115 protein-coding genes, 2 tRNA genes, 1 rRNA gene, 2 pseudogenes, 1 riboswitch and 1 other annotated feature (1 of these 122 running past the window's edge) are annotated in these 115343 nt (G+C 41.9%); of the genes and pseudogenes, 101 read left to right on the top strand and 19 right to left on the bottom strand.

All coding sequences use genetic code 11. From position 1 onward, the window contains the following. From AB5213_RS00600 to AB5213_RS00570, 7 genes are all read left to right on the top strand, one after another. Positions 1-97: the end of an RND family transporter gene (locus AB5213_RS00600; protein WP_368276201.1), read on the top strand. Its footprint begins 1982 nt before the window's first position; only the last 97 of its 2079 coding nucleotides appear in the window; its start codon lies beyond the left edge, outside the window; the stop codon is at positions 95-97. A gap of 122 nt (positions 98-219) precedes the next feature. After that, the gene (locus AB5213_RS00595) at positions 220-1800 is read left to right on the top strand and encodes a glucose-6-phosphate isomerase (protein WP_008373449.1); all 1581 of its coding nucleotides are present in this window, start codon (positions 220-222) and stop codon (positions 1798-1800) included. A 91-nt stretch (positions 1801-1891) separates the two neighbouring features. After that, positions 1892-3004: an iron-containing alcohol dehydrogenase family protein gene (locus AB5213_RS00590; RefSeq protein WP_368276200.1), complete on the top strand. Its 1113-nt coding sequence runs from the start codon at positions 1892-1894 to the stop codon at positions 3002-3004. Beyond that, the gene (locus AB5213_RS00585; RefSeq protein WP_349096500.1) at positions 2994-4136 is read left to right on the top strand and encodes a hypothetical protein; all 1143 of its coding nucleotides are present in this window, start codon (positions 2994-2996) and stop codon (positions 4134-4136) included. Before AB5213_RS00590 ends, AB5213_RS00585 begins: the two co-directional genes overlap by 11 nt. A 121-nt stretch (positions 4137-4257) precedes the next feature. Beyond that, positions 4258-4815: a DUF3841 domain-containing protein gene (locus AB5213_RS00580; protein WP_008373458.1), complete on the top strand. Its 558-nt coding sequence runs from the start codon at positions 4258-4260 to the stop codon at positions 4813-4815. Beyond that, positions 4791-5363 (top strand): DUF3841 domain-containing protein, encoded by a 573-nt coding sequence (locus AB5213_RS00575; protein ID WP_055260928.1) that lies wholly within the window; start codon positions 4791-4793, stop codon positions 5361-5363. Before AB5213_RS00580 ends, AB5213_RS00575 begins: the two co-directional genes overlap by 25 nt. Further along, positions 5364-5717: an arsenate reductase family protein gene (locus AB5213_RS00570; RefSeq protein WP_055155430.1), complete on the top strand. Its 354-nt coding sequence runs from the start codon at positions 5364-5366 to the stop codon at positions 5715-5717. It abuts the gene before it with no gap. A 211-nt stretch (positions 5718-5928) separates the two neighbouring features. Here the strand turns inward: AB5213_RS00570 and AB5213_RS00565 are convergent, their stop codons facing one another. Next, complete coding sequence (locus AB5213_RS00565; RefSeq protein ID WP_368276199.1) at positions 5929-7110, bottom strand: sugar MFS transporter; 1182 nt, start codon at positions 7108-7110, stop codon at positions 5929-5931. Between the two features lie 264 nt (positions 7111-7374). Between AB5213_RS00565 and AB5213_RS00560 the strand changes: the two genes are divergently transcribed. The 23 genes from AB5213_RS00560 (at position 7375) to tuf (ending at position 36213) form a co-directional block, all read left to right on the top strand. Beyond that, a complete protein-coding gene (locus AB5213_RS00560) occupies positions 7375-8625 on the top strand; it encodes a threonine/serine exporter ThrE family protein (protein WP_055155428.1) in 1251 nt (416 codons plus the stop codon). Positions 8626-8925: 300 nt separating this feature from the next. Continuing rightward, entirely contained in the window at positions 8926-9075 is a 150-nt protein-coding gene (gene rpmG, locus AB5213_RS00555) for a 50S ribosomal protein L33 (RefSeq protein ID WP_081445272.1), read from the top strand. Positions 9076-9097: 22 nt separating this feature from the next. After that, the gene (gene secE, locus AB5213_RS00550) at positions 9098-9310 is read left to right on the top strand and encodes a preprotein translocase subunit SecE (RefSeq protein WP_008373480.1); all 213 of its coding nucleotides are present in this window, start codon (positions 9098-9100) and stop codon (positions 9308-9310) included. A gap of 36 nt (positions 9311-9346) precedes the next feature. Then, the gene (gene nusG / locus AB5213_RS00545; RefSeq protein ID WP_008373482.1) at positions 9347-9862 is read left to right on the top strand and encodes a transcription termination/antitermination protein NusG; all 516 of its coding nucleotides are present in this window, start codon (positions 9347-9349) and stop codon (positions 9860-9862) included. 70 nt (positions 9863-9932) lie between these two features. Beyond that, complete coding sequence (gene rplK, locus AB5213_RS00540) at positions 9933-10361, top strand: 50S ribosomal protein L11 (protein ID WP_008373484.1); 429 nt, start codon at positions 9933-9935, stop codon at positions 10359-10361. Between the two features lie 84 nt (positions 10362-10445). Beyond that, positions 10446-11138, top strand: coding sequence for a 50S ribosomal protein L1 (rplA, locus tag AB5213_RS00535; RefSeq protein ID WP_008373486.1), 693 nt, complete (start codon positions 10446-10448; stop codon positions 11136-11138). Positions 11139-11351: 213 nt separating this feature from the next. After that, complete coding sequence (locus AB5213_RS00530) at positions 11352-12296, top strand: L-lactate dehydrogenase (protein WP_008373488.1); 945 nt, start codon at positions 11352-11354, stop codon at positions 12294-12296. 65 nt (positions 12297-12361) lie between these two features. Continuing rightward, positions 12362-12498, top strand: a sequence feature (ribosomal protein L10 leader region). A 75-nt stretch (positions 12499-12573) separates the two neighbouring features. Continuing rightward, a complete protein-coding gene (gene rplJ / locus AB5213_RS00525; RefSeq protein WP_055247518.1) occupies positions 12574-13098 on the top strand; it encodes a 50S ribosomal protein L10 in 525 nt (174 codons plus the stop codon). A gap of 81 nt (positions 13099-13179) precedes the next feature. Further along, positions 13180-13554: a 50S ribosomal protein L7/L12 gene (gene rplL, locus AB5213_RS00520; protein ID WP_022220337.1), complete on the top strand. Its 375-nt coding sequence runs from the start codon at positions 13180-13182 to the stop codon at positions 13552-13554. A 347-nt stretch (positions 13555-13901) separates the two neighbouring features. After that, the gene (locus AB5213_RS00515) at positions 13902-17771 is read left to right on the top strand and encodes a DNA-directed RNA polymerase subunit beta (protein ID WP_117824610.1); all 3870 of its coding nucleotides are present in this window, start codon (positions 13902-13904) and stop codon (positions 17769-17771) included. 13 nt (positions 17772-17784) lie between these two features. Continuing rightward, positions 17785-21477 carry a DNA-directed RNA polymerase subunit beta' gene (gene rpoC / locus AB5213_RS00510; RefSeq protein ID WP_044999120.1) on the top strand — a complete coding sequence of 1231 codons (3693 nt, stop codon included), beginning with the start codon at positions 17785-17787 and terminating at the stop codon, positions 21475-21477. 187 nt (positions 21478-21664) lie between these two features. Further along, entirely contained in the window at positions 21665-22249 is a 585-nt protein-coding gene (locus tag AB5213_RS00505) for a helix-turn-helix domain-containing protein (RefSeq protein WP_368276198.1), read from the top strand. 396 nt (positions 22250-22645) lie between these two features. After that, positions 22646-23719: a Xaa-Pro peptidase family protein gene (locus AB5213_RS00500; RefSeq protein WP_195412773.1), complete on the top strand. Its 1074-nt coding sequence runs from the start codon at positions 22646-22648 to the stop codon at positions 23717-23719. A 22-nt stretch (positions 23720-23741) separates the two neighbouring features. Beyond that, positions 23742-25388, top strand: a complete 1647-nt coding sequence (locus AB5213_RS00495; protein WP_368276197.1) for a peptide ABC transporter substrate-binding protein — start codon at positions 23742-23744, stop codon at positions 25386-25388. A 173-nt stretch (positions 25389-25561) separates the two neighbouring features. Then, on the top strand, positions 25562-26488 hold the full coding sequence (locus AB5213_RS00490) for an ABC transporter permease (protein ID WP_022219960.1): 927 nt from the start codon (positions 25562-25564) through the stop codon (positions 26486-26488). Between the two features lie 10 nt (positions 26489-26498). Next, a complete protein-coding gene (locus AB5213_RS00485; protein ID WP_008373509.1) occupies positions 26499-27422 on the top strand; it encodes an ABC transporter permease in 924 nt (307 codons plus the stop codon). Between the two features lie 15 nt (positions 27423-27437). Beyond that, positions 27438-28460 (top strand): ABC transporter ATP-binding protein, encoded by a 1023-nt coding sequence (locus tag AB5213_RS00480; protein WP_055155422.1) that lies wholly within the window; start codon positions 27438-27440, stop codon positions 28458-28460. Position 28461: 1 nt separating this feature from the next. Then, positions 28462-29436: an ABC transporter ATP-binding protein gene (locus tag AB5213_RS00475; protein WP_008373513.1), complete on the top strand. Its 975-nt coding sequence runs from the start codon at positions 28462-28464 to the stop codon at positions 29434-29436. A gap of 273 nt (positions 29437-29709) precedes the next feature. Then, positions 29710-31482, top strand: coding sequence for an LCP family protein (locus AB5213_RS00470; RefSeq protein ID WP_147574828.1), 1773 nt, complete (start codon positions 29710-29712; stop codon positions 31480-31482). 178 nt (positions 31483-31660) lie between these two features. Continuing rightward, a complete protein-coding gene (rpsL, locus tag AB5213_RS00465) occupies positions 31661-32083 on the top strand; it encodes a 30S ribosomal protein S12 (protein ID WP_008373516.1) in 423 nt (140 codons plus the stop codon). A 211-nt stretch (positions 32084-32294) separates the two neighbouring features. Continuing rightward, positions 32295-32765 (top strand): 30S ribosomal protein S7, encoded by a 471-nt coding sequence (gene rpsG / locus AB5213_RS00460; RefSeq protein ID WP_207642082.1) that lies wholly within the window; start codon positions 32295-32297, stop codon positions 32763-32765. Between the two features lie 18 nt (positions 32766-32783). Then, the gene (fusA, locus tag AB5213_RS00455) at positions 32784-34901 is read left to right on the top strand and encodes an elongation factor G (protein ID WP_044999122.1); all 2118 of its coding nucleotides are present in this window, start codon (positions 32784-32786) and stop codon (positions 34899-34901) included. Positions 34902-35019: 118 nt separating this feature from the next. Next, positions 35020-36213 (top strand): elongation factor Tu, encoded by a 1194-nt coding sequence (gene tuf, locus AB5213_RS00450; protein WP_044999124.1) that lies wholly within the window; start codon positions 35020-35022, stop codon positions 36211-36213. Between the two features lie 201 nt (positions 36214-36414). On the opposite strand, the gene AB5213_RS00445 is transcribed toward tuf, so the two are convergent. Further along, the gene (locus tag AB5213_RS00445) at positions 36415-37029 is read right to left on the bottom strand and encodes a helix-turn-helix domain-containing protein (protein WP_070100139.1); all 615 of its coding nucleotides are present in this window, start codon (positions 37027-37029) and stop codon (positions 36415-36417) included. 159 nt (positions 37030-37188) lie between these two features. Here AB5213_RS00445 and AB5213_RS00440 point away from each other — a divergent pair, with 159 nt between their 5' ends. The 18 genes and pseudogenes from AB5213_RS00440 (at position 37189) to AB5213_RS00355 (ending at position 51975) form a co-directional block, all read left to right on the top strand. Further along, the gene (locus tag AB5213_RS00440) at positions 37189-37383 is read left to right on the top strand and encodes a hypothetical protein (protein ID WP_055053915.1); all 195 of its coding nucleotides are present in this window, start codon (positions 37189-37191) and stop codon (positions 37381-37383) included. A 14-nt stretch (positions 37384-37397) separates the two neighbouring features. After that, complete coding sequence (locus AB5213_RS00435; RefSeq protein WP_195999183.1) at positions 37398-38615, top strand: site-specific integrase; 1218 nt, start codon at positions 37398-37400, stop codon at positions 38613-38615. Next, complete coding sequence (locus tag AB5213_RS00430) at positions 38587-39588, top strand: AAA family ATPase (RefSeq protein ID WP_195999184.1); 1002 nt, start codon at positions 38587-38589, stop codon at positions 39586-39588. The genes AB5213_RS00435 and AB5213_RS00430 overlap by 29 nt, the downstream gene beginning before the upstream one ends. 115 nt (positions 39589-39703) lie before the next feature. Continuing rightward, positions 39704-39937 (top strand): complexin-2, encoded by a 234-nt coding sequence (locus tag AB5213_RS00425; RefSeq protein WP_330675914.1) that lies wholly within the window; start codon positions 39704-39706, stop codon positions 39935-39937. A gap of 150 nt (positions 39938-40087) precedes the next feature. Next, on the top strand, positions 40088-40315 hold the full coding sequence (locus AB5213_RS00420; protein WP_055053912.1) for a DUF5348 domain-containing protein: 228 nt from the start codon (positions 40088-40090) through the stop codon (positions 40313-40315). A gap of 292 nt (positions 40316-40607) precedes the next feature. Next, on the top strand, positions 40608-42026 hold the full coding sequence (locus tag AB5213_RS00415; RefSeq protein WP_279325872.1) for a plasmid recombination protein: 1419 nt from the start codon (positions 40608-40610) through the stop codon (positions 42024-42026). A 3-nt stretch (positions 42027-42029) separates the two neighbouring features. Then, positions 42030-42404: a TnpV protein gene (locus tag AB5213_RS00410; protein WP_161285592.1), complete on the top strand. Its 375-nt coding sequence runs from the start codon at positions 42030-42032 to the stop codon at positions 42402-42404. Positions 42405-42687: 283 nt separating this feature from the next. Beyond that, positions 42688-43104 (top strand): YjdF family protein, encoded by a 417-nt coding sequence (locus AB5213_RS00405; RefSeq protein ID WP_161285591.1) that lies wholly within the window; start codon positions 42688-42690, stop codon positions 43102-43104. A 47-nt stretch (positions 43105-43151) separates the two neighbouring features. Then, entirely contained in the window at positions 43152-43349 is a 198-nt protein-coding gene (locus AB5213_RS00400; protein ID WP_008373560.1) for a zinc ribbon domain-containing protein, read from the top strand. A 58-nt stretch (positions 43350-43407) separates the two neighbouring features. Continuing rightward, positions 43408-43740: a DUF3784 domain-containing protein gene (locus tag AB5213_RS00395; protein WP_161285590.1), complete on the top strand. Its 333-nt coding sequence runs from the start codon at positions 43408-43410 to the stop codon at positions 43738-43740. Between the two features lie 41 nt (positions 43741-43781). After that, positions 43782-44102, top strand: coding sequence for a DUF3784 domain-containing protein (locus AB5213_RS00390; protein WP_008373564.1), 321 nt, complete (start codon positions 43782-43784; stop codon positions 44100-44102). Between the two features lie 150 nt (positions 44103-44252). Then, positions 44253-44381 (top strand): annotated as a pseudogene (locus tag AB5213_RS00385) (helix-turn-helix domain-containing protein); the annotation flags it as partial. A 220-nt stretch (positions 44382-44601) separates the two neighbouring features. After that, positions 44602-45294: a response regulator transcription factor gene (locus tag AB5213_RS00380; protein WP_015533258.1), complete on the top strand. Its 693-nt coding sequence runs from the start codon at positions 44602-44604 to the stop codon at positions 45292-45294. After that, on the top strand, positions 45291-46322 hold the full coding sequence (locus tag AB5213_RS00375) for a sensor histidine kinase KdpD (protein WP_005936000.1): 1032 nt from the start codon (positions 45291-45293) through the stop codon (positions 46320-46322). Before AB5213_RS00380 ends, AB5213_RS00375 begins: the two co-directional genes overlap by 4 nt. Before the next feature lie 165 nt (positions 46323-46487). Further along, a complete protein-coding gene (locus AB5213_RS00370) occupies positions 46488-48521 on the top strand; it encodes an ABC transporter permease (protein ID WP_368276196.1) in 2034 nt (677 codons plus the stop codon). Positions 48522-48650: 129 nt separating this feature from the next. Beyond that, complete coding sequence (locus AB5213_RS00365; RefSeq protein WP_005927561.1) at positions 48651-48911, top strand: hypothetical protein; 261 nt, start codon at positions 48651-48653, stop codon at positions 48909-48911. A 5-nt stretch (positions 48912-48916) separates the two neighbouring features. Then, positions 48917-49582, top strand: coding sequence for an ABC transporter ATP-binding protein (locus AB5213_RS00360; RefSeq protein ID WP_009296631.1), 666 nt, complete (start codon positions 48917-48919; stop codon positions 49580-49582). A gap of 14 nt (positions 49583-49596) precedes the next feature. Beyond that, the gene (locus AB5213_RS00355) at positions 49597-51975 is read left to right on the top strand and encodes an FtsX-like permease family protein (protein WP_055201186.1); all 2379 of its coding nucleotides are present in this window, start codon (positions 49597-49599) and stop codon (positions 51973-51975) included. Positions 51976-52199: 224 nt separating this feature from the next. On the opposite strand, the gene AB5213_RS00350 is transcribed toward AB5213_RS00355, so the two are convergent. Beyond that, entirely contained in the window at positions 52200-53240 is a 1041-nt protein-coding gene (locus AB5213_RS00350) for a DUF6076 domain-containing protein (RefSeq protein ID WP_008816376.1), read from the bottom strand. A gap of 302 nt (positions 53241-53542) precedes the next feature. On the opposite strand from AB5213_RS00350, the gene AB5213_RS00345 reads away from it, so the two are divergent. The 16 genes from AB5213_RS00345 (at position 53543) to AB5213_RS00270 (ending at position 67490) form a co-directional block, all read left to right on the top strand. Then, complete coding sequence (locus AB5213_RS00345) at positions 53543-53767, top strand: helix-turn-helix domain-containing protein (protein ID WP_005362423.1); 225 nt, start codon at positions 53543-53545, stop codon at positions 53765-53767. Between the two features lie 147 nt (positions 53768-53914). Next, positions 53915-54118, top strand: coding sequence for a hypothetical protein (locus tag AB5213_RS00340; protein WP_004614949.1), 204 nt, complete (start codon positions 53915-53917; stop codon positions 54116-54118). A gap of 286 nt (positions 54119-54404) precedes the next feature. Further along, entirely contained in the window at positions 54405-54722 is a 318-nt protein-coding gene (locus AB5213_RS00335; RefSeq protein ID WP_368276195.1) for a DUF3847 domain-containing protein, read from the top strand. Between the two features lie 2 nt (positions 54723-54724). Continuing rightward, positions 54725-56197 (top strand): MobQ family relaxase, encoded by a 1473-nt coding sequence (gene mobQ, locus AB5213_RS00330; protein ID WP_368276254.1) that lies wholly within the window; start codon positions 54725-54727, stop codon positions 56195-56197. Between the two features lie 47 nt (positions 56198-56244). Beyond that, complete coding sequence (locus tag AB5213_RS00325) at positions 56245-56985, top strand: CHC2 zinc finger domain-containing protein (RefSeq protein WP_014079457.1); 741 nt, start codon at positions 56245-56247, stop codon at positions 56983-56985. Then, the gene (locus tag AB5213_RS00320) at positions 56870-58210 is read left to right on the top strand and encodes a virulence-associated E family protein (RefSeq protein WP_009321442.1); all 1341 of its coding nucleotides are present in this window, start codon (positions 56870-56872) and stop codon (positions 58208-58210) included. Before AB5213_RS00325 ends, AB5213_RS00320 begins: the two co-directional genes overlap by 116 nt. Positions 58211-58468: 258 nt before the next feature. Continuing rightward, entirely contained in the window at positions 58469-58654 is a 186-nt protein-coding gene (locus AB5213_RS00315) for a hypothetical protein (protein WP_004849804.1), read from the top strand. A gap of 107 nt (positions 58655-58761) precedes the next feature. Next, complete coding sequence (locus AB5213_RS00310; protein ID WP_071431012.1) at positions 58762-60384, top strand: recombinase family protein; 1623 nt, start codon at positions 58762-58764, stop codon at positions 60382-60384. Positions 60385-60523: 139 nt separating this feature from the next. Further along, a complete protein-coding gene (locus AB5213_RS00305; RefSeq protein ID WP_243864547.1) occupies positions 60524-61264 on the top strand; it encodes a DUF2007 domain-containing protein in 741 nt (246 codons plus the stop codon). 386 nt (positions 61265-61650) lie between these two features. Next, positions 61651-62262 carry a MerR family transcriptional regulator gene (locus AB5213_RS00300; protein ID WP_161285587.1) on the top strand — a complete coding sequence of 204 codons (612 nt, stop codon included), beginning with the start codon at positions 61651-61653 and terminating at the stop codon, positions 62260-62262. Between the two features lie 113 nt (positions 62263-62375). Then, positions 62376-63131, top strand: a complete 756-nt coding sequence (locus AB5213_RS00295) for an ABC transporter ATP-binding protein (protein WP_161285586.1) — start codon at positions 62376-62378, stop codon at positions 63129-63131. After that, a complete protein-coding gene (locus AB5213_RS00290; protein WP_195274724.1) occupies positions 63124-64365 on the top strand; it encodes a hypothetical protein in 1242 nt (413 codons plus the stop codon). The genes AB5213_RS00295 and AB5213_RS00290 overlap by 8 nt, the downstream gene beginning before the upstream one ends. An 814-nt stretch (positions 64366-65179) precedes the next feature. After that, positions 65180-66118 (top strand): hypothetical protein, encoded by a 939-nt coding sequence (locus AB5213_RS00285; RefSeq protein WP_349096495.1) that lies wholly within the window; start codon positions 65180-65182, stop codon positions 66116-66118. 4 nt (positions 66119-66122) lie between these two features. Next, positions 66123-66497 (top strand): TnpV protein, encoded by a 375-nt coding sequence (locus AB5213_RS00280; protein ID WP_118288154.1) that lies wholly within the window; start codon positions 66123-66125, stop codon positions 66495-66497. A gap of 109 nt (positions 66498-66606) precedes the next feature. Beyond that, positions 66607-66933, top strand: a complete 327-nt coding sequence (locus AB5213_RS00275) for a MazG nucleotide pyrophosphohydrolase domain-containing protein (protein WP_215633771.1) — start codon at positions 66607-66609, stop codon at positions 66931-66933. A gap of 320 nt (positions 66934-67253) precedes the next feature. Beyond that, on the top strand, positions 67254-67490 hold the full coding sequence (locus AB5213_RS00270; protein WP_008373065.1) for a DUF6061 family protein: 237 nt from the start codon (positions 67254-67256) through the stop codon (positions 67488-67490). A gap of 180 nt (positions 67491-67670) precedes the next feature. Here the strand turns inward: AB5213_RS00270 and AB5213_RS00265 are convergent, their stop codons facing one another. The 8 genes from AB5213_RS00265 to AB5213_RS00230 form a co-directional block, all read right to left on the bottom strand. Further along, a complete protein-coding gene (locus AB5213_RS00265) occupies positions 67671-68819 on the bottom strand; it encodes an FtsX-like permease family protein (protein WP_118371374.1) in 1149 nt (382 codons plus the stop codon). 4 nt (positions 68820-68823) lie between these two features. Further along, positions 68824-69516, bottom strand: coding sequence for an ABC transporter ATP-binding protein (locus tag AB5213_RS00260; RefSeq protein WP_015517697.1), 693 nt, complete (start codon positions 69514-69516; stop codon positions 68824-68826). After that, positions 69509-70090 (bottom strand): TetR/AcrR family transcriptional regulator, encoded by a 582-nt coding sequence (locus AB5213_RS00255; RefSeq protein ID WP_008373078.1) that lies wholly within the window; start codon positions 70088-70090, stop codon positions 69509-69511. Before AB5213_RS00255 ends, AB5213_RS00260 begins: the two co-directional genes overlap by 8 nt. Positions 70091-70465: 375 nt before the next feature. Then, positions 70466-71176: a DUF6040 family protein gene (locus tag AB5213_RS00250; protein WP_118371373.1), complete on the bottom strand. Its 711-nt coding sequence runs from the start codon at positions 71174-71176 to the stop codon at positions 70466-70468. Then, complete coding sequence (locus AB5213_RS00245) at positions 71154-72875, bottom strand: MobA/MobL family protein (RefSeq protein ID WP_368276193.1); 1722 nt, start codon at positions 72873-72875, stop codon at positions 71154-71156. Before AB5213_RS00245 ends, AB5213_RS00250 begins: the two co-directional genes overlap by 23 nt. Beyond that, positions 72851-73156: a hypothetical protein gene (locus tag AB5213_RS00240; RefSeq protein ID WP_015530040.1), complete on the bottom strand. Its 306-nt coding sequence runs from the start codon at positions 73154-73156 to the stop codon at positions 72851-72853. The genes AB5213_RS00245 and AB5213_RS00240 overlap by 25 nt, the downstream gene beginning before the upstream one ends. Then, entirely contained in the window at positions 73156-73470 is a 315-nt protein-coding gene (locus AB5213_RS00235) for a hypothetical protein (protein WP_041254741.1), read from the bottom strand. The genes AB5213_RS00240 and AB5213_RS00235 overlap by 1 nt, the downstream gene beginning before the upstream one ends. A gap of 144 nt (positions 73471-73614) precedes the next feature. Beyond that, entirely contained in the window at positions 73615-73845 is a 231-nt protein-coding gene (locus AB5213_RS00230) for a helix-turn-helix domain-containing protein (protein ID WP_003505382.1), read from the bottom strand. A gap of 174 nt (positions 73846-74019) precedes the next feature. On the opposite strand from AB5213_RS00230, the gene AB5213_RS00225 reads away from it, so the two are divergent. The 6 genes and pseudogenes from AB5213_RS00225 to AB5213_RS00200 form a co-directional block, all read left to right on the top strand. Beyond that, on the top strand, positions 74020-74649 hold the full coding sequence (locus tag AB5213_RS00225; RefSeq protein ID WP_015518384.1) for a helix-turn-helix domain-containing protein: 630 nt from the start codon (positions 74020-74022) through the stop codon (positions 74647-74649). 86 nt (positions 74650-74735) lie between these two features. Beyond that, on the top strand, positions 74736-76031 hold the full coding sequence (locus tag AB5213_RS00220) for a tyrosine-type recombinase/integrase (RefSeq protein ID WP_195251524.1): 1296 nt from the start codon (positions 74736-74738) through the stop codon (positions 76029-76031). A 155-nt stretch (positions 76032-76186) separates the two neighbouring features. Next, positions 76187-76654 carry an SMI1/KNR4 family protein gene (locus AB5213_RS00215; protein WP_368276192.1) on the top strand — a complete coding sequence of 156 codons (468 nt, stop codon included), beginning with the start codon at positions 76187-76189 and terminating at the stop codon, positions 76652-76654. Positions 76655-76700: 46 nt separating this feature from the next. Further along, positions 76701-77144, top strand: coding sequence for a GNAT family N-acetyltransferase (locus AB5213_RS00210; RefSeq protein ID WP_034880612.1), 444 nt, complete (start codon positions 76701-76703; stop codon positions 77142-77144). A 31-nt stretch (positions 77145-77175) separates the two neighbouring features. Continuing rightward, a complete protein-coding gene (locus AB5213_RS00205) occupies positions 77176-77601 on the top strand; it encodes an N-acetyltransferase (protein ID WP_055247538.1) in 426 nt (141 codons plus the stop codon). 182 nt (positions 77602-77783) lie between these two features. After that, positions 77784-78347 (top strand): annotated as a pseudogene (locus AB5213_RS00200) (helix-turn-helix domain-containing protein); the annotation flags it as partial. A gap of 830 nt (positions 78348-79177) precedes the next feature. On the opposite strand, the gene AB5213_RS00195 reads toward AB5213_RS00200, so the two are convergent. Further along, positions 79178-80800, bottom strand: coding sequence for a PucR family transcriptional regulator (locus tag AB5213_RS00195; RefSeq protein WP_195255530.1), 1623 nt, complete (start codon positions 80798-80800; stop codon positions 79178-79180). 216 nt (positions 80801-81016) lie between these two features. Between AB5213_RS00195 and AB5213_RS00190 the strand changes: the two genes are divergently transcribed. The 10 genes from AB5213_RS00190 to mutY all read left to right on the top strand — a co-directional run bounded on the left by AB5213_RS00190 (position 81017) and on the right by mutY (position 90515). Continuing rightward, positions 81017-81727 carry a DUF5058 family protein gene (locus AB5213_RS00190; RefSeq protein WP_195255529.1) on the top strand — a complete coding sequence of 237 codons (711 nt, stop codon included), beginning with the start codon at positions 81017-81019 and terminating at the stop codon, positions 81725-81727. Positions 81728-81739: 12 nt separating this feature from the next. Next, complete coding sequence (locus tag AB5213_RS00185) at positions 81740-82408, top strand: hypothetical protein (RefSeq protein ID WP_022219995.1); 669 nt, start codon at positions 81740-81742, stop codon at positions 82406-82408. Positions 82409-82464: 56 nt separating this feature from the next. Then, positions 82465-83640 (top strand): M20 family metallopeptidase, encoded by a 1176-nt coding sequence (locus AB5213_RS00180; protein ID WP_044999150.1) that lies wholly within the window; start codon positions 82465-82467, stop codon positions 83638-83640. A 31-nt stretch (positions 83641-83671) separates the two neighbouring features. Beyond that, a complete protein-coding gene (gene yajC, locus AB5213_RS00175; RefSeq protein ID WP_008373617.1) occupies positions 83672-83938 on the top strand; it encodes a preprotein translocase subunit YajC in 267 nt (88 codons plus the stop codon). Positions 83939-84190: 252 nt separating this feature from the next. Continuing rightward, positions 84191-86302 carry an MMPL family transporter gene (locus tag AB5213_RS00170; RefSeq protein WP_195479265.1) on the top strand — a complete coding sequence of 704 codons (2112 nt, stop codon included), beginning with the start codon at positions 84191-84193 and terminating at the stop codon, positions 86300-86302. A gap of 238 nt (positions 86303-86540) precedes the next feature. Continuing rightward, a complete protein-coding gene (locus tag AB5213_RS00165; RefSeq protein ID WP_368276191.1) occupies positions 86541-87662 on the top strand; it encodes a coiled-coil domain-containing protein in 1122 nt (373 codons plus the stop codon). 92 nt (positions 87663-87754) lie between these two features. Then, the gene (locus AB5213_RS00160) at positions 87755-87949 is read left to right on the top strand and encodes a hypothetical protein (protein WP_081445273.1); all 195 of its coding nucleotides are present in this window, start codon (positions 87755-87757) and stop codon (positions 87947-87949) included. A gap of 141 nt (positions 87950-88090) precedes the next feature. Next, complete coding sequence (locus tag AB5213_RS00155) at positions 88091-88570, top strand: YcxB family protein (RefSeq protein WP_207719237.1); 480 nt, start codon at positions 88091-88093, stop codon at positions 88568-88570. 96 nt (positions 88571-88666) lie between these two features. Then, on the top strand, positions 88667-88789 hold the full coding sequence (locus tag AB5213_RS00150; protein ID WP_264471586.1) for a hypothetical protein: 123 nt from the start codon (positions 88667-88669) through the stop codon (positions 88787-88789). Between the two features lies 1 nt (position 88790). Beyond that, entirely contained in the window at positions 88791-90515 is a 1725-nt protein-coding gene (mutY, locus tag AB5213_RS00145) for an A/G-specific adenine glycosylase (RefSeq protein WP_055247547.1), read from the top strand. 74 nt (positions 90516-90589) lie between these two features. On the opposite strand, the gene AB5213_RS00140 is transcribed toward mutY, so the two are convergent. The 3 genes from AB5213_RS00140 to AB5213_RS00130 all read right to left on the bottom strand — a co-directional run bounded on the left by AB5213_RS00140 (position 90590) and on the right by AB5213_RS00130 (position 93132). Next, the gene (locus AB5213_RS00140) at positions 90590-91261 is read right to left on the bottom strand and encodes a phosphatase PAP2 family protein (protein ID WP_055247549.1); all 672 of its coding nucleotides are present in this window, start codon (positions 91259-91261) and stop codon (positions 90590-90592) included. 117 nt (positions 91262-91378) lie between these two features. Continuing rightward, entirely contained in the window at positions 91379-92200 is an 822-nt protein-coding gene (locus AB5213_RS00135; RefSeq protein ID WP_368276190.1) for a glycerophosphodiester phosphodiesterase family protein, read from the bottom strand. Positions 92201-92217: 17 nt separating this feature from the next. After that, complete coding sequence (locus AB5213_RS00130) at positions 92218-93132, bottom strand: diacylglycerol kinase family protein (protein WP_055156234.1); 915 nt, start codon at positions 93130-93132, stop codon at positions 92218-92220. 167 nt (positions 93133-93299) lie between these two features. Here AB5213_RS00130 and AB5213_RS00125 point away from each other — a divergent pair, with 167 nt between their 5' ends. From AB5213_RS00125 to AB5213_RS00115, 3 genes are read left to right on the top strand one after another with little or no spacing between them, the layout of a single operon-like run. After that, positions 93300-93659: a CidA/LrgA family protein gene (locus tag AB5213_RS00125; RefSeq protein ID WP_117834617.1), complete on the top strand. Its 360-nt coding sequence runs from the start codon at positions 93300-93302 to the stop codon at positions 93657-93659. Further along, the gene (locus AB5213_RS00120) at positions 93652-94344 is read left to right on the top strand and encodes an LrgB family protein (protein WP_175305266.1); all 693 of its coding nucleotides are present in this window, start codon (positions 93652-93654) and stop codon (positions 94342-94344) included. The genes AB5213_RS00125 and AB5213_RS00120 overlap by 8 nt, the downstream gene beginning before the upstream one ends. 17 nt (positions 94345-94361) lie before the next feature. Continuing rightward, complete coding sequence (locus AB5213_RS00115; protein WP_055156238.1) at positions 94362-94955, top strand: AAA family ATPase; 594 nt, start codon at positions 94362-94364, stop codon at positions 94953-94955. A 185-nt stretch (positions 94956-95140) separates the two neighbouring features. On the opposite strand, the gene AB5213_RS00110 is transcribed toward AB5213_RS00115, so the two are convergent. Together AB5213_RS00110 and AB5213_RS00105 are read right to left on the bottom strand one after the other, a co-directional pair. Then, a complete protein-coding gene (locus AB5213_RS00110) occupies positions 95141-96877 on the bottom strand; it encodes a [FeFe] hydrogenase, group A (RefSeq protein WP_055156240.1) in 1737 nt (578 codons plus the stop codon). Further along, a complete protein-coding gene (locus tag AB5213_RS00105) occupies positions 96871-98703 on the bottom strand; it encodes an NAD(P)-binding protein (RefSeq protein WP_055247558.1) in 1833 nt (610 codons plus the stop codon). The genes AB5213_RS00110 and AB5213_RS00105 overlap by 7 nt, the downstream gene beginning before the upstream one ends. Positions 98704-99028: 325 nt before the next feature. On the opposite strand from AB5213_RS00105, the gene AB5213_RS00100 reads away from it, so the two are divergent. Continuing rightward, the gene (locus AB5213_RS00100) at positions 99029-100060 is read left to right on the top strand and encodes an aldose epimerase family protein (RefSeq protein ID WP_368276189.1); all 1032 of its coding nucleotides are present in this window, start codon (positions 99029-99031) and stop codon (positions 100058-100060) included. A gap of 126 nt (positions 100061-100186) precedes the next feature. Here the strand turns inward: AB5213_RS00100 and AB5213_RS00095 are convergent, their stop codons facing one another. Beyond that, entirely contained in the window at positions 100187-100795 is a 609-nt protein-coding gene (locus AB5213_RS00095) for a TetR/AcrR family transcriptional regulator (RefSeq protein WP_022220003.1), read from the bottom strand. Positions 100796-100967: 172 nt separating this feature from the next. Between AB5213_RS00095 and AB5213_RS00090 the strand changes: the two genes are divergently transcribed. From AB5213_RS00090 to glgD, 6 genes are all read left to right on the top strand, one after another. After that, positions 100968-103121: a Tex family protein gene (locus tag AB5213_RS00090; protein WP_368276188.1), complete on the top strand. Its 2154-nt coding sequence runs from the start codon at positions 100968-100970 to the stop codon at positions 103119-103121. Between the two features lie 3 nt (positions 103122-103124). Next, on the top strand, positions 103125-103976 hold the full coding sequence (locus AB5213_RS00085; protein WP_055247562.1) for a DUF5685 family protein: 852 nt from the start codon (positions 103125-103127) through the stop codon (positions 103974-103976). Continuing rightward, positions 103957-104640, top strand: coding sequence for a DnaJ domain-containing protein (locus AB5213_RS00080; protein ID WP_008373654.1), 684 nt, complete (start codon positions 103957-103959; stop codon positions 104638-104640). Before AB5213_RS00085 ends, AB5213_RS00080 begins: the two co-directional genes overlap by 20 nt. Continuing rightward, the gene (locus tag AB5213_RS00075; RefSeq protein WP_055156248.1) at positions 104631-105164 is read left to right on the top strand and encodes a hypothetical protein; all 534 of its coding nucleotides are present in this window, start codon (positions 104631-104633) and stop codon (positions 105162-105164) included. The genes AB5213_RS00080 and AB5213_RS00075 overlap by 10 nt, the downstream gene beginning before the upstream one ends. A gap of 222 nt (positions 105165-105386) precedes the next feature. Beyond that, positions 105387-106526, top strand: a complete 1140-nt coding sequence (locus tag AB5213_RS00070; RefSeq protein WP_008373659.1) for a glucose-1-phosphate adenylyltransferase — start codon at positions 105387-105389, stop codon at positions 106524-106526. A gap of 1 nt (position 106527) precedes the next feature. After that, entirely contained in the window at positions 106528-107646 is a 1119-nt protein-coding gene (gene glgD / locus AB5213_RS00065; protein ID WP_022220005.1) for a glucose-1-phosphate adenylyltransferase subunit GlgD, read from the top strand. 118 nt (positions 107647-107764) lie between these two features. On the opposite strand, the gene AB5213_RS00060 is transcribed toward glgD, so the two are convergent. Continuing rightward, the gene (locus tag AB5213_RS00060; protein ID WP_117824532.1) at positions 107765-108409 is read right to left on the bottom strand and encodes an ECF transporter S component; all 645 of its coding nucleotides are present in this window, start codon (positions 108407-108409) and stop codon (positions 107765-107767) included. A 113-nt stretch (positions 108410-108522) separates the two neighbouring features. Then, positions 108523-108672, bottom strand: a riboswitch (FMN riboswitch). A 162-nt stretch (positions 108673-108834) separates the two neighbouring features. Between AB5213_RS00060 and AB5213_RS00055 the strand changes: the two genes are divergently transcribed. The 11 genes from AB5213_RS00055 to AB5213_RS00005 all read left to right on the top strand — a co-directional run. Continuing rightward, on the top strand, positions 108835-109347 hold the full coding sequence (locus AB5213_RS00055; protein WP_055247568.1) for a YcxB family protein: 513 nt from the start codon (positions 108835-108837) through the stop codon (positions 109345-109347). A 15-nt stretch (positions 109348-109362) separates the two neighbouring features. Further along, positions 109363-109794, top strand: coding sequence for a tRNA (adenosine(37)-N6)-threonylcarbamoyltransferase complex ATPase subunit type 1 TsaE (tsaE, locus tag AB5213_RS00050; protein ID WP_055158645.1), 432 nt, complete (start codon positions 109363-109365; stop codon positions 109792-109794). Position 109795: 1 nt separating this feature from the next. Continuing rightward, positions 109796-110533, top strand: coding sequence for a tRNA (adenosine(37)-N6)-threonylcarbamoyltransferase complex dimerization subunit type 1 TsaB (gene tsaB, locus AB5213_RS00045; RefSeq protein ID WP_008373668.1), 738 nt, complete (start codon positions 109796-109798; stop codon positions 110531-110533). Next, on the top strand, positions 110526-110990 hold the full coding sequence (gene rimI / locus AB5213_RS00040; RefSeq protein WP_055247571.1) for a ribosomal protein S18-alanine N-acetyltransferase: 465 nt from the start codon (positions 110526-110528) through the stop codon (positions 110988-110990). Before tsaB ends, rimI begins: the two co-directional genes overlap by 8 nt. Positions 110991-111131: 141 nt before the next feature. Next, a complete protein-coding gene (locus AB5213_RS00035) occupies positions 111132-111383 on the top strand; it encodes a hypothetical protein (RefSeq protein WP_055158650.1) in 252 nt (83 codons plus the stop codon). Further along, on the top strand, positions 111377-112285 hold the full coding sequence (locus tag AB5213_RS00030; RefSeq protein WP_008373675.1) for a ribonuclease Z: 909 nt from the start codon (positions 111377-111379) through the stop codon (positions 112283-112285). Before AB5213_RS00035 ends, AB5213_RS00030 begins: the two co-directional genes overlap by 7 nt. A gap of 26 nt (positions 112286-112311) precedes the next feature. After that, a complete protein-coding gene (gene tsaD / locus AB5213_RS00025) occupies positions 112312-113343 on the top strand; it encodes a tRNA (adenosine(37)-N6)-threonylcarbamoyltransferase complex transferase subunit TsaD (RefSeq protein ID WP_368276186.1) in 1032 nt (343 codons plus the stop codon). Positions 113344-113385: 42 nt separating this feature from the next. Next, positions 113386-114093 (top strand): 2-C-methyl-D-erythritol 4-phosphate cytidylyltransferase, encoded by a 708-nt coding sequence (ispD, locus tag AB5213_RS00020; protein WP_008373678.1) that lies wholly within the window; start codon positions 113386-113388, stop codon positions 114091-114093. 87 nt (positions 114094-114180) lie between these two features. Then, positions 114181-114266, top strand: a tRNA-Ser gene (locus AB5213_RS00015). Between the two features lie 228 nt (positions 114267-114494). Next, a tRNA-Ser gene (locus tag AB5213_RS00010) sits at positions 114495-114584 on the top strand. A 390-nt stretch (positions 114585-114974) separates the two neighbouring features. Then, a 16S ribosomal RNA gene (locus AB5213_RS00005) occupies positions 114975-115343 on the top strand; the annotation flags it as partial.

Here is a 115343-nt window from a genome sequence, read left to right as displayed (position 1 = left end):
GGTTGTTGTGCTGATCCTTCCGTCCTTATTCATGGTATTTGACAAGATTATTGTAAAAACGAGCAAAGGTTTCCGACCGTCAGGCTTGAAATCATAACCACATCATAGTATAATTTTCTTGGATTATTATATGATACAAGGAACGGAGAAAAAGATTCGTGCGTATCAAAAGGGCTGATACAATCTTGCTATCATAAAAGGAATAAGGAGGAATCCACTATGATTAATTGGAACAATTTGGATACACTTACATCATTTAAAGAACTTTCGGAAGTAGAACGTGTCAATCTTGCAGAAGTGATGTCCGGTGAGAACGGAGCAGAACGTGTTAAGGATTACAGCGTTCCGATGACAGAGGATCTTACTTACAATTACGCTGCAAAAGCAGTAGATGATAAAGTACTTGCAGCACTTGCAAAGCTTGCAAAAGAAGCGCAGCTGACAGAAAAGTACGCAGCACTCTACAATGGAGAAGTGATCAACACAGGAGAAAAGAGACTGGTTCTTCATCAGCTCACCCGTGGACAGCTTGGAGATAAAGTAGAAGCTGACGGAGTAGACAAGCGAGAATTCTATGTTAAGCAGCAGCAGAGGATCGCAGATTTTGCCAATAAAGTACATGCCGGCGAGATCACAAATGCAGCAGGTGAGAAATTCACAACAGTCGTACAGATCGGTATCGGTGGAAGTGACCTTGGTCCTCGCGCAATGTATCTTGCACTTGAGAACTGGGCTAAGAAGAACGGCACATTCAAGATGGAAGCCAAATTCATCAGCAATGTTGACCCGGATGATGCAGCAGCAGTACTGAATTCAATTGATGTAGCACATTCTATTTTTGTTCTGGTATCAAAGTCAGGAACAACTCTTGAGACTCTTACCAATGAGTCATTTGTAAAAGATGCCCTGAAGAATGCAGGTCTGGATGCTTCCAAGCATATGATCGCTGTTACAAGCGAGACATCACCACTTGCAAAGAGCGATGATTATCTTGCAGCATTCTTCATGGATGATTATATCGGAGGACGTTACTCATCTACTTCAGCAGTCGGCGGTGCCGTACTTTCGCTGGCATTTGGACCGGAAGTATTTGCACAGTTCCTTGCAGGAGCAGCAAAGGTAGATGAAGTTTCCAAGAATGAAGATTTATTGAAGAACCCGGCAATGCTGGATGCGATGATCGGTGTATACGAGCGTAATGTACTCGGATATCCGGCAACAGCCGTTCTCCCATATTCACAGGCACTGAGCCGTTTCCCGGCACATTTGCAGCAGCTGGATATGGAATCCAATGGTAAATCAGTTAACCGCTTTGGCGAGCCGGTAGATTACCCGACAGGTCCGGTGATCTTCGGAGAACCAGGAACAAACGGACAGCATTCCTTCTATCAGCTTCTCCACCAGGGAACCAACATCATACCGCTCCAGTTCATCGGCTTCAAGAACAGCCAGATCGGAACAGATGTTGTGATTCAGGACAGCACAAGCCAGCAGAAGCTCTGCGCAAACGTAGCTGCACAGATCGTAGCATTTGCATGCGGTAAATCAGACGAGAACCGCAACAAGAATTTTGAAGGTGGACGTCCGTCAAGTATTATCATCGGTAAAGAACTGACACCAGAGACACTCGGTGCACTTCTTGCACATTTTGAGAATAAGGTTATGTTCCAGGGATTTGTATGGAATGTGAACAGCTTCGACCAGGAAGGTGTTCAGCTTGGGAAAGTACTTGCCAAACGTGTACTTGCCCATGAGACAGACGGAGCACTGAAAGTATACAGTGATCTTTTAGATATCTAATCAGAATTAATGAAAGAGACCAGAGTCGGTGCGGATTTTAAGTATCCGTACCGGCTTTTTGAGTTATCTTTATAAGGGAAAGAGTGTGAATATGAAATTAGAAAATTACGAGGTGCATCTCCCGAATTATTCCATCGGAGATGCAATTTACGATAAAATCGGACCGGTCTGCGAATCTTATGGAAAAACGGTACTTGTGATCGGTGGAAAAAGGGCACTTGATGCGGCTTTTGATAAGATCAAAGCGGCGGTCGACCAGACGAATCTGGAGATTATTGGAAAAGAACTTTATGGGAAAGACTGTACCTATCAGACGGTAGAAAAGCTTCGCCGGATGTCGGTTTATCAGAAAGCAGATATGGTATTTGGAGTAGGAGGGGGCAAAGCACTGGATACGGTAAAATGTCTGTGTATCACAGATGATAAGCCGGTGTTCAGCTTCCCGACAATCGCATCCAACTGTTCGGCATGTACATCGGTGTCGATCATGTATAACGAGGATGGTACATTTCTGAAACCGAATTTCTTCGTGCGTCCGGTCATGCATGCATTTATCGATACAGAAATCATAGCAAAAGCACCGAGTCAGTATATGTGGGCAGGAATTGGTGATACCTATGCAAAATACTATGAAGCAACAATCTCATCAAGGGATGAAAGACTGGAACATTTTGCCTCACTTGGTGTAGCAGTCAGTCTGATGTGCAGGAATCCGCTTCTGGAATATGGGCCGAAGGCATTTGCAGACCATAAAAAGGGACTGTGTACATACGATGTAGAGCAGGTGGTTCTGGCGATCGTTGTGACAACCGGAATTGCATCCATTTTCCTTACAAAAGATTTTACACCGGATTATAACAGTGGACTTGCACATGCAATTTTTTATGCTCTGACGAAGTATCCGGTGATCGAGCAGCGGCATCTGCACGGGGAAGTAGTTGGATTTGGTGTGCTTCTGGCACTTCTTGTAGATGGACAGGAAGAAGAATTTGAGAAAATATATAAGCTGAATCGCGAGATAGGTCTTCCGGTGTCCTTGAAAGAAATTGAGATTACAGAGGATGAATGGAAAGAAAGTATGGGACATATTCCGAAAATGTCGGATGTAGCACATTACCCATATAAGGTAACCCAGGAAATGCTGGAAGATGCAATGCAGAAACTGAAAGAAAGAGTCAGAAAGGATCAGAGCCATGAAGAATAAGAAATCCGCAGCTTCCTCTATGATTCTTGGGGTAGCGTTTGTCTGGTTTACAACACATTTCGGAGGTGGATTTGCCTCGGGTGCGCAGATCTACAGTTATTATGTGCGTTATGGAATCTGGTGTCTTCTGATGCCGGTTTTGGCCATGGGATATAATGCTGTATTTTTCGCGTACTGCCTCCGGTTTGCGAGAAAGCATGAGGTATATGATTACCGGTCTTATAACAATGCGTTTTACGGGAAGTTTGCGCCGGTATTTTCCAATTTGTTTGAAGTACTGTATATTTGTGTGATGTGCGTGGCTCCCGCAGTTGCATTTGCGACAGGCGGAGCGACCTTAAGTACCCTGACCGGACTTCCGTATCTGCTGTGTACGTTGATTATCGGCATATTTATCTTCGTTGTGGCAGTATTTGGAACAGACCTGGTGCGTAAGGTGGCTTCTGTCCTGTCTGTCTGCATTATCGCAGGTCTTCTGATCGTGTATATTCCGAATATCATCGCAGGTGCAGGGCAGATTGCAGATACAGCTTCACGGATGACTGCAAATGGCGGATCCTTTGGGAAAGCACTCTATTCAGCATTTATTTACGGAACATTCCAGCTGGCAAATGTGGCTGTTTTTGTGCAGCATGCCAAGAGCTTTGAAAAGCCGGATGATGCGGTGCAAAGTATGGGAATCGGATGGATCATCAATGCACTTATGATGATCATGGTTGTGCTTGGGATTATGACTGTTTGTACCAAGCCGGAGATGAGCGAGGCGAGCGTCCCGACACTTTTTATGGTGCAGTGCGGTGTTGGAAAAGGATTTATGATGCCGCTGATTTCTGTTTTGATCATTCTTGGAGCGGTATCTACGGCAGTTAATATGGTGGCTGCAATGGTGAAAAGAATCTGCAGTGGTCTTAATAAAGTGAAGAAAGAGACGGAAACGGGTAAAAAAAGTAAAATTGGTACAAAGGAAATTGTGGCAGCATTTATCTGCTGTGTTGTAGATTTTGGAATCGCACAGTTCGGGCTTCTGACACTGATCCAGAAGGCGTATAGTGTGCTGGCGTATCTGGCGATTCCGGTAATCCTTATTCCATATCTGATCCACATGGCAGTGACCAGATTTGATACGAAGTAATGAGAGAATAAAGGGAAAAGAGGACAAAAGATGCCAATCGGTGTTATAGTAAATGTAAGTATGGTGATGCCGGTTAGTTATCTTTGGAGTACTTATATTTTACCATTAGTGAGGTGATGGAATGGCAAAGATTACAGTGTGGTCAAAGCAGCATGAAAATGTCTGGAAAGTTCTTCAGGAGACCGGACGATATACGGTAAAGCGAGAGTATATCATAAAGGATCTCAAAGAACATTCGGAGCTGGTTCTGGATACTTATGAATGGCTGGTCAAGAACGGACCGGACTACGGGAATAAACCGGCGGATGTGGAATTTCCGGTATGGGTATCCTTCAGGCAGGATGCAACGATGCTTCCGGAAAAAGGAAGAGTGATCTTGGAACTGGAGATCGAAGAATCCCTGATTACCAGAGTGAATTTCACAAAATGGGGAATGATCCTCAACTATTCCTATATTCCGGCAGACAAGGCGGATGAAAAGCGGCACAAAGAGCTTCTGGAAGCCTATGGAGTCAGCGACACGCAGGCGTATATGTCGCAGTTCTATCCGGAGATCAAACGGGAGATCCGGGAGAGCTGGAAGAGGCTTTTTGATGATGACATCCAGATCGGAAGTGATGGATGTTATGGAAACATCTGGGAGGTGCGAAGAGAATGGGTGAAAAATGTAATACAATAACCTTATATGCATCACAGGCAGACCCGGTAATCGAAGCAATTGAGCGGAATGGCGTGTGCTATTCCAAAGAGGCGTATGTGCGGAAAAAATATCAGGAGAGTGCAAAGATTTTCACAACAGCCTATTCCTGGTTTGTGCGTGAGATGGAGAAATATGTGAAGAAACCGGATGGTGCGGAGTATCCGTACTGGGCATTCCGTGAAGCCTATAATGTGGATCAGTCGATGGGCGGCAACTTCCTGACACTGGAAGTACCATTGGATGAAGTTCTGCTTTTTGATATGTATGACTGGAATAAGATTCTCTGTCTCAAATATATTGGGGAAGATGAAAAAGATGAGAAGCAGTTCCAGGAGCAGCTGGAGATGTATGGGATCAAAGAGATGGATGCGGTGTTGAGTAATTTTTATCCGTTACAGAAGCAGCAGATCCTGAAAAGCTGGCAACGTCTGACACGGTATCATGAAGAATTGGTACATGGAAATACAGAGCTTGTAAGGGATGTACAAGCAGGACTTTGGAGAATAAAAAAGGAGTGGATCAGATAGATGAAAGTATTGGTATACAGAAAATGCAGCACCTGTCAGAAGGCGCTGAAATGGCTGGAGGCGCATGAGATTGCATTTGAGGAACGGGCAATCGTAGAGGAAAATCCAACCTATGAAGAGCTGAAGGAATGGCATGCGATGAGTGGGTTCCCGCTGAAAAAGTTTTTTAATACAAGTGGAATGCTTTATAAGCAGATGCAGCTGAAAGACAAGCTTCCGACGATGACGGAAGATGAGCAGATAAAGCTGCTTGCGACAGATGGTATGTTGGTGAAAAGACCGTTTGTAGTTGGGGACGGATTTGTACTGACCGGGTTTAAAGAAAAAGAATGGGAAGAAAAATTGTTGAAGTAGTGGGGAAGATGAGTGCTGTAAAAGGTGCTCATCTTTTTATTATGCCTGTAAAGAATGTGTAAAAAGAATTGAAAGAAGACGGAACACTTACGAAACTGAGTAAGAAATGGTTTGGACAGGATACGGCTCCGAAAGAGGACCGATTTGAAAAAACGATAAACTAAAAAGAAAAATAACGGGTAACTCAATGAAAAAGGGAACCCGTTATTTTTTATTCAGATTTTTTTGATTTTATCAGACCAAGGAGCAGGACGGCCGGAAAAATAATGGCTGCGAAAATTCCGGTTTTCAGACTGCCGCCGGCGTAGGAAGATACCAGACCTGCAAGCGTCGGACCACCGGAACATCCCAGATCTCCGGCAAGTGCAAGGAGGGCAAACATTGTTGTGCCGCCACGTGGAATAGAGACGGATGCGGTGCTGAAAAGTCCCGGCCACATAATTCCAACGGAGAATCCGCAAAGCGCACATCCCAAAAGGTTCAGCGCAGGAAATGAAAGGATGGAAATACATAAATAGGAAAGGATGCAAAGAATGCAGCTTCCTCTCATGAACAGATCCAGCCGGATCCTGTCTCCGTATTTTCCGTAAAGCAGCCGGGAAGCCCCCATACAGGCTGCAAAGGTAAGAGGACCGGCAAGATCGCCGAGTGTTTTGGAAATGTGCAGGCTTGTCTCGGCAAAAGTGGATGCCCATTGGCTGACTGCCTGTTCGCTGGCACCAGCACAGGTCATCATAAGCATTAACATCCAGAAGATTTTAGATGTGCACAATTCTCTGAGAGAAAGTCCTTGTTCACCTTCTTTGTGAAGGGAGTAGATTGGTGCACTTCTGAAGAGGAAAGTGTTAAATATTGGGATGACAGCCCACATAAGTGCGAGGATTTTCCAGTGCGATATTCCGAAAAACCAGAAAAATGCGGTTGATAACAGAACAACGCCCACATGCCCCCAACAGTAAAAGGAATGCAGGAGACTCATTGCTTTTTCTTTGTTATCAGTAGGGCAGGCTTCGATGATCGGGCTTACCAGTACTTCGAGAAGTCCACCGCCGATCGCATAAATGATAACTGCGATTACAAGTCCGGTATAAGGGGAGGAAAAAACTTCCGGAAGAACGGTGAGTAATATCAGTCCTGCCGCAGAAAGGATATGCGCAATTAAAATCGAAATGCGGTATCCGATCCTGTCGATGAAGAATGCGGATAGAAGATCGACAAACAGCTGAATGATAAAGTTGAGTGTGATCAAAAAGGTAATTCGTTCTAGTGAAATATGGTAATTATTTTGGAAAGTGACAAAAAGAAGGGGAACAAAATTATTTACGATAGCCTGAACGATGTAACCAATAAAACAAGCGTAGATGGTCTGCATACAATTTGTGTTTTTTTTCATTTCTTAAAAGCTCCTTTCAAAATAGCACTATATCATATTGGAGGGGTGGATGTCTTGACGAATATCGCAGAAACATAGTACAATATCTCCAAAACACAAAAGGTATAATGAGATTGAATGGGCATGGTTAGAAGAAATTCTCCGAATTTAGTTGACTTTTTGATACATCATGATATCATTACTTCGTATGGCTGAAGTGTTCGGGAGGGTGGAACAACTGGCTTTGTAAGAAGAACAAAAGAGAGAGGTTTTGGGAAAAGGAAAATGAATGTGAAATACGATTACGAGAGAATTGTGCAGGGGATCCTGGACATTGGGGAAGCTATGATTAGATGTGGAGCGGAGAACTTCCGTCTGCAGGACAGTCTGTACCGTATTTGCAGAAGTTATGGATTTGTAAAGTATGATATTTTTGTTATACCAAGCAATATCCAGATTACGGCAGAGACACCGGAAGGGCAGATTATTACACAGATCCGACTGGTAGAAATAGGGGAATGTGACTTTGACAAGCTGGATTATCTGAATAATCTGTGCCGTAAAATCTGTAAAGAAAAGCCGGATGCAAAAGAAATGAGAAGACAGTTTGAAGAGGTGATGGGAAGACCGGAACAGAAGTGGTACACCCATTATGCGGCCGGTATTTTAGGTGGTACCGGATTTGCGGTATTCTTTGGATGTGATATAAGGGATGCGATCATTGCGGTGATCGTATCAATTGTGATCGTTGCAGCAGGGAACTGGCTGGCCGAACGTGAGAAGAACCTGCTGGCATATAACCTGATCTTATCGTTTATTGCAGAGATGATCATTCTGTTATCTGTTAAATTTGGATTTGCGGATCATGAGGAGCGGATCATGATCGGAATTGTCATGCTCCTGATCAGTGGACTGAGTACGACGAACGGAATCCGTGATCTGCTTCAGAAAGACTTTATTTCCGGATCGATCAATATCATGAATTCCATGCTTGGTGCTTCCGGAATCGCATTTGGTACGGCGATACCGATGATTCTTTTTGGCGGTGTAGAGGCGGAAGGATATATCCTTACCCCGAATCTGATCGTACAGCTGATTTCCTGTACCGCAGCCTGCGTGGGATTTGCACTGTGGTTTAAGATCCGGGGCATGCAGGTGGTTTACTGTGGAATCGGAGCATTTTTTACATGGCTGATTTATGCACTTGTTTATGAGGCGCGTCCAAGTAACTTCCTTGCAACTACAATTGCGGCGACATTCGTTGCATTCTATGCATTTATTATGTCGCGGATAAATAAAGCACCATCAACAATTTTCCTGACAGCGTCTGTATTCCCTCTGATTCCTGGACCGAATCTGTACTATGTAATGTACGCATGCGTAAGCGGGAATATGCATATGCTCCTGGAACAGACGATCACACTTTTTGCAACCTGCGTTGCAATTGCATTTGGATTTAACTTTGTAGATATTGCATCAAGAACTATCATGCGTGGTATGAAGGTAGAATATCACATTGGAAAAAGTGACAGATAAATAAAAAGTTTCAGCCGCGGATTTCATTCTGCGGCTGAAATTTTAGCCTGTGTGCCGGGAATATGCCTGGATGAGAGCAGATTCCGGATGCACCTGGACAGTCCGAAGGCTTTCGTAAAAAATTATTTAATTTCTTGACTTTATACTTTCGGTATGGTACACTAACCTAGCGAATGGAAGTATAGGTCTTTTTTTTATGCCTATTTTTAACAAAGAAAGTTTCAGGCGTGAAGCTTTCACGACAGCCTCGCAAGCTGTCATGCAACTAAAAATTAGAACATAAAAAGCGAGGTGGAAGTTGTGCGTACAAGAATTACACTGGAATGTACAGAATGCAAGCATCGTAACTACAACATGACAAAGGATAAGAAGTCTCATCCGGAACGCATGGAAACAAAGAAATACTGTAGATTCTGCAAATCACACACATTACACAAAGAGACGAAATAGTCGTTGAAGGGAAGTGAATGTTATGGGCGAATCTAAAGACAAAGCGAAGACAAAAGAGAAGAAAACTCCTTTCTTCAAAGGTCTGAAAGCTGAGTTTAATAAGATTATCTGGCCAGACAAAACCACACTTACCAAACAGACAGCTGCGGTCGTAGTTGTTTCCGTTATCTTAGGAGCGATTATCACGATCTGTGATATCCTGGTAAAATTCGGGGTAGATTTATTAGTTAGATAAGATACTGATAAATGGTAATGCAGGAAAGGTGAGTTTATGGCAGAAGCAAAATGGTATGTTGTGCATACCTATTCAGGGTATGAAAACAAGGTAAAAGCCAACATTGACAAAACGATCGAGAACCGTCATCTGGAAGATGAGATCCTTGAGGTCCGTGTTCCGATGCAGGAAGTTGTCGAATTGAAGAACGGCGTACAGAAAGCGTCTCAGAAAAAGATGTTTCCGGGATATGTTCTGATCCACATGATCATGAACGATGATACCTGGTATGTGGTACGAAACACAAGAGGTGTTACAGGATTTGTAGGTCCTGGATCCAAACCGGTTCCGCTTACAGATGAAGAGATGGCACCACTTGGTATCCAGAAAGAAGACATCGTGGTAGATTTTGAAGAAGGAGATACTGTGACAGTAACAGGCGGAGCCTGGGAAGGAACAGTCGGCATGATTCAGACTATCAATATGGCTAAGCAGAGCCTGACGATCAATGTTGATTTATTCGGCCGCGAAACGCCGGTAGAAATCAGTTTCGCAGAAGTCAAAAAAATGTAACTTTATGCGCAGTGCATAATGAACACGTGGGAGGGAAATCCCCGCAAATACCACAAGGAGGTACTTTAAAATGGCAAAAAAAGTTTCAGGTTATATCAAATTACAGATTCCAGCTGGAAAGGCTACTCCGGCTCCACCGGTTGGTCCTGCTCTTGGACAGCACGGTGTAAATATCGTTGAATTTACAAAACAGTTCAACGCAAAGACAGCTGATCAGGGAGATCTGATCATTCCTGTAGTAATTACAGTTTACAGTGACAGAAGTTTCAGCTTCGTTACAAAGACTCCTCCGGCAGCAGTTCTTATTAAGAAAGCCTGCAACCTTAAATCTGGTTCAGGTGTTCCGAACAAGACAAAAGTTGCTAAGATTACAAAAGCTCAGGTAAAGGAAATCGCAGAACTTAAGATGCCAGACCTGAACGCTGCATCCGTAGAAACAGCTATGAGCATGATCGAAGGAACATGCCGCAGCATGGGTGTAACTGTAGTAGAGGACTAATTCAGACTGCATAAGCAGAATGTAAGGAAACTGAAAAAATACGTGGGAGGGAATTCCCGTAATCACCACTAGGAGGTATTTAGAATGAAAAGAGGAAAGAAATACGTAGAAGCTGCAAAGTTAATCGACAGAGCAACTCTCTATGATAGAGATGAAGCGATCGCACTTGTTAAGAAGAGCGCGACAGCTAAATTTGATGAAACAATCGAAGCTCATATCAGAACAGGATGTGACGGACGTCATGCAGATCAGCAGATTCGTGGCGCTGTAGTTCTTCCGCACGGAACTGGTAAAAAGGTTCGTATCCTTGTATTTGCTAAGGACGCTAAAGCTGAAGAAGCTAAAGCTGCCGGAGCAGATTACGTAGGTGGAGATGAACTCATTCCGAAGATCCAGAATGAAAACTGGTTCGAATTCGATGTAGTTGTAGCTACACCGGATATGATGGGTGTTGTTGGACGTCTCGGACGTGTACTTGGACCAAAAGGTTTAATGCCAAACCCGAAGGCTGGTACAGTAACAATGGACGTTACAAAAGCTATCAACGAAATCAAAGCTGGTAAGATTGAGTACAGATTGGACAAGACAAATATCATCCATGTACCGGTAGGAAAAGCTTCTTTCACTGAAGAACAGCTTGCTGACAACTTCCAGACGCTTATCGATGCGATTAACAAAGCTAAACCGGCAGCAGTAAAGGGTCAGTATCTTAAGAGTGTGACACTTACTTCTACAATGGGACCTGGTGTAAAAATCAACCCAATGAAGCTTGCTTAATCAGTATTGAATAAATGTAAATAATAGAGACACCGTATGCGGAGTGATCCGTTACGGTGTCTTTTTGTGCAACATGAAATCTAACAAACAGTATTCTGTATACATTGTGCATTTTTTGACGAACAATGCATGAAAACATTGAAAATCGGGGAAAATAATGATAACCTATGCCTGTGAAAAAAATATCAAGCAATTAAAAGGAGGCACTTTGTCATGGTTAATATTCAAAAGGCAGCAATTATCGGATGTGGGTTTGTAGGAGCGTCCTCTGCGTTCAGCTTACTTCAGAAAGGGATCTTTTCCGAACTGGTACTGATCGATGCGAATAAAGAAAAAGCAGAAGGGGAGGCAATGGACATAAGCCACGGTAGACCATATGCGCACCCGATGAAAATATATGCGGGATCTTATGATGATATCAGTGATTGTTCACTAATCATCATTACAGCTGGAGCAAATCAAAAACCGGGAGAGACAAGACTGGATCTGGTACACAAAAATGTAGCAATTTTCAAATCGATTATTCCGGAAATCACAAAACGCGGATTTGAAGGAATCCTGCTTGTTGTAGCAAATCCGGTGGATATTCTGACTTATGCGGCACTTAAGATTTCCGGATACCCGAAGGAAAGAGTATTCGGAAGCGGAACCGTTTTGGATACTGCAAGATTCCGCTATCTGTTAAGTGAACATCTTCAGGTTGCGAGCCGGAGCGTACATGCCAATATCATCGGAGAGCATGGAGACAGTGAGCTTGCTGTATGGAGCGGGGCAAATGTAGCGGGAATTCCAATCAATGATTTCTGTGAACTTCGCGGACATTATCAGCATCAGGAATCCATGGAAAGAATTTATAAGACTGTGCGGGACAGTGCTTATGATATTATCCAGAAAAAGGGTGCAACCTATTATGGTGTGGCAATGGCGGTTGCGAGAATTGCAGAAAGCATTGTTATGAATGAAAATGCGGTTCTTCCTGTCACGAGTCTGATGGAGGGAGAATACGGACTGGAAGGACTCTGTATCAGTGTTCCGACCATAGTTTCGCAGAAAGGTGCAGAAAAAGTTCTTGAGATTCCACTGAGCGATGAAGAAAAAGAAAAATTGCTTTCATCTGCAAAAGAATTGAAGGAAGTTCTGGATGGTTTGGACTTATAATAGAAGAAACTGGATGAAATTGAAAAAATGAAAAAATACACTTGACTTTCTGGTAAACGTATGCTATATTTACGAAGTAACTGCCGAAGACAGTAGGTGCCGTAAGGCATAAGGGTCAAAACGCCTACCGAGGAAGACAAGATTCATTAGATTTGAATTTGTAAACCTCTGTGCTTTGGCGCGGAGGTTTTTTAGCGCATGATTGCGTGATATGAAAGTCCCCGCTGGGACCGAGACTTTCTGGCAGTTGAAAATACTACAAGGAGGTGCACCATTCGTGGCAAAAGTTGAATTAAAACAACCTATCGTACAGGCAATCGTTGAAGATCTCACAGATGCTCAGTCAGCAGTTATCGTTAACTACTGTGGACTTACAGTAGCTCAGGATACTGAACTTCGTAAACAGCTGAGAGAAGCAGGTGTTATCTACAAAGTTTGCAAGAACACAATGATGAAGAGAGCTTTTGAAGGAACAGATTTCGCACAGCTTGACGAATATCTGGAAGGACCGAACGCTATTGCAATTTCTAAAGAAGATGCAACAGCACCGGCAAGAATCATCTGCGATTTCGCTAAGAAAGCAGAAGCTCTTGAAGTAAAAGCAGGTGTAGTTGAAGGCTCAGTATATGATGCAGCTGGTATTCAGGAACTTTCTAAGATTCCGTCAAGAGAAGTACTGCTGTCCAAATTACTTGGAAGCTTACAGTCACCTATTACAAACCTTGCTCGTGTTCTTAATCAGATCGCAGAACAGGGTGATGCTCCGGCAGAAGCTGAAGCAGAAGCACCGGCAGCAGAGTAAGCTGTACCGGAATCCCATCCGAGTGTGGGGACAGTAAGAGGCGAAAGAGCCAATCATTAAAATCAAATGGAGGAAAATAAAATGGCAAAATTAACAACAGCAGAATTTATTGAAGCTATCAAAGAATTATCTGTACTTGAATTAAATGACTTAGTTAAAGCATGTGAAGAAGAATTTGGTGTATCCGCAGCAGCAGGTGTTGTAGTAGCAGCAGCTGCAGAAGGTGGAGCAGCAGCAGAAGAAAAAGATGAGTTCGACGTAGAACTTGTTTCTGCTGGAGCATCTAAAGTTAAAGTTATCAAAGTTGTTCGTGAAATCACAGGACTTGGACTTAAAGAAGCTAAAGAATTAGTTGACGGAGCACCGAAGGTAGTTAAAGAAGGCGTTTCTAAAGCTGAAGCTGAAGAAATCAAAACAAAACTTGAAGCTGAAGGAGCAGAAGTTAACCTTAAGTAATTTTGGTTATCACACTGTGAATGACAAGAGCGTATCGCGCAGGATTTCCTGCAGTGATACGCTCTTTTGGTTTTTTGTACTTTTTTGCGGTATGCATACAATGATGAGGAGGATTGCGAGAGTGCAAAGCACGTAGCAATCTGGTATCAAAGGGACCGAAAGTAAATTTTGCCACTTACATTATAAAATACAATAAAAATACAATTCTTTGAAAAGTTAGACTTGACAATCGGGAAAAACCTGTGGTAAAGTAAAAAATGCGCTATTGTGGAAACGTATGCCATAAGTGCGCCCTGAATAAGGCGGAAATAACCCGAAAATTTATCATATAAGGAGTGAAACGTCAAATGGAGAAAAACAGAATTCGTCCCATCACAAACGGAAAAAGTATGCGCATGAGCTATTCCCGGCAAAAAGAAGTACTCCAAATGCCTAATTTGATCGAAGTTCAGACCGACTCTTACAAATGGTTCCTGGATGAAGGATTAAAAGAAGTATTTGATGATATTTCTCCGATTACCGATTACAGCGGACATCTGAGCCTGGAATTTGTCGACTTTACATTGTGCACAGATGAAACCAAGTACACAATCGAGGAATGTAAAGAACGCGATGCTACTTATGCTGCACCGCTTAAAGTGAAGGTAAGACTTCACAACAAAGAGACAGATGAGATCAATGAACATGAGATCTTTATGGGTGATTTACCGATTATGACAAGAACCGGTACCTTTGTAATCAATGGTGCGGAACGTGTTATTGTCAGCCAGCTGGTGCGTTCACCTGGTATTTATTATGGAATTGCGCATGATAAACTTGGTAAAGAATTATACTCTTGCACCGTTATCCCGAACAGGGGTGCATGGCTTGAATATGAGACGGACTCCAATGACGTTTTCTATGTCCGTGTGGACAGAACCCGTAAGGTGCCGATCACAGTCCTGATCCGTGCACTTGGTATTGGAACGAATGCTGAGATTATCGATCTTTTTGGTGAAGAGCCAAAGATTCTCGCAAGTTTCACAAAGGATACTTCAGAGAACTATCAGGAAGGTCTTCTCGAATTATATAAGAAGATCCGTCCGGGTGAACCGCTTGCTGTAGACAGTGCAGAAAGTCTGATCACCAGCATGTTCTTTGACCCGAGACGTTATGACCTTGCAAAGGTTGGACGTTATAAATTTAATAAGAAGCTTATGCTCAAGAACCGTATCACAGGACATACGCTGGCTGAAGACGTAGTAAGCCCGATGACAGGTGAAGTAATTGCAGAAGCAGGAGCTGTCGTTGACAGAGAACTTGCAGATGCCATCCAGAATGCAGCTGTTCCATATGTGTGGATCGCAAGAGAAGAAAGTGACCGTAATATCAAAGTACTTTCTAATATGATGGTAGATCTCAAAGCTGTATGTGGAATCGATCCGGAAGAAGTTGGCGTAACTGAACTGGTATACTATCCGGTACTTGCTGAACTCCTGGAAGAGACAGCCGGAGATATCGATGAGCTGAAAGAAGCAATTCATAAGAATATTCATGAACTGATTCCGAAGCATATTACAAAAGAAGACATTATGGCGTCTATCAATTACAATATGCATCTTGAATATGGAATCGGTAAAGATGATGATATTGACCACTTGGGTAACAGACGTATCCGTGCGGTTGGAGAACTTCTCCAGAATCAGTACAGAATCGGTCTTTCAAGACTGGAAAGAGTTGTTCGTGAAAGAATGACAACACAGGATCTGGAGGGCATTTCTCCGCAGTCACTGATCAATATCAAGCCTGTAACTGCTGCTGTTAAAGAGTTCTTTGGATCGTCACAGCTGTCACAGTTCATGGATCAGAATAACCCGCTTGGTGAGCTGACTCACAAGAGACGTCTTTCCGCACTTGGTCCTGGTGGACTTTCCCGTGACCGTGCCGGATTCGAGGTTCGTGACGTTCACTACTCACATTACGGAAGAATGTGTCCGATCGAGACACCTGAAGGACCGAACATCGGTCTGATCAACTCTCTCGCATGTTATGCAAGAATCAATGAGTACGGATTTATAGAAGCACCGTACCGTAAGATTGACAAAACAGATCCGCAGAATCCGGTTGTAACCGAAGAGGTAGTATATATGACTGCGGATGAAGAAGATAATTATCATGTAGCACAGGCGAATGAGCCTCTGGATGAGGAAGGACATTTCATTCATAAGAATGTATCTGGTCGTTACCGTGATGAGACTCAGGAATACGAGAAAAGAATGTTTGATTACATGGACGTATCTCCGAAGATGGTATTCTCTGTTGCTACAGCACTGATTCCGTTCCTGCAGAACGATGATGCGAACCGTGCGCTGATGGGGTCCAACATGCAGCGTCAGGCCGTACCGCTTCTTACTACAGAAGCTCCGGTAGTCGGAACAGGTATGGAAGTAAAATCTGCTGTCGACTCAGGTGTATGTGTCGTTGCAGAAGAAGGTGGTATTGTTGAAAGATCAACATCTACCGAAATCACAATTAAACAGGATGACAAGACGAAAAAGACTTACAAGCTGACCAAATTCCTGCGAAGCAACCAGAGCAACTGCTATAACCAGAGACCGATCGTTGTTAAAGGTGAAAGAGTTGAAAAGGGACAGGTAATCGCAGACGGACCTTCTACCTCCAATGGTGAGATGGCTCTTGGTAAGAACCCGTTGATCGGATTTATGACCTGGGAAGGTTACAACTACGAGGATGCTGTACTTCTTAGTGAACGTCTTGTACAGAATGATGTTTATACATCTGTTCATATCGAAGAATATGAAGCAGAAGCCCGTGATACAAAGCTCGGACCAGAAGAAATCACACGCGATATTCCGGGCGTAGGAGATGATGCACTGAAAGATCTGGATGAGAGAGGTATTATCCGTATCGGTGCTGAGGTTCGTGCAGGAGATATTCTTGTCGGCAAAGTTACTCCGAAGGGAGAGACAGAACTGACAGCAGAGGAAAGACTTCTTCGTGCAATTTTTGGAGAAAAAGCTCGTGAAGTAAGAGATACTTCTCTGAAAGTACCTCATGGTGAATACGGTATCGTTGTAGATGCAAAAGTATTTACAAGAGAAAATGGGGATGAACTTTCACCGGGAGTTAATCAGGCAGTCCGTATCTACATCGCACAGAAGAGAAAGATCTCTGTAGGTGATAAGATGGCCGGACGTCATGGTAACAAGGGTGTTGTTTCCCGTGTACTTCCTGTAGAAGATATGCCGTTCCTTCCGAACGGACGTCCGCTTGACATCGTGCTGAACCCACTGGGTGTACCGTCACGTATGAATATCGGACAGGTACTGGAGATCCACCTTTCTCTGGCTGCCAAAGCACTTGGATTCAACATTGCAACACCAGTATTCGATGGTGCAAACGAGGTTGATATTATGGATACCCTGGATCTGGCGAACGATTATGTTAACCTGTCCTGGGAAGAATTTGAAGCAAGACATAAAGAAGAACTTCTTCCGGAAGTTATGGATTATCTGTATGAGAACAGAGACCACAGAGCACTGTGGAAAGGCGTACCGCTTTCAAGAGACGGTAAAGTAAGACTGAGAGACGGTCGTACCGGAGAATATTTCGACAGCCCGGTAACAATCGGACACATGCATTATCTGAAACTGCATCACCTGGTTGATGATAAGATCCATGCACGTTCAACCGGTCCTTACTCACTGGTAACACAGCAGCCACTTGGTGGTAAAGCACAGTTCGGTGGACAGCGTTTCGGAGAGATGGAGGTTTGGGCACTGGAAGCTTACGGTGCATCTTATACTCTGCAGGAAATCCTGACAGTTAAATCCGATGATGTGGTTGGCCGTGTGAAGACATACGAAGCAATCATCAAAGGTGAAAATATTCCTGAACCGGGAATTCCGGAATCCTTCAAGGTACTTCTTAAAGAACTTCAGTCACTTGGTCTGGATGTACGTGTCCTGGATGAGAACAATGAAGAAGTTCAGATCATGGAAAGTGTAGATTATGGTGATACAAACCTGAATCACATTATTGAAGGAGACAGACGCTACAATAACGATGAAGATTACGGTAAACACGGATACAGCAAGCAGGAATTCTCAGAAGGAGAACTGGTTGATGTAAATGATGAGCCGGAGGAAGATGACAGCTTCGACGATTTTGATGGCGATATGAACGATGATTTTGATGACGACATGGATTTAGAATAGGAGGATGCCGAGAATGACAGAAACAAAAAAAGAACCAACGTATCAACCGATTTCATTTGATGCGATTAAAATAGGTCTGGCATCTCCGGAAAAGATTCTGGAATGGTCAAGAGGTGAAGTTACAAAACCGGAGACAATCAACTACAGAACACTGAAGCCGGAAAGAGACGGTCTGTTCTGTGAGAAAATCTTTGGACCTAGCAAAGACTGGGAATGCCACTGTGGTAAATACAAAAAGATCCGTTATAAAGGTGTTGTATGCGATCGCTGTGGTGTAGAAGTAACAAAGGCAACTGTGCGACGTGAACGTATGGGTCACATCGCACTTGCAGCACCGGTTTCTCATATCTGGTATTTCAAAGGTATTCCGAGCCGTATGGGACTGATCCTGGATCTTTCACCGAGAACTCTGGAAAAAGTACTGTATTTCGCTTCTTATATCGTACTTGATAAGGGAGAGACAGATCTCTCTTACAAGCAGGTTCTTTCAGAAGCTGAATACCAGGAAGCAAGAGAAAACTGGGGCAATGGCTTCCGCGTAGGAATGGGAGCAGAAGCGATCAAAGAACTTCTTGAAGCGATCGATCTTGAAAAAGATTATGCTGAACTGCAGGCAGGACTTGAGGGTGCTACCGGACAGAAGAGAGCAAGAATTGTTAAGAGACTTGAAGTAGTAGAAGCTTTCCGCGAATCAGGAAATAAACCGGAATGGATGATCATGACTGCAATCCCAGTAATTCCGCCGGATCTGCGTCCGATGGTACAGCTGGATGGTGGACGTTTTGCAACATCTGACCTGAATGATCTGTACAGAAGAATTATCAACAGAAATAACCGTCTGAGAAGACTCCTTGAACTGGGAGCTCCGGACATTATCGTTAGAAACGAAAAGAGAATGCTGCAGGAAGCTGTAGATGCTCTGATCGACAATGGACGTCGTGGACGTCCGGTAACAGGTCCTGGAAACAGAGCACTGAAATCCCTTTCTGATATGCTGAAAGGTAAATCAGGACGTTTCCGTCAGAACCTGCTCGGAAAACGTGTTGACTACTCAGGACGTTCCGTTATCGTTGTAGGACCGGAACTGAAGATTTATCAGTGCGGTCTTCCGAAAGAAATGGCAATCGAGCTGTTCAAGCCGTTTGTTATGAAAGAACTTGTTGAGAGCGGAGCTGCTCACAATATTAAGAATGCTAAGAAAATGGTAGAGCGTCTTCAGCCGGAAGTATGGGATGTGCTTGAAGATGTAATCAAAGAGCATCCGGTTATGCTGAACCGTGCTCCTACACTTCACCGTCTTGGTATCCAGGCATTTGAACCGATTCTGGTAGAAGGTAAAGCAATTAAGCTTCATCCACTGGTATGTACCGCATTCAATGCCGATTTCGATGGTGACCAGATGGCGGTTCATCTTCCGCTTTCTGTAGAAGCTCAGGCTGAGTGCCGTTTCCTTCTGCTTTCACCAAACAACCTTCTGAAACCGTCTGATGGTGGTCCGGTAGCTGTTCCTTCACAGGATATGGTTCTTGGTATCTACTATCTGACGCAGGAAAGACCGGGAGCCAAGGGAGAAGGAAAAGTATTCAAGAGTGTGAATGAAGCAATTCTTGCTTATGAAAACGGAGTTGTAACTCTTCACTCAAGAATCAAAGTACGTGTGACAAAGACGATGCCGGATGGAACAAAGAAGACCGGTACAGTAGAGTCTACACTTGGACGTTTCATCTTCAACGAAATCATTCCGCAGGATCTTGGTTTTGTTGATCGTGAAAAAGAAGGAAATGAACTGGTTCTTGAAGTGGATTTCCATGTAGGAAAGAAACAGCTGAAACAGATTCTTGAAAAAGTTATTAACACACATGGTGCGTCAGCTACAGCTGAAGTACTTGACCATGTAAAATCAATGGGATACAAGCTCTCTACAAGAGCAGCTATGACTGTATCTATTTCAGATATGACTGTACCGCCACAGAAACCGGAACTGATCGCAAGAGCACAGTCAACAGTTGATAAGATCACACGTAACTTCAAGCGTGGTCTTATTACAGAAGAAGAGCGTTACAAAGAGGTTGTAGAAACCTGGAAAGAAACAGATGATGAGCTTACAGAAGCCCTTCTTACAGGACTTGATAAATACAACAATATCTTCATGATGGCAGATTCCGGAGCCCGTGGATCTGACAAACAGATCAAACAGCTTGCAGGTATGCGTGGACTTATGGCGGATACAACCGGTCATACGATCGAACTGCCAATCAAGTCAAACTTCCGTGAAGGTCTGGACGTACTGGAATACTTCATGTCTGCGCATGGAGCTCGAAAAGGTATGTCAGATACTGCCCTTCGTACAGCCGATTCAGGATACCTGACAAGACGTCTTGTTGACGTATCACAGGATCTGATCATCCGTGAAGTTGACTGTGTAAGCAAAGATGCCGAAATTCCGGGAATGTATCTGCATGCATTTATGGATGGAAATGAAGAAATCGAAAGTCTTCAGGAACGTATTACAGGAAGATATTCATGCTATACAATCTGTGACAAAGATGGCAATGTTCTTGTAAAGGCAAACCACATGATCACACCAAAACGTGCAGAAAAGATTATGAAATATGGTGTGGATGAAAATGGAAATTCACCGCTTAAGAAAGTGAAAGTCCGTACAATCCTGACCTGTAAATCACACATTGGTATCTGTGCGAAATGTTATGGTGCCAATATGGCAACAGGTGAACCGGTACAGGTTGGTGAAGCTGTCGGTATTATCGCAGCTCAGTCAATCGGTGAACCTGGTACACAGCTGACCATGCGTACTTTCCATAGTGGTGGTGTAGCCGGTGGAGATATCACACAGGGTCTTCCTCGTGTCGAAGAACTTTTTGAAGCAAGAAAGCCGAAAGGTCTTGCTATCATCACAGAAATCGCAGGTGTTGCAAACCTGAACGATACAAAGAAGAAGCGTGAAATCATCGTTACCAATCAGCAGACAGGTGAGACAAAGACTTATCTGATTCCTTATGGATCACGTATTAAAGTACAGGATGGAGCTGTTCTGGAAGCCGGTGACGAGCTTACAGAAGGTAGCGTGAACCCACATGACCTTCTTAAGATCAAAGGTCTTCGTGCTGCACAGGACTACATGCTTCAGGAAGTACAGAGAGTATACCGTCTGCAGGGTGTAGAAATCAATGATAAGCATATCGAAGTTATCGTTCGTCAGATGCTGAAGAAGATCCGCATCGAAGAAAGAGGGGATACTGAATTCCTTCCGGGAACAATGGTGGATGTCCTTGAGTTCAACGATGTAAATGAACAGATGGTAACAGAAGGTAAAGAACCTGCAACAGGAGAACAGATCATGCTTGGTATTACCAAGGCATCCCTGGCAACAGATTCCTTCCTGTCAGCTGCATCCTTCCAGGAGACAACCAAGGTTCTGACTGAGGCTGCTATCAAAGGTAAGGTTGACCACCTGATCGGTCTGAAAGAGAACGTCATTATCGGTAAACTGATTCCGGCAGGAACAGGTATGAGAAAATACCGTGACGTTAAACTTGATACAGGTCTTGGTATGGATATGGACGACGAAATCAGTTTTGATGATTTTGATATGGATGATGATACTGAGTCTGAAGTATCGGCAGAGACAGCAGAAACTGTTGAAACCGAAGAAAATGCTGACGAAACAGTTACAGTTGAAGAATAGGCTTTATATGCTAAGAGAGGCAGATACGTTGAATGGCGTGTCTGCTTTTCTTGCTTTAAAGACATGAAAAACAAAAATATTTGAAAAATAATTCCGATTCTTTAACACTTTACAAAAATAAAGGGTTGCAAAATATGAAAAAATACAGTAGCATATAAATAATCAATCGAAAATCAGGGGGTGTGATATGCTGGATTTAGCTCATATTGGTGAACGGATCAGAGAATGCAGAAAAAAGAAAATGATGACAATCCGGGTTTTGGGAGAATATACAGGACTTTCAGCGGGCTATCTGAGTATGCTGGAACAGAATAAGACATCTCCGAATGTGGACAGTCTTGCGCGAATTTGTGAAGCACTGGATATTGATATACAGTATGCACTGGAAGGGGAAATGCCGGGAAAGGCGGTTATACACAGAGAAGAAATGAGTAAGCATCTTTATCCGGAAGAAAATATGACGGTTGAGGTTGCAGACTTTGGTCAGGGAGAATCGATTTTTGAATATATTACGATTGAACCGGGAGAATCTGCGAAAAAAGAAGAATATCGTCATGTCTTTTCGGAAATGTGTATGGTGATAAAAGGAACTCTGAATGTAGAGGTGGAAGGAAAAATTTGCAGTTTACATCCGGGAGACAGTGTATATATAAAGAGCAGAGAGCGTCATAGTATTTCCAATCCCGGAAAAGAACCTTGTGTCAGTATATGGGTATATCACCGAGATGTACCAAGACGGTTTGAAAGGAATGAAAATAAAATTGTGAAATAAATAGCATTCCTCTTGACAATCTTAGAGTATGGTTCTATAATAAGGAAAATTACACATATGAATAAATATTCATCTAAGTGAATTTACAAAATTGAACTGTTAAAACGGGGTTTCTTCGAAATTCACGCAACTCTGAAGACAGTGTTATTTACGAAAGTGTATAAAGACTGATTTTATACATACAATACGGACAATCTAATAATTAAACATAGACGTCATAGCGTGAAACTATGACCTTTGAAAGAAGACAAGGACGTCATGATGCAAATCATGGCGTTCTTTTGTTTACACTACTAGACTGCGGTCTAGTAAAGTATTACATTGTCGCAGAGGGGCGGACATATCTGGTAAATATACCGTCTCAGAAGAACAAAAGTACATGAGAGGAGAACAAAAATGGACAGATTAATACAATTGCGAGAGTACATGGAAAAAGAAAGACTGGATGCGTTTTATATTGCAAAGCCGGCGAATGTACGTTGTATCAGCGGATTTACGGGGGAAGACTCATTCCTTTTTATCACAAAGGCGAATCAGTATTTTATCACTGATGCAAGATATACAGAGCAGGCGTCTTATGAATGTCCGGATTACGAACTTGTAAACTGGCGAATCAATTTTGGCTACAGCATGGGGAAAGCTGTTGCATATTGCGCAGACAAAGATGGAGTTAAAACAATTGGATTTGAACAGGATCATCTGACATTTGAAAAATGGAACTCTATGCAGGCTGAACTCAGTGCTGAGATGGTTCCGACGCTGAACGTAATCGAAGGCTTCCGCGCGATCAAGACGCCGGAAGAGATCAAGAACCTTACCGTTGCCTGCGATATCGCATCCAGAGCATTTGAAAAAATTATAAAAGACATCCGTCCGGGTGTGACAGAAAAAGAAATCGCATCCAGACTTGCACATTACATGGTAATGGAAGGTGCAGATACCAAACCGTACGGTGGAATCGTTATTTCAGGAGCAAAGAGCTCTCTGCTTCACGGGATTCCGGACAGTAAGCCAATCGAATACGGAGATTTCGTATTGATGGATTATGGATGCCAGTACAAAGGCTATCTTTCAGATATGACAAGAACAGTAGTTGTCGGCAAGGCAGACGCCAAACAGAGAGAAGTGTATGATCTCTGCCGTCGCATGACAGAAGATACAGAAGCATCTGTAAGAGCCGGTGTGACAGGGACTTCCTGCTATGAAGCTTCACTTGAAGCAATCAAAGATACAGAATACCTTCCGTATAATTATACAGGAATCGGTCATGGAGTTGGGCTGTTCGTCCATGAACTTCCGAATATCGGACTGAACTGTGAGAATATCTTACAGGAGAACAGCATAATGACAGTAGAACCAGGACTTTATATTCCGGGTTGGGGTGGTGTCAGACTTGAGGATCAGGGCATCATCACAAAAGACGGATATGAAAACCTGATCAGTGCTACACATGAGCTAATAGAATTATAAATGAAAAAGGAGGACAACATTTATGAAAAAGAAATTATTAGCAGCTTTACTTGCTACAGCAATGACAGTAACACTGTTTGCTGGCTGTGGTACACCGGGATCCAAAGATTCCAAGAAAGATGATAGCAGTGCTTCATCAGGAAAGAAGAGAATTACTTACACACTTCGTGAAGACCTTCCTTCTATGGATCCACAGAACAGTAACTCTATCTCATGTGCAACAGCAGAAATCTGCACCTATGCGATGCTGACACGTAACGTGGAAGGCGAAATCAAACCAGATGCAGCTGAAAGCTGGGATATTTCAGATGACGGACTTACTTACACATTCCACCTTCGTGATGGACTGAAATGGTCTGACGGAGAAGATGTAAAAGCAGGCGATTATGTTTATGGTATCCAGAGACTTATGGATCCAGAAATGGCAAGCGATTACGCATTCATCGGATATATCCTCAAAAACGGTGCAGAAGTAAATAGCGGTTCTGTGCCTGTCGATGAACTTGGCGTATCTGCACCAGATGACAAGACAGTTGTTATCGAACTTGCACATCCGGCTACATACTTCCTTAGTATGGCTGCTATGGCAACATTCGGTCCTGCAAGAAAAGATTATGTAGAAAAATACGGAAAAGAATATGCAGCTGATCCGGAAAAATCTGTTTATAACGGACCGTTCAAGATGACAGAGTGGAAACACGGCGATGAAATGATCCTTTCTAAGAATGAAAATTACTGGGATGCAGATAGCATCAAGCTTGATGAAATCTGCGTAAAGACAGTTGCAGATGCTAAGACAGCGGTTGCTATGTGGGAACAGGGCGAAGTTGATATCACAGTTGTACCTACTGAAATGACAGATCAGTATACAGAAAATACTGAATTCTACTATACAGGTGCAGATGATTACATCATGCTCAACATGTCAGAAGACAGACCGCTTGCTAACAAGAACCTGAGATTTGCTTTGAACTATGCAATCAACAGAACAGAATACAACAAGCTGGTTAACAATGACGTATATGACGTTGCACAGAGACTTGTACTTCCAAACGTGCAGGCGGCAGATGACCAGACATACGGAGAAGCTTATCCATATACACCATTCCCGGCAGAAAATGATAATGATAAAGCAAAAGAATATCTGGATGCAGCAATGAAAGAAATGGGCGTTTCTAATCCGGCAGACATCAAGATTACTCTTCTTACAACTGATACAGATGGTGCTAAGAAGCAGGCTGAAGTTCTTCAGGAACAGTATCAGAAGAACCTTGGTATTACAGTAGAAATTAACCAGGTAACTTACAAACAGAGACTTCAGATGGAAACTGAAAAAGATTACGATATGGTAGTAACAGGATGGGTTCCGGACTACTCTGACGCATACTCTTATCTGGAACTGTGGATCAGCGATGGTCAGTATAACCACTCTGGATATGCGAACGCTGAATACGACAAGCTTCTTAAAGATTCTCAGACAGAGACAGATGCTAAGACAAGACAGGATATGCTGTTCCAGGCAGAAAAGATCTTCCTTGAAGAAGATTCCGCTCTTGTACCGCTTCAGTTACGTAGAGACCAGTATCTGATCAATCCGAAGATTTCTAACTTCAATGTATACTTTGTTGGATATGACTTCGATCTGGTATATGCAGACATCAGCGAATAATACAGTTGGATGGTAACATACCTTGCGGTCGGCGCGGACTTACTGGTCCGCACCGGCTGCTTATTTGAGGGTTTTGATTATTTCGAGGGGTAGATTTGGTATGTATCAGCCAATAGGAAGTATGTGAAATAATCAAAGCTATCAAATAAAGAAAAATGAAGGGAGACAAAAGAATGGCAAAATATATAGCTAAACGAGTTGCATTAGCCATCGTAACACTTTTGGTACTTACAAGTGTTGTATTCGTCCTGGTTCGTCTGATGCCGGGAGATCCGTTCTCAAGTGACAAGATGACACCGGAGATCAAAGCGAATCTGGAAGCTTACTATGGTTTGGATAAACCGCTTGCAGAGCAGTATATAACTTATATGAAGAATGTGCTTCATGGTGATCTGGGGTATTCTATGAAGTATGAAAGTCAGACAGTTAACCGTATTATTGCTGACTCATTCCCATACTCAGCAGACCTGGGAATCCGTTCACTGTGCTTTGCACTGTTCTTCGGACTGATCCTTGGAATTGTAGCAGCACTGAATCGAGGAAAGAAACTGGACTTCGTCTGTATTTTGATTGCGATCATTGGTACATCGATTCCTGACTTCATCATGGGATCTGTACTTCAGTATTTCTTCGGAATCAAATGGCAGATTCTTCCGGTTGCGCAGTACACAAGCTTTAAGCACACAATTTTACCGTCAATCGCGGTTGGATTCTATACACTGGCATCCATTTCCCGTCTGATGCGTTCCAGTATGCTGGAAGTTGTATCTTCAGATTATACAAAGACAGCACGTGCGAAAGGTTTATCGGATTTCCGAATTACAGTTAAACATCAGATCCGTAATGCGATCACACCGATCATTACCATTATGGGACCGACAGTTGCATCTGTATTAACAGGAACATTCGTAATCGAAGCCCTTTTCGCAATCCCTGGAATGGGAAAACATTATGTAGACAGTATTAACATGGCAGATTATACACTGGTTCTTGGTATGACGATCTTCTACGGAGCATTCCTGATCGTATCAATCCTGATTGTAGATATCTTATACGGTATTGTAGATCCGAGAATCCGTCTGAGTGGTAAAAAAAGGTAGGTGACGAGAAATGGCAGAAATTACAAAAGAACAGTTTAAAGTTGTAGGAAAAAATACAAAGACAATGGAGTCTATTTCCCGTCCGAATATTGGTTACTGGCAGGATGCATGGAGACGAATCCGCAAGAATAAGATTGCATTCTTCTCATTGTGCCTGATTGGACTTTATGTACTTATGGCGATCTTTGTTCCAATGTTCAGCAAATATGACATTGCAACACAGAGTGTGGCAGAGATGAACCAGAGCTTTTCAAAAGCACATTGGTTTGGAACAGACTCTCTTGGACGTGATCTCTGGGTTCGTGCATGGTCTGGTGCGAGAGTATCTCTGACAATTGGTTTTGCAGCCAGCATCATCAATGCAATCGTTGGATCTATCATGGGTGGTATCTCAGGATTCTACGGTGGCAAGATCGATATGGTTATCCAGCGTGTTGTTGACGTATTATACGGAATCCCAAGTCTGATCGTTACCATTCTTCTTATGGTAGTTGTTGGTAACGGTGTACACTGTTTGATTCTTGCTATGTGTTGCGTCGGATGGATCGGTGGATGTCGTTTCGTTCGTGGTGAAGTATTAAAACTGAGAGAATCTGATTTCGTATCTGCAGCCAAGATCCTTGGTGTGCCGGATATCGTAATCATTGTAAAACATATTTTACCGAATATCATGGGACTTATCATTACAAACCTGACAATGGCTATTCCGGGGGCTATTTTCCAGGAGGCATTCCTGAGCTATATCGGTCTGGGTATCAAACCACCGAACTGCAGCTGGGGTGTACTTGCAAAAGACGGAATCGCACAGCTGAGAATTCATCCGTACCAGGTATTTGTACCGGCATTCCTGATTTGTACAACAATGCTTGCGCTGAATCTTCTTGGTGATGGACTTCGTGATGCATTTGACCCGAAACTTAGAGGAACCGAGTAGGAAGGAGTATAGAAGATGGAAAATTTATTGGAAGTAAAAAATCTGCAATTCTCTTTCCGTACATACGGTGGAGTTGTAAAAGCTGTTCGTGATGTCAGCTTTGAAGTCCGTCCGGGAGAAATTCTTGGTATAGTTGGAGAATCCGGATGTGGAAAGAGTGTTACCTCTCAGTGCCTGATGAGACTGAATCCGGAACCGCCTGGATTCTTTGAAGGCGGAGAGATTCTTTATAAAGGAAAAGATGTTCTGAAAATGAACAAAAAAGAACTTCGTCAGTTCCGTGGAAAAGAGATCAGTTATATTTTTCAGGATCCTATGACCTCATTGAACCCGACAATGCGTATCGGAAAACAGATTGAAGAAGTATTCGTCGGAAGAAAAGGTATGAGTGCAGCTGAGAAAAAAGCAAAAGCACTTGAAATCCTTAAAATGGTAGGTATCTCTGATGGAGAACGCCGTTACAAACAGTATCCACATGAACTTTCAGGTGGTATGAAACAGCGTGTTATGATCGCGATCGCTCTGGTAGGAAGCCCGAGCATCGTTATTGCCGATGAGCCGACTACTTCTTTGGATGTTACAATTGAAGCGCAGATTCTTGATGTACTGAAAAATCTTCAGAAAACACTTGGGACATCTATTATCCTGATCACACATGACCTTGGTGTTATCGCAAAGCTTTGCGACCGTGTACTGGTTATGTATGGAGGAAAGATCGTAGAACGTGGATCTGTAGATGAGATTTTCTATGATACAGCACATCCTTACACAAAAGGACTTATGCATTCAATTGCCAAACTGGATACAGCAAAAGGCCACAAATTGCAGCCAATCGAAGGAACACCTCCGGATCTGTTTGCACCTCCGAAAGGATGTCCGTTCGCAGCAAGATGTGAATACTGCATGGAAATCTGTAAAGATATGCCGCCACAGACTTATGAGCTTTCAAAAGAACATGAAACCTGTTGCTGGCTGCAGCATGAATATGCACCGGATACAGACATGAGAAGAAAAGTAACTGAGAAAGGAGAGGTGTAAAATGGAAAATACAGAAAAAAAACAGCCTCTCGTACAGGTGAAAAACTTATGTAAATATTTTGAAATCAGCCGTAAAGAAACCTTAAAAGCGGTTGATGATCTTACATTTGATATTTATAAAGGTGAGACAGTCAGCCTGGTAGGTGAGTCCGGCTGTGGTAAATCTACAACAGGACGTACCATGATCAAGTTATACAATCCGACTTCGGGAAATGTATATTATGATGGAAAAGATATTTTCAAATACAATCATGCAGAGCAGAAAGAATTCTGTAAGAAGGTACAGATGATTTTCCAGAACCCGTATTCATCACTGAACCCACGTATGACTGTTAAGGATATCGTTGGAGAAGGTCTGAAACAACATGGAATGTCAACAAAGGATGCAGATGCAAAAGTAGAGCAGCTGCTTGCTACAGTTGGTCTTAATAAAGATCATATGTCACGTTTCCCACACGAATTCTCAGGTGGACAGAGACAGCGTATCGGTATCGCACGTGCTCTTTCTGTTGATCCGGAATTCATCATCTGTGATGAGCCGATTTCAGCTCTTGATGTGTCTATCCAGGCACAGGTTATCAATATGCTGAAAGAACTGCAGGAAGAAAGAGGACTGACTTACCTGTTTATCGCGCATGACCTTAGTGTCGTAAAATATATTTCTGACCGTGTAGTTGTTATGTACCTCGGAACAATGGTCGAGACTGCTGAGACAGATGAACTTTATGCTCATCCGATGCATCCATATACACAGGCACTGCTTTCTGCAATCCCGGAAGCAGATCCGAATAAAGCAAAAGCGAACCAGCGTATTCCGATCAAGGGTGAGATCCCAAGCCCGATCAATCCGAAGAACTGCTGTCGTTTTGCTGAGAGATGTCAGCATGCGACAGAACGTTGCTTTAAGGAAATGCCGCAGATGAAAGAGATTGCTCCTGGACATAAGGTGGCATGCCATCTTGTAGAAGATAAATAAAAAGTAGTAATATAATAAAGAAGGCGAAGGACTTAAGAAGAGTTCTTCGTTTTCTTTTTGTTTTATGAGAAATTCCGATGGAACTTTCTGTGAAAAAACACTATATGCCTTGGCGGATTAAAAAATTTTCAGAAAAATTGTGCAGAATCACAAAATACGGATTGACACGAAAACATTGACAATATAAGGTAAAAACGATATTATATAGAGATGTAATTGTAATTAAAGCGTCATATCGTGTAATAGTTATGTAACAAATGAAAGTGAGTGTATATGGAACAGAGAAAATCAGCAAGGAGAAGATCGTCTGATGGAACTTCTAATAGAAATATGCGAAGTATCAATAACAGCAGAGAAGTAAGCAGACGGGCTAAGGGGAAGAACCGGTATGCTTATGAAGAAGACCGAAGATCTGCCCGATATTATGATGATGAGGAAGATTACTACAGAGAACGACCGAAAAAGAAATCATCTTCGAATGATAAGAAGAAAAGAAGACCGGAAGAAGACTATCAGAATATAAGAAAGATGTCTGACCCGGAGAATAATAAGAATCGTAAAAATAAACGGCGCAGAGGAAGAAAGAAAAATCGGGTAAGCAGAACGATTGGAATTATACTTGCAATTATCCAGTTTATCCTGTCTGTAGTACTTGCAGTGAATGTGATGCTGTTCAATGTACTTACTTCTACTTATTTCCTGGTACTGATCGGAGTGCTGCTGATCCTGCTTGGAATTACCTTGCTGACACAGATAGCGGCAAAAGGAAAAGGAATTGGCGGAAAGATATTCTGTATACTGATCTGCATCATTCTGGGAGTGGGTTCTTTCTATATAGGAAAAGTAAATAATGCATTCCAGAAGATTACCGGAAGCAATAAGAAAACAAGTTCCATGGTAGTTGCGGTAAAGGCGGATGATAATGCAGATACTTTATCAGCAGCAGCCGGATATACATTTGGTGTTCAGTATGCGACTGGTGGAGACCAGACGAAGTCGGCAGTCAAACAGATTGAAAAGGAACTGGGACAGAACATTACTCTTCAGGAATACAGTAATCTGGGAGAAGAAGCACAGGCATTATATGACGGAGAAGTAGATGCGATTATCTACAACTCAGCTTACAGTAATATTATCAAGGAACAGTATTCAACCTTTACAAAGGATACAAAGGTTATTTATAAGCACAATATTGTTGTTGAAATTGAAAGCGATACATCTGATGAAAGCGTTACAAAGCCATTTGCGGTTTATTTGAGTGGTATTGATACAAATGGTGATATCACAGAACAGGGACGAAGCGATGTCAATATCGTAGCGGTTGTCAATCCGACGAGCCATCAGGTATTACTGATTACGACCCCTAGAGATTATTATGTACCAATCCCGGGAGTATCCGGAGGACAGGACGACAAACTGACACATGCAGGAATCTATGGTGTGGATGTGTCTATGCAGACGCTGGAAGAACTTTATGATACAGATATCGAATTTTTCGGAAGAGTTAATTTTACATCTATGACCAGTGTGGTTGATGCACTTGGCGGACTGGATGTTGAATCAGATCTCGAATTTGATACAGGATGGGAGTCGGGTGCAGAGATTCATGTAAATGAAGGAATGAATCATTTTGATGGCATTAGTGCACTTGCTTTTTGCCGTGAACGTCAGGCACTGCCAGACGGGGACAACGGAAGAGGAGTCCATCAGCAGGCAGTTATCACTGCAATCATTAAAAAGATGATGTCACCGGCAATGCTCCGTGGGGCAAGCGATATTATTGAAAGCGTCAGCGATGGTGTGGATACGAACTTTACTTCCAGCCAGATCCAGTCGCTGATCAAGACTCAGCTCAGAACCAATGCAAAATGGAATATTTATTCCGTGGCAGCGGATGGAACCGGGGGAACAGATATCTGCTATTCTTCAGGAGATGAAGAGCTTTATGTAACGTATCCGGATGAAAATTCAGTGGCTGAGATCATTGGATTGATCAAAAAAGTAAAAGACGGAGAAATAATCGAAGGATCCGTAAGTACAGAATAAAAATGAAGAAAAAGTCAAGGTATGATTTGGAAAATATTTTTCAGAATACCTTGACTTTTTTTTTGCAATATACTACAATAAACAAGCGTGCGAAAAACGATGCACTGTTTTTCTGCGCATTTTAAACAGAACTTGTTTAAAATCGTAACCAATTATTACTTCATAGGAGGTGAAAGAGATGCCAACATTTAACCAGTTAGTAAGAAAAGGTCGTCAGACAGCTGTAAAGAAATCTACTGCACCGGCTCTCCAGAAAGGATACAATTCTTTGAAGAAAAGAGCTACAGACACATCTGCACCACAGAAGAGAGGTGTGTGTACAGCAGTTAAGACAGCTACACCGAAGAAACCGAACTCAGCTCTTAGAAAGATCGCCAGAGTACGTCTTTCAAACGGAATCGAAGTAACAAGCTACATCCCAGGAGAAGGTCACAACCTTCAGGAACATAGCGTTGTTCTTATCCGTGGAGGAAGAGTAAAGGACCTTCCGGGTACAAGATACCATATCGTTCGTGGAACACTTGATACAGCAGGTGTTGCAAAGAGACGTCAGGCTCGTTCTAAATACGGAGCAAAGAGACCAAAAGACGCAAAGAAATAAGCACTTGATTTTAGTGTAAAACGAAACTAAATCGTATCACAAACAGAACTATGAGAATAGTTGGTTGCGGGTTTAATTCAGATATCGCCTGCCACGTGGCAGGCATCGGAGATTGTCCCGCCAACGATACACATAGAAAGACACATGTGAGTACCGATGAATTATTCACGCAAAGCAAAGCTTTGCCAATATGTATAAGGAGGGAAGAACCGTGGCACGTAAAGGACATACTCAGAAAAGAGACGTATTAGCGGATCCGTTATACAACAACAAGGTAGTTACAAAGCTTATCAACAACATTATGCTTGACGGTAAGAAAGGTGTAGCTCAGAAAATTGTATACGGAGCATTTGACAAAGTCGCAGAGAAAGCTGAAAAACCAGCTATCGAAGTATTTGAAGAAGCAATGAACAACATCATGCCTGTACTTGAAGTAAAGGCAAGACGTATCGGTGGAGCTACTTATCAGGTACCGATCGAGGTAAGAGCAGACAGAAGACAGGCTCTTGCACTTCGCTGGCTTACACTGTACTCTCGTAACAGAGGCGAGAAGACAATGGAAGAAAGACTTGCAAATGAAATTCTTGATGCGGCTAACAACACTGGCGCATCTGTAAAGAAGAAAGAAGACATGCACAAGATGGCAGAAGCAAACAAAGCATTTGCTCACTATCGTTTCTAATTATAGGAGGAAAAAATCTTGGCTGGAAGAGAATATCCATTAGAGAGAACCAGAAATATCGGTATTATGGCGCATATTGATGCTGGTAAGACCACTCTTACAGAGCGTATCTTATACTATACCGGTGTTAACTATAAGATTGGTGATACTCATGAAGGAACTGCTACCATGGACTGGATGGAACAGGAGCAGGAAAGAGGTATCACGATCACTTCAGCAGCTACAACATGTCATTGGACACTTGAAGATCATACAAAACCGAAAAAAGGTGCTCTTGAGCATCGTATTAATATCATTGATACTCCGGGACACGTTGACTTCACTGTAGAGGTTGAACGTTCACTTCGTGTACTGGATGGTGCTGTAGGTGTATTCTGTGCTAAGGGTGGTGTTGAGCCTCAGTCAGAAAACGTATGGCGTCAGGCAGACACATACAACGTACCAAGAATGGCCTTCATTAACAAGATGGACATCTTAGGTGCAAACTTCTACAACGCTGTAGAACAGATTAAGACAAGATTGGGTAAGAACGCTATCGTTCTTCAGTTACCAATCGGTAAAGAAGATGATTTCAAGGGAATCATCGACCTTATGGAAATGGAAGCTTACATCTACAATGATGACAAGGGTGATGACATCACAGTATGTGAAATCCCGGATGACATGAAAGAAGATGCTGAGCTTTACCATACAGAACTGGTTGAAAAGATCTGTGAATTGGATGACGAACTTATGATGATGTATCTTGAGGACGAAATCCCGACAGTAGATCAGCTCAAAGCAGTTCTTAGAAAAGCTACTTGTGAATGTACAGCAGTACCGGTTTGCTGTGGATCTGCTTACAGAAACAAGGGTGTTCAGAAGCTTCTGGATGCAATCGTTGAATATATGCCGGCTCCGACAGACATCCCGCCAATCCAGGGTGTTGACGAAGATGGTAATGAAGTAGTAAGACATTCTTCAGATGAAGAACCTTTCTCAGCACTTGCATTCAAGATCATGACAGACCCGTTCGTAGGTAAGCTTGCATACTTCCGTGTATATTCAGGAACTATGAATTCAGGTTCTTATGTATTGAACGCTACAAAGAATAAAAAAGAACGTGTTGGACGTATCCTTCAGATGCATGCTAACAAGAGAATGGAATTGGATAAAGTATATTCAGGAGATATCGCAGCAGCGATCGGATTCAAGTTCACAACTACAGGTGATACAATCTGTGATGAACAGCATCCGGTAATCCTTGAATCTATGGAATTCCCAGAACCAGTTATCGAGCTCGCTATCGAGCCTAAGACAAAAGCTTCTCAGGGTAAACTTGGTGAATCTCTTGCAAAACTTGCAGAAGAAGACCCGACATTCCGTGCTCATACTGATCAGGAAACAGGTCAGACAATCATCGCCGGAATGGGAGAACTTCATCTTGAAATCATCGTAGACAGACTTCTTCGTGAATTCAAGGTAGAAGCTAACGTAGGTGCTCCGCAGGTTGCATACAAAGAGTCCTTCACAAAAGCAGTTGATGTTGACAGCAAGTATGCTAAACAGTCAGGTGGACGTGGACAGTACGGACACTGTAAAGTTAAATTTGAACCAATGGATGTCAATGGTGAAGAAACATACAAATTCGATTCTACTGTTGTCGGTGGTGCAATTCCGAAGGAATACATTCCGGCTGTAGGCGAAGGTATTGAAGAAGCCATGAAAGCTGGTATTCTTGGTGGATTCCCTGTAGTAGGTATTCATGCAACCGTATATGATGGTTCTTACCATGAAGTCGATTCTTCAGAAATGGCATTCCACATTGCAGGTTCTCTTGCATTCAAAGATGCTATGAAGAAATCTGACCCGGTACTCCTTGAGCCTATCATGAAAGTTGAAGTTACTATGCCGGAAGAGTACATGGGAGATGTTATCGGTGATATCAACTCTCGTCGTGGACGTATCGAAGGTATGGATGACCTCGGCGGTGGAAAGATCGTTAGAGGATATGTTCCGCTTTCAGAAATGTTCGGATACTCTACAGACCTTCGTTCCAGAACTCAGGGACGTGGAAACTACTCAATGTTCTTCGAAAAATATGAGCCAGTTCCGAAGTCTGTTCAGGAAAAGATTTTATCTAACAAAAACGCATAAAAAATACGAAAAAGGCTTGAAAAACTGTACTTTATGAAATATAATCAGTATTAGCCGAGTTAAAACATCGTAAACTAAAATGCCCTATTGGGTGGTATATTTAAGGAGGATATTCAAAATGGCTAAAGCTAAATTTGAAAGAACAAAACCGCATTGTAATATCGGTACTATCGGTCACGTTGACCACGGTAAAACAACTCTTACAGCTGCTATCACAAAGACACTTGCAGCAAGAGTACCAGGAAACACAGCAGAGAACTTTGAAGATATCGATAAAGCTCCAGAAGAAAGAGAACGTGGTATCACAATTTCTACAGCTCACGTTGAGTACCAGACAGAGAAACGTCACTACGCACACGTTGACTGCCCAGGACATGCTGACTACGTAAAGAACATGATTACAGGAGCTGCTCAGATGGATGGAGCTATCCTTGTTGTAGCTGCTACTGATGGTGTTATGGCTCAGACAAGAGAGCACATCCTGCTTTCTCGTCAGGTAGGTGTTCCTTACATCGTTGTATTCATGAACAAATGTGATATGGTTGACGATGACGAACTTCTTGAATTAGTAGAAATGGAAATCCGTGAACTCCTTGACGAGTATGAATTCCCAGGAGATGATACTCCAATCATCCAGGGATCAGCTCTTAAAGCTCTTGAAGATCCGAACGGACCATGGGGAGACAAGATCATGGAACTTATGGATGCAGTTGATTCATACATTCCGGATCCAGAACGTGATACAGACAAACCATTCCTTATGCCTGTAGAAGACGTATTCTCTATCACAGGACGTGGTACAGTTGCTACTGGTAGAGTAGAACGTGGTGTACTTCACGTATCTGATGAAGTAGAAATCGTTGGTATTAAAGAAGAAACACGTAAAGTAGTTGTAACAGGTGTTGAAATGTTCCGTAAACTTCTTGATGAAGCTCAGGCTGGTGACAACATTGGTGCTCTTCTTCGTGGTGTTCAGAGAGACGAAATCGAAAGAGGACAGGTTCTTTGTAAACCAGGTTCAGTAACTTGCCACCACAAGTTTACTGCACAGGTATACGTTCTTACAAAAGATGAAGGTGGACGTCATACTCCATTCTTCAACAACTACAGACCACAGTTCTACTTCCGTACAACAGACGTAACAGGTGTTTGCGAACTTCCAGAAGGAACAGAAATGTGCATGCCTGGTGATAACGTAGAAATGACAATCGAACTGATCCATCCAGTAGCTATGGAACAGGGACTTCGTTTCGCTATCCGTGAAGGTGGACGTACTGTAGGATCAGGACGTGTTGCTACAATCATCGAGTAATCACTGACTAATATATATTGAGTACCGCAAGGTACATTGTGTCCAAACGTAAGATACCCCGGAACCAAGGTTTCTGGGGTTTTTCTGTTTTGTGTAAAAGTTTAAAATAAGGCTGTAAAGAATAGCGAATAAATTAAAAACAGGCAGGTATGGGAAGAAAATGAAAACCTTCGCATATCTGCCTGTGATACTGTTATGATACTATTTCTGTTCGTTATTGGAAAATTTCTGTGTTAAAAGTTCATCTCGTTTACGGATTCGTGTCTCAAAATCCAGTTCTTCAATTTCTTTATGGGTGACAGGTTTGGAAGTGTAGTATTCCAACGTCTGCTTTTTCCACATATCAAACATATCTTTGCCTGTGAAATAAGATTCCAGGCTTTCTCTGTTCTCCTGCAGATCAGCAAGAAAATTACACATATCTGCGTTTAAAGAATGTTCCGGATCATTTCCATAAAAGCGAAGTCCGGCATACCATTTCTGTGTTTCTGTTTCTATATCACCGGGAAGTTTATTATTTATATCCAGTTCATACCGGAGTTCATTGGATTCATTCATCTGCAGTAAAACCCAAAGAATATCGCTGAGAGTAGAAATCTGTACTTTATTTTCAGATAATCCAAATAACCAGTCCAGTGAGACATGAAATTTCTGAGCAATAGTCAATAACACATCATTGGAGGGAGTAACCACACCATTTTCATAACTGGATAAAGTTGACTGACGTATACCAATAGCTGCGGAAAAGTTTTTTTGATTCATCTTCAGATCAGTTCGTAGCTCTTTTATTTTTTCTGAAATAGATGATTCCTGCATATTATCCACCTCCTTAAAAGCTATGATTAGTATATCACAAATGATAAAAATCAACAATATAGAAAAATATCATTCACACAGATAAAAACCATTGACAATGATTATTCAAAATGATATAGTATCAGTGAAAATGATAATTATAGACAAGGAGGAAATGATATGCAGAGACAAAACTATATGATTACAGCGGAAGAAGTTGCAGAGAGCATGGGGATTTCACTTGGATATGCTTACAAGCTACTTCGCAAACTGAACAAAGAGCTTGCAGATCAGGGATATGTGACCGTTGCGGGCAAGATACCGAGAGCATTCTGGGAAAAGAAATTTTATGGATATTCCCAGATTGCAATGTAAAGGGGGGAGAAAGTATGGCAGCATACAAAGATGAAGAAAGAGGAACCTGGTATGTTTCATTTTATTATGAGGACTGGACAGGAGCCAAAAAGCGAAAAGTAAAAAGAGGATTCCGCACTAAGAAAGAAGCATTAAATTTTGAAGCGGAGTATAAAAGAACAGCGAAAGCAGACATGGATATGACAATGGGAGAGTTTGTAGAAGTCTACTTCCGAGACAAGTCTCAGTCATTGAAGGACAGGAGTATCAAGAATAAAAGAGATACGATGAAGGCTCAACTGTTACCGTATTTTAAGGACAGACCAATGAACAGTATTACACCAGCAGAGATTATCCAGTGGCAGAATACGATTATTGAAAAAGGATATTCAGATGATTATCTGAAAACAATACAGAATCAGATGACGGCATTATTCAATCATGCGAAGAATATCTACAATCTGGCAGATAATCCCTGTGACAAAGTAAAACGTATGGGAAAGACTTCAAAAAAGAAAATGAAGTTTTGGACAATTGAAGAATATCGGCAGTTTATGACCGGAATAGAACCGGGAAGCAAATATTATGTGCTGTTTGAATTATTATTCTGGACAGGAGCGAGAGAAGGCGAAGCACTCAGCATTACACCTGCTGACATTGATTTTGAAAGGAATCTACTTCATATCAATAAAACTTACTACCGTATGCATGGAGAGGACGTGATTACATCTCCAAAAACAGAAGAATCAAACCGTACGATTTCCATACCGGAATTTCTGAAAAAAGAGATTCAGGACTATATTAGCAGACTGTATGAGTTGCCCGAAGATGAACGGATTTTTCCAATGGTTCATGAAGCGGTACAGCATAAGTTAAAACAGGTGGTTCAAAAGACCGGAGTAAAAAAGATAAGAGTACACGACATTCGTCACAGTCATGCGGCATTTCTGATTAATAAGGGAGTGCCACCATTGATGATTAAAGAAAGGTTTGGACATACGGACATTCGCATTACATTGAATACTTATGGGCACTTATATCCAGATCAGCAGAAAGTGGTGGCAGATATGCTGGATGATGAAAATATAAAAAGCTCCGGAAGTACGAACAACCGGAGCGATGTGACAAATGGGGACGAATCCACAAATGTCAACCCTAGACAAGTTGATTATAGCAGGGATTCTTCCAGAGAACAACAGAGAATTGGCGAGAACAGTTGGGAAAATGGAGGAATTTATGGAACAGAGAAATGAGAATAAAACAGAATTGAAAATGATAAAGATGTCAGATGTCCAGTCCCAGACAGTGGACTGGCTCTGGTATCCATTTATCCCTTATGGAAAATTAACGATCATTCAGGGTGATCCGGGCGATGGAAAAACTACGCTGATATTAAATATTGCAGCGAGATTGTCTAAAGGAGAAGGTCTGGATAACGATATGAAAGTAACAGAACCAGTAAATATTATTTATCAGACAGCGGAAGATGGGCTGGCAGATACGGTAAAACCCAGACTGGAGCTGGCAGAAGCGGTCTGTGAAAGAATCATGGTTATAGATGAAACAGAAAAATCACTTTCCATGATAGATGAGAGACTGGAAACTGCTATCAAACGGACTGGTGCGAGAGTGCTTATTTTAGATCCGATTCAGGCATACCTTGGAGGAACAATGGATATGAACCGGGCAAATGAAGCAAGGGATATGACGAAAAGATTGAGTTTGTTGGCAGAAAAATACAAATGTGCAATTTTATTAATCGGACACATGAATAAAGCTGGGGGAAATAAAGCTGCATATAGAGGAATGGGTTCGATTGACTTTTTTGCAGTAGCCAGAAGCGTATTACTGGTAGGAAGAATAGAGGGAGAACCGGATTTAAGAGCAGTGGTTCAGATTAAAAATAATCTGGCTGTATTTGGGCATTCCAAAGCATTTCGCTTGACAGAAACAGGATTTGAGTGGATAGGTGACTATGAAATCACAGCAGATGAGGTGCTTGGTGGAATTGCGCCAAAGGTAAATAAACTGGAACAGGCAAAGAAGATGCTGAGGGAACTGGCAGAAACATCAACTTCTGTGCAAAGCAGTGAAATCTTTGATATGGCAGAAGATTTGAATATTTCTAAAAGAACACTGGAAAATGCAAAAAAGGAACTTGAAATTAAGGCAAGACGAATCGGCAATTCATGGTATTGGGATTTAGATAAAGTTAAGCCGGAATAAATTAAGGGTGCAACATTGCAGAGTATATAGAAAATGCGGAATTAAAATGCAAGGTTGCAATCTGTAAAGACATTGCAGTGTTGCGTCCTTACATAAATTGTAAGAAGGTGAGAGCTTGAAAAACGTTATGATTCCAGAGGAGTTATTTGGAAAGATTATAAAATATCATTTACTGGATCAGGAACAGGAAGCAGATGATATAAGAAAAGGTCTGGAGAAAAAGCTGGATGCAATGGTAAATCGTGAGGTATACAGTAAATCCAAAACTGCACCAACAGAAGAAGAACGAGAAAAGTTCCGGCAGGAATATCTGGACAGAAAAGGAATGCACGGGAGCTTTCGATGGTAACAGTTTTTGTTGATTACCTTTTTACAGGAGCGTGTCACGCCCCTGTGAGAAGTAAACAAGGAGAAAGTTGGTAAGGTGTAGACGGAAAGCTGTAGCTGGAATGTGAGACGGCTGTAAATTTGATAGTTGTGAAGAAGGGAGAAAGATACAATGAAACAGGGAAGATTAGGATATAACAGTAGCAATGACAGATATGGGTTGTTGGCATCAGACTTATGGATTGATACGGGATTTCACTGTGGAGAAGGTCTTGAGGTACTGGTTGATGATAAGTGGGTACGGACAAGAATGGAGATGAATCCGGCAAGAGAATGGTATCTGGTAGGAACACCGTACTGTGGAGATCTGGAATATGTGCAGGCAAGAATACCAGAATAATTTAGCCGAGAGAGTAACGCAGAAGCCAACCGACTAACGTGAGGAATAAAATAGGTCTTCGCTCGGCTTCAGTCGGTGCAGAACAGACGTCCACTGGACGTCTTGCACCCCCGGAGGGCGCAAGGGTACTTTTGATGGACGGTACGGCTGTCGAAAGTGCTTTTGCGTTACTTTTGACAAAAGTAACAAAACCGCCGTATCCGGCGAAAGTTTCTTAATATCGCCATGACTGGCGTAAATAAAAATTATGTGTCATATCTGGCACTTGCTTAGAGAAGAGGTGAGAAACATTATGATAAAACGAACAATTAGCGGTATGATTGGGAAAGGCTCTCTGGCTCATAACAGGAGAGAGTTTTTCGCAGAGAATGTAGAACCGGACAGAGTACAATTAAATATTTGTTACCAGAATGAAAATCTGAAGGAAGTCTATAAAGAGTTATTTGATGATGCTGTGGAGAGATACAACCTTGGGAAAAGAAAGGACCGGCAGATTACAAATTACTATGAAAAAATCCGGCAGGGAAAACAGGAGAAGTTGTTCCATGAAGCGATTTTCCAGATTGGAAATAGAGAAGATATGGCTGTCGGAACAGCAGAAGGAGATCTGGCGGTAAAAGTGCTAGATGAGTATGTAAAGGACTTCCAGAAACGGAATCCAACGCTACGGGTATTTGGTTGTTATCTACATCAGGATGAAGCCACTCCACATTTACATATTGATTTTATTCCCTATGTGACTGATTGGAAAGGAAAGGGAATGGACACCAGAGTTTCGTTGAAACAGGCATTAAAAAGTCTTGGATTTCAAGGTGGAAATAAGCATGATACAGAGTTGAACCAGTGGATGAACCATGAAAAAAAGGTCCTGGCAGAGATTGCAAAACAGCATGGCATTGAATGGGAACAGAAAGGTACTCATGAGGAACATTTGGATGTTTATAACTTCAAGAAGAAAGAGCGGAAAAAGGAAGTACAGGAGTTGGAGCAGGAGAAAGAGTATCTAACTGCAGAAAACGAAGAACTGACAGCACAAATTGCGGAATCCAGAGCAGATATCCAGATTTTAAAAGACGATAAGGAACAGGCAATTAGGGAGAAGCAAGAAGCAGAACAAATGGCAGAGGACGCAGAAAAAGAACTAAAAAGTCTGGAAGATCGTCGGAATGTGCTACAACCAATTATGGATAATGCCAGTAAGGAAATAAAAGAATATGGAATGATTAAGACGTTTTTACCGGAGGCAGGAACATTTGAACGTGCAGTACCTTACAGAGAAAATAAAATCAAGCCATTGTTTATCAAGATGAAGAATCAGATTGCTGCATTAGCTGGAAAGGTTGTAGAACTTAACAAAATGGTAGAAAGTTGGAAAAATAAATATCAAAAATCTGTTGAGGAATGTGATAATATCCAGAAACAGTTAGACGATGTACGTAAGGAAAATGGAAAATTATCAAATGATAATCAACGTTTACAGGAGACTTCGGACAGATATGACAGAGTGGTGCGTATTCTGGGAACAGAAGTTGTAGAGGATGTAGTGCAGCAGGATATTAAAGAACAAAAGGAATTGGAAGAGCAGCGTCGAATGGAACAAATGCCAAAGGGAAGCGTTCTGAAACAGTTGGAATGGGCAACTCAAAAGAGCCAGATTGAAAACCAACAACGTAAGAAAAATAAAACAAAATACAAAGGATTGGAGATTTAGACTATGAAAAAACAGATTTATGATGAGAAAAATGGAATGAGCTATACGTTGCATGGAGATTACTATTTGCCGGATCTGGTTTTAAGAGAAGAAGAACCGACATATGGAAAATATGGAATGTTACGAAAGCAGTTCTTAAAAGAACACAGATCAGCAAGATATCAATACATGTTATTGACCGGAAAATTGAATGAACATCTGAATCAGATCGATCAGGAAGTCAGAGAACAGGTGGAAATGCTTATGAAACAGATGGTAGAAAAACAGGGTGTAACTGAAGAATTAAAGGTACAGGATCAGATGAAGTGGGTTAGGTTAATGAATAATATAAAAGCCAGTGCAGAAGAGATTGTATTGAAAAACCTGGTATGTGTGTGATTGTAAGTGACAGTCGATAAGATTGCCCTTTTACACTTTTGTATATATTAGAATAGCACTTTAGAAAGCACTATGGTAAAATAAAGTGAAGGTAAATCGAAAGTTACCGAATTAAGTTAATCGTGCCATATGGCTTGGTTATCAAAACAAAGATAAAAACGCAACGTGCATCTTTGATGTGCCAGAGCCGGTAGGTAGCCCGGCCGTCCTATGTAAATAGGGTAAGTAACCTGCCCCTCCGGGTTGTCCATTCTTTGCCCAATAAATTTTAGGAGGGATTTTTATGGACAAAGTAAATGGAAAACTGACGGTATATTTTGAAGAACCATTTTGGGTAGGTATATTTGAGCGTATTGAAGATGGAAAATTATCTGTGGCAAAGGTAACATTTGGTGCAGAACCAAAAGATTATGAAGTGCAGGAATATGTTCAAAAATACTATTTTGGTTTGAAATTCAGTCCAGCTGTTGAAGCTATTGTAAAGGATATAAAAAGAAATCCGAAACGGATGCAGCGTGCAGCAAAAAAACAGATACTGGAAACTGGCATTGGCACAAAATCGCAACAAGCGTTGAAATTACAACAGGAACAGAACAAGCAGGAGCGTAAAGAAAAAAAAAGAAAGAAAAAAGAGGCGGAAGAACAGCGAATGTTTGAACTAAAACAGCGAAAGAAAAGAGAAAAGCATAAGGGACATTAAAAGTCCTTTGGGCTTTTTCTCAAATTCGGGATTTGAAGGTATAAACAATGAGGAAATGTGAAAAGTGTGGAGCAAGTATGAAATTAGATTTAAGACTTAAAGTTAATGGCGGTGGCTATGGGATGGTTGTTCGTGTAGATGAAAAACAAAAGGCGACAACTATAGATGATGTTAGAGTTGCAGTCTGCCCAGAATGTGGCTATACAGAAATGTATTTAGAGGATTTAACGAAATTGAAATCTTAAAAGACAACTTTCAGATTTTTAGAATTAAGAAAAACGGAATTTAGGGAGGGGTCTATAATTGAAATTAGCAGATTTAGCAACAGGTTCTGATTGGATAGTGTGGATTGTCTTTGTAATATTTGCTGTACTTTCTATAGTTTTACTTTCTGGACACGGAAGCTGGTTTATTTCTGGATATAATGCAGCTTCAAAAGAAGAAAAGAAAAAATATGATGAAAAGAAGTTATGCAGAACAATGGGAGTTGGAATGTCTATTATAGCAATTCTTGCATTAATTATGGGCTTGCTTGAAAATATTTTGCCTGCATTTTTTGTATATATTGCATTGGGAATCATTGTAGTTGATGTCGTGGTTATTATCATTTTAGAAAACACACTATGCAAAAAGTAATAACTTCTGGTTTGAGGAATTGACTGAAAGGAAGGCATTATATGTTCTATATTTATATTATTTTTGACTTTGCAATGGCAGTGATTATGCTTTTATTTGGAATATGGTTTTATAGGTCAAAAGGACAAGCATCCAAATTCTTGTCTGGTTATAATATGAAATCAGCAGAAGAACGAAAAAAATATGATGAAAATGCTATGTGTAAGGCATATGGGAAGAGAATGATGTTTATGTCAATTCCTTTTATTGCTGGAATGATTATAGATATTTGGCATATAGGAATCGGTTGTTTAATTGCATGGGTGATATGGTTTGTTATGTTTATTCTGCTGCTTATGGATAGACATAAAAGAGAAGGTTAATTTATAGAGGAATAGAATGCTTTTGGGGTGAAAATACCGTTTATTTGTTTTAGACATACGATGTCCGGTTGAAAATTAGCGGATTCTCGTTTTATGTCGTGGTAATTTTGATACATATTGGTAAGCTGTAAGTGGAAGAGAGGTAGAGACATGGACACAAAAAAGATTGGAGCTTTTTTAAAGCAATGTCGTAAAGAAAAGAATCTTACGCAAGAGCAGCTTGCCGAGAAGTTTGAGGTATCTGCAAGAACAGTTTCCAGATGGGAAACAGGAGTTTCCCATAGTTAAAGATACCACACCAAATATGATGAACCCACGCTTATACACTACCAGCTATAATAAACCGCAAGGACAGCAATTTGATGATACTGCTGTCCTTTCTTTTATAAAATTGCAGTACACATAAAAAAGCTGTAAAATGATAAATATATTTGTCCTTGTAACAATTCTCGGACATTTGCCTGTTATACTATCTGCAAAAAGCAAAGGAAGTGAGAATATGGAGCAGATTTTAATTGTCGAGGACGACAGTTTTTTGAATAAGATGTTAGACTATAACCTGACCGCAGACGGCTACGGCGTGACTTCTGCCCTAAATGCCAGAACCGCAGCCGAAGCCATCCGCCAGCGGGAATTTGATTTAGTGCTGCTGGACATCAACCTGCCGGACGGGAACGGTTTTGAACTGTGCAAGCTGATAAAGCCCCAGCACCCGGACACCATCGTAATATTCCTGACCGCCAACGATCAGGAGAGCGACCAGATACGGGGCTATGAGGTGGGCGCGGTGGACTACATCACAAAGCCCTTTGTGATCGGGGCCTTGCAGCGAAAAATCAAAGCCATGTTCGCCATGCTGGAACACCACAAACCGGCCAAGGACATTTACGACGACGGGCGGTTGTTTCTGGACTTCTCGGAGCAGACGGCTTCCTTAAACGGCAAGCCCCTGACTCTATCCCCGATGGAGTACAAAATGCTGAACCTGTTTCGTAAAAATCCCCGGCAAGTGCTGACCCGTGGGCAGCTTTTGGAAAAGCTGTGGGATATAGACGAGCGGTTTGTGGACGAACACACCCTGACAACCTCCATCAGCCGTATTCGCAGCAAGATTGAAGCCGACGGCGGCGCACCCTACATCAAGACCGTTTACGGCATGGGGTATCAATGGACGGGAGGCGAGGTAAAATGAAGTTTCAAAACCTCTCGGTAAAGCGGCTGTTTGGCCGGGTGGCAATGGAGCTTGTCCTCTCCATGTCCGGGATCACCATAGCCCTGTTTCTTGTGACAAAACAGATTGCGGTGCTGCTGACAGGCGGGACGCTGCTGCTGTGCGCCCTTGTGGGGATTTTTGTACTGACGCAGGCGTTTGGAAAGCGGCTGTCGCAGTTTACCGCTGACCTGTGCCAGACCTTAGACCACATGATCGCCGGGAATGAAGCGCCCCAGCGGCCAGAGGACAGCGAAACCCAGCTTGCCAGAATCGGACACCGGCTGGCAAGGCTTTACCAGATCATGCAGGAGAACCGCCGCCGGGTGGACGAGGAACGGCAGGAGTTACAGACCCTTGTATCGGATATTTCCCATCAGGTGAAAACGCCGGTAAGCAATCTGAAAATGGCGACGGACACCCTGCTGGAAAAGCCCATGACCGAGGCGGAGCGCACCGACTTTATCCGGGGAATCCGCAGCCAGACGGATAAGCTGGACTTTCTCTTTCAGGCCCTTGTGAAAACCTCACGGCTGGAAACGGGCGTGATCCAGTTGGATAAGAAACCGGGTCGCCTCTTTGATACCGTGGCGCAGGCCATGAGTGGGATTGTGTATGCAGCGGAGAAAAAGGAAATCGCTGTGTCCGTGGACTGCCCGGAGGATTTGACCGTTTTCCATGACAGCAAGTGGACATCCGAAGCCCTCTTTAACCTGCTGGACAATGCAGTGAAGTACACCCCGGCAGGCGGGAAAATCGCCGTGTCAGTGGTGCTGTGGGAAATGTATGTGGAGGTCAAAGTGACCGACACCGGCAAGGGCATTTCCGAAAGCAATCAGGCTGCCATCTTCCGGCGCTTCTATCGTGAGGAAGAAGTACACGAACAGCAGGGCGTGGGCATTGGCCTGTATCTGGCCCGCGAGATCGTAACGCGGCAAGGCGGCTATATCAAAGTGGTTTCGGAGCCGGGCAAGGGTTCAGAATTTTCCATTATGCTGCCGACAAAATAGAACGCGGCGGACGGCCATTTCCGGCTGCCCGCCGTAAATTTTTTTGAGATGTCCGAGCGTTGTAACATTTCACCCCGATTTTCAATGAAATTTTTTGGCCGCTGTAACATTTCGCGGACATTTAGGTTTTACAATACCCTTATCAAATATGGAGGTGATACAACTATGACATGGCCTTTTGAAAATGACACCAGCGCCATTACAAAGAAGCTGGCGCAAAGAAGCTTCAAAGCCAACAAATTACGAAATATTGTTGCTGTAATAGCAATCGTTTTAACATCAATGCTTTTTACTTCTGTAACGACTTTATGTGTTGGAGCGATCCAGTCTATACAGACAACTATTTTGCAAATTAGGGGAACCAGCCCGTCCACTGGTACATCTGTAAATTGGATTGCCATAATAGCAGCCCTGTTTTTTATTATGATTTTTGTAATAACGGGCTATTTGCTCATTCGCAATATTTTTGAGATTTCTGTTGTTCAAGAAATAAAGAAATATGGCTTATTAAGAACAATCGGAACAACGGAGAAGCAAATCAAGCGAATTGTTTATAAGCAAGCATTTTGGCTGTCTATAATTGGTACATCTATTGGGTTGATTTTGGGATATATAGTAGGAATACTTATGCTTCCGTGGATTCTTAATTTTATGAAAGGCGAGTATCACAATCTTTCTGTGAACTTGAGTTTTAATCCTATTATTTTTGTCGTTGCCGGGATATTTAGTGCGATTACTGTTTGGGTGAGCATAAAGAAACCATTCAAAATTGCAGCTACGATTTCGCCCATTGAGGCAACTAGATACTATGAAAAAGACAATTATCATAGTGCCAACAAGAATCGTCTTTCGTTTAAGAATAGAATAACAGAAATGGCATGGAGAAATTTAAGAAGAAATTCAAAGCGTACCATATTTATCGTCTTATCCATGATACTCTGCATTATTCTCCTAAACAGTGCAATCGCAATCGGAAATAGTGTTGATGTTAAAAAATATGTATCTTCTGTTACCTCATTTGATTTTGTTGTGGCAAGCCCAAACACATTTTCTAATGTGCAAGGTTTTCGATTTAAAGATGATTCTGTTAGTAATGAAATCATATCTGATATTGAAAATAATATTCCTGTGCTGAACGGAAGTCGAATTTATAAAAACACTTTGGATGATGTCAGTGTTACTTATGATTATGGTAGTTTGGTCACGGAAGTATTAGACGAATACACAGAAGATAATCACCTTATACGAAGTGGTATGGTTGATGGCAGAACTTATCCAGTAAAACTCGGTGTTGATTATCGACCTCTTTGCAATATTTACGGGGTAGAAAAATCAATACTTCCTAAATTGAATTTCATTGAGGGAGAAACAGATATACAGCAACTAACCTCATATTTGGAAAGTGGAAACTATGTTATAGAAATTTCAGCGATCAACCCAAATGAATCTCCTGAATTTCTTTGTCCGCTCAATCAGGAAGTTACCATTTACAAAGATGGATTGCCTTATAAAACGGTTTCGGTAATTGCGCGTGCAGTGGTTGATTTTTCATTGGTAGAATCTCCGGGTAAGAATGTTGGCTACACTGATGTTGGCGGCGATTGTCCTATTTTCTATATGAGTAATGAGATGTTTGTGGAATTGTATAACAATCCAGCCATAATGAGTTATGTGTTTGATGTGGAAAAAGAACACTTTTTGCCAGCGACCGAGTACATCAATTCTTTGCCTACCGTTGAATACGCATCGTCTGAAACATTGGCACAAACTATGAATGGATTAAAACAAACTATTTTTATCATAGGTGGCCTTATTGGGTTTCTGTTAGGAAGTATCGGGCTTGTGAATTTTTCCAACATCATTATAACGGGCATTATAAACCGGCAACGGGAATTTGCTACATTAGAGAGCATCGGAATGACGAAAAAACAAATTAACAAATTGACCGTATTGGAGGGATTGTTTTACGCATTTCTGATTTGTGTAATGGGTTTACCTCTCTCTCTTATTGTTGCAAATACAATTCTTCCTACTTTCTTTAATCAACCTGACTTATGGCTGTTTACAATACAGCCTACGATTTTCCCGTTGATATTAGAGGGAATTGTTATTTGCGTTGTGGCGATTATAGTTCCTCATGTTTCGTTTCGCTATTTTAGAAAAACAAGTATTGTAGCTCGATTAAGGGTAGTTGAATAATAATTTTGAAATGTCCGAGCGTTGTAACATTTCACCCCGATTTTCGATGAAATTTTTTGGCCGCTGTAACATTTCGCAGACATTTGGGTTTTACAATGACCTTATCAACAAAAGTGAGGAGGCGTTGCAATGGAACTGACCCCGACCATGATTTTGAATCTGGCGCTGCTGATCGTCCCGCCCGTTGCCCTTGTGCTGGCGTTCTGGCAAAGGCTGGCCCAGCACATCCGCTGGACGGTTGCCTTGACTGCCCTCTGCGATGTTCTCCTGTTTTGGGATGAACTGTTCTACTATGAGAGCTTCGGACTGTTCGCTGTGCTGATTCTGGTACAGTTGGCGGCCACCGGCGCAGCAGCGTTCCGCATTTACAACAAACAAAGAAAGGATTGAATTTTATGAGAATTTTACAGACTATCGACCTGAAAAAGTATTACGGTACAGAGCCGAATATCACCCGCGCCCTTGACGGCGTGAACTTCTCTGTAAATGACGGCGAATTTGTGGCCGTTGTGGGAACCTCCGGCAGCGGCAAGTCCACCCTGCTTCACATGATGGGCGGGCTGGACACCCCTACTTCCGGCAATGTGATTGTCCGGGACAAAGAGCTGTCGAAAATGAACGACGAACAGCTTACCATCTTCCGCCGCCGCAACATCGGCTTTATCTTCCAGAACTATAACCTTGTTCCTATCCTGAATGTGTATGAGAACATCGTCCTGCCGGTGGAGCTGGACGGGGACACGGTGGATCAGAAGTTTTTGGACGAGATCGTTCACCTGCTGGGGCTGGAAGATAAACTGAAAAATATGCCGAACAATCTTTCCGGCGGCCAGCAGCAGCGTGTGGCTATCGCACGCGCCCTGATTACCAAACCGGCTATTGTGCTGGCCGACGAGCCGACCGGCAACCTTGACAGCAAGACCAGCGCCGAGGTGCTGGGGCTTATCAAGCGCACCAGTGCAGAGTTCCGGCAAACTGTTGTGATGATTACCCACAATGACGACATAGCCCGTCTTGCAGATCGGATTGTCCGCATTGAGGACGGCAAGATTGTGGAGTAAGGAGGTGGCAGGCTATGACATGGCCTTTTGAGAATGATACCAGCGCCATTACAAAGAAGCTGGCAAAGAAAAGTTTGCAAAGCGAGAAGCGCCGGAATCTGATGGTGGTGATTGCCGTTGCGCTGGCGGCATTTCTGATCTGCTTTACGGGAATTGTGTCTACCTCCCTGACACAAATGCAGCGCAATCAGGTTGTCGATACTTATGAGGCGGTCTGGCTGGGCGTAGAGGAAAACGACATTGAAACCCTGAAAGGACTGCCGGAGTTTGAGCGCGTAGGCGGCTACTATATGCTGGGTGAGGAGCTTTCAGAACAGGGCTATCATGCGTCTTATGTGTATTGCGACGCGCAAATGATGGAGATTACCAAGGCGCAGATGGAGTTGCTAGAGGGCCGGGTTCCTGAAAAAGCAAATGAAGTTGTTGTAAGCGAATACTTTCTTTCCACCTATGGAAACAATGCCAAGATCGGGGACACTGTGACCTTAGATACAGAGAGTTTTCATGGTGATTATGTCGTTACCGGCATTATGGACAGCGTAAATGAAAAAGAAGCGAATACCTGCGCTATCATTCTTTCCAACGCTGCCCTGACAGGATGGAAAGGGTTTGACCCGACTGGCTATCGCGCCTATGTCCATTTCAAAAACAGCGACCAGTTGGGCGAAGAACTGATGACCTCTTATTGCAGGGAGATTGCGGAGGAATATCAGCTTCCTATGCCCAAAATGAACAGCAAGTATTTTGCCTATGCTTCTAAATCCTTTGATTTTGCACTGATGGCTGGCGTGATTGCCATTGTTCTGATCGGCGGCTATATTGTGATCCAGAGTATCTTCCGTATCTCCATCAATGACAAAATCAAGAGCTACGGGCAGCTTCGGACGATTGGTGCAACGCCAAAGCAAATCAAGCGGATTGTAAAGCGGGAGGGGCGTAAACTCGGCAGTATCGGGATTTTGATTGGTACAGTGCTGGGTGTATGCGGCGGTTTTCTTTTGTTTCCCAAGGGATTTAATGCTGTTTCCTATGTGGCAACGATTATTTTGACACTCATAAGCAGTTGGATCATGGTATCTGTTTCCATCCGTAAGCCGATAAAAATTGCGGCAGGGATTTCCCCGATTGAAGCCGTCCGTTTTACCCCGGCACAAAAGGACATCCGAAGCCGAAAAAAGAATATCAAGCTCAATCCTGTTTCAATGGGAATTGCGAATTTTAAGCGTGACCGAAAAAAGACCGTTGCTATTGTAGCCTCATTGAGTTTGGGCGGAATTATTCTGCTTGTGGTATCCTCCATTGTTTTGCTGCGTTCTCCAGAGGCGCTTGCAAGACGGTTTTTCCCGGACGGCGACTATAAAATTTATTTGGATTCTGAAATGACAGAAGAAAAGGTTATGGCAGCGGGAAATCCGTTGAATGAAGAATTAAAACAGGAAATCTTATCTATTGATGGTGTTACAGATATAATTCCAAGCAGACAATCTCTCTATGCAACCCTTAAGACGGACATTTACCAAAGCGGTGGTATGTGTGATATGCTGACCGACCAGAATTATGCAACAGTTGAAGCGGCTCTGACAGCAGGAACGATGCCAAAAGATTCCCGTAGTATTGTAATTGACTATAATGTGCTAAAGCAGAATGAGGATATGGGTGTTGGTTCAACAGTTGACTTTTATTTTGGAGAGGGGCAACCGCCTGTTTCCGTCACTGTATCAGGATTGTTTGATTCCAACAAGACGCCTTCCGGGCATGGAAAACTGGCCCTCGATGGAGTACTCTTTTTCGCACCAGAAGCATTGTTCCATGAACTGCACCCGGAAATCGCTTCTTTCGACTATTCATGGAGCATTGTAAACGATCCGAAAAAAACGGACTATGTGGGAGCTGAATTGAAAAATATTGTTGCCAGCCATAGTAATATTGCCTTAGATGAAATCAATACAGTGATTGAATATGAAGAAATGACAAATTCTTTTGCGTTTGGCAGTATGGAGATACTTTCATGGTTGGTATTTCTCTTTGGCGTTATCAACCTTATCAATACGACACTCTCTAACCAGATAGCCCGAAAGCAGGAAAACAGTATTCTGCGTTCTATCGGCCTAACACAAAAACAGCTATGTGAAATGAACATCTGTGAGGGGCTGTGCTATGCGCTCTTTGCAACATTGGCGACGCTGATCGTTGGGCTTCCGGCTTCCATCTTTGCTTGCAGAAAAATGAGTATAGGAGCTTTTGCCGGAAATGTAGTGCCTTACAAATTCCCGGTTTTGGAAATGGGACTGTTCATTCTGGTATTGTTCGGAATGGAACTGATCTTGTCTGTATGGACAATCCGCAGACAGAAAAAGCAATCCCTGATCGAACAAATGCGGGCGATGGAATAACCGTATGGGATCGGCGGGGCGGCGTGTGCTGCCCCGCTTTTTTCGCCATTTCTCAAAAAATTTTTGAAATGTCCGAGCTTTGTAACAATTCAGCCTGTTTTTTTGTCGAAATCAAAGGCACCTCGGACATTTATAGTTCTTCCAAAAGTTTGATGATAATATTACCATTCATGGAAGAAGCAATCTGTTATTGCAATAATGCGAAATTGACGATAGAAAGTTTTTCATATCTCGGTCAGCTCAACAATTACATTACTCTGCTGATACAGCCAGTCCGTAAATTCTTTCGGGCTGGCCGTTCCTGTTTTTACAGCCTTTTTTCTCTGTAAGGCTTCTTTCTTAAAGTCGGAAAAGGAAGCCTGTATTTTTTCCAGACGGTCAGCCGGAAAGCCTGCGGTATTTTTTACCCGGTTTATTTTGTTGCGCCAGTTCTGGCATTCATTTTTATAAAGCAGGTCATAGTTATTTTCTCTTGACCTCTCGTCAAATTCCCGCTTGTTTTGAAGCGCCTGTGCTTTTCGGCACTTGTCGCTGCACAGCTCATACCGCTGGCTCTTTGCCAGAAAATATTTTCCACAGACCTTGCACCGCCGGAAGCAAAGCCCCCAGTCATTCAGCCTGTTCAGATAATAGGTAATCAACGGGTAGAGGGACGCATAGGCAGACACACATTCTTCTGTGCGCCGGTTGTCCGGGAACCAGAGGTCAAGCCGGGTATCTTCTGACGGTGCGCCTTTGAAATAAAGGCTGCCAGCTTGAAATTGTTTCGGTTTTCCTGTCTCCCTGTCAAAGCTCATGGTTTCGTTTTGGAATACCCCGGTCAGTCTGCTCATTTTATCCATGAAGCGGTCACAGGCAGCGTTACGGTCACGGGGTTCTCTGGCAAGCAGATAGCTGTTCCAGATACGGAACGCCACATACATTTTCAGAGGGTCGTTGCTAAGATATTTCTCCCAAAGAAATTCGCTTGCCGCCTGCTCCAGCTCCGGCTGTTTCCATCGGTTGGAGTGGAGAGCTTGCCGCAGCGGAGAAAGCCCGTATAAGTTCCAGTCTCTGTCCGTGTCACGCTCAAAGTTTATCAAAAAAGTTCCCAGTGGGCGTGTCATATCACAAAGCACCTCTGCGTTTTGGCTCCCGTTCAGACGGAAGCGGATCTGCTGTTCTTCCCCAATCAAAATCCGCTCTTTCATTTTCTTCCTGTCCAGCGTCAGGACAAACAAAATCCTCTCAAAACATGGCTCATGCCGTATAAACTGATTCTCCATCCCTATCCCCTGCCTTTGTTTATGGTAATTATATAATTCAGTTATATCCGTTACACTCATGGTATCGCAGAATCATTGTTTTGTCAAGGATAGTACGCTATGATGATTGCGGTTGGTAATTTCGTACCGCACAGTACATTGACAAGTGAATGACCGTCCAAAAGGGATATGACCGGCAGGAGAAGTGACGCATTCGGCGCACCAATGCAGGGAAACACCGCAGGAATGGGGCAGGAAAACGGCTTTTGGGGAGAACGGCAACAGGAAGCATTTTAACCTATTTGATTTATGGGAGGAACAGAATGAACGATAAAAAGAGATTGAACAGCTACGAGGATTTACCGCTGGTTCTGGATGTGGCGGACATTCAGCGGATTATGGGAATTTCAAGAGCGAGCGCCTATGAGCTGGTACACACACCCGGCTTTCCAGCGTTCCGCAGGGGCAGACTTATCAAGGTCAGCAAAATTGCTTTCTTTGAATGGATGGCAAAAGGCTCCGAAACCGTACCGGGAAGCGACAAATAAGCGTGAGGTATCATTCCCTGACTTGCAATACTGCCGCACTTTCCAAAGGGGCATACAGAGGGAAAAAAACTTAAAAATGATACCGAGACGCTACATCAAAACAGCCTATCTGCGTACATCAGATAGAAACGGAGAAAGGAGCCGGTTATGGCAAGAATGAGTAACAAGCGGCGGTTGGAATGGTCTTTCTTCTTAAATGACCGCAGCCGTATCACTTACAACGAACTGTGCCGGAAATGCCAGCACGAATGTAAACAGAGCTTCCGGGCGGTTGTGGTTGACTGCCCGAAGTATCTTTCCAAGCGTTCCAAGAAAAAGGACAAGACTGCCGGAAACGGCAAAATCCCTTAGGAACTAAGGGCGCACTTCTATACATAGTCTAAAGACCATGTATCGTGCGTCCTGCGGAGCTTACCTCTGCCGCTGATAAAATCAGCAATCCGAGGTCTGCGTTCGCTTCGCTCCGACAAGGTGGCTACACCCCCTTGCGCCGCTAAAGCGGCTATCCCCTGTGTACCCGCCGCAAAGAGAAATCCGCTCTGCGGTTTTCCCTTTTCATCGGGTTTTATAGAAGCACTGACACACGGACTGTCTGCGGATGGTCTTTCTTTATCTTATCAGCAAAGGATGTGAGAACATGGAAAAATCTTTGGAACAGTTGAAGCAGGAATATGAAAAAACCACTGTCCTGCTGGAACAGGAAAAACGGAAAATGCAGCGTTTGAAAAACCGGCAGGCGTATCTGGAAAGCGGTTCCCGGAAACAGAGGACGCACCGGCTGATTACCCGTGGGGCAGCTATTGAGAGCATTGCACCACAGACAAAGGAGCTATCCGAAGCGGAATTTTATTCCCTCATGGAAAGCATTTTGAATCTGCCGCAGGCGGAGCATTTCATCCGGTCTGCCACAGAGAACCACGCCCGTATTTCCGGGCAGGAGAAAGACGGTGACTAAGGATAGCACTTTATCATTTTTCAATCGCACAGATCAAGCGCAGCGCCGGTCAGAGCGCCATTGCCAGCGCAGCCTATCGAGCCGGGGAGCGTCTTTACAGCAGCTACTATGGAGAAGTCAGCGACTACACCAAAAAGGGCGGCGTGATCGCTTCGGAAATCATGCTGCCGCCCCATGCGCCGGAAATATATCTTGACCGGGCGACCCTCTGGAATGCTGTGGAGAACTGCGAGAAACATCCAAAAGCACAGCTTGCCTATTCCTTTGATATTGCCATGCAGAATGAATTGACGCTGGAAGAAAACATGGAGCTGGCGAGGAAGTTCGTACAGGAGCAGTTTGTGACAAAAGGCATGATTGCCGACCTTGCTTTTCACAGCCCGGAGAAAGAGGACGGCGGCATCCCTAACCCGCATTTTCATGTGATGACAACCATGCGCCCTTTGAACCCGGATGGCACATGGGGACAAAAACAGCGTCGGGAATATCTTCTTGATGAAGATGGAAACCGAATCCGGGATAAAAACGGCGATTATAGGTTTAACGCTGTCCATACAACAGACTGGCATGAGCCGGAAACGCTGGAACACTGGCGGGAGCAGTGGGCGGCTGCCGTTAATACAAAATTTGAGGAAAAAGGGCTGGATGTGCGTATCGACCACCGTTCCTATGTGCGGCAGGGGCTTGACCTGATACCTACTGTCCACGAGGGAGCTAATGTCCGGCAGATGGAAGCAAAGGGCATCCGCACCGAGAAAGGGGAACTGAACCGCTGGATTAAAGCCACCAACCGGCTCATGCAGGATGTGAGGAAGAAGATCAAAGCCCTGTTTGTCTGGATGGCAGAGGTAAAAGAAGAACTTTCCAAACCGCAGACACCGAGCCTTGCCGACCTGTTGATCGCTTATTACAACCAGCGCAACGCAGGGGCATGGAGCAATAAAGCCAGAACCGGAAACTTAAAGCAGTTTGCCGAAGCCGTCAATTATCTGACGGAAAACAAGCTGCTCACATTAGAGGATTTGCAGGAGCGTCTTTCCTCTGTCAACGAAGAATTTGAAGCGTTAAGCGACTCCATGAAAAAGAAATCTGCCCGGATAAAGGAATTGCAGGAATTGATACGGGAGGGCGAGAATTACCAGCGGCTAAAACCTGTTCATACGGAATTGAACAATATCAAGTTTAAGAAACAGAGGGAGAAATTTGAAACATCCCACGATGCGGAGTTACGGCTGTTTTATGCCGCCCGCCGTATTTTGAAAGAAAAACTGGACGGAAAACCCATTGCCCTGAAAGCATGGAAACAGGAATACGCACAGTTAAAAACAGAGTATGCCGAACTGTCTCCGCAGCACAAGCCACTCCGGGAGGAAGTCATACGGCTACGGCAGGTGCAGAACGCCGTAGATACCGCACTGCGCCGGAGGGAGCAGCCACAGGCAGTACAGAGAAAGAAACATGAGATGGAGCTATGATATAACCGGCAGCTTTACCGCTACCAGTATTTTTATGGAGGGAGCATTTGAATGTATTTGAAGCGGTGAAACAGTCTGTTACCACCCGGCAGGCTGCTTCATTCTATGGAATCCGGGTGGGGAGAAATGGCATGGTCTGCTGTCCATTCCACAATGACCGCACGCCCAGCATGAAAGTGGACAGCCGCTTTTACTGCTTCGGCTGCGGGGCTTCCGGGGATGTGATCGACTTTGCCGCTTTGCTGCATGGATTGGGGAAACGGGAAGCTGCGGTCAGGCTTGCGGAGGACTTCGGCGTTTCCTATGAGAAATCCGGCAATGCGCCGCCAGATAGGAAGCGTCACAACAGGTCACAGCCCCGACAAAAATCAGCGGAGCAGAGATTTCAGGAAACGGAACGGTATTGTTTCCGGGTGCTATGCGATTATCTGCGCCTGCTGGAGCATTGGAAAACAGCACACGCCCCACAGCCGCAGGATGCCATCTGGCATCCTCTTTTTGTGGAAGCGTTGCAGAGGATAAGCTACACAGAATACCTTTTGGATATTTTGTTATACGGAGAAATAGAAGAAAAAGCGGCATTGATCGCCGCACAGGGAAAGGAGGTGTTGCGGCTTGAACAGCGAATTTCAGAGCTTGCCGCCGGAAACGCAGGAAGCGGTCAAAAGGACGATGGACACAATGGAACCGGCGCAGACACCGGCAGAAATCCGGGAAACATTAGAGGGGACGCAGAAAGGCGGCGTGAAGAACAGCATCCGAAACTGCCTGACGGTGTTCCAGCGTGACCCTCTGTTTCGCGGGGCGCTGCGCCTGAACCTTTTGACGGAGCAGATTGACATTGTGAAGCCGCTGGGCTGGGAGCGCACCAGTACCACGCTGACCGACATGGACATGAACTACCTGCTTTTGTATCTGGAAGAAAATTACGGGCTTACCAGCGAGAAAAAGGTGCAGAGCGCCATCAAGATTGTTGCCAATGAAAACCGCTACCATCCAGTCAGGGATTACCTGAACAGCCTGCAATGGGACGGCACAGAGCGCATCCGTTACGCCCTGCATCACTTTCTGGGAGCCGATACGGACGAATACACCTATGAAGCCTTGAAACTGTTCCTGATGGGAGCCATCCGGCGGGTATTCAGACCGGGGAGCAAGTTTGAGGTCATGCTCTGTCTGGTTGGTGGTCAGGGAGCCGGGAAATCTACCTTTTTCCGGCTGCTGGCAGGCAGGGACGAATGGTTTTCAGACGATTTGAAAAAGCTGGACGATGAAAATGTGTACCGCAAGCTGCAAGGGCATTGGATTATCGAGATGTCGGAGATGATTGCCACAGCCAACGCCAAGAGTATTGAGGAAATCAAGTCATTCTTAAGCCGCCAGAAAGAAACCTACAAAGTGCCGTATGAGACACATCCGGCAGACCGGCTGCGGCAATGTGTATTTGGAGGGACGACCAACCGGCAGGACTTTTTGCCCCGTGACCGCACCGGCAACCGGCGCTTTCTCCCCGTGACGGTGTACCCGGAACGGGCGGAGGTTCACATACTGGACGATGAAGCGGCGGCGAGGGCGTATATCGAACAGATGTGGGCGGAAGCCATGACGGTTTATCGCAGTGGGAAGTATAAGCTGTCATTCAGCATGGAAATGAACCGATACCTGAACGCCCACCAGCAGGACTTTATGCAGGAAGACACACAGGCCGGCATGATCTACGCCTATTTGGAGGACTACACCGGCGACAGGGTATGTTCCAAGCAGCTTTATGAGGAAGCGCTGGGGAACTTAAATTCCCCGGCAGACTGGGAGACACGGGCAATCTGCGAGATTATGAATACCGGCATTGCGGGCGGCATCATACAGGGCTGGGTAGCCTACAAAAGCCCGAAGCGGTATAAGAAATACGGTTCTCAAAAAGGCTGGGAGCGTGTCAACCAAGCTCCGCCGGAGGGGGACGGTTTTCAGGAAATCACGGAAGAAGAAGCCCGGCAAATGGAACTTCCATTCTGAAAAGCCACCGGTTGACAGTTTGGTTGACAGCCGGTTGACGGGGAAAAGCCTGATATTTGGGGCATTTCTCTCCTTTGTCAACCATGTCAACCAAGAAATCAAAGAAAAAGTAAAAAGTAATAATAGAGCGCCTATGGATTGTTTTCAAAGTCTTTTCTGCCGGTTGACACGGTTTGGTTGACACGGAGACAGTCTGCGGCTGTACACCTGTCTGACATTCCCTTGTCGGGCATATTTCATTTATGGAGGTAACTGCCTATGGCAAAAAGCAAAAACGAGAGCAATAACAAAAACAGCGGCACCCTGCTTACCGAAAAAGACGGCACCCAGTATTTTGTCATGGGGAAAGTCCGTATCAAGGTATCGGAGCATTTCGCACAGGATGGGAAGCCGCTTGACAGCCTGCTGGAAGATGTGATCCAGCACGCTGCCGCCGCTTCCTGAAAAAATACGGAATAACGACTGTCAATCAGCCCACGCTTATGATATACTTGTACCAGCGAGTATTGTATAAGCGTGGGTTGTTTCTTTTAGAAGGAGGATTTTTAACCGTGAAACAACCATACAATACAACGATTTATAACACTGCACTATATTTGAGATTGAGCCGTGACGATGAATTACAGGGGGAAAGCGGCAGTATCCAGACCCAGCGCATGATGCTTAGACAGTATGCCGCAGAGCATGGGCTGACCGTTGTAGACGAGTACATTGACGACGGATGGAGTGGGACAAATTTCGAGCGTCCAAGTTTCCAAAGGATGATTGATGACATCGAAGACGGGAAAATCAACTGCGTTGTCACAAAGGACTTATCCCGTCTGGGAAGAAACTATATCCTGACCGGTCAGTACACGGAAATCTATTTCCCCAGCAAGGGAGTACGCTACATTGCCATCAATGACAATGTGGACACCATCAACGGAGAAAGCGAGCTTGCACCGTTCTTAAACATCCTGAATGAAATGCACGCCCGACAGACCAGCAAAAAGGTCAAGGCTGCCATGCACACAAGATTTGCCAATGGCGCACACTATGGAGCCTATGCACCGCTGGGCTATGTAAAAGACCCGGACAAAAAAGGTCATCTTCTGATCGACCCGGAAACACGCTGGATTGTAGAGAAGATTTTTGACCTTGCTGTACACGGGCGTGGAGCCGCCAGCATTACACGGATTCTGGTGGAGGAAAAAGTACCTACCCCCGGCTGGCTGAACTATGAAAGATACGGGACTTTCGCCAATATCTACGCCGGTGCGCCCGCAGAAAAAGCCTATGCGTGGACGATTGCACAGGTCAAGAGCATTTTGAAAGAGGAAACCTACATCGGTCACAGCGTTCACAACAAGCAGAGCAACATTTCATTCAAGAACAAGAAAAAGGTGCGGAAGCCGCAGGAAGAATGGTATCGTGTGGAAAATACCCACGAAGCCATCATTTCCGAAGAAGTGTTCCAAAAAGTTCAAGAGCTGATTGCAAGCAGACGCAGGAAACGCAGAAACGGTACGACACAGATTTTCGCAGGATTGATAAAATGTGCAGACTGCGGATGGTCTTTAGCCTATGGGGAAAACAAGCAGAACAAAAACCCATACGGGTACTACCATTGCAGCAAGAACGGACAGGGATTACGCCAGTGTTCCATGCACTATATCCGCTATGATGTACTGTATGCCTATGTGCTTGCAAGACTGCAATACTGGTCTATGCTGGCACAGAAAGATGAGGACAAGCTGCTGAAACGGCTGCTCAATGTCAGCGACAGGGAAAGGAACTCTGCGAAGAAAAAGCAGGCTGCGGAGCTGAAAAAGGCAGAGAAGCGTAAAGCCGAGGTTGACGGGCTGTTTGCTAAAATGTATGAGGACTGGTCTGCCGGACGCATAACCGAGTATAACTTCAATATGCTGTCCGAGAAGTACCAGAACGAGCAAAAGGAGCTTGAAACAAAAATAAGACAGCTTCACGAAATGATGGAAGCCGCCGTACAGACCGCAGCGGATGCTGAAAAGTGGATTGCCCTAATGAAACAGTATGTCAACCCTGTGGAGCTGACCGCCGAACTTCTGAACACTCTAATTGAAAAAATAACCGTCCACGAAGCTGTCAAGGGCGAGGATGGAAGCCGTGAGCAGGAAGTAGAAATCTACTACCGCTTCATCGGCAAAATCGACTGACCTTTCTTTTTTTACCCAACAATATCTTTAATTAAGGGAAACGGGAATAAATATGCCGGATCTCAGTATACTTGTTCAACTTGCTGAATACTACGATGTTGAGATGAGAGAGCTCCTGGATGGAGAAAGGAGCCAGACTATGAATAAAGAGATGAAAGAAACACTGGACAAAGTTGCGGTGTATGAAGGATGGGTGAAACAAAAAGCATTAAAGGCTGGAAATCTTGCATTTGCATCAATGTTTGTGATTGGTGTGTTAGCGATTATTATTCAGATGCTATTAATGGTGGATACTCGTTTGGTTTTGGGAGAGATAGTAACTGTCTTAGTAGGAGGAATCCTATATGTAGCTATTATGGTGTATAATGGAATATGGGATAAATGCCTGCCAAAAAGTGCTGTTATATGGCGGAATTTTCTCACCAGTGTAATATGTGCAGGAATTTTTACAGTCATCTATGGTACATGTTTATTTAGAATGGGAGCTACAGAAACACAGATAACACGATTGGCATTGGGATTTCTGATAGGTATTACTATTGTGTCATTTATTATTCTTAGGACCTTAGCATTTATTAATCGAAAAAGAAATCAGAATTCACCAAATGTTCAGGAGAGAAAAGAAACTTCCCAATCTAAGACAGAATGGACAAAAATTTATAATGCACAGAATATAGTAGAGACAGAACAACTTGTAGAAATGTTAAAGCAAAATGGAATAGCAGCTTTTTCACAGGAAGCAGGTGCGAATGTTGCAATGCATGGGGCACCTGGATTTGGAATATATGGTGTGGATATATTCGTGAAAACCGATGATGCAGAGAAGGCAGTACAGCTGATTAAGGAGATTAATAACCAAGAGAATGAAGAAAATTTTTGACATTTTCACACATGCGTGCTAATATGATTATAGATAAAGAGTGCTACCGATAGACGGTTAGTCCGATATATGTTTTGACAAAAATTGCCGCTTAGTTTACCAGACCAGGGCGGCTATTTTTGTGGTTTATTATTATCCTTGCCAAAGGTATATCCAAGACCAAAGCAGGTTAAGCCGAAGCTCACTACTGCTATAAAATCAACAATACTCATGGCTTAGCCCTCCTTTCCAGTGGATTCTCTTTCGAGTTTCTATGTAATCAGAGGGTCACAGTCCCTCTGCTGAAGGACTAACCGCCTACCGTTATGATAGCACCCATGATGTAAATTATAGCAGTCAGGGACATTGTATGCAATAAAAAAATACGAAACATAAAAGAGGCTGTAATGAAGATAAAAGATGTTGAAAAACGAACTGGAATTACAAGTTATAATATCAGATTTTATGAGAAAGAAAATTTATTAATTCCGAAAAGAAATCCTGTAAATGGATATCGTGAATATACAGAGGAAGATATTCTTTGGTTAAATCGTATAAAAATGTTAAGGATGTTAGATATTCCGGTTTCAGATATTAGAAAAATTTTATATGAAAAGGAAGCATTAACTAGTGTTTTAAATACACATTTGCTTAAAATTAAAGAAGAAGAAAATAGACTTAGGCAGAATTATTTTTTATGCGAAGAGTTGATAAAAATGGATATGAGTGTGACTGATTTATCAGAAGAGATGTTAGATAAAATGATATCAGGAAAAGAGGAATATATTTACCAATTGGAGAGAATAAAACGGCAGGACAGGATACAAAAAATTTTCGATATTTCTAAATTAATTGTTTGTATTGTAGGGGGAGTAATTGCTGTCATTATGTGCGTGCAATTATATTTGGAATTATGTAATACATATATGAGTGCTCCGTTTAAAGTAATAACTTTTGTTTTGGGTTTGATTTTGGTTGTTTCAATATTACGGATTATAGTGTGTAATGAAACAAAATAAGAATGCGAAGATATTTTTGAGAAAAAGAGGACAAATAGAAAATGTTCTCTTTTTTTCTTGACCTTAAACTTCCTCTAAGGTGTATATATAAGAAAAACAGGGAGGCGAGAGATATGTATGTAAATGTAGAAAATGTAAATTTTGCTTATGATAAGAAGCCAATATTACATGATATTAATTTTGGAATGAATAAGGGAGAGATAACAGGCTTAATTGGTCCTAATGGCGCAGGAAAATCAACAATGCTAAAACTCATGATAAAAAAAATGAAACCTAATAATGGTAAAATTATTATTGGTGATAATGATATATTTTCTATTAAAAGAGAGAATAATCCTGTGACGTTCATTCCAGATATTCCAGTGTACTATGAAGAGTTGACTGTTTGGGAGCATCTTCAGTTTATTAAAGCACTGTACCCTGAGAACTCAGTGACAGTTGATTCATTAATTCGAGAATTTAATCTTAATCAGCACCTTAACAAAATTCCATTAGCACTTTCAAAAGGAACGTTGCAGAAACTTATGATTGCACTTGCATTGTTGCGGCAATACGATGTGCTGCTGGCAGATGAACCGTTTAATGGGTTGGATCCAGCACAAACATATAAATTCAAAAATACTTTAAAAAATTTGAAGAAACAAGATAAAACGATACTCATATCTACACATTTACTAAGTTTGGCTGAAGATTTTTGTGACAGATATATTTTTTTATATGATGGAAGAATAGTTGAACAAGGAACAAAGGCAGAAATATTACAAAAGCAGCAGATGAATAAGGAAACTTCGTTGGAACAAATATATATGTCCTTAATTGGTGAGGGAGAGCATTATGCAGGAGTACAGAAAACTGTTATGTGTGAATAAGATTAGAGAAACTAAAAGATTAATAGAAAATATGCTGATACCTATATTGTCTTTGGTAGTTGCGGCAGCTGTTGTTGGATATCAAATTGTGATTAATTTTTTTCCAATAATTCGGAAAATAAATGCATGTAATCTTCGAATATGTTATCTGGTATTTGGATTTTTGATATTATACTCGTTTGGCGTTTGTTTTATTAATGTTAAACCGGCAATTATAATAAAACCGGTATCATTATTTTTTATTCAAGAGAAAAAGATAAGACAAATGATATCAATAAAATATATAGGGTTAACCTTAAAGGACATTATATTTTCAATCATTCTTTCAGCTTGTATTAATGGCATTCATTTGAATAGAAATTTTCTATTTATATTACTCATAATATTTTTGTTATTAAATACAACCAATTTAATGAAATGGAAAATATATCATGCAAATCAAAGAAGAGATATTGGAATATGGCTGTTATTTAGTATAATCTTGGTAATATCGCTTAAATATTTTTTTATGTGCATTATAGATATAGGAATATGGATGTATATGCTAGTTTATGATTTTGGTGTTCTGGAAATAAATGCTTTAAAGTATGAAGATGAGATGCAATTTTTGGAAAAAGTACGTATTGCTCAAAATTTTAATAATACTGTATTGTTAGATCAATATGCAAAAGAAAAAATGGTGAGATATTTACAGAGAAAAAATAAAGTATCCAATTTTTTATACTACTTTCCATTGATATGGAAAGCTCAAATATCTATTTATAGATTAGGCAGAAATTGGATAATAATGGGAATGATTTTGTTTACGATATGTCTAGGAATTTATAAAATGCCTTTTTATTGGACGCTGCCATTTTTACAGCAAGAAGAAATACGTTATATGTTGTTGTTAGGCAGTATATTTGCCGTTTTTCGATTGACTTTACGGAGTATGGTTCAACAGTTGGATAGTATTCTTGAAAAAGCCACAGATGGTCTATTTATTCCTATATCGGAAAATCGAATTGTGAAACAGTTTATGGTGATACCAATTACAATTGTTTGTGGCGAAGGAATTATAATGGCTTTTGTTGTAAACAGCAGTATAGCGCAAATACTGTTAGGGTGTGCAATACTTATATGTGCGACAGTCCTGAATCTCTGGCTAGAAGTGAAATATAAAAATTTTCTGGTGAAAAAGGATTTTATTTTAAGTATTGCTGTTTTCTTAGGAGCATTGATACTTACCAAATAGATAAGAGATATCATAGTGAGAAATGAAGTCGCTGTGATACCATTTTGATACTAAAAAATGCAGAGAATAGAAATATAGCTTGGAAAATCCACAACACAAGAAAATATGGACACGGAAATCACAGAAAATAATGGAATTTTAAGAACCTCACAAACGTGAAGGTGGACGTACTGTAGGATCAGGACGTGTTGCTACAATCATCGAGTAATATACGCGAAAGCAATGAATAAAGCGCCAATCAAGGCGATAAAAAAAAGAGACTGCAAGCTTGCTTGCAAGTCTCTTTTTTTATCGCTTTGGAAGTGGGCATTTTACGAATGCCCGCGAACGAACGACGAAGTCGTGAGATTGGCGCATATACAATAGATTTGTTATCGTAAGATAACGTTGTGTCCAAACGTAAGATACCCGTAGAACTTCGGTTCTACGGGTTTTTCTGTTGCTCGAAAATATGTAATAGGGTAGAAAAGAATAACGAACAGTATAGAAAAACGGTTGCCGAGGAAGTGTCCTGACAACCGCTTGTGATAACAGAATGATAACAAAATATATAATTTTCGCAAATCTGATAACAGATAAAGTGAATCTATCTACAAATTAGAGATGTGATTGTGGATTAAGTCAGATCATAAGTCTTGATGTCATTCCCCTCAGTGCCCTTTTTAACAATAGTATGACAACTTATCGTAGTTCCCATAGCACGCAGTTTCCATTCGTCCTGAGTAGCGTTCAGCTTATCTAGTTCTTCCTGTCTTTTATCTTCATTTTCGATAGCTAATATTTCAGCTTTTTCCTTTTCATAGACATTTTTAAATTGACACCATTTCCTGAAAAGTCCTGTCTTGGATTTCAAGGTGGAAATAAGCATGATACAGAACTGAATCAGTGGATAAATCATGAAAAAGAAGTTCTGGCAGAGATTGCAAAGCAATATGGAATTGAATGGGAACAGAAAGGTACTCATGAGGAACATCTGGACGTTTATAATTTTAAGAAAAAAGAGCGTAAAAAGGAAGTGCAGGCACTGGAACAGGAGAAAGAATATCTTACTGCTGAGAATGAAGGACTGACTGCACAGATTGCGGAAGCAAGAGCTGATATCCAGCTTTTAAAAGATGACAAGGAGCAGGCAGTTAAAGATAAAGAGGAAGCTGAGAAGCGTGCGGAAAAAGCCGAGAAAGATCTGCATAGCCTGGAAGAACGCAGAGAACGGTTACAGCCGGTAATGGATAATGTCAGCAAAGAAATAAAGGAATATGGAACAGTGAAAACGCTACTTCCAGAAGCTGGTGCATTGGAACGTGCAACAACCTACCGGGATAAGAAAATAAAACCACTGTTTACTCAGGTGAAAAATAAAATTGCTGCGATGGCTGCACAGGTTAAAGAACTTGCCGAAGAAGTAGAAAAATGGAAACACAAATATCAGAAAACAAAGCAAGCATATAACCAAATACAAAGAGAGCTAGATACAGTGCGTGAAGAAGAAGAGCAGTTATTTGATGAAAAACAACAATTGCAGGGTGTTTCTGATAGATATGACCGGGTAGTGCGTGTTCTTGGAGAAAATGCTGTAGATGATGCAGTACAACAGGATATACAGGAGCAGAAGGCATTAGAAGAAAAGCGACAAATGGAGCAAATGCCAACAGGAAGTATTCACGAAAGACTTGCCTGGGGAGCCAGAAAGAGCGAGATGGGGAATCAGCAGCGTAAGAAAAATAAAATAAAAAACAGAGGAATGGAGAGATAAGATGATGAAAAAGCACATTTATGATGAAAGCAATGGATTAAGTTACACACTGCACGGAGACTATTACCTGCCAGATTTGGCAGTGAATGAGGGAGAACCGACATATGGTAAATACGGAATGTTGCGGAAACAGTTCCTGAAAGAGCATAGACCGGCACGATACCAGTATTTATTGATGACTGGGGAGCTGACGGCACATCTGAACCGAGTCGATCAGGAGACCAGAGAGCAGGTGGAAACCTTGGTAAAGCAGATTGAGGAAAAACAAGGTGTGACGGAACAACTGAAAATGCAGGATCTGATGAAATGGGTTGGATTGATAAATAATATAAAGGCATGTGCGGAGAAAATTGTGTTGAAAGAGAGCGTGTATATGTGAGCAGAGAGGGCAGTCGGAAGGCTGCTCTTTGGCAATCTAAGAATAGAGTTTTGGGATAGAATATGATAAAATGTAAGAGATAAATCGGAATTTACAGAGGTGATATACGATGAAAATTAGTGTTAGCGATTATGAAGATTATTTATATGACCATTATAAAGAACATGGCATTGATACTAGTTTGTTTATGAAATTAGTTGAAGAAGTAGGTGAAGTTGCAGAAGTTTTAAATAAAAGAGACGGCAGAAAGGCTTCTGATAGCGAAGATTTAAAATCTCAATTAGCAAACGAATTGGTAGATGTTATTCATTATGCTTTTGCTATTGCATCATTAAATGAAATTGACTTAAATGATGTTATTTTGGAAAAAGATAAAAAGGCAGCAATTAAGTATAATCATGAACGAAACCTTGAACAGTTTATGTTGGAACGATAGATTGGACTTTGTAAAACAGTTAGATAAACTTGAATTGAGATTTCATGTATTCCAAGGAATTTAATAATTGTTATATTTTATTATCAAATATCTCTCAAGCCCTTGAAAACACTAAGTTTATCGCAGGTGAGCTTTCCCTTATTGTTTCCCTTGTATTATATTGTCCCACCAGTGTTTACGAACTCTGATAAGGGCAAATACAAGGGCAAGAAAATCCTATAAAACAGTATAACACAAAATTAAAACGACATGGTGAACTGATTGAAATGCTTCTATTTTTTTAACAAATGATTGATTGAACGATAAGGAGATTTGATACGATGAGAACGATATTTGCAGAATACAATCCACACAGAAACAGCATTGATGTATATACCAGTGCTGGCTATATGCTCCGCATTGACTGCTGGGAAGCAGAAAAGAATTTAAAAACAACACCTGGATCAGATTGTGCATTAAATGCACTTGCTATTGATGAACCACTTGAATATGCAAGATTGTATCTTGATGGAACGATGCAAATGTGGGTAGATGCGGAAGATTCCTTAGAAATTTAATTCAAAGATAAATAAGGGACAAATAACCCTTTTAGATTTATTTGTCCCTATTATTCTATATTTTTTCACTTCTGACAATGCAGATGAAACTTTTAAATTTGGTATTTTCCAGTATCATTGTTCAGTTTTTTTCACCAGACAGGGCACTGTATCCATATTGTTTGTATGTATTTTCCCCTGTTACTCAATCATAATTTCCTTGATAGAAATCTTCTTAATTTTTTCAGAATATATATACATCATAATTTCATAAATCGTGATAAAACAAGCAAGAGAAATAAGCATAGTAGGAAAGTCAAATTTATACGTAGGTACACCCTCGACATCCTTAAATACAATATCCACCATAAGCCGAAGCAATCCATACTGATATACTGTTCCGATTATAAAACCAATATAGGACAGCGGTCTGTATCCTCCTAAAATTGCCCTGCAACATTCTTTCTGTGAATAGCCGAATACTCTCATCATAGCAATAGTTTTTGTATTTCCGTTTATTACTGTAGTTATAGCAAGAAACAGAGTTGTAAACGCTAATACAAGTCCGATGACCAACATCATCACACCCATCATTTCACTTGATAAATCTTTCATACTAAACGATATTTGTGTCATAGCTGAAAAGCAAAACGAAGCAAAAATAATGAAGAATACAAGTGCCTTTTTAGATTTCAAGGTATTCCTTTTCAAATACTCTACAAACGACAATTCACTACTTTTTTCGATTCTATGATTTGGTATTTTAGAAGCAGTTTGCATATTATCTTTCAAAAGCAGCAACACAGGTTTTTTGAATTTGTACCAGGCATAATAAACTGAAAGTGCCGAAAAACACACAGTCGGCAATACCACAAAATAAAATAAAATGCTTGGATGAAAATTGATAGTTATCTCAGGAAGCATTTTATCTTCATTTTGTAGAGCGTAAAACCACGGCATTATAAGAAATGCTCCTGCATATCCGGTTACAGTTCCAATAAATATACTAATTCCGAATACCCAAAAGCTTTTTGCAATTTTGATATTTGAATATCCCAACGCCTTTAATATCCCAAGTTCCTTCTTATGCGTGTCAATATAATGCTTAATATAAAACAACAACATAACAATCGCAGTTAAAAGCAAGCATCCGCCACTTACAAGGCAAACGACTTTTGCGGTAGAAACCTGAGCATTATAAAAAAACATTGATAATTCAGATGTAATTTCACTCTCAATTAATCGAATATCAAAATAAAAGTTCAGAAACATTGTACAAACAAGAACAGCACAACAGGCTATAATGGAAATACCGATGAGTTTTGAAACATTTTTTATTCCAACGAGCATACCATCACCACCCTATCTCATAAGCAGTCTTTTGTGCTTCATTTGTGTAAATTTCAGATATTTTTCCGCTATTCATTTTTATAACTGTGTTTGCCATTTCCGCAATATTCAAATTGTGCGTTACCATTACAATCGTAAAACCATATTCCTTTTGAAGTTTACATATATAATCAAGAACCTGTCGTCCTGTTTGTTCGTCTAATGCTCCTGTCGGTTCGTCAAGAAATAATACTCTCGGTCTTTTTGCCAAAGCTCTTGCAATAGATACTCTTTGCTGTTCGCCACCCGAAAGTTCGCTGGGATATTTATGTAGTTTTTCTCCGAGTCCAACCGCTCTAATGACGTTTTTATAATCTTTATTATTTGCTAAATCAGCACCCATTTTTACATTTTTATCAACGCTCATATTGGGTAGCAAATAATACTGCTGAAAAATAAATCCGACATTTTCCTTACGAAATGAAGTTAATTCATTATCAGAAAGTGCTGTAATATCCTTTCCGTCATAAAACACTTTACCGCTGTCAGGGCGTTCAAGACCTGAAATTACATTCAAAAAGGTTGACTTGCCAGAACCAGATGCGCCGAGAATAACCACAAAATCATTATCCTCAATATCAAGACTGATGTCCTTTAATACTTGGAATCGGCTTTCTCCGTTTTGGTAGGATTTTATTATATTTCTCGCTTTAATCATTATTTTCTCCTTCCTTCAGCTTTTTCAAAATACTCATACATACCTCAGTAATCATTGTACTGATTTCTTCGTCTGTAAATCGGCACATTTTTGTGGCACAAAGCGTTGCAATTCCGTGTGTATATATCCAAAGATGATGATACAGTTTTTTCCCAGCTGCCTTGCAAATTTTGTAATCATCTTGAATTGACAATAGAATTTGCTCATAACTTTCATCTATCAGCGGAAGTACACCAGATAAGTCAGGAATTTGTTTTTGCTCCGTCATAAAGAGGAGTTGAAAAAGCTTAGGCTCATTAACAGCGAAGAGAATATATTGTGTACCCACCCCTTTAAACGGGGGCTCTGTTGTTAGTCCTTTATTGACATATTCTTTATACAGAGCTTTAGCAGATTTAATCATATCCTGCTGAACCTCCTCCATATTTTTAAATACAGTAAAAATGGGTCTTGCCGAACTACCGAGATATGTTCCTAACGCTCTTGAAGTCAAAGCCTCATATCCGTCTGCCCTGACAATATTTAATGCGGCTTCAATAATTTCTGCTTTTGTAAATTTGGCTTTTGGTGGCATACTTTATCTCTCCTTTTACTAAATCGCTTGTTTTAAATCAGCTGATTTAATTATAATTGAAGCCCACCTGAAAGTCAATAAGGCGGCAGAGATTAATTCCTTCAGCCTTATTGACTGCTTATGAAAAGATGATTTCTTCGTTCATAATATCCCAATTGCTACACTTTGTTGTATTGCGTTATGCGTTTTTCCAGCCCTTGCTTTTACCATTATGAACAGTCAGGGCAAGGGGAACATAGTGTGAAATCATATAAAGGGATAAAGCGAACACATTACAATGAATCCTTTGTTTTCAAAGCTTTTGTAGGATTTTATTAAAATACAAAGAGGTGTGATTAAGCACATATATAAAATTGTGTGTTTACAATCGGATTTTTAATAATATCCCCTTGTTTCCCGCCAGCCTTTTACATACCACCTGATTCCAACATATACCAGTTGCACGAATAATAAGAAAAATAGCAGATTGATCGGCAATACTGTCTTTATCCAATCTCCAAAATAGATTGCTATTGCCATGCTTATAAGTGTTACCATTATGGTAATCGTATCCCAACAGTATTTCTTATATAGGTTGGCAATTCTTATTCCAATCACTACAGACAGTATTCCGGCAACCGCCAGACATCCCCCGCAAATCAGTATTCTTATTATCCAATACACAACTCCTGCAATGACCAGATTGGATAATCCGTTACTGATTTGTGCCACATTCTTTCCTGTCAGTATAATCCACCCTGCAATGCTCTGTATAAAAGTTGCGATTGTATCAAAGAATACCACGCAATCAGAAATAAAGATTTTTGACAGTATTATCTGAAAAAGAGTAGTCGATACGGAATACCATATCAGCAGAAACATCAATGCTTCATACATGGCTGTTTTTGCTTTATATCTGCCTGCCAGTTTTTCTCTCTGCGTATCATACCTTTCCTTCGCTCTCAGATAAGCTGTCTGGTTACAATTCCCACACTTTTGATAGAGTACCGGCTTTTCAACCGGTATCTCTACTTTTTTCTGATGGGAGAGTGCATAGTCCCGTTCCTGTTCTGCCTGCCTTAGCTTATCTCGACATTCCTCTATCATGGCTTGGACGGTGTGTGTTTTCTCTTTCTCGCTCTGCAACAATTCTTTTGTTTTCCTCAAGTCGTTCTTTAAGGCTTGAATGTTCCCTGCTCTGTTCTCGCTGTTTAACCTCTCGTTCAAGGTCAGCGATTCGTCGAGCTGCATTTTCAGTTCCCGGATAGTCCTGTCTTTCTGGTCGAGTTCTTCCTGCATCTGCTCTGTCAGCAGAAGCAACTCTTCCAGTTGATTGTCGCTCTTTGAGTTTCTTAATTCGTTCATCAATCGACCTTCCTTTCTCTAATTGCTGTTCAAGTTCAGTAATTCGCTGTTCTGTTTCTGCAATAGCCGGTTCTCGCTGTTTAATTTCTGTGCCAATTCCTGCCATTGCTGATTTTCGTCTGTAAGCTTCTGTATCTGGTCTGTCTTTTCTTCCAGAAGTATCAACAGTTCTTCTGTATCCGGCAAGATTTGAAGCAGTTCTGATAATTCGCTCTCTAATTGCTGCAATCGTTCTTCCTGCTCCTGAAAGCACATCAGCTTCTCGTCCTTTTCCTGTATTTCCTGAAGCATCTCTGCCATGATATTCTGCTGTTCCTCTATCTGTGTAATCATTGCTTCCATCATGGGAATTACTTCTTTGCTTTCTTCTAATGTCATTCAACCACTCCTTCCATATTGACAATGCACCGGATACCTTACCAAAGGTTGTGATTACCTTTTGCAGTAGTGCATTTTGTTTTTTAATCATCTGGTTTTCCGCTACCTTCCATGAACCATTCCATATCTGTCCGGTGAGATATTTTTCCTCAATCTTTCTTGCATCCGCACCCTCATGAATCGTAGGGATTTTTAATTTGCCCTGTCTTTCATAAGAGCGGTGGTCAATCTGATTGTCTATGGATAAATGCCGGTTACACATCCCAGCCCATTCGCTTCGCCATAACTCACAATTCTTTGGATTATTCCAGCCGGTAGCATCGGTCAGAACCCGTTTCCATTGTTTTCGGTTTCTTGCCCCGACTTTCTTTACTCCGTTTTCATCAAGTACCTGAATGCGGATTCCATGCCGGTCAGGATTTTTCTTATCCTGCCACCAGTCCGGGTGGGATTCATCAACCACGATATTTCCGTCAGTATCTCTGACAAAATCCCAGTCCTTGACTTCTTTGCTGCCCCATGAATGATCCAGATTGAATGGTCGCATGGTTACAAGTAAATGCACATGTGGGTTTCCATCGCCCTTATCGTGTATGCTCCAGTCGACACACATTCCCTTATCCACGAAAGTCTTTTGAATATATTCGGTTGTATAATCAATCTGTTCCTGTCTGCTCCATTCTTTCGGCAGGGAAAATTCAAATGAGCGTCCAAGCTGTGCATCTGCATTTTTTTCTATCTTTAAGACCTCATTCCATAGACGCTGTTTCTGAAATGTGATTTTAAACTTTTCCAGTGCGGCATCTTTATCATCCGCTCTTTTATAACGGATAGACTGTTGAAACCTTTTTATATTTTCTTCCGGTACATGCAGCCATTCAGGAGGTGCATTTTCGCACATCATCAGACTGGTGTAGACGACTTCCTTTTTGGAAGTATAGTAACTGATTCTGCCTGTTTCCTCATTCTTCATCACATCTCCATTAAGATATGCCGATGCGGATATGACAGATTTTCCTTTACTGCGCCCGACAATCTTTACTGTAAAGTGAAATATCGCCATGATACGATTCCCCCTTTCTGCCGTATCCGGCATTGATTTCCGACAGCATCTTCTTCTGGTTTTGCAGGAGTGAAGCTGTCGGAACGCCCTCTGCACAAGAGTGCCCCCTGCGGCATGAGCAGGTCTGGCTGAAAGCCCCGCCGACGGAACGAGCCCGGCAAGCGTAAGCGCAGACCGGTTGCCACTTGTGGCAAACTTATAAGGACGACCTCTGGTTGTCCATAAGTGCGCCCTTCATTCAAAGGCAATGAAGGGAATGGAAAACCCACTCCCTCCGCCATTACACTTCCTCCATGTCTGTAACTAATTCTTTCTGCATCGCTTTTGAGAAAAACTTCCCGTTTGTTTCCTGCCTTTTTAAGAAGCCTATCAACTTTGGTAAATCTTCCTCCTCAATCGGACAGCCAAGAACCGATTCCACCGCTCCTCCAATCTGACAGAGCCTGTGGGTTCGTTTTTTACTTTCTTCCGCTTTCTTTCTCTTTTCCAGTTCCTTCCGCTGTGCTATGAGCTTTTTTGTAGCTTCAATGCTTTCCTGTTCCTTTTTCTCTAATGCACGTATTCTTTCTTCATAAGTCTTTGTTGATTTCGCCATATCGTCTTCATCCTTTCTTTTTCCGATAAACAACAGTTCCCGGTTGCATATCAGGAGAAGCACATGGTATAATCCTCTTGCGTGTAGGTATATCATGGCTTCGGTCTGATAGAACCTTTGGCGGTTTCGTAGGAAGCCGCCTTTTTAAGTTGCCACATTTCTTGTGACAGCTTTTACATTTCCTTTATCCCTCAGATCTCGCCCCTCGTTGGCTTCCATGAACTTTTCCAGAATGTCAGTTTTAATAAGGACTTTTCTTCCGACTTTTAATACCGGAAGCTTCTTCCATTCAACCAGCTTTCTCAAAGTATTTCTGCCAATTCCTGTATAGTCGGCTGCTTCCTCGATGGATAATGCAATCTTTCTTTCCGTCATCTTGTCACCTCCTTATAAATTGCATTATGCAATTTTTGTTGTGCTGTTAGTATAGCGGTTTTATATTGTGTTGTCAAGCGTTATGAAATTTTAAAAATAATCATTAAATTGCATATTGCAATTATGTGAGGTACATGCTATAATTCATACATACCGAAAAAGGAGGCAATCAGCATGAAAGATAAAGAACTACGCAAGCTGATAGGCAGCAGGGCAAAACAGCGTCGTCTGGAATTAAATCTGACACAGCCTTATGTTGCAGAGAAGATGGGAGTTACCGCTTCCACAATCCTGCGTTATGAGAATGGTTCGATTGACAATACCAAAAAGATGGTGCTGGAAGGTCTTTCGGAAGCACTTCATGTATCTATTGAATGGCTCAAGGGGGAAACCGATGAATACGAAACCGATATTACGGATAAGAAAGAATTACAGATTCGTGATGCAATGGGCGATATTCTCAAACAGTTACCTCTCGACCTTAGTAAAAAGGAAGATGCTTTTTCCAAAGATTTACTGCTGTTGATGTTAAAGCAATATAACCTGTTTCTGGAATCATTCCAGTTTGCCTGCAAGAATTACAAGGGCAACACGAATGAAGCTGATATTGCAAAAGTAATGGGGTTTGAATCGAATGATGAATATAACGAGATTATGTTTCTCCGGGAGATCACCCACACTGTTAATGCCTTTAACGACATGGCAGATATCGTAAGGCTTTATTCCAAAAAACCGGAAATGGCAGAACAAAGGCTTGAAAATCTTTTATCAGAAGTTTTGTATGAGGATTCCGATTCGGTATAGAACGACAACCGGAGTTATGATATACTTACACGCAAGAAGCATTTCATCAGTTCCGATTGTCTGATATCGAAAGGAGACACACGATTATGGCAAAAGGATCTGTAAGAAAAAAAGGAAAGAAATGGTACTACCGCTTCTATGTAGAAGATGCAAGCGGCAATCTGGTTCAGAAAGAATACGCTGGAACAGAAAGTAAAAGTGAAACGGAAAAACTGCTCCGTCAGGCAATGGACGATTACGAAAGCAAGAAATTCATTGCAAAGTCGGAAAATATTACAATTGGAGAATTACTTGATATATGGGCAGAGGAAGAATTAAAGACCGGTACGCTCAGTAATGGGACAGTCCAGAATTACCTCGGTGCCATTACCAACATCAAGAAGCATCCAATTTCAGAGAGAAAGTTGAAAAATGTAACATCTGAGCATTTACAAGCCTTCTTCGATCTGCTTTCCTTTGGTGGCACTTATCCAGATGGTTCAGAAAGAAAAGGTTATAGCAAAGATTACATTCGTTCTTTCTCGGCAGTATTACAGCAGTCATTCCGATTTGCAGTATCACCAAAGCAATATATCACTTTCAATCCGATGCAGTATATTAAGCTGAAATACCAGACGGATGAGGTTGACCTGTTTTCTGATGATGACATGGATGGCGATATACAGCCAATTCCACGAGAGGATTATGAAAGACTGATTGAATTTCTACAGGATTACAATCCACCGGCAATACTTCCAATCCAGATAGCTTATTATGCAGGACTTCGTATCGGTGAAGCCTGTGGTCTGGCATGGCAGGATGTAAATCTTGAAGAACAGTGCCTTACGATCAGACGCAGTATCCGATATGATGGTTCAAGGCACAAGAATATCATCGGACCAACCAAACGAAAAAAGGTAAGGATTGTTGATTTTGGAGATACACTGGCAGAGATTCTTCGCAATGCCCGAAAGGAACAACTTAAAAACCGAATGCAGTACGGAGAACTTTACCACAAAAACTACTACAGAGAAGTAAAAGACAAAAACAGAGTTTACTATGAGTTCTATCATCTGGACGGAACAGAGAATGTTCCAGAAGATTATAAGGAAATATCCTTTGTCTGCTTAAGACCGGATGGAAGTTTGGAACTGCCAAGCACGTTAGGAATTGTTTGCAGGAAGATTGCTCAGAAACTGGATGGATTTGAAGGATTTCATTTTCACCAGTTGCGACACACCTACACAAGCAACCTTCTGGCAAATGGAGCAGCACCAAAGGATGTGCAGGAACTGTTAGGGCACTCAGATGTCAGTACCACCATGAATGTCTATGCACACTCTACAAGAAAAGCCAAGCGGGAATCTGCAAGGTTACTTGATAAAGTGGCAGGCAATGACTAAATAAAACTTTCCCTTATTTCCCTTACGATTATCTCATAAGGGCAAAAATAAGGGAAAATACATATCGTTTCGCTAATGCACAGGCTGGAAAGCCTGTAAAATAGGGAAAGTTAGAAATATATTTCGGCAAACTTGAATTTAGTGGGGAATGTAAAGTGAAATTATCTTTAAAAACAAATGCAATAAAATCATTTGGTAAAACAGTTGAGAATGATATTAAAAGTTTAGAAAAAGTATTAAACATCAAATTTCCTAATGATTACAAAGATTTCTTGTTGAAAACAAATGGTGGCAGTATTCCTAATGATAATACCAATGAAATAGTTTTAAAGAATATAAAGAAAATTATAAATATAGATATTCTCTATGGAGTTAATACTGACAATTCATGCTTTGATATTGAATACTGGACAAAGAAATATATTGATGATTTATTTGAAAAAACTGTCATTATAGGAGATAGTTTACAAAATGGATTTATTGTTATGATTTGTGATGGAAATAATGATGGTGTTTATTATTACGATGATTCATATTATTTTGATGAGTCTAACGATGAAAATAATGTATATATCATATCAAATAATTTTACAGAATTTCTTGATATGATTGTGAAAAGATAAATTCCAATTTTTGAAACTGAGAAATCAGAATTTGTAGGTGCGATTGATGAAAATTATTGAAGTTAAAGAAAATAAAAAACAATATCTTGATTTGCTCCTATTAGCAGATGAGCAGGAAGATATGGTTGACCGTTATCTTGATAACGGCAAGATGTATGTACTTGATGATAATGGGGTCAAGTGTGAGTGTGTCATAACCGATAAAGAAAATGACATACTTGAAATCAAGAACATTGCGACAGTTCCAGAATATCAAGGGAAAGGTTATGCAAGAGCCTTAATTGAGTTTATTGTTAATAATTACAGAGAGCAATATGCCATTCTGCAAGTGGGAACAGGCGATAGCCCACTGACAATACCATTTTATGAAAAGTGTGGTTTTGTCCGTTCGCATATCATATCAAATTTCTTTATAGATAATTATGACCACCCAATCTATGAGAGTGGAATACAGTTGGTAGATATGGTGTATTTGCAAAGACCGTTATAATTTAAATTCAAGTTTATGGAGAGTCACCGTTATGATTAGAGAATTTCAAAGGGATGATATAAATAAAGTTGCAGATATATGGTTGGATACAAATATAAAGGCACATAATTTTATCCCCGCCGAATACTGGAAAAGCAATTTCAAATCAGTAAAAGAAGCGTTGTTACTAGCAGAGGTTTATGTGTATGAGTATGATACAGAAATACAGGGTTTTATAGGGTTAAATGATGAATATGTTGAGGGCATTTTTGTTTCTGGTGAAATGCAATCGCAGGGTATAGGTAAAATTCTGCTGAATTATGCAAAGGATAAAAGGAATAAGTTGCACTTGAACGTATACCAAAAGAACGCACGGGCAATATCTTTTTATAAGAGAGAAGGATTTGAGATTCAGCATAGTGGCTTAGATGAGGCTACCGGAGAAAAAGATTATGTAATGACATGGCAACACAAATAGAAATTCCAGTTTGTATAATTGAAAAAATGAAAAACGCATAGACAACTGTGTCTATTAGTGAAAATACGACATTTCTCGCTTTGTGTCGTGTTATTTGCAGATAACAGATTCTATATTTGATGATGAAAGGAGGAGTTGAGGTGGACCAAGTAAAAATCGGGAATTTTTAAAAAAAACTTCGCAAAGAAAAAGGCATTACACAGGAGCAGTTGGCAGAAATATTAAATGTCTCTGGAAGGACCGTATCCAGATGGGAAACCGGAAACAATATGCCGGATATCAGTATTCTTGTGGATATTGCAGATTATTATGATATCAGCATTCCTGAGATTATCAGTGGAGAAAGGAAAAGCGAGATGATGAACGAAGAAGAAAGAAAAATTGCTAAAACAATGTCAGATTATGCAACTACAGAGAAAGAGAAGATTTTTAAGGAAATGAAGCTCCAAAGTGTCATGGGAGTTTGTGCATTGGTTCTATACTGGATTCTGCATGAAACAGGTGCATATATGTATAATGATGTGTTAGGAAAGCTTGCCGGCTATTGTGAGACCTTGGTATCTGTGTCAGTCATAATGATGGCAGCATTTACGACAGGATCTTTAAGCAAGGTGCGGAGCAAGAGTAGGAAAGTTTTTGTGTTCGAAAATTTCCCAAAACCTATGCAATTAGTTGTAACTGCAGTTGTTGCTTTTGGTGGAGCTGCTGTGATCAAGCTGGTACTGGTGTATTTTTTCGGCTTATAAGTATTTTCAAATTCGTATTACATACTATGGAAAAAGAACTTTTTGACATTTCCACAGATGCGTGCTAATATGATTATAGAAAAAGAGTGCTACCGATAGACGGTTAGTCCGTTTTACTATTTAGAATATCATCAAAGATAACCGCTTAGTTTACCAGACCAGGGCGGTTATTTTTGTGGTTTATGATTATCTTTGCCTAATGTATATCCGATACTAAAGCAGGTTAAGCCGAAGCTCACTACTGCTATGAAGTCAATAATACTCATTGGCTTAGCCCTCCTCTCCACTGGATTCCTTTACAGGTTTCTATGTAATCAGAGGGTCACAGGTCTCCGTTTCACTTCGGTCGTTGCAAAACGAGTGCCACTGGCACTCTGCAACCCTCTGGAGAAGGACTAACCGCCTACCGTTATGGTAGCACCCATGTTTCGATTATAACAGTTAAAAATTACCGGTGCAATATAAAGTTGGTAGAGTAGCATCTGTTAGCCGTGGAAGAGAATCTTTTCGACCAAGGCTTCCGGTGCCAAAACGGTGCCAAGAAATCAGGCAAATCAAAATAGGTGGTGCAATTCAGCCGTTTTTCACTGTATTTTGGAGAGAAAACCATAAAAAATATGAGGTAAAACGGGATTAAAGTATCGTGAAGGTGGACGTACTGTAGGATCAGGACGTGTTGCTACAATCATCGAGTAATATTCGTGATGGCATTGAGCCGTGCAATAAGTAAATAATATCAGGGAAGAGTGCTTGCATTTCTTCCCTGTATTTTTTTACTTATTTATAGGGCGAAATCCCGCGAGTGAATGAGTTAGTCGAAAAATCCCACGCTATATCTGATTTTTCTGAATCAAATAAATCTTAAGAGCAAGTTCTATTTCCGTATGTCTGGAATTATCTCTCAAATCAATTTCAAGTAAATCACAAATTTTCTGAAACCGATATTTCACAGAATTATAATGTAAAAAAAGCTTTTCAGATGCCAGCTTTAAATTCCATCCACAGTTGATGATAGACTGTAGTGTTTCAATCAGGTTTGCATGATGCTGGTCATCGTATTGCTGCAGAGGCTTTACATATTTATCGCAGAATTCAATTGCCTCGTTATTGGATGAAATAGAAAATAATAAACGATAGATTCCAATCTGATCATAAAAGAACAGACGGTTAAATTGCTGAATCTGATAGACAGTCTGGATGACCTGCTTTGCCTGTTGGTAGCTGTTGTGAATATTGATAATGTCATCTACATACATTCCAACTCCCATTGAAATAGTAAAAGGAACGGCGTTCAACAGACTGTGCTGGATTTGACTGAATGTATCTGCAAGGGTTTTACGGGCGCTGACAGGCAATTTTCCAGTGATCAGAAAAGCAATAAAGTCACTCTGTGAATAATAAATAGTGGAAGGGAATGCCTGCTTGATACACTTAATAGAAGTATCAAAAATCCGGTCTGTATATTTCTGAAGCTTTTCATTTGTTCCGGTATCCAGATCACGCAGATAATACTTTTTAATATTGTTTATATCGATGATCGCAACAAATCCGCCGCCGTCCAGATCCCAGCCGTATAAATGGGCACGTGTATTGATCTCTTCACGTGTTTTGACGTTGTTAAGCATTAGATCACCTACAAAAGAAGAGTAATATTTCTCTTCGATCATCCGGTTACTGATTCGGATCTGCATACGCAGGATAATTACGATACTGGCATATTCGATCGCTGTTTTGTAGATATTGGAGTCAGTATCCGGATATGTCCGGTCAGAACGGTCAGAAAGAAGCATAATATATCCAAATTTCTGCTCTTTATTGACAACGTCGATACACTGATATTTCTCTCGGTATTCATTTAAAATAATTTCATATGATAATCCCTTCAGATAAAGACTATCCTCGCTTACATTTTCAGAAAAATATACTTTGTGGAAAACAGTATCAACATAGGCAGTCGGTTCCTGGATCAGAGTACTCAGTGTCTGCAAAATTTGATGGATAGAGCGGTCATTTATTGCCAGTTCCAGGAAACTCTCGTGAATCTTGGAAGATTCTTTTAGCTGCTCCGCCTGTTTGGATATAATTCCGGACAGAGTTGGATTGATAATGTCGGCAAATGCGTAGATTGCCGGACAGTAGATCAGTGGCAAAGCTTTTTCATCACAAAGTTTTTTGGCATTTTCCGGAATAACCTTTATGTATCGGTCCGATTTGACAATTAGTGCACTGATATTTCTTGACAACAGCTTGCTGATGAAATCAAGAAAAGCATTAGGCGTCTTTTCCAGGGCATAGGTCGTTGTGATCACAACTTCATTTCCTTTTAACCACTGGAAGCCATCCGGAGTATCAACGACGGTTACTGTGGAGATTTCTCTGTGTACACCGAGATTTCCGGAAATAAGTTTTAATCCCTTAATAGTTGGCAGTTCTAATAGTTCTTCGACAGTCATTTTTAGTCTCCTTGTAATAAAATTGTATCTCAAATACAAAAACTGATAAAATAATTATATCACAAATACAAAAAAATGATGTCGAATATAAAAAAATCAAGATAAATTTGTACATGATATATATAGAAAGAAAAGTTATTAAGTTGTAAACTTATCATCAACAAGAGGAAACTGGATAACAAAAAAGGAACATGAAAGAAGAAAGGAAGAGAGTATATGGATTATGTAGAGATTTCTAATTCAATGATCGTGTATTTGCTTTGTGGTATTACTGTAGCAATTGCATTTGTCCAGGCTGTTCTTTATATCCGAATGGCAAAGAAAATGACAGTGAAGGCAAACATTCCGACAACAGTGCCGAAGACAGCATTCAGAGTCGGTCTCATTTCCGCAATCGGACCTGCACTTGGTGTATTTATCGTAATGGTTGGTCTTATGACTTCGATCGGAGGTCCAATGGCATGGCAGAGACTTTCCATCATTGGTGCAGCACCGACAGAGCTTACTGCAGCAACGCTTGGTGCTGAAGCGGCAGGCGCAGAGCTTGGAGGAGCTGGATTTACACTGAAAGTTATGGCTGTCAGCTGGTTCGTAATGGCACTCAACGGAGCCGGATGGCTGGTTGTAACAGGTCTTTTTACACCTGCACTTGAAAACTTAAGAACAAAGATGAGCGGTGGCGATTCAAAATGGCTGGTTGTAATGAGTGGGGCCTGTTCACTTGGTATCTTCGGTTATCTGGATGTCAACGAAATTGGTAAAGGATGGGGAAATGCAGCAGCCGTTGCCGGTGGTATTATCGGAATGGCAATCCTTGAAAAATTTGTAGCAAAGAAAGTTCCAAAAATCAGAGAGTACAATCTTGGTATTGCAATGATCATCGGAATGTTATTTGCAATCATCTATGATATGGCAGTTGGAGCATAGGAGGGTATGATTATGGAAAATAAAGAATTAATGTCAGAATGGAAAAAGAATAGTATTAGAATCGGTACTCCTACAAACCTGCTCGCAGCATTTACATCATTTATACCGGTTATCTGGCTGTGTATTACCTATAACTGCTGGCCGGATCCGAAAGTAGTACTTGCAGGATGGGGAATGGTTGCATTATCATTTGGTGCATTCTATGTTGTTGAACCAATTTCTTACTATGCAGCTCTTGGACTTACTGGTACATACTTAAGTTTCCTTTCAGGAAATATCGGTAACATGCGAGTTCCATGTGCAACAATGGCTCTTGAAACGACGGAGAGTGAACCAGGAACGCTTCAGGCAGAGGTGGCTTCTACAATGGCAATCTGTGGTTCTATTATTACAAACCTGATTGCTACAACAGCAGCTGTTTTAGTAGGATCAGCAGTTGTATCCGTACTTCCAGATGTTATTGTATCCGCTCTTACAAAATATGCAGCAGGTGCAATTTTTGGAGGAACTTTTGGAACCTATGCATTGAAATATCCTAAAGTTGCCATCTTTGGCATGGGACTTCCGCTTATCCTTAAATTTACGATTGCTCCTCCGGCATGGGTACTTATCGTTGTGTCTGTATTCGGAAGCCTTGGATTTGCAAGACTGTTATATGTAAAAGAAAAGAAAACTGCTTAGCGGGAAATGAATAAAAAGCAAAAGATTCATAGAGAAAAGAGGGAATAAGCATGAGTATGTGGAAAGAATGTGAAGGTTTACAGGAAGAACTCGTAAAAATGCGAAGAGAACTGCATCAGATTCCGGAATTTGGTCTTGATCTTCCGGAAACGCAGAAATATGTAACAGATAAACTGGATGAACTCGGAATTCCTTATAAATGTTCAGGAACAGACAGTAGTATCATTGCAGAGATCAAGGGCGGGCAGCCAGGTAAGACGGTTGCACTCCGTGCAGATATGGATGCACTTAAGATTACGGAGGCAAATGATGTCGATTATAAGTCCAAACATGAAGGTCTGATGCATGCCTGTGGACATGACAATCATATTACAATGCTTCTTGGAGCCGCAAAAGTTTTAAATGCACACAAAGCAGAGATTAAAGGAAATGTAAGGCTTTTGTTCCAGACAGCAGAAGAATTATCCAAAGGTGCAGAGATTATGATCAAAGATGGCGCAATGGATGGTGTAGACGCTGTATTTGGACAGCATATTGGAAGTATCATCAACAAAGATATCCCGGCAGGAAAGGTCATTATTACTCCTGGATGTTGTATGGCATCATTCGACAGATTTGTGATCCATGTAAAAGGAACTGGCTGTCATGGATCTACTCCGGAAAAAGGAACAGACCCGATTACAATGGCGTCTCATATTGTAATTAACCTGCAGGAAATCATTGCACGTGAAGTTTCCGCAGTAAAAGCTGCAGTTGTAACAATTGGTTATTTCCATGGTGGTGTTGCTTATAATGCAATTCCAAGCGAAGTAGAAATCGAAGGAACGATCCGGGCACTGGAAGAGCCAATAAGACAGTACCTTGCAAAACGAATTGAAGAGATTGCAAAGAGTACAGCGGCAACATTCAGAGGAACAGCAGAAGTTGAGATGGACTGGGGAGCACCTCCGGTAATCAATAACGATGAGATGGCAGCACTTGTAACTGAAGCCGCAAAAGAAGTTGTAGGTGAAGAGGATGTTGTAAGTAAAGTTCCGGCACCAAATATGGCAGGAGAGGATTTTGCATACTACTTACAGAAAGCACCCGGAGCATTTTTCTTCCTTAGTTCTTCTAATCCGGTAAAGCATACGGATGTTCCTCATCATAATCCACACTTTAATGTAGATGAAGACGTGCTCTACAAAGGATCAGCAATGTTTGTAAAGATTGTAGAAGCTTATCTGAAGTAGTATAATAAAGCAAAAAAGGCAGGATAAGAGTATGAATGCACAGATGATGATTTTATTGTATGCGGTACTATTGTTTGTAGTGATCTATTTTATGATGGTAGTTCCGGGAAAGAAAAAGAATAAAAAAATGCAGGAACTCCATGATTCGATCAAGGTTGGAGATGAGGTTCTTACAATGGGAGGGATTATCGCAACAGTAAAAGAACGGGATGGTGAAATCCTTACAGTAGAGATTGATCCGGAAAAAGAAATCTGTATGAAAATTCTGGTCTATTCTGTATCTACGATTCGTAAATAAGAGCTAAGAGCAAAGGGTGTTTCTCTGTAATATACCAGAAAAACACCCTTTTTAGTATGTTTGTGTACAAGAAAAACTGCCAGTAGCAGTTTTTTTGTAGTTTATAGTTTTTGGAAAATAGTAAAAAATTAACCATGCTAAAAATGACCAAAATTCATTTTTTAATTATGAAATTATTGTGACTATTTGATATTGACCATTAGTCATTTTTTTGTATAATATTCTATAGAATAAAAATGTAAAGACAGGGAGATGATTATTGTGGTCAAAGCGGGAAAATGGATAGCAAAACACAGATTTATAATTTTGTTACTGGGGATACTGCTTTTGATTCCGTCATTTATTGGAATGGCGAAGACAAGAATTAACTACGACTTGCTCAGTTACCTTCCGGAATCACTGGAAACAGTAGAAGGACAGGACGTTATGGTGGATGAATATGGTATGGGTGCATTCGCCATGGTTGTTGTAGAGGATACGGACATGAAAGATATCCAGAAGCTGGCAGACCAGTTTAATAAGGTTGATCATGTCGAAAAAGTATTATGGTATGGTGATGTGGCAGATCTTTCACTGCCGGTAGAGATGATCCCATCCGATTTGAGAAAAGCCTTCTACAACGGAGATGCGACACTGATGCTCACATTATTTGACAATACGACTTCATCTGACGAAGCAATGAATGCAGTCGGTGAGATGCGTAAGATTGCCAGCAAACAGTGTTTTATTGCAGGTATGACAGGTGTTGTAGCCGATATCAAGAATGTAGCAATGAAAGAAGTCCCGATTTATGTTGTAATTGCGGCAATTCTTTCTTTTCTGGTGCTGGAAATTACCGGAGAATCCTTCCTGGTACCGATTTTTTTTCTGATCAGTATAGGTGCAGCGATTGTATATAATCTGGGAAGTAACATTTTCCTTGGCGAGATCTGTTACGTTACAAAAGCGCTGACGGCGGTATTGCAGCTGGGTGTTACGATGGATTACTCCATTTTCCTGCTGAATAGCTACGAAGAGAACAAGCGCCGTTTCCCGGGAGATAAGAACCGTGCGATGGGACATGCGATTTCTAATACATTCAAATCCATTGTAGGAAGTTCTGTCACCACAGTAGCAGGATTTGTAGCTCTTTGTGTTATGACATTTGCACTTGGTCGTGATCTTGGTATTGTTATGGCAAAAGGTGTTATCATTGGAGTGCTTTGCTGTGTAACAATCCTTCCGGCAATGATTCTTATCTTTGATAAACCGATTGAAAAAACCAAGCATAAACCGCTGATCAAGAGCATGGATAAGGTTTCAGCATTTATCACCAAACATTACAAAGTATGGATCGTTGCTTTCCTGATCTTGCTTATTCCTGCTATTTATGGCAATAATCATACAAAAATTTATTATAATATTGCACAGTCACTTCCACAGTCACTTCCATCAAATGTGGCAAACAGTGAACTGAAAGATGACTTTGATATGAGTACAATGCATATAGTTATGGTAGATAAAGACATGGATGCCAAAGAGAAAAAGGCAATGATGAGTGAAATTGATGATGTCAAAGGTGTAAAATGGACACTTGGACTTAACTCCATCGTTGGATCTTCTATTCCGGAATCGATGATCCCGGATGATGTAAAGAGTATGCTTCAGGGTAAGGATACCGAGTTGATGTTTGTATGTACCAAGTATGAGTCTGCAACTCCGCAGGTCAACAAACAGATCAAACAGATTGATAAGATTGTAAAATCCTATGATAAGTCTGGAATGGTAATCGGTGAAGCACCACTGATGAAAGACCTGCAGGATGTAACAGACATCGATCTGACAAGGGTTAATGTTATTTCAATCGCAGCAATCTTTATTATCATTTTGCTTATATTTAAATCCATCTCGCTTCCGATCATTCTGGTTTCGGTTATCGAGTTTGCGATTACGATTAATATGGCGATTCCGTTCTATCAGGGTAAGAGTCTTCCGTTCGTTGCAAGTATCGTTATCGGAGCAATCCAGCTGGGAGCAACCGTTGATTATGCAATCCTTATGACGACCAGATATCAGAAAGAACGTATGAAAGGCAAGAGTAAGAAAGAATCTGTTGCGATTGCACACAGAATCAGTATGCCATCGATCATTACTAGTGGACTGAGCTTTTTTGCGGCAACATTTGGTGTGACTTGTTATACACAGGTTGATATGATCGGTTCTATCTGTGAACTTCTTTCAAGGGGAGCGATCATCAGTGTGATCGTAGTACTGACTGTCCTTCCGGCAATGTTCCTGATCTTTGATCCGGTCATCTGCAGAACAACTGCTGGATACAGAGTGAAAAAAGATAAAAGTAAAACAGTTGCAGAGCCGACAGCATAGGCTCTGCTGAAAAGGGAGCAGGCTTAACTGATTGAAATCAGCAAAAAGCCTGTTCCTTTTTGCTGTCATACACTTAGAAAAAAATGGCATCTGAAGAAGCTTTTTGTATGTTGAAAATGGGAAGAAATGGCTGTGTACAGACCTTTCCGGAAAATAGAAGGTTGTTCTTTTGATTAAAATAGTATATACTATCTTAGTGTTACCCCAAAACATTCAAGAAAGGATTACATTTATGAAAATGCAGAAAAAACGAATCGTACAGTGCGGACTTTCTCTGATCTGTGCATTCGGTATCGCGCTGTCGGGGATGTCGGTACATGCAGAAGAGGTGGACAGCCTCGAAGATAAGACCAGTAATCTACAGAGTCAGTTGGAAGGGATCAACCAGGATCTGGTTACGATCAGCAATGAAATCGCTGAGACAGAAGTGAAAATTGAAGAGTCTAATAATGAAGTATTCCGTTTGGAAGCATCGCTCCAGATTTCCCGTAATAACGAGGAAGTACAGTATGCAAACATGAAGACTCGAATTAAGTACATGTATGAAAATGGTTCGGACACACTGCTTTCTATGGTATGTGAAGCAAAAAGTATGGGAGAGTTCCTGAACCGTGTAGACTTTATCCAGAATATTACAAAGTACGATAAGGATATGCTGGAGAATATGGTGAAAGTACGTGAAGGTATTGAAGAGCAGGAGGCTGAACTGAAAAGCAGGCAGCAGGATCTGTTTGACCTGCAAAGCCAGCTGGACAGTGAACAGGCAGCGTTGCAGGCAAAAGCAGAAGAGACTTCGACAGACCTTGCCACGGTAAATGCACAGCTTGAGGCGGCACGTGCGGCACAGAAAAAGCAGGAGGAGGAAGCCCAGAGGAAAGCGGATGAGCAGCTGGCAAAAAAGGCGCAGGAAGAGACAAAGCAGGCGTCAGCTTCCACCGGAAGTAATACATCTGCGGGCAATAATTCCGGGAACAGCAGTTCAGCGGGGAATAACAGTTCTTCTGGCAATAATAATCCTTCCAACAACAATTCATCGAATAATACTAGTTCCGATTCTTCCAATTCCGGAAGCGGTGGCTATGTGATCCCATCAGGCGGTCTTACCCCGTCAAAGGGAAGGATCTGGTATAATGGACATACCGAGACTTACTATTCTCAGAAGGTACTTCCGGGAGGAGGGCTTGCGATTCCAGGACGCCATATAGCAAGTGATGGAACAATCAGGGATGCCGATGGTTACATTGTTTTGGCAAGTGATGATTACCCGAGAGGAACAGTTGTAGAGACGTCACTTGGTGCTGGAAAAGTATATGATACCGGAAGTGGATCCGGAAATATAGATCTGTATACAGATTGGTAAAAGAAAAGCGGGGCAGTAAAGGACAAACCTTTTACTGCCCCGCTTTTGAATTTAATGGGATATGTATTTTCAGTGAATCGAAAAGGCACATTTTGCTTTGTACTGGAGAAGTCCGGTTACTGTGCTTCGTAGGTTGCCTTAGCGTCACGTATCAGCTTGTCGAATTTATCTGCATCCCATGCAGCACGTCCTGTAAAGAGTCCATGCAGAAGAAACAGAAAGGTATTTACTCACCGGAAGGATGGGCTCACTACAAAGTTACAGGTGAAGCTGCACCGGAAGAATAAAAATGTTATAATTTGTTTATGGAATGAAGTCCTCTTGTGTGTTACAATACAAGAGGACTTTTGTTTTATAGAGAATAGTTGTCGAACGAAAGGGTGAAAACTATTAAAGAAAGGAAAGTGGAAGAGAAAATTACAGTTCGGATGACAGATACATACCTGTTTGACTTTACGTTATATCATACTTATTCGAAACTGGCAGGTTTTCTGACAAATATTCTGGTAGCAGCGATTGCTTTTATGGGAATCATCATGCTGGTTATGGGAAAGATAAAACCCGTGCAGATTATTTTTTATCTGGCAGCAGCGGTTGTGTTTATTGTGTATACACCATTGCTTCTGAAATACCGTTCTAAAAAGCAGGTAAAAAGAATTGAACGTTACCACGTTCCGAATGAAATGACTTTCAATGATGAAGGTATCCAGGTAGAGTTTGCTGATAAAAAAGAAACTTATGAATGGGAACAGATCCAGAAGGTAGTTACAACACCAAAGACAATTGGATTTTATTATGAGACAGAAAAGGAATTGATTGTACCAAAACCGGATTTTGGGGACAAGTTTGTACCGATTTTGACATTGGCAACAAAAAAACTCGGACCGGCCAGAGTACATCTGAGATAGCCTGTTATGTGGAGGGGAAAATGTTACAGGAAAGACGGAATCATATATTACAGAAAGTAACAGAAAATGGAAAAGTAAGAGTTGCGGATTTGAGCCGTGATCTGTCCGGTTAAGGATGTATACAAGATCATTACGGATTCGCAGATCAGTAAAGAGTATATCCGAAAAGCGGAGCATGAACAGATTCCACTTGTGATAGCCGGAAACCGGGAGCAATAATATGATATATGAGAGAATACAAAAGGGGCGCTTTTTAAAGCGCCCTAATCGATTTATAGCAAAAATAGAAATAAATGGAAAAGAAGAAACGGTCCATGTGAAGAACACAGGGAGGTGCGCGGAACTTCTGGTTCCGGGAGCAGAAGTGTTTGTCCGGAAGTCTGAAAGTGCAGGGCGTAAGACTGGCTGGGACCTGATCAGTGTCAGGAAGGCTGACCGGCTGATCAATATGGATTCCCAGGTGACAAACAAAGTGGTGCAGGAATGGATTGAAGCCGGGAGATGGTTCAAGGACGTGAAGATCGTTAGACCGGAAGTTACCTATAAGAATTCCAGGTTTGATCTGTATGTGGAATATGAAGAGAAAAAAGCGTTTATAGAAGTGAAAGGGGTTACGCTGGAAGAAGAAGGCGTGGTAAAGTTTCCGGATGCACCGAGCGAGCGGGCAGTGAAGCATTTAAAAGAGCTGGAAGAAGCGGTGCAGGATGGGTACGAGGCTTATGTATTCTTTGTGGTCCAGATGAAAGGAGTACGTTATTTTACACCAAACAGACGGACTCACAAAGAATTTGCAGATGTTCTTGCAGAAGCAGCGGAAACCGGGGTTCAGGTGATCGCAAAGGACTGTTTTGTAACGGAGGATTCCATTGCAATTGCGGACGAAGTTCCGGTAGTACTTACCAATCCACAGCTCTATGAAGCACCGGAGCTGCTTGTGGAATGGTACAGAGAGCGGAAACGGGATCTGCCATGGAGACATCATGTAAATGCCTATCGGGTATGGGTGTCTGAAATTATGCTACAGCAGACGAGAGTGGAAGCAGTAAAGCCATTTTTTGAGCGTTTCATGACAGAGCTTCCAACGGTAAAAGATCTAGCCGAGGCACCGGAGGATAAGCTTTTAAAGCTCTGGGAAGGGCTTGGATATTATAATCGGGTACGCAATATGCAAAAAGCAGCGCAGAAGATCGAGGAAGAATACGCAGGAAAATTTCCGGAAAATTATGAAGAGATCAAGGCGCTTCCGGGAATTGGAAATTATACGGCAGGGGCAATTTCTTCTTTTGCCTATGGAATTCCAAAGCCGGCAGTGGACGGAAATGTTCTCCGGGTGGTATCAAGACTGCTGGCGAGCGATGAAGATATTATGAAAGCGTCCGTCAGGACAAAGATAGAAAATGCGATTGAACCGGTGATCCCGGAAGATGCAGCATCGGATTTTAACCAGGGGCTGATCGAACTTGGTGCGATTGTCTGTGTGCCGAATGGGGAGGCAAAGTGTGAAATCTGTCCTCTTACGGGAATCTGTGAAGCGAAAAGGCTGGGAATCCAGAATGAACTGCCGGTGAAGAAAAAGGCAAAAGCGCGCAGGATTGAGGAGAGAACCGTTTTGATTTTTAAGGATGGTGATCATGTGGCAATCCGGAAACGACCGGATAAGGGACTGCTTGCAGGTATGTATGAGTTCCCGAATCTGGACGGAAAGCTTACGATGGACGAAGTAACTGCTTACAGTAAATCTATCGGGCTTGCACCGATTCGTGTGAAAAAGCTGCGGAATGCGAAGCATATTTTCAGCCATATTGAATGGCATATGACTGCGTATGAGGTGATCGTGGATGAACTGGAGAAGAACTGCAAAGAAGAGATGATCTTTGCACATCCGGAAGAAATACAAAAGGAATATTCCATGCCATCGGCATTTAGCGCATGGAAGGTGAAATAAAAGAAGGACATTGCTTTTCGATTTTGCGAAATGCGATGTCCTTTCTTTGGATCAAACAAAATAATTATAAGTGTTTAAATCACCTGACGTGCAAGCCGTGGTGACTTTGCACCTTCCTGTGCATAAATTAGTGTGTACAGGAAATATGCCATCACACATGCAGCAACTACATCCACTACGGAATGTTGCTTCAGGAACATGGTTGACAGAATGATCAGAATGCTTAAAACAAGAGATCCTTTCTGGATCAGTCTGGAGTGCTGAAGCTTCTCGCAATGGGAAATTGCGATGTAACAACAAATAGAGTTGTATACATGAAGACTTGGAAGCACATTCGTAGGTGTATCCGTCTGATAGATCCGTTTAACCAGCTCGATACAGAAGTTATCACGTGTAAATACTTCCGGTCTCAGGTTCAATCCATTCGGAAATACCGTGCAGATGATCAGAAAAATGGTCATACCGCTGAACATGATCGCGGAGGCTTTGTAAAATCCCTGTTTATCATTAAAGAACAAATATCCCAGTGTGACTGCAATATAAGCAAACCACAGCAGGTACGGAATGATGAAATATTCACAAAACGGGATGTAGTCATCGAATATCGAATGGATTACAAAATAATTGTCGGTCACATGGCGTTCCAGATAAGTAAACCATGGAAAATAAATAAAAGCATATAGTAATACCCATGCATGGCTGTATGTATGCATCAGTGTCTTTAATTTTTTAAAAATATGACTCATGATAAAAATCAGCTCCTTCGGGTGAAGATGTTTCTTCCTTGTTACTAGAGGTAGTATAACATTAAAAATTTTTCTCGACAACAGACTTCATAAAACATTCATATTTTTTTCTATTCTCTATTTTACGGAGAAACCTTCAAAGATATACATATCATATTTATTCCGTGCAGTTTTATAAGCTTTTTGATTGCGGAGTGTCCAGACTGCCATCGGAATACGGTACAGATAGTGGTTCAGCCAGACGGAAGGATTGCTGGCATCTGCAAGTTTATAAGAAATAAAGTCCGGACGACAGATCAGGTTGGTCAGCAGGAACTGTACACAAAAGCGCGCCAGAAAAGGATTTTCCGGATTCGTGCGAGTCAGGGCAGAAGAAAGCTGTCCACGAAGAACCTGAGGCGCATGCTTGTGAAACCATCGGATTCCAAGTGAGTTGAAAGACTGGACCATATAAGGCCCTTTATAATCCTTTAAAATATCCCATGCGGCAGGACAGAGCTTCATATTGCTGTCCGGAAGTTTCAGTTCAATCAGAAGAGGAACCCGCCCATTGACATAGCGAAGGACATCTGAAAAAAGTGGCATATGCTCCGAAGTTCCGGAAAGATGCAGGTGCTGTAGCGTATCAAACGTGGAATCCTCAACTGTCCCTTCGGCATTGCAGATCCGCTTTAAAGACTCGTCATGGAATACGACTACTTTTCCATCACGGGTGAGATGGATATCAAGTTCGATGGCAAGATTTTGTTTTACTGCCTCACGAAATGCCGGCATAGAATTCTCGGGAATCAGCCGGGAAGAATCATGTAGTCCGCGATGGGCATAATCCCGCTTGAGATAAGGGAGGATTTTGCTTCGGCGGGAAGTATTCGGCATGATCATATATAAATATAAGAAAAAACATACAACAACAGTTAAAAGAATCCAAAACAACAGCATAGAAAAGTCCCCTTCTTTTATGTAATAATTTTCAGTGTCTCAGGTTCGAGAGAGAACGAAACATCCTTCTGGAGATAAATCGGTTCGCCGTCAGAATGTACCGGAAGTGCTATTTTTGAGTGTACTTCTGCTTTTTTACAGCGGAAGATATGTACGCCTGGAAGTCGGGTATGCTTTCCGGAAAACACAGTCGGCAGAATTGCCAGAGCAATAATTTTGGGAACATTTGCAATCACAATAAAGTCCAGCAGATCATCATCCGGTTTGGCATCCGGGCAGAATTTGCATCCACCACCTTCATAAGGAAGATTAAATGCAGAGGCAAAGAAAACCCGTTTAAAATGAAGTCTTTTGGTATCGTCCAGAAGGATTTCCATTTCATCTGGCTGACAGCGGCGCAGACGGTAGAGTGAGCAGGCTGCATAGGCAAGTTTGCCCAGACCAAGCCGGTTAAAAAAGACTTTAACCCTGGAAATACAAAGTTGATGGCAGATAGCTGCATCGTATCCGATTCCGGAACTGACGGCAAAACGGTGAACCTTGTCATGATAGTGCAATACACCAAGATTGATTTTGCGCGTCTGTTCAGAATGAAGTACCAGATCCAGAGCTTTCATGGTATCGGATGGAAGGGCAAGTCCCCGGCCAAAATCATTGCCAGAGCCGATCGGAATGTAACCGAGGGTAACCAGGCTTAAATTCTGCAGACCACAGATTACTTCATCCACACTTCCATCACCACCAAGTACAACGATCGTAACAGGATCCCCGGAGGCGGTAAGCTCGGCGGCAATTTCCGTTGCGTGATGCCGGTGATGTGTAAAATGGATCTGGTAATCTATATGTTCTGCTATCAGCTTTAATTTAATCTTTTCCCATAGTGCAAGTCCCTGACCCGAGCGGGCGTTAGGATTGGCTATAAAATGATACATAAAGTCATCCCTTCACTTCTGTAAATTTAGTTTCATTCTAGCATCGGAATGAGAGGATATTGTCAAAAAAACAATAAAAATGCAAAAATTTATTGAGGCAGAGTGTTAAAAGTGCTATTCTGGTACATGTGTTAAAAAATGAACATAAAATAAATGGAGGTAATACTGTGAAATTTATAAGACAATTCTTGATTATCATATTGATTTCTTTTGCAGGAGAGCTTTTGCATGCAATCCTTCCACTACCGGTTCCTGCAAGTATTTATGGCTTGCTGATCTTGCTGGCAGGTTTGCAGACAAAAGTAATTCCTTTGAAAGCAGTTGATGAGGCCGGTGGATTTCTGATTGAAATCATGCCGATGCTTTTTATCCCTGCAGGAGTAGGTCTGATGGTATCATGGGGAGACTTAAAACCGGTTCTTATTCCGATCATGGTTACAATTGTAGTGACAACAGTGCTGGTTATGGGCGTGAGTGGAAGAACCGCTCAGTTTGTACTGAAGAAAGAGGAGAAGAAGGATGAGTAATATGCTGCATGGATCGACTTTTTTTTGTATGGCGATCAGTCTTTTTGGATATGAGGCAGGAATTTTTCTGCGTAAAAAGTTAAAAATTGGTATCTTCAATCCACTTCTTGTTTCGATTGTTTTTGTAATTATCGTGCTAAAAGTGACTGGAATTGATTATGATACTTATGATAAGGGAGCGAATGTACTGAGCTACCTTCTGACACCATCTACAGTCTGTCTTGCAATTCCGCTTTATCAGCAGATGAATCTTCTTAAGAAGAATCTGAAAGCGATCATTGCAGGAATTACAACAGGTGTATTTGCCAGCCTTGCCGGTGTATGGGTATTTTCTATGTTATTCCACCTGAAGAAGCAGTTCTATGTAACGCTTCTTCCAAAATCAATTACCACAGCGATCGGTATGGGAATCTCAGAAGAGCTTGGTGGAATTGTGACGATTACAGTTGCTGCGATCGTAATTACCGGGATTATTGGAAATATGTTTGCAGAGGGAATCTGTAAGCTCTGCAAAATTGAGCATCCGATTGCAAAAGGACTGGCAATCGGAACAGCTTCCCATGCTATGGGAACGGCAAAGGCAATGGAAATCGGAGAGATTGAAGGAGCAATGAGCAGTCTTTCTATTGCAGTGGCCGGATTGATGACGGTTGTAGGTGCATCGATTTTCTATCACCTGTATTAGAGAGGAGTGTGCAAAATATGGAGAAAACAATTATCTGTATCGGACGGGAATATGGAAGCGGCGGACATGAAATCGGTGAATTGCTGGCAAAGCGTACCGGTTATGCGTTTTACGATAAAGAGAAGCTGTTTGAAATTGCAAAGATGCGCGGATACGAGAAAGAAATGCAGGAGTATCTGGATGAACAGCCGGTGGACAGCCTTCTTTATTCAATCGCAATGAATTTTGCAGAACCGAAGAAGAAGCCATATCCATTTAAGCTGATTGAAGAGCTTGCGGAAGAAGGACCATGTATTATTATGGGAAGGTGCGCAGGTTATCTGATGAGAAACCGAGAAGAAGCTTTTAGTGTATTTGTCCATGCAGACATGGAAACACGAATTGAACGCGTGAAAGAGCGTGATCATATTACAAGCAGAATGAAAGCGAAACGTAAGATCCAGGATGTGGATGAGAAAAGAAGCGCTTTTCGTAAGGATTATACCGGACAGGAATGGGGAATGTCGAAGAATTATGATCTTTCGGTCAGCACTACAGAGTTGTCCTATGAACAGGCAGTAGATCTGATTCTGTATTATAAGAAGATGACAGAAGAATCTGACAGAGCTTAGAAGGTATAAAAAGAATATACTAGTTTGTTGAATCCAGAAATGGGAAATGACATGGCAGGTCATTTCCCATTTCTGGATTTTAGAGATATAGAAGGGCTCAATTTCTATATCTTAGTTTATAGAATACGTGGCTTCTATAAATTATTTATATATTCGTTACAATCTTTTAGAGGGCAAAATTTGATTTATCTAGGCATCTCCCATGCGTTATGATCCGTGTGAAGCAACATATGTGACTTGTGAGAAAGCGGTTTCTCAAGGAAATCACGGTACAGACGGAGTACATCCGGGTTCTCATGTGAGAAGCGAAGTGGTGCATTCTTATCAAGGAAATAAAGATTTTCACCACGTGTCCGTGCAAGTTCTTCTCCGTCATGGATTGGTTGACCGCCACCGCCGACGCATCCGCCAGGGCAGGCCATGACTTCTACAAAATCATAATGTACTTCACCATGTTCGATTGCTTCGATCAGTTTACGTGTGTTTCCGAGTCCGCTGACAACAGCAGCACGAACAGTAGCATCTCCAAGCTGGATCTCAGCTTCTACAACACCTGGCTGTCCACCAGGATTGCGGACAATCTTGAATGCATCCGGATCAGGGTTACGTCCGGTTACAAGGTAGTGAGCAGAACGAAGTGCTGCTTCCATAACACCACCTGTTGTTCCGAAGATAACACCGGCACCGGTCCATTCTTTCATCAGAGGATCGCATTCACGATCAACCAAAGAAGCAGGATCAATATGTGCAGAACGGATCATGCGTGTCAATTCACGAGTTGTAAGTACAACGTCTGTCTCGTGTCCGGCATATTCACCATAGAACAGTTCCATGTTACTTTCGCCTTTTTTGGCAACACATGGCATGATAGATACAGTAAACATATTTTCCGGTTTCACACCGATGGATTCTGCAAAATAGCTCTTCATAACAGAACCGAACATCTGCTGTGGTGATTTGGCTGTTGAAAGCTGTGGCACCAGATGTGGGTACTGTGATTTAAGGAAGCGTACCCATCCAGGGCAGCAGGAGGTAAACATCGGACGAAGATTTAATTCGCCTTTTGTAAATCTCTGCAGGAATTCATTTCCTTCTTCCATAATAGTAAGGTCTGCTGTGAAGGAGGTATCGAATACATAGTCAATACCCATTTTCTTCAGAGCATCCATGATCTTGCCGACAGTTGCTTCTTCACGGGAAAGACCAAGAGCTTCACCCCATGCAGCACGTACAGCAGGAGCAACCTGTGCAACAACGACTTTCTTGTCATCAGCGATTGCATCCCATACTTTCTCTGTATCATCACGTTCGCGCAGAGCGCCGACCGGGCAGTGAGTAATACACTGACCGCACAGAGAACAGGAAACCTCGGAGATCTTATGGTTGCCGGTTACATTAATGGTAGTACGGGAACCAGTACTTGTCACATCCCAGATATGTAAATCCTGGATCTTGTCACAGACCTGGATACAGCGCATACATTTGATGCATTTCTGTGAGTCTCTGATCAGCGGAAATTCTTTATCCCAAGGGAATTCTTCCAGACGCTGCTTAAATGGTATTTCGATGATGTTCAGGTCATTTGCAAGACTCTGCAGAGTACAGTTACCGCTTCTGACACAGGTAGCACATTTGCAGTCGTGCTGGGAAAGGATAAGCTGTACAGTCTGTCTTCTGGCTGTACGAACCTTTGGGCTGTTTGTATGGATTACCATACCTTCTTTTACTACGTTGTTGCAGGAAGTTACCAGCCGTTCCATTCCCTCGAGTTCAACAACACAGACACGACAGGCTGCGATCTCGTTGATATCTTTCAGATAGCAGAGCTTTGGAATCGGGATATCCGCCATTTTGGCAGCATCCATGATAGTAGTACCTTCCGGGACAGATACGTTTATATTATCAATTGTAAGATTTACCATAATGTTTCACGACCTCCTTTGAAAATGCCGTAGCCGAAGTGGTCGCAACGCAGACATCTGCTGGCTTCCTGTTTCGCTTCTGCCTCGGACATGCAGTTTTCTACACCGTTAAAGTCACAGACACGTTCGCAGGCTTCACGCTCGGTCATGTTTACTCTTCCGCACGGCGGGCGGTCATCAAGACGCGCTTCAGGAATCTCAACGTCACAGCTGATAATGTGGTGATATCCCAGGTATTCGTCTATGTTAGCAGCTACTACTTTTGCAGCAGCAATAGCTTTGATTACGGATGCAGGACCGGAAGCACAGTCTCCGCCGGCAAATACACCCGGAATGTTATCGAATCCGCCGTATTTTTCGGTTAAGATCTTACCTCTCTGTACAGGAACACCGGCTTCTTCAAAGTGCTGGTATTCAATATCCTGTCCGATTGCAACGATCAGTGTCTGGCATGGAATAAATACGTCAGGAGCACCTGTCGGACGTACACTTGCACGACCGTCTTTGATCTTACTGATCATCTGTGGTGTAACGTAGATTCCTTTTACATGACCGTTTTCATCTGTTTCGATGCGGGAAGGAGCCATCAGAGTCTGTACTTCGATTCCTTCTGCAACAGCACCTTCAATCTCTGCCGGAAGGGCAGTCATATCTGCCACGCGGCGGCGGTAAACGATGCTGACTTTTTTAGCCCCCAGACGTTTTGCGGTACGGACAGCATCCATAGATACGTTACCACCACCGATAACGGCTACTTCCTGTCCGGTAAGATCCGGGTTCTGGTTCTTTCCTACATCACGAAGGAACTGAACAGCAGAAAGGACACCTTCTGAGTGTTCGCCTTCGATACCAAGTTTCTTATCGGTACTTGCACCGATTGTAATAAGAACTGCGTCGTATTCTTCACGCAGACTCTGGATTGTCATATCTTTTCCAATCCGTTTGCCAAATTCAACTTTGACACCGGTCTCAAGGATGGCATTGATATCATCGTTCAGACGGTCTTTCGGCAGACGGTAGTTCGGGATACCATAGCGGAGCATACCGCCAAGTTCCGGCAGCATCTCAAATACGGTTGTCTGGTGTCCCATCAGCTGCAGATAGTAAGCTGCACTTAATCCACCAGGGCCACCACCAACAACGGCAATGCGCTTTCCGGTAGATGGAGCACATGGCGGCGGTGGAACTTTTCCGGCATAATCAGCAGCCATTCTCTTAAGACCGCGGATATTGACTGCATCGTCTACGATGTTACGACGGCAGCGTGCCTCACAAGGATGTTCGCAGATAAAACCACAGGTGGTCGGGAATGGATTGTCCTTACGGATCAGGCGGATCGCATCTGCGTAACGTCCTTCTCCGACAAGAGCGATATATCCCGGAATATCTACATGTGCCGGGCACAAAGATACACAAGGAACAGGCTGTGCGTACTGGCAGGTACATCTTCCCTGGCGCACATGTTCTTCATAGTCTTCCCGACATCCCATCAGACTTTTGTAAACCATGTGAGCTGCTTCATACCCGATCGCACAGTCAGCTCCTTCCATGATTGATACAGAGAGTTCTTCCATCAGGTCTAATGTTTCCATAGTTGCGTCTCCGTTCATAACGTCGGTCAGCAGGTTTTTCAGTTGCCACAGACCAACACGGCACGGCACACATTTTCCACAGGTATGTGTATGACACATCTCCAGGAAAGCACGAGTCATGTCAACAGGACATAGTCCCGGAGGACTGGATTCAATTCTTCGCTCCAGATCTTTGTAGAGCCCTTCGATAACCAGCTGGGCTTTGTCCGGTGCAGTGATTTCAAGTCTACTCATAGCTTTTTTCTCCTTTAACTTTTTTTGCTAATCTACAGGACAGATGAAGAAAATCATAGGGAAAGCATCTGAATACTATAGATTAACTCTATGGACACACTTATAATGATATTGTATGCATTTTAGTACAATCTTGCAAGCAAAGTTAATAAATAGACAAATAAGTTAATTTTGTCACAAAATGATAAAAAATATCAGCAATATGTACAAAATGGCAAAACAACGATAAAGGGTGCAAAAAATAAAAAAATTATGTTACAATAACACCTGTAAAAGAGATGTCTGTTTTACAGGCACAATTAACAGAAAGGGCGGAAGAGGAAAAATGAAAGTAACAGATTTTGGTGCAACAGTTAAAGGTGACGAGACAAAATTATATACGCTCACAAATAAAAACGGAATGGAGATTGCAGTATCCGATTACGGTGCAACGCTGGTACAGGTGATCGTACCGGACAAAGAAGGCAAGCCGTGTGATGTTGTGCTTGGATATGATGAGGCATCAGGATATGAAGAAGGAGATCTGTTCTTCGGTGCAATTGTCGGGAGAAGTGCAAACCGTATCGGAGGAGCATCCTTTGAACTGAACGGAGTGACCTATCAGCTTGAAAAAAATGATAATGGCAATAATCTCCACAGCGGAATGGATTTTTATAACCAGAGAATGTGGAAGGTAAAAGAAACCGCAGATGATCATATTACATTTGAACTGGACAGCCCGGATGGTGATCAGGGATATCCGGGAGCTGTACATATTGAGGTAACATATACTCTGACAGAAGACAATGCAGTGAAGATCGCTTACCATGCAGTTCCGGATGCAGATACTCTGATCAATATGACAAATCACAGCTATTTTAATATGGATGGACATGCATCAGGAGATGTACTGGATCAGGAAGTATGGATTGATGCAGATGCATTTACCAGAGCCGATGCCGAGTCTATTCCGACAGGCGAGATCACACCGGTAGAAGGAACACCGATGGATTTCCGCACAAAGAAAGCAATTGGCAAAGAAATCGAGACAGATTATGAAGCACTGAATTTCGGGAAAGGATATGATCATAACTGGGTTCTGAACAATAAAGGAGAATTTGCGAAAGTGGCAGAGATGTCCTCGGAAGAGAGCGGAATCACTATGGAAGTTTATACAGACCTTCCGGGAATGCAGCTTTATACAGGCAACTTTATTGTTGATGCCAAAGGAAAAGGCGGGGCGCATTACCACAAACGCCAGGCAGCCTGCTTCGAGACACAGTTCTTCCCGGATGCAATCCATAAAGAGAATTTTGCCGGGCCGGTATGCAAGAAGAGCGAAACTTACGAAACAACAACGATGTACAAGTTTATATAACAACAGATAAGCCGAAAAGGTGCCATGGACATAAAAATCCATGACACCTTTTTTGAAAATATGTGCTGTAAAAAATCAGCGAAGGAATATGAAAAATTCATTTTACGCTGTGGTATATCTGTGAAATCAGAAAATGCCATCCAGATAATGCCCGATCGAACGGCGGATATTACCTTCAAAATCAGTCTCTCCGTTATGCAGACACCATTCAAATACATTTCCGATAACCAGCATACGGATATCAGTGCAGATTTCATCCAGGGAAATCTTTGGCGCAATGATGCCGGCATCAATCGCTTTGCGAAGATAATTCTCTACGGTAAGGATCGGGTACGGTCGCTCGGTACGGATCGTTGGGTTCAGTGCCTGGTTGCGCGGTGTGTAGTAGTTGGACATGAATTCTACTCCGAGTTCCCGGCAGTACTGTGCGTAATTCAGATAAACGTGGATGATACCGATCTTTGCCTCATCTGCATCTTCCGGCGTATCCAGAAGATCCGGATTGATGCTTGGCTGTTCTTCAATATAATAAGATAAAAGATCATCTTTGGTTTTAAAATGATGATAGAAGCTGCCGTTGGAGACACCTGCTTCATCACAGATATTTTTTATGGAAAGCTGATCGTATCCCTGCTTCTGCAGAATTGTCTTGGCTGCATGAAAGATACGTGCTTTGGTTTCTTTTGATTTTTTCTGTTGTCTGGACAGTGGCTCTTTTTCAATATCGCTTGACATTTGGTTAATCCTTTCTTAAAATTTTTCAGTCAGATTAGCTGTAGTATAGCATATTTAATAGAAAAAGACAAGAAAACCGAGCGAACTCTGTAATTTTAACGGGAATTGAAAAATAAGAGATGACATGGTATCATTAAATCCATAGCGAACAAAAAGAGAGGATTGGATATCAATGGATATTAACCAGAAAATAACAGAAGAGCTGGGCGTAAAAAAGTGGCAGGTAGATGCGGCTGTAAAGCTGATCGATGAAGGAAATACCATTCCGTTTATTGCGCGTTACAGAAAAGAAGCACACGGTACACTGGATGATGAACAGCTTCGTAAATTATATGAACGACTGACCTATCTGCGGAACCTGGAAGAGAAAAAAGAACAGGTTCTTGCAAGTATTGAAGAACAGGGCAAGTTAACACCTGAGCTGAAAGCACAGATCGTGGCAGCAGAGACGCAGGTTCTGGTGGACGATCTTTATCGTCCGTACAGACCAAAACGCCGGACCCGTGCGACAATTGCAAAAGAAAAAGGTCTGGAACCACTGGCGGTTCTGATCTCTCTTCAGAATAGTAAGGAGCCCCTGGAAAAAGAGGCAGAAAAATATGTTTCTGAAGAAAAGGGCGTGAAAAATGTGCAGGAAGCGATTGACGGTGCGAAAGATATTCTTGCAGAAAATATTTCAGATGAGGCAGATTACAGAAAGAGGATCCGCGATCTGACGTTCAAAAAGGGTACGCTGGTTTCTGCTGCAAAAGATGAAAAAGCAGAATCTGTATACGAGATGTATTATGATTTTACAGAAGCGGTCAGCAAAGTAGCCGGACACCGTGTGCTGGCACTCAACCGTGGAGAAAAAGAAAAATTTCTGAGTGTTAAGATTGAAGCACCGGAAGAGGAAATTCTCCGTTATCTGGAAAAGAAAGTGATCCGCAGGGATAATCCGTACACAACACCGGTTTTGAAAGAGGTTGTGGCCGACAGCTATCAGAGACTGATCGCACCGGCGATCGAGCGTGAACTGAGAAACGAACTGACGGAAAAAGCAGAAGATGGCGCAATCCTTGTGTTTGGAAAGAATCTGGAGCAGCTTCTGATGCAGCCGCCGATCGTCGGACAGGTTGTGCTTGGATGGGATCCTGCATTCCGTACCGGATGCAAGCTTGCTGTGGTAGATCCGACCGGAAAAGTAATCGGCACGACTGTAATTTATCCGACAGCGCCTACGACTCCGAAGAAGATCCAGGCAGCAAAAGATCTGCTGAAAAAGATTATTCCAAAGTATCACATCTCTTTGATTTCTCTGGGAAATGGAACAGCATCCAGAGAATCAGAACAGTTTATTGTAGAACTGTTAAAAGAGATTCCGGAAAAAGTGCAGTATGTGATCGTAAATGAAGCGGGAGCATCTGTGTACTCAGCAAGTAAACTTGCTACAGAAGAATTCCAAAAATTTGATGTCGGGCAGAGAAGCGCGACATCCATCGCAAGACGTCTTCAGGATCCGCTTGCCGAACTGGTAAAGATCGATCCGCAGTCGATCGGTGTCGGGCAGTATCAGCATGATATGAACCAGAAAAAATTAGGAGAAGCACTTGGCGGTGTGGTAGAAGACTGTGTAAATAAAGTCGGTGTGGACCTAAATACTGCATCGGCTCCGCTGCTTTCTTATATTTCCGGTATTTCCGGAACCCTTGCGAAAAATATTGTTGCCTACAGGGAAGAAAATGGAAAATTTGAGAATAGAAAAGAACTTCTCAAAGTACCAAAACTTGGACCAAAAGCATTTGAGCAGTGTGCCGGGTTTATGAGGATACAGGGCGGAATCAATCCACTTGACGGAACCAGTGTACATCCGGAGTCTTACGAGGCGGCAGGAAAGCTTCTTGAAAAGCAGGGCTTCAAGCCGGAAGATATTGCAGGCGGCAAACTTGCAGGTCTGTCTCTTACCATCAAAGATTACAAAAAGCTCGCTGAGGAACTTGGAATAGGAGAGATCACCCTTCGGGATATTGTCAAAGAGCTGGAAAAACCGGCGCGTGATCCACGAGATGAGATGCCGAAACCAATTCTCAGAACGGATGTCCTTGATATGAAGGATCTGAAGGAAGGAATGATTCTGAAAGGAACCGTGCGAAATGTCATTGACTTTGGTGTATTTGTCGATATTGGAGTGCATCAGGACGGATTGGTGCACATTTCCCAGATCACGGATCGTTTTATCAAGCATCCACTGGAAGCAGTCAGCGTAGGAGATGTTGTAGATGTAAAGGTGATGAGCGTTGATCTACAGAAGAAGCGGATCCAGCTTACAATGAGAGGAATTCAGTAATACATGTTCGGATATGTGACGGCGAATGAGCCGGAATTAAAAGTAAAAGATTATCATAAATATAAAGCGTATTACTGTGGCCTTTGTCAGTCGCTGAAGAGACAGTATGGCAGCGCAGGTCAGCTTACGCTTGCCTATGATATGACATTTGTGATCATTTTACTTACTTCTTTATATGAAAGTGAAACAAAGGCAGAAAGCCATCGCTGTAAGATGCATCCGTTAAAGCCACAGCCAATGCTGGAAAATGAGATCACAGAGTATGCGGCCGATATGAATCTGATCATGGCGTATTATCATCTGGAAGATGATTGGAAGGATGAGAAGAAAGTAGCAGGGCTTCTCGGGAGTATGGCCTTGAAGCGAAAAGTAGAAAAAGCAATTCGGAAATATCCAAGGCAGAGTCGTGTGATCAGAGAAGAAATGGCAAAGCTTTCGGAATATGAAAGTCAGGGTATACAGGAAGTTGACTATCCGGCAGGCTGTTTTGGCCGGCTGATGGAAGAGATGATGGTATATAAAGAAGACTGCTGGGAACAGCAGCTTCGAGGGATCGGTTTCTATCTGGGCAAATATATTTACATTATGGATGCTTACGAAGATCTGGATAAGGACCTGGAAAAAGGGACTTATAATCCATTAAAAAAGATGCATGAAGAAGCCGGATATGAAGAAAGATGCAGAGACATTCTGTGCATGATGATCGGCGAATGCGCAAGAAATTTTGAAATTCTGCCATGTATACTGGACGTGGATATCCTGCGGAATATCCTGTATGATGGCGTATGGAAACATTACAGAAAGATACAAGAAAAGAAAAGCGAGGAAAAGGAAGATGACAAAGAATCCTTATGAGGTGCTTGGCGTATCACCAAATGCGTCGGAAGAGGAGATAAAAAAGGCGTACAGAGAATTGAGCCGGAAATATCATCCGGATGCCAATGTGGATAATCCGCTTCGGGATCTTGCTGAAGAAAAGTTCAAAGAAGTACAGGAAGCTTATGATGAAATTATGAAAGAGCGGGCGAATGGAGGATATAATTACGGATACGGCGCGGGTTCAGGGAACTATTCTTATGGTAATAATTCCTATGGAAATCAATCTTATGGCAATGGCAGATATCAGCAGTACAATAATATGAATCCGGAGATGCAGGCGGCATTCAATTTTATCAATAACCGTAGATATCAGGACGCGATCAATGTGTTGAACCGTATGAATGACCGGACTGCACAATGGTATTATGCAAGTTCCATGGCCAACGCCGGCGTAGGCAACAATGTGCTGGCAAGGGATTATGCTGCGCAGGCAGTGAATATGGACCCGAATAACCCGCAGTACAGAGAGCTGATGAACCAGCTGAACTGGGGAGCACAGAGATATAATAGTAATCCGTTTGGTCAGGGATATGGCAATCGTAATTCCTCTCCGTGTGGAACTGGAAATATGTGCTGTGATCTGTGGATCGCAGATTCATTATGTGAATGTATGGGAGGAGATCTGTGTCCATGCATCTAAATACAAAAAAGATTGCATTTGCAGGCGTTATGCTTGCACTGACAGAAGTGGGGATTGCGCTTGGCAGTGTGATCGAAACGAATACCCTTTTTTTACTGGCGGCGGCGTCCTTTTTTGTCGGGATTGTGATTCAGGAATTTGGATTGAAAAGCGGGGCAGGCTTTTTACTGGCAGGAATTTTGCTGGCAATCCTTCTGTCTCCGAATAAATTATATGTGGTTTCCTATGCATTTATGGGATTTTATATTCTAATTATAGAAACAATATGGCATTTTTCTGGAAGAGCTTCCGGATGGATCAGAAGCCGTAACTTTTTCTGGCTCATGAAATATCTGGTATTTAATGTACTTTATATTCCGGGTTTAATATATTTCTGGAGTATGTTATCTGAAAAAAAGACCGCAAAAGGAATAATGCTTATGTCTGTTGTATTCGGACAATTTATACTTTTTGTCTTTGATAAGACATATGAATATGCAATGGGGAAAATCTGGAAAGAAAATAGACATAAATTCGGATTTTAAAGCATATATAATACAATAATGATGATGTGAGTGTCGAAAGTAAATTTTGCTGCTCACTGATGTAACCGGATTGTTCTATTGCTACGCAATTCCCATAATCCTCGAACACATCATAATAATAAAAATATAAATTTTATGTATTTTTTGCACAAAAAAGTGGAAAATCTAACAGAAAAATTGTATAATATAAGACAGGACAAATAGGAAAGAGAGGATTCACTTATGAAGCAGAATAATATGCTTGCTATGATCTTGGCGGGCGGACGAGGAAGTCGTCTTCACGAGCTTACAAATAAAGTAGCCAAACCTGCGGTTTCATATGGTGGAAAATACAGAATCATTGATTTTCCACTTAGCAACTGTGCCAACAGCGGAATTGATAATGTAGGAGTCCTGACACAGTATGAGTCTATTTTACTTAACAGTTATGTAGCGGCAGGCCGCAGATGGGGGTTAGATGCCCAGAACAGCGGAGTCTATGTACTTCCACCGCGTGAAAAAGCGGATGCGGATCTGGATGTATACAGAGGAACAGCAGATGCAATTTCACAGAACATTGATTTTGTGGACATGTTTGCACCAGAATATGTACTGATTCTTTCCGGTGACCATATTTATAAGATGAATTATGATAATATGCTTGATTATCATAAAGAGACTGGAGCAGATGCAACAATCGCGGTCATTGAAGTTCCGATGAAGGAAGCAAGCCGTTTTGGTATTATGAATACGGACGATGAGGGAAGAATTGTAGAGTTTGAAGAGAAACCGGAGAATCCAAAGAGCAATCTGGCATCCATGGGTATTTACATATTCAACTGGAAGCTTTTAAGAAAGATGCTCCTTGCAGATATGAAAAATCAGGATTCCAATCATGATTTCGGAAAAGATATCATTCCGACTATGCTGAATGATGGAAGAAAGCTCTATGCATACAAGTTCAAAGGATATTGGAAAGATGTCGGAACAATTGATTCCCTGTGGGAAGCAAATATGGATCTGATCAATAGTAAAAATGAACTTGATCTGAATGATGATTCATGGAAGATTTACACAGAGGATACAACTGTGCTTCCTCAGTATGTTGGCCCGACAGCAGAAATTGAAAGAGCATTTATCAACCAGGGATGTGTGATCAATGGAAAAGTCAAAAATTCTGTATTGTTTACAGGTGCAAGAGTCGGCGAAGGTGCACAGATTATTGACAGTGTACTGATGCCGGGCGTTGAAGTAGAAGAAGGTGCAGTTGTAACAAGAGCGCTTGTGGCTGATGGCGTAAAGATTGGCAAAAATGCAGTTGTCGGATCAGCAGACAGTGAACATATTGAATTAGTATCAAAACGTGTTAAGGGGGATGAGTAATATGGCACAGGCATTTGGAATCGTAAGTTTTGCCGGCAACAATATCCGGGTAGGAGAGATGCAGAATTACCGTCCGGTTGGTGCTGTTTCATTCCTTGGAAGATACAGAGTTATCGATTTCCCAATCTCTAATATGAGCAACAGTGAAATCGAACATATTCAGGTTTATGTAAGAAGAAAACCGCGTTCTCTTACAGAACATCTTGGAACAGGCCGTCATTACAATATCAACTCAAAGAGTGGCCGTCTTCATATTCTTTATTCTGATTTTGCAAATGCAGAATGGAGTGTATACAATAATGACCTGGCGGCATATGAAGAAAATATGGAGTGTATTGAAGCTGTAAAATATCCATATGTAGTTATTGCACCAAGTTATATGATTTATACACAGAATTATGATGAATTACTCAAGACACATATTGAATCTGGTGCAGATATTACCCTGTTATATCACAGTGTGGATAATGCAAAAGAATACTATCTGAACTGTTCAACACTTAATCTGAACAAGCAGAAGGGTGTTCTTTCATTGGAACCGAACCATGGTAACGCGAAAAACCGTAATATTTTCATGGACACTTATGTAATGCGCAAAGATCTGTTTATGGAACTGGTTAAAAAGGGAAGAAAAATTTCTTCCATGTTCACACTTAATGATATTGTGAATATGGCATGCAGTGAACTGGATGTACGTGGAGTGTCACATCGAGGATTCTTTGCATCTATCACAGATTTTACGAGCTACTATAATGCAAACTTATCACTGATCGATATGAAGAATGCAGTGACTTTGTTTGATAAGAACTGGCCGATTTACACAAGAACAAATGATTCATGCCCAACAAAGTATTATGAAGGAGCAAGTGTCAAGAGATCGGTAATTTCCAATGGATGCCTGATCGAGGGTACTGTTGAGAATTCGGTAATCGGACGTGGATGCGTAATTAAGAAAGGTGCAGTTGTCAAAGACAGTGTTATCCTTCCGGGAGTTGTAATTGGAGAGGATGCACGGATTGAAGCGCAGGTAGTGGACAAGAGTGCAAGGATTGTCCATGCAAAGGAATTGATTGCAGATCCGGAAAAACCAGGATATGTAAGAAGAAACGATACTTTATAATCAAAAGAAATTCAACAGAGAGAAGAATGCCGGCTTGGGCAGACTTCTCTCTGTTTTTGGGTTTCATAAAAAAAGAGGTTCATAACGAACCCCTTTTGCTGCTTTGTAAAATTATAATCTATTCGCGTCCCATTTGTAAAATCGGGCTGATCTTTTTGTAGATCAGGAATACGATCAATGATACCAGGAAACCTTTCAGCAGATTGAAAGGTGCAACAGAAAGTAAAACAAAAGTCAGAAGACTGTTGATATGACTGTTGACTGCGGTTCCCATGGCAACCAGTGCGTCGATCGGCATATGGAATGCAGCAGCGTATGCCGGAAGCAGAAGGTATGCATTGATAAAACATCCGACAATTGTCATAAAAACAGTTCCTGTTACCATACCGATGATCGCACCCTTGCGAGAATGTAACTTCTGATAAATCAGGGAAGCCGGAATACACATTGCACATCCGATCAGGAAGTTTCCGAGGTCTCCAACACCAGCTGTTGATGTACCTCTGATCAGGAGGTTCAACAGGATTTTGACCAGTTCGATCAAAGCGCCGGCTACAGGTCCCATGGTAAATGCTCCGACAAGGACCGGAACTTCACTGAAATCAATTTTGTAAAAGGTTGGTGCAAATGGAAGTGGAATATCAAATAACATCAGAACCATAGCGATTGCTCCGAGCACACCAATCTGTGCAATTACCTTTGTGCTGATACGTTTTTTTTCTTTCGTTGTTGTTTTTGGGTTTGTCATTACATCTGTACTCATTTTTTCTCTCCTTTTCTCTTGACATAATCAGATGAATTGAGGAGGAAAATCTTCGAAAGCCTATGCAAAAAAATCCCCGACGTAATACGTCGGGGGGATTATTTGCAAAATCACTTTTTCTTCTCTCATCCAGACTTTACTGTCGGTTTTGGAATTGCACCAAATCAGCTGTCAGAAATCTGACAGGTCGCGGACTGTAACCGCCGGTTGGGAATTCTGCTTATACTATAGCGATAAGAAGTCACCCTACCCCGAAGAATTTCCTTGTTCATTTGAACACATTATAGCGCAGGCGTATATAAAATACAAGTACAAGTTAAGAAAAGACAGTGTTTTTCTAAACCCGGAGTGAGCAGTAACGACTTGTTTCCAAAGATTCGGTATGATATAATCGGTGTGACTTAATCTGATATGGAGGAAAATGAATGAATATAAAGTTTGAAGTAAAAATGACAAAAAAAGCCATGTTTGATTTTATGCTCTATACTTCCTATACAAGCCTTAGTGGAATCGTTGGTGTGATTTTCGGTGGTGTAACACTGGTGCTGGGAATCAGACAATGTATGTTTGGAAGCTACAGTACAGCAGCAACGTTCTTTTTGTTTGCCGCAATTTTTCTGATCGGAAACCCACTTCATTTAAAAGCACGTGCGGCAGAACAGGTAATGCGCTCCCCGATGTTTCAGAAACCGATTAGTTATGAACTTAACGAAGAAGGAATCCGCATTTCACAGGATGAACAAAGTGTGCTTAATGAATGGGGAGATTTCCGGAAGGCGGTTTCAACCGGTCAGTCTGTAATTATATATGTAACAAAGGTAAGAGCACTGATTTTTCCAAGAGAATCCCTGGGAGAACAGTATGCGGCAGCAGTGCAGATGATTTCTACACATATGCCAGCCAAGAAAGTCAATATCAGACACGTCAGTGCAAATTAGGAGGCAGACCAGAAGATGATAATTGAAACAAAAAGTGCCAAAGAAACCTATGATCTCGGTAAGAAGATCGGGAGTCATGCAAAAGCAGGAGAAGTCTATACACTGGTAGGAGATCTCGGCGTCGGAAAGACCGTATTTACCCAGGGACTGGCAAAAGGACTGGGGATTGAAGAACCGATCAGCAGTCCAACCTTTACAATAGTCCAGGTATATGATGACGGAAGACTTCCGTTCTATCATTTTGATGTGTATCGGATTGGTGACATTGAAGAGATGGACGAGATTGGTTTTGAAGACTATGTATATGGAGACGGTGTAAGCCTGATCGAATGGGCGAACCTGATCGATGAGATTCTTCCGGCGAACCGGACAGAGATCACGATAGAAAAAGATCTGGAACAGGGATTTGATTTCCGCCGGATTACGGTAGAGAAAAGAGGAGAATAATATGCGCATTTTAGCAATAGACAGTTCGGGACTTGTTGCAACTGTCGCAGTAGTTGAAGAAGAAAACGAAATTTCCAAAACGATTGCAGAGTATACGATCAATTATAAAAAGACACATTCACAGACCTTATTACCGATGTTGGATGAAATCGTGAAGATGACGGATATGAATCTGGATACGATTGATGCGATTGCGGTAGCAGGAGGACCGGGATCATTTACCGGACTCAGAATTGGTTCAGCAACTGCAAAGGGACTGGGGCTGGCACTGAAGAAGCCTTTGATTCACATTCCGACAGTAGACGGACTTGCTTATAATCTGTGTTATACAGACAGGATCATTTGTCCGATCATGGATGCAAGAAGAAATCAGGTATATACCGGTATTTATCAGATGGACGGTGATAAACTGCAGGTTTTGGAAGCACAGATGGCAGTCGAAATCGATGAACTTGCCAAAAAACTTTGTACTTATGGAAAACCAGTGATCTTTCTTGGAGACGGTGTACCGGTGCATAAAGACAGGCTGGAGAAGGAATTGATGACGAATTATGATATTGCATTTGCACCGGCACATATGAACCAGCAGAGAGCGGCAGCAGTCGGTATGCTTGGAATTCAGTATTATAAAGAAGGAAAAACAGAAACTGCAATGGAACACAAACCGGATTATCTGCGTGTATCACAGGCAGAACGGGAAAGAGAAGAACGTCTGAAAGCAGAAAAAACACATGAGTAATAGAGATAACATAGAAATTACTTTGATAACAGAAAATGACAGAGAACGAATGGAACAGGTGGCGCAGATGGAAACAGACGTATTTCCGGATCCGTGGAGTTATCATGAAGTGAGATCAACTGTCAGACAGAAGCATACTTTTTGTGCGGCAGCAATGGAAGGGGATACCCTGCTGGGATATTTTCTGTGTTATTACGTTCTGGATGAATGCGAGATTGCAAGAATTGCAGTTGCTGAATCTGAAAGACGCAGAGGAATTGGACAGATGCTGTTTGGATTTATGGAACAGATCTGCCATGAAAAGCAACTGAAAAGAATGCTTCTTGATGTCCGTAAGAGTAATCAGACAGCGATTGCTTTTTATGAAAAAAACAAATTTGGAATCGATGGAGAGCGAAAGTTCTATTACGGAGGGAAAAATCCGGAAGATGCAATCCTGATGAGCCGTATGGTTTAGAAAATGGAAGAAATCGCAAGAATATACAAGACTTCCCAATGGAAGGCGTCAGTCTGTGACGTTATAATGTACCTGAACATAGAAAGAGCTGAAAAATGAAATGGCATTCTTTTTTTGCAAAGATACTCAGGAGGAAGTAAGATGCGTAATTATAAAAAAATTCAGACAGAAAAAAATACAGTCACAAAGATTGTGTGCAATAAATGTAAAAAAGAAATCACAATAAAAAATGGAATACCGGAGGAAGAGATGCTTACAGTTGAAAAAAGATGGGGATATTTTTCGCACAAAGACGGAGAACTCCATCGATTTGATATCTGTGAGGAATGTTATGATACCTGGATAGCATCTTTCCAGATTCCGGTATATGGAGAACAGGAGTTAGAATGTTAGATGTATGTTTGCTTGGAAGCGGTGGAATGATGCCGCTTCCTTATCGATGGCTGACCGCACTTATGACAAGATATAACGGCAGCCAGCTGCTGATTGACTGTGGTGAAGGCACACAGATTGCGTTAAAAGAGAAGGGATGGAGTTTTAAACCGATCGATGTAATTTGTTTCACACATTACCATGGAGATCATATCAGCGGACTTCCGGGACTTCTTCTTACAATGGGAAATGCGGACAGAAAGGAACCGCTTACTCTGATTGGACCGAAAGGTCTGGAGAGAGTGGTGAGTTCTCTGCGAGTGATCGCGCCGGAACTGCCATTTGAAATCCACTATAGAGAAATTACAGAGCCAGAACAGATTTTTGAGATGGATGGATATCGTCTGAAAGCATTTCGTGTAAAACATAATGTGATCTGTTACGGTTATACGATTGAGATCGACCGTGCCGGCAAATTTGATGTGCAGAGGGCAACAGAACAGAAAATTCCGAAGGAATACTGGAAACATCTTCAAAAAGGTGAGACAGTAGAGCTTGACGGAAGAATACTGACGCCGGAGATGGTCCTTGGACCACCTCGAAGAGGAATTAAGCTTACCTATTGTACAGATACAAGACCGACGGATTCTATCCGGAAGAATGCAAAAGGGTCAGACCTGTTTATCTGCGAAGGAATGTACGGAGAAAAAGAAAAAGCGGCAAAAGCAGTAGAATATAAGCATATGACCTTTTATGAGGCAGCAAATCTGGCAAAAGAGGCGGAGGTAGGAGAAATGTGGCTTACGCATTACAGCCCGTCCCTGCGCCATCCGGAAGAATATATGGATGAAGTGCGGGCAATCTTTCCACATGCGATCGCAGGAAAAGACCGTATGACAACAGAACTGGATTTCCCGGAATAAGCAAAGCAGTAGAGAGAAGGAAAAATATGGATACAGAGAAAAAGGATATATTAATACTGGCAATTGAAAGTTCCTGTGATGAAACGGCAGCAGCCGTTGTAAAGAACGGACGACAGGTGTTGTCAAATGTGATCTCATCACAGATAGATCTACATAAATTATATGGTGGTGTGGTTCCGGAAATCGCATCGAGAAAGCATATTGAAAAGATTAATCAGGTAATAGAAGAGGCTCTGGAAAATGCAGAGGTTACACTGGATGATATTGATGCAATCGGTGTAACTTACGGTCCGGGGCTTGTTGGTGCGCTTCTTGTCGGTGTGGCAGAAGCAAAAGCAATCGCATATGCGAAAAAGTTACCACTTGTTGGAGTTCATCATATTGAAGGGCACATTTCTGCAAATTATATTGAGAATCTGGAACTGGAACCACCGTTCTTGTGTCTTGTTGTGTCTGGGGGACATACGCATCTCGTATGCGTCAAGGATTATGGAACTTATGAGATTCTTGGAAGAACCAGAGATGATGCGGCAGGAGAGGCTTTTGATAAAGTGGCTAGAGCAATTGGCCTGGGATATCCGGGAGGACCGAAGATTGATAAGCTTTCAAAAGAAGGGAATCCAGATGTAATCCCATTTCCACGCGCGCATATTGAAGATTCCCCATATGATTTCAGCTTCAGTGGCGTGAAGTCAGCAGTTTTAAACTATATTAACGGCTGCAAGATGAAAGGGATTGAATACAACCGTGCTGATATTGCTGCATCCTTCCAGAAAGCAGTTACTGATGTGCTGGTAGACAATGCAATGCATGCAGTAAAAGAATATGGACTTAATAAGTTTGCAATTGCAGGAGGCGTGGCGTCAAACAGTAGTCTTCGTGCAGCAATGAAACAGGCATGTGAAAAGAATGAAATAGAATTTTACTATCCGTCACCGATTTTCTGTACAGATAATGCAGCAATGATCGGTGTGGCGGCTTATTATGAATACATAAATGGAACCAGACATGGATGGGATCTGAATGCAGTCCCGAATCTGAAACTTGGCGAAAGATAGAGTGGGCGAACCACGAAATGCAGGTAAAAAGGAGAGAATAATATGAACAGGGAAAAATGTACAGCAGTAGTCCTGGCAGCAGGAAAAGGAAGCCGGATGGGTACAAAAATACAGAAGCAGTATCTGGAAATATGCGGAAAGCCTGTACTTTACTATTCTCTTGCTGCATTTGCAGCATCTCCGATTATTGATGAAATTGTTCTTGTGACAGGAGAAGGTAAGACTGATTATTGCCGGAAAAATATTATAGAAGCTTATGGAATCACAAAAGTTAATAAAATTGTGGTTGGTGGAAAAGAACGGTATGAATCTGTATATAAAGCACTAAGAGAAATAGAACCGGAAGGTTATGTCTTTATTCATGATGGAGCACGTCCGTTTGTTGATGAATCGATCATAGAACGAACTTACCAGGCAGTAAAAGAATACCGGGCATGTGTGGCAGGAATGCCATCGAAAGATACGGTAAAGATTGTAGATGAGAATGATTTCGCAGTAAATACACCGGAACGAAGATTTGTGTGGTGTATTCAGACTCCGCAGGTATTTGAGACTGCATTGATTCGTCATGCATATTTTAAATTGATGGAAAATGAAGAAAATGAAACAGGGATAACAGACGATGCGATGGTTGTAGAGCGTATGGAAAACTGTGCAGTAAAGTTGGTAGAAGGTTCGTATGAGAATATAAAGATTACAACGCCAGAAGATCTGATATTAGCAGAAAGTTTGATCAAAAAAAGAAATTGAAAAAAATTAAAAAAAGTGTTGACAATAATGTATCACTATGATATTATCTATCTTGTCGCTGATACACAGCAACAACTTAATAAATGCGGAGAGGTATCGAAGTGGTCATAACGAGGCGGTCTTGAAAACCGTTTGTCCGAAAGGGCGCGTGGGTTCGAATCCCACCCTCTCCGGTTGAAGCAGAACAATATGTTCTGCTTTTTTTATTGTTCGGCTTGATTTTTGGGGAGTAAAAAGGTGAAATGAAAAAAGGTAAGATTTACCTTTGAAGTTACATTATTTTACAAGATTAAATTCCACATGAGAGTGGAATTTAATCTTGTAAGTGAGTAATATATAAAACTTGAAAATAGTACTGGACAAAAAAGAAAGAATCGTGTATATTAAATAACGGACGTTTTGGAGAAATACCCAAGCTGGCCGAAGGGGCTCCCCTGGAAAGGGAGTAGGTCGTTAATAGCGGCGCGAGGGTTCGAATCCCTCTTTCTCCGTTTTGTTCAAAGCTAAAAAGCAGTAATCGATAAAACATAATATTGAATGTAAAATACAGATCAAGAAAATGTGAAAAAAGTCGAAAAAAGTGCTTGACATTCAGGAAAACGGATGTTATTATAAACAAGCTGATGCATGAGAAATGAAAGTTTTAAATGCAGAACAAAAAATAAAAAAAGTTGTTGACAAACATGAAACGCCTTGATATAATATAAAAGCTGTCGCATGAAACGGCAACAACAAAAAAGAACATTGATAACTGAACAATAGACAACAAACCCTGAAAATTCTTTAAAGAGATTTTTCAAGAACGGACATCGAAAGATGTCGAACCAGAACAGTAAACAGGAACAGAATTGCCAAGCGATTCTGACCCGGATACAAACATTTTTAACGAGAGTTTGATCCTGGCTCAGGATGAACGCTGGCGGCGTGCTTAACACATGCAAGTCGAACGAAGCACTTATCTTTGATTCTTCGGATGAAGAGGTTTGTGACTGAGTGGCGGACGGGTGAGTAACGCGTGGGTAACCTGCCTCATACAGGGGGATAACAGTTAGAAATGACTGCTAATACCGCATAAGACCACGGAGCCGCATGGCTCCGTGGGAAAAACTCCGGTGGTATGAGATGGACCCGCGTCTGATTAGGTAGTTGGTGGGGTAACGGCCTACCAAGCCAACGATCAGTAGCCGACCTGAGAGGGTGACCGGCCACATTGGGACTGAGACACGGCCCAAACTCCTACGGGAGGCAGC

Source organism: Coprococcus sp. RTP21204st1_G4_RTP21204_210225 (genome assembly GCF_040915385.1).
GTDB classification, from domain to species: domain Bacteria; phylum Bacillota; class Clostridia; order Lachnospirales; family Lachnospiraceae; genus Allocoprococcus; species Allocoprococcus comes.
This window is presented reverse-complemented; position numbering and strand designations above follow the sequence as displayed.

Coding starts and splice junctions, on each gene's coding strand:
- AB5213_RS00055 (WP_055247568.1), top strand. CDS start 108,835: ATGAATATAAAGTTTGAAGTAAAAATGACAAAAAAAGCCATGTTTGAT.
- AB5213_RS00185 (WP_022219995.1), top strand. CDS start 81,740: ATGGAAAATAAAGAATTAATGTCAGAATGGAAAAAGAATAGTATTAGA.
- AB5213_RS00405 (WP_161285591.1), top strand. CDS start 42,688: ATGGACAAAGTAAATGGAAAACTGACGGTATATTTTGAAGAACCATTT.
- AB5213_RS00245 (WP_368276193.1), bottom strand. CDS start 72,875: ATGGCGATATTTCACTTTACAGTAAAGATTGTCGGGCGCAGTAAAGGA.
- AB5213_RS00295 (WP_161285586.1), top strand. CDS start 62,376: ATGTATGTAAATGTAGAAAATGTAAATTTTGCTTATGATAAGAAGCCA.
- AB5213_RS00340 (WP_004614949.1), top strand. CDS start 53,915: ATGGCAAGAATGAGTAACAAGCGGCGGTTGGAATGGTCTTTCTTCTTA.
- rpoC (WP_044999120.1), top strand. CDS start 17,785: ATGACAGAAACAAAAAAAGAACCAACGTATCAACCGATTTCATTTGAT.
- tsaD (WP_368276186.1), top strand. CDS start 112,312: ATGGATACAGAGAAAAAGGATATATTAATACTGGCAATTGAAAGTTCC.
- AB5213_RS00400 (WP_008373560.1), top strand. CDS start 43,152: ATGAGGAAATGTGAAAAGTGTGGAGCAAGTATGAAATTAGATTTAAGA.
- AB5213_RS00060 (WP_117824532.1), bottom strand. CDS start 108,409: ATGAGTACAGATGTAATGACAAACCCAAAAACAACAACGAAAGAAAAA.
- AB5213_RS00490 (WP_022219960.1), top strand. CDS start 25,562: ATGGCAAAATATATAGCTAAACGAGTTGCATTAGCCATCGTAACACTT.
- secE (WP_008373480.1), top strand. CDS start 9,098: ATGGGCGAATCTAAAGACAAAGCGAAGACAAAAGAGAAGAAAACTCCT.
- AB5213_RS00410 (WP_161285592.1), top strand. CDS start 42,030: ATGAAAAAACAGATTTATGATGAGAAAAATGGAATGAGCTATACGTTG.
- mutY (WP_055247547.1), top strand. CDS start 88,791: ATGATATATGAGAGAATACAAAAGGGGCGCTTTTTAAAGCGCCCTAAT.
- AB5213_RS00190 (WP_195255529.1), top strand. CDS start 81,017: ATGGATTATGTAGAGATTTCTAATTCAATGATCGTGTATTTGCTTTGT.
- AB5213_RS00240 (WP_015530040.1), bottom strand. CDS start 73,156: ATGGCGGAGGGAGTGGGTTTTCCATTCCCTTCATTGCCTTTGAATGAA.
- AB5213_RS00505 (WP_368276198.1), top strand. CDS start 21,665: ATGCTGGATTTAGCTCATATTGGTGAACGGATCAGAGAATGCAGAAAA.
- AB5213_RS00435 (WP_195999183.1), top strand. CDS start 37,398: ATGGCAGCATACAAAGATGAAGAAAGAGGAACCTGGTATGTTTCATTT.
- AB5213_RS00030 (WP_008373675.1), top strand. CDS start 111,377: ATGTTAGATGTATGTTTGCTTGGAAGCGGTGGAATGATGCCGCTTCCT.
- AB5213_RS00105 (WP_055247558.1), bottom strand. CDS start 98,703: ATGAGTAGACTTGAAATCACTGCACCGGACAAAGCCCAGCTGGTTATC.
- AB5213_RS00500 (WP_195412773.1), top strand. CDS start 22,646: ATGGACAGATTAATACAATTGCGAGAGTACATGGAAAAAGAAAGACTG.
- AB5213_RS00255 (WP_008373078.1), bottom strand. CDS start 70,090: ATGCCACCAAAAGCCAAATTTACAAAAGCAGAAATTATTGAAGCCGCA.
- rplL (WP_022220337.1), top strand. CDS start 13,180: ATGGCAAAATTAACAACAGCAGAATTTATTGAAGCTATCAAAGAATTA.
- AB5213_RS00235 (WP_041254741.1), bottom strand. CDS start 73,470: ATGGCGAAATCAACAAAGACTTATGAAGAAAGAATACGTGCATTAGAG.
- AB5213_RS00370 (WP_368276196.1), top strand. CDS start 46,488: ATGACATGGCCTTTTGAAAATGACACCAGCGCCATTACAAAGAAGCTG.
- AB5213_RS00090 (WP_368276188.1), top strand. CDS start 100,968: ATGGATATTAACCAGAAAATAACAGAAGAGCTGGGCGTAAAAAAGTGG.
- yajC (WP_008373617.1), top strand. CDS start 83,672: ATGAATGCACAGATGATGATTTTATTGTATGCGGTACTATTGTTTGTA.
- AB5213_RS00095 (WP_022220003.1), bottom strand. CDS start 100,795: ATGTCAAGCGATATTGAAAAAGAGCCACTGTCCAGACAACAGAAAAAA.
- AB5213_RS00230 (WP_003505382.1), bottom strand. CDS start 73,845: ATGACGGAAAGAAAGATTGCATTATCCATCGAGGAAGCAGCCGACTAT.
- AB5213_RS00335 (WP_368276195.1), top strand. CDS start 54,405: ATGGAAAAATCTTTGGAACAGTTGAAGCAGGAATATGAAAAAACCACT.
- AB5213_RS00265 (WP_118371374.1), bottom strand. CDS start 68,819: ATGCTCGTTGGAATAAAAAATGTTTCAAAACTCATCGGTATTTCCATT.
- AB5213_RS00275 (WP_215633771.1), top strand. CDS start 66,607: ATGAAAATTAGTGTTAGCGATTATGAAGATTATTTATATGACCATTAT.
- nusG (WP_008373482.1), top strand. CDS start 9,347: ATGGCAGAAGCAAAATGGTATGTTGTGCATACCTATTCAGGGTATGAA.
- AB5213_RS00420 (WP_055053912.1), top strand. CDS start 40,088: ATGAAACAGGGAAGATTAGGATATAACAGTAGCAATGACAGATATGGG.
- AB5213_RS00590 (WP_368276200.1), top strand. CDS start 1,892: ATGAAATTAGAAAATTACGAGGTGCATCTCCCGAATTATTCCATCGGA.
- AB5213_RS00115 (WP_055156238.1), top strand. CDS start 94,362: ATGGAGAAAACAATTATCTGTATCGGACGGGAATATGGAAGCGGCGGA.
- AB5213_RS00365 (WP_005927561.1), top strand. CDS start 48,651: ATGGAACTGACCCCGACCATGATTTTGAATCTGGCGCTGCTGATCGTC.
- AB5213_RS00585 (WP_349096500.1), top strand. CDS start 2,994: ATGAAGAATAAGAAATCCGCAGCTTCCTCTATGATTCTTGGGGTAGCG.
- AB5213_RS00580 (WP_008373458.1), top strand. CDS start 4,258: ATGGCAAAGATTACAGTGTGGTCAAAGCAGCATGAAAATGTCTGGAAA.
- AB5213_RS00260 (WP_015517697.1), bottom strand. CDS start 69,516: ATGATTAAAGCGAGAAATATAATAAAATCCTACCAAAACGGAGAAAGC.
- AB5213_RS00360 (WP_009296631.1), top strand. CDS start 48,917: ATGAGAATTTTACAGACTATCGACCTGAAAAAGTATTACGGTACAGAG.
- AB5213_RS00415 (WP_279325872.1), top strand. CDS start 40,608: ATGATAAAACGAACAATTAGCGGTATGATTGGGAAAGGCTCTCTGGCT.
- AB5213_RS00445 (WP_070100139.1), bottom strand. CDS start 37,029: ATGCAGGAATCATCTATTTCAGAAAAAATAAAAGAGCTACGAACTGAT.
- AB5213_RS00515 (WP_117824610.1), top strand. CDS start 13,902: ATGGAGAAAAACAGAATTCGTCCCATCACAAACGGAAAAAGTATGCGC.
- AB5213_RS00270 (WP_008373065.1), top strand. CDS start 67,254: ATGAGAACGATATTTGCAGAATACAATCCACACAGAAACAGCATTGAT.
- AB5213_RS00570 (WP_055155430.1), top strand. CDS start 5,364: ATGAAAGTATTGGTATACAGAAAATGCAGCACCTGTCAGAAGGCGCTG.
- rplA (WP_008373486.1), top strand. CDS start 10,446: ATGAAAAGAGGAAAGAAATACGTAGAAGCTGCAAAGTTAATCGACAGA.
- AB5213_RS00250 (WP_118371373.1), bottom strand. CDS start 71,176: ATGATAGAGGAATGTCGAGATAAGCTAAGGCAGGCAGAACAGGAACGG.
- AB5213_RS00100 (WP_368276189.1), top strand. CDS start 99,029: ATGAAAGTAACAGATTTTGGTGCAACAGTTAAAGGTGACGAGACAAAA.
- AB5213_RS00220 (WP_195251524.1), top strand. CDS start 74,736: ATGGCAAAAGGATCTGTAAGAAAAAAAGGAAAGAAATGGTACTACCGC.
- tsaE (WP_055158645.1), top strand. CDS start 109,363: ATGATAATTGAAACAAAAAGTGCCAAAGAAACCTATGATCTCGGTAAG.
- AB5213_RS00315 (WP_004849804.1), top strand. CDS start 58,469: ATGGCAAAAAGCAAAAACGAGAGCAATAACAAAAACAGCGGCACCCTG.
- AB5213_RS00345 (WP_005362423.1), top strand. CDS start 53,543: ATGAACGATAAAAAGAGATTGAACAGCTACGAGGATTTACCGCTGGTT.
- AB5213_RS00075 (WP_055156248.1), top strand. CDS start 104,631: ATGCATCTAAATACAAAAAAGATTGCATTTGCAGGCGTTATGCTTGCA.
- AB5213_RS00480 (WP_055155422.1), top strand. CDS start 27,438: ATGGAAAATTTATTGGAAGTAAAAAATCTGCAATTCTCTTTCCGTACA.
- AB5213_RS00350 (WP_008816376.1), bottom strand. CDS start 53,240: ATGGAGAATCAGTTTATACGGCATGAGCCATGTTTTGAGAGGATTTTG.
- AB5213_RS00165 (WP_368276191.1), top strand. CDS start 86,541: ATGCAGAAAAAACGAATCGTACAGTGCGGACTTTCTCTGATCTGTGCA.
- AB5213_RS00070 (WP_008373659.1), top strand. CDS start 105,387: ATGAAGCAGAATAATATGCTTGCTATGATCTTGGCGGGCGGACGAGGA.
- AB5213_RS00140 (WP_055247549.1), bottom strand. CDS start 91,261: ATGAGTCATATTTTTAAAAAATTAAAGACACTGATGCATACATACAGC.
- rpsL (WP_008373516.1), top strand. CDS start 31,661: ATGCCAACATTTAACCAGTTAGTAAGAAAAGGTCGTCAGACAGCTGTA.
- AB5213_RS00280 (WP_118288154.1), top strand. CDS start 66,123: ATGAAAAAGCACATTTATGATGAAAGCAATGGATTAAGTTACACACTG.
- AB5213_RS00475 (WP_008373513.1), top strand. CDS start 28,462: ATGGAAAATACAGAAAAAAAACAGCCTCTCGTACAGGTGAAAAACTTA.
- AB5213_RS00380 (WP_015533258.1), top strand. CDS start 44,602: ATGGAGCAGATTTTAATTGTCGAGGACGACAGTTTTTTGAATAAGATG.
- AB5213_RS00080 (WP_008373654.1), top strand. CDS start 103,957: ATGACAAAGAATCCTTATGAGGTGCTTGGCGTATCACCAAATGCGTCG.
- AB5213_RS00320 (WP_009321442.1), top strand. CDS start 56,870: ATGGACACAATGGAACCGGCGCAGACACCGGCAGAAATCCGGGAAACA.
- AB5213_RS00110 (WP_055156240.1), bottom strand. CDS start 96,877: ATGGTAAATCTTACAATTGATAATATAAACGTATCTGTCCCGGAAGGT.
- AB5213_RS00210 (WP_034880612.1), top strand. CDS start 76,701: ATGAAAATTATTGAAGTTAAAGAAAATAAAAAACAATATCTTGATTTG.
- AB5213_RS00205 (WP_055247538.1), top strand. CDS start 77,176: ATGATTAGAGAATTTCAAAGGGATGATATAAATAAAGTTGCAGATATA.
- AB5213_RS00565 (WP_368276199.1), bottom strand. CDS start 7,110: ATGAAAAAAAACACAAATTGTATGCAGACCATCTACGCTTGTTTTATT.
- AB5213_RS00430 (WP_195999184.1), top strand. CDS start 38,587: ATGGAGGAATTTATGGAACAGAGAAATGAGAATAAAACAGAATTGAAA.
- AB5213_RS00440 (WP_055053915.1), top strand. CDS start 37,189: ATGCAGAGACAAAACTATATGATTACAGCGGAAGAAGTTGCAGAGAGC.
- AB5213_RS00120 (WP_175305266.1), top strand. CDS start 93,652: ATGAGTAATATGCTGCATGGATCGACTTTTTTTTGTATGGCGATCAGT.
- AB5213_RS00375 (WP_005936000.1), top strand. CDS start 45,291: ATGAAGTTTCAAAACCTCTCGGTAAAGCGGCTGTTTGGCCGGGTGGCA.
- rplK (WP_008373484.1), top strand. CDS start 9,933: ATGGCAAAAAAAGTTTCAGGTTATATCAAATTACAGATTCCAGCTGGA.
- AB5213_RS00130 (WP_055156234.1), bottom strand. CDS start 93,132: ATGTATCATTTTATAGCCAATCCTAACGCCCGCTCGGGTCAGGGACTT.
- AB5213_RS00595 (WP_008373449.1), top strand. CDS start 220: ATGATTAATTGGAACAATTTGGATACACTTACATCATTTAAAGAACTT.
- AB5213_RS00300 (WP_161285587.1), top strand. CDS start 61,651: ATGAAGATAAAAGATGTTGAAAAACGAACTGGAATTACAAGTTATAAT.
- AB5213_RS00575 (WP_055260928.1), top strand. CDS start 4,791: ATGGGTGAAAAATGTAATACAATAACCTTATATGCATCACAGGCAGAC.
- AB5213_RS00560 (WP_055155428.1), top strand. CDS start 7,375: ATGAATGTGAAATACGATTACGAGAGAATTGTGCAGGGGATCCTGGAC.
- AB5213_RS00305 (WP_243864547.1), top strand. CDS start 60,524: ATGAATAAAGAGATGAAAGAAACACTGGACAAAGTTGCGGTGTATGAA.
- AB5213_RS00085 (WP_055247562.1), top strand. CDS start 103,125: ATGTTCGGATATGTGACGGCGAATGAGCCGGAATTAAAAGTAAAAGAT.
- AB5213_RS00195 (WP_195255530.1), bottom strand. CDS start 80,800: ATGACTGTCGAAGAACTATTAGAACTGCCAACTATTAAGGGATTAAAA.
- AB5213_RS00530 (WP_008373488.1), top strand. CDS start 11,352: ATGGTTAATATTCAAAAGGCAGCAATTATCGGATGTGGGTTTGTAGGA.
- AB5213_RS00390 (WP_008373564.1), top strand. CDS start 43,782: ATGTTCTATATTTATATTATTTTTGACTTTGCAATGGCAGTGATTATG.
- AB5213_RS00470 (WP_147574828.1), top strand. CDS start 29,710: ATGGAACAGAGAAAATCAGCAAGGAGAAGATCGTCTGATGGAACTTCT.
- AB5213_RS00495 (WP_368276197.1), top strand. CDS start 23,742: ATGAAAAAGAAATTATTAGCAGCTTTACTTGCTACAGCAATGACAGTA.
- ispD (WP_008373678.1), top strand. CDS start 113,386: ATGAACAGGGAAAAATGTACAGCAGTAGTCCTGGCAGCAGGAAAAGGA.
- AB5213_RS00355 (WP_055201186.1), top strand. CDS start 49,597: ATGACATGGCCTTTTGAGAATGATACCAGCGCCATTACAAAGAAGCTG.
- AB5213_RS00135 (WP_368276190.1), bottom strand. CDS start 92,200: ATGCTGTTGTTTTGGATTCTTTTAACTGTTGTTGTATGTTTTTTCTTA.
- tsaB (WP_008373668.1), top strand. CDS start 109,796: ATGCGCATTTTAGCAATAGACAGTTCGGGACTTGTTGCAACTGTCGCA.
- glgD (WP_022220005.1), top strand. CDS start 106,528: ATGGCACAGGCATTTGGAATCGTAAGTTTTGCCGGCAACAATATCCGG.
- AB5213_RS00170 (WP_195479265.1), top strand. CDS start 84,191: ATGATTATTGTGGTCAAAGCGGGAAAATGGATAGCAAAACACAGATTT.
- AB5213_RS00035 (WP_055158650.1), top strand. CDS start 111,132: ATGCGTAATTATAAAAAAATTCAGACAGAAAAAAATACAGTCACAAAG.
- rimI (WP_055247571.1), top strand. CDS start 110,526: ATGAGTAATAGAGATAACATAGAAATTACTTTGATAACAGAAAATGAC.
- AB5213_RS00180 (WP_044999150.1), top strand. CDS start 82,465: ATGTGGAAAGAATGTGAAGGTTTACAGGAAGAACTCGTAAAAATGCGA.
- AB5213_RS00155 (WP_207719237.1), top strand. CDS start 88,091: ATGACAGATACATACCTGTTTGACTTTACGTTATATCATACTTATTCG.
- tuf (WP_044999124.1), top strand. CDS start 35,020: ATGGCTAAAGCTAAATTTGAAAGAACAAAACCGCATTGTAATATCGGT.
- AB5213_RS00225 (WP_015518384.1), top strand. CDS start 74,020: ATGAAAGATAAAGAACTACGCAAGCTGATAGGCAGCAGGGCAAAACAG.
- AB5213_RS00485 (WP_008373509.1), top strand. CDS start 26,499: ATGGCAGAAATTACAAAAGAACAGTTTAAAGTTGTAGGAAAAAATACA.